Source organism: Pseudomonas kielensis, assembly GCF_014236655.1.
Taxonomy (GTDB): Bacteria; Pseudomonadota; Gammaproteobacteria; order Pseudomonadales; family Pseudomonadaceae; genus Aquipseudomonas; species Aquipseudomonas kielensis.
The window spans coordinates 1-115,343 of record NZ_JACMYG010000001.1; the positions used below are offsets into that span (position 1 = coordinate 1).

The 115,343-nt window shown below is 58.4% G+C and carries 100 protein-coding genes, 5 pseudogenes and 1 riboswitch (1 of these 106 running past the window's edge); of the genes and pseudogenes, 57 read left to right on the top strand and 48 right to left on the bottom strand.

The genetic code is table 11. The features are described 5' to 3' along the window. Positions 1 to 110 precede the first annotated feature (110 nt). Complete coding sequence (locus tag H7995_RS00005) at positions 111 to 1,604, bottom strand: CoA-acylating methylmalonate-semialdehyde dehydrogenase (RefSeq protein ID WP_182343374.1); 1,494 nt, start codon at positions 1,602 to 1,604, stop codon at positions 111 to 113. Positions 1,605 to 1,746: 142 nt separating this feature from the next. Beyond that, on the bottom strand, positions 1,747 to 3,096 hold the full coding sequence (aptA, locus tag H7995_RS00010; RefSeq protein WP_095170231.1) for an omega-aminotransferase AptA: 1,350 nt from the start codon (positions 3,094 to 3,096) through the stop codon (positions 1,747 to 1,749). A 125-nt stretch (positions 3,097 to 3,221) separates the two neighbouring features. Between aptA and H7995_RS00015 the strand changes: the two genes are divergently transcribed. The 6 genes from H7995_RS00015 (at position 3,222) to H7995_RS00040 (ending at position 9,647) form a co-directional block, all read left to right on the top strand. Beyond that, complete coding sequence (locus H7995_RS00015; protein WP_166590892.1) at positions 3,222 to 4,142, top strand: LysR family transcriptional regulator; 921 nt, start codon at positions 3,222 to 3,224, stop codon at positions 4,140 to 4,142. Positions 4,143 to 4,242: 100 nt separating this feature from the next. Next, positions 4,243 to 4,893 carry a TetR/AcrR family transcriptional regulator gene (locus H7995_RS00020; RefSeq protein ID WP_166590893.1) on the top strand — a complete coding sequence of 217 codons (651 nt, stop codon included), beginning with the start codon at positions 4,243 to 4,245 and terminating at the stop codon, positions 4,891 to 4,893. Positions 4,894 to 4,903: 10 nt separating this feature from the next. Next, positions 4,904 to 5,485, top strand: a complete 582-nt coding sequence (locus H7995_RS00025; protein WP_166590894.1) for an IMPACT family protein — start codon at positions 4,904 to 4,906, stop codon at positions 5,483 to 5,485. Between the two features lie 552 nt (positions 5,486 to 6,037). Next, on the top strand, positions 6,038 to 7,603 hold the full coding sequence (locus H7995_RS00030) for an ABC transporter ATP-binding protein (protein WP_185817771.1): 1,566 nt from the start codon (positions 6,038 to 6,040) through the stop codon (positions 7,601 to 7,603). 11 nt (positions 7,604 to 7,614) lie between these two features. After that, positions 7,615 to 8,721, top strand: coding sequence for an ABC transporter permease (locus H7995_RS00035; protein WP_182343370.1), 1,107 nt, complete (start codon positions 7,615 to 7,617; stop codon positions 8,719 to 8,721). Beyond that, positions 8,721 to 9,647 (top strand): ABC transporter permease, encoded by a 927-nt coding sequence (locus H7995_RS00040; RefSeq protein WP_166590897.1) that lies wholly within the window; start codon positions 8,721 to 8,723, stop codon positions 9,645 to 9,647. Before H7995_RS00035 ends, H7995_RS00040 begins: the two co-directional genes overlap by 1 nt. Positions 9,648 to 9,650: 3 nt before the next feature. Here H7995_RS00040 and H7995_RS00045 read toward each other — a convergent pair whose 3' ends face one another. After that, positions 9,651 to 10,085, bottom strand: coding sequence for a hypothetical protein (locus H7995_RS00045; RefSeq protein WP_182343368.1), 435 nt, complete (start codon positions 10,083 to 10,085; stop codon positions 9,651 to 9,653). Between the two features lie 134 nt (positions 10,086 to 10,219). On the opposite strand from H7995_RS00045, the gene H7995_RS00050 reads away from it, so the two are divergent. Further along, on the top strand, positions 10,220 to 10,906 hold the full coding sequence (locus H7995_RS00050) for an SDR family oxidoreductase (RefSeq protein ID WP_166590899.1): 687 nt from the start codon (positions 10,220 to 10,222) through the stop codon (positions 10,904 to 10,906). 171 nt (positions 10,907 to 11,077) lie between these two features. Beyond that, positions 11,078 to 12,436 carry an 8-oxoguanine deaminase gene (locus tag H7995_RS00055; protein WP_166590900.1) on the top strand — a complete coding sequence of 453 codons (1,359 nt, stop codon included), beginning with the start codon at positions 11,078 to 11,080 and terminating at the stop codon, positions 12,434 to 12,436. Between the two features lie 33 nt (positions 12,437 to 12,469). Here the strand turns inward: H7995_RS00055 and H7995_RS00060 are convergent. After that, positions 12,470 to 13,240 (bottom strand): annotated as a pseudogene (locus H7995_RS00060) (calcium:cation antiporter); the annotation flags it as partial. A 1,001-nt stretch (positions 13,241 to 14,241) separates the two neighbouring features. On the opposite strand from H7995_RS00060, the gene H7995_RS00065 reads away from it, so the two are divergent. The 4 genes from H7995_RS00065 to H7995_RS00080 are packed head-to-tail and all read left to right on the top strand — an operon-like array spanning position 14,242 to position 20,509. Then, positions 14,242 to 16,350, top strand: coding sequence for a hypothetical protein (locus tag H7995_RS00065; RefSeq protein WP_185817772.1), 2,109 nt, complete (start codon positions 14,242 to 14,244; stop codon positions 16,348 to 16,350). Next, positions 16,350 to 18,524, top strand: a complete 2,175-nt coding sequence (locus H7995_RS00070; protein WP_185817773.1) for a hypothetical protein — start codon at positions 16,350 to 16,352, stop codon at positions 18,522 to 18,524. The genes H7995_RS00065 and H7995_RS00070 overlap by 1 nt, the downstream gene beginning before the upstream one ends. Further along, complete coding sequence (locus H7995_RS00075) at positions 18,505 to 19,053, top strand: hypothetical protein (protein ID WP_143007484.1); 549 nt, start codon at positions 18,505 to 18,507, stop codon at positions 19,051 to 19,053. Before H7995_RS00070 ends, H7995_RS00075 begins: the two co-directional genes overlap by 20 nt. Continuing rightward, complete coding sequence (locus H7995_RS00080; protein WP_185817774.1) at positions 19,046 to 20,509, top strand: site-specific integrase; 1,464 nt, start codon at positions 19,046 to 19,048, stop codon at positions 20,507 to 20,509. Before H7995_RS00075 ends, H7995_RS00080 begins: the two co-directional genes overlap by 8 nt. Before the next feature lie 663 nt (positions 20,510 to 21,172). On the opposite strand, the gene H7995_RS28385 is transcribed toward H7995_RS00080, so the two are convergent. The 4 genes from H7995_RS28385 to H7995_RS00095 all read right to left on the bottom strand — a co-directional run bounded on the left by H7995_RS28385 (position 21,173) and on the right by H7995_RS00095 (position 25,639). Then, positions 21,173 to 21,382, bottom strand: coding sequence for a hypothetical protein (locus H7995_RS28385; RefSeq protein ID WP_168426342.1), 210 nt, complete (start codon positions 21,380 to 21,382; stop codon positions 21,173 to 21,175). Between the two features lie 349 nt (positions 21,383 to 21,731). Further along, positions 21,732 to 24,614, bottom strand: a complete 2,883-nt coding sequence (locus tag H7995_RS00085; RefSeq protein WP_244647543.1) for an ATP-binding protein — start codon at positions 24,612 to 24,614, stop codon at positions 21,732 to 21,734. Positions 24,615 to 24,686: 72 nt separating this feature from the next. Beyond that, the gene (locus H7995_RS00090) at positions 24,687 to 25,151 is read right to left on the bottom strand and encodes a 3'-5' exonuclease family protein (protein ID WP_185817775.1); all 465 of its coding nucleotides are present in this window, start codon (positions 25,149 to 25,151) and stop codon (positions 24,687 to 24,689) included. A gap of 101 nt (positions 25,152 to 25,252) precedes the next feature. After that, positions 25,253 to 25,639: a hypothetical protein gene (locus H7995_RS00095; protein WP_185817776.1), complete on the bottom strand. Its 387-nt coding sequence runs from the start codon at positions 25,637 to 25,639 to the stop codon at positions 25,253 to 25,255. Between the two features lie 272 nt (positions 25,640 to 25,911). Between H7995_RS00095 and H7995_RS28390 the strand changes: the two genes are divergently transcribed. From H7995_RS28390 to H7995_RS00135, 8 genes are all read left to right on the top strand, one after another. Continuing rightward, entirely contained in the window at positions 25,912 to 26,421 is a 510-nt protein-coding gene (locus tag H7995_RS28390) for a DUF7693 family protein (RefSeq protein WP_244647544.1), read from the top strand. A gap of 165 nt (positions 26,422 to 26,586) precedes the next feature. Continuing rightward, a complete protein-coding gene (locus tag H7995_RS00105; protein ID WP_185817777.1) occupies positions 26,587 to 27,267 on the top strand; it encodes a competence protein CoiA in 681 nt (226 codons plus the stop codon). 99 nt (positions 27,268 to 27,366) lie between these two features. Beyond that, positions 27,367 to 27,576, top strand: a complete 210-nt coding sequence (locus H7995_RS00110; RefSeq protein ID WP_177117323.1) for a hypothetical protein — start codon at positions 27,367 to 27,369, stop codon at positions 27,574 to 27,576. Then, positions 27,573 to 28,049 (top strand): hypothetical protein, encoded by a 477-nt coding sequence (locus H7995_RS00115; protein WP_185817778.1) that lies wholly within the window; start codon positions 27,573 to 27,575, stop codon positions 28,047 to 28,049. Before H7995_RS00110 ends, H7995_RS00115 begins: the two co-directional genes overlap by 4 nt. A gap of 157 nt (positions 28,050 to 28,206) precedes the next feature. Next, entirely contained in the window at positions 28,207 to 29,139 is a 933-nt protein-coding gene (locus H7995_RS00120; RefSeq protein ID WP_185817779.1) for a DUF2971 domain-containing protein, read from the top strand. 495 nt (positions 29,140 to 29,634) lie between these two features. Next, positions 29,635 to 32,037 (top strand): ABC-three component system protein, encoded by a 2,403-nt coding sequence (locus H7995_RS00125; protein WP_185817780.1) that lies wholly within the window; start codon positions 29,635 to 29,637, stop codon positions 32,035 to 32,037. Next, positions 32,027 to 32,596 (top strand): hypothetical protein, encoded by a 570-nt coding sequence (locus tag H7995_RS00130; RefSeq protein ID WP_185817781.1) that lies wholly within the window; start codon positions 32,027 to 32,029, stop codon positions 32,594 to 32,596. The genes H7995_RS00125 and H7995_RS00130 overlap by 11 nt, the downstream gene beginning before the upstream one ends. After that, on the top strand, positions 32,589 to 35,345 hold the full coding sequence (locus H7995_RS00135) for an AAA family ATPase (protein WP_185817782.1): 2,757 nt from the start codon (positions 32,589 to 32,591) through the stop codon (positions 35,343 to 35,345). The genes H7995_RS00130 and H7995_RS00135 overlap by 8 nt, the downstream gene beginning before the upstream one ends. Before the next feature lie 195 nt (positions 35,346 to 35,540). Here the strand turns inward: H7995_RS00135 and H7995_RS00140 are convergent, their stop codons facing one another. The 3 genes from H7995_RS00140 to H7995_RS00150 all read right to left on the bottom strand — a co-directional run bounded on the left by H7995_RS00140 (position 35,541) and on the right by H7995_RS00150 (position 36,896). After that, positions 35,541 to 35,924 (bottom strand): hypothetical protein, encoded by a 384-nt coding sequence (locus H7995_RS00140; RefSeq protein WP_127649275.1) that lies wholly within the window; start codon positions 35,922 to 35,924, stop codon positions 35,541 to 35,543. Positions 35,925 to 36,014: 90 nt separating this feature from the next. After that, entirely contained in the window at positions 36,015 to 36,461 is a 447-nt protein-coding gene (locus H7995_RS00145; RefSeq protein WP_185817783.1) for a hypothetical protein, read from the bottom strand. A gap of 42 nt (positions 36,462 to 36,503) precedes the next feature. Next, complete coding sequence (locus H7995_RS00150) at positions 36,504 to 36,896, bottom strand: DUF6957 family protein (protein ID WP_185817784.1); 393 nt, start codon at positions 36,894 to 36,896, stop codon at positions 36,504 to 36,506. A 228-nt stretch (positions 36,897 to 37,124) separates the two neighbouring features. Here H7995_RS00150 and H7995_RS00155 point away from each other — a divergent pair, with 228 nt between their 5' ends. The 7 genes from H7995_RS00155 (at position 37,125) to nhaA (ending at position 41,555) form a co-directional block, all read left to right on the top strand. After that, positions 37,125 to 37,607, top strand: a complete 483-nt coding sequence (locus H7995_RS00155) for a winged helix-turn-helix transcriptional regulator (protein WP_185817785.1) — start codon at positions 37,125 to 37,127, stop codon at positions 37,605 to 37,607. Between the two features lie 7 nt (positions 37,608 to 37,614). Next, entirely contained in the window at positions 37,615 to 37,980 is a 366-nt protein-coding gene (locus tag H7995_RS00160; protein ID WP_185817786.1) for a hypothetical protein, read from the top strand. A gap of 101 nt (positions 37,981 to 38,081) precedes the next feature. Next, positions 38,082 to 38,417 carry a hypothetical protein gene (locus H7995_RS00165; RefSeq protein WP_185817787.1) on the top strand — a complete coding sequence of 112 codons (336 nt, stop codon included), beginning with the start codon at positions 38,082 to 38,084 and terminating at the stop codon, positions 38,415 to 38,417. 144 nt (positions 38,418 to 38,561) lie between these two features. Then, positions 38,562 to 38,623: riboswitch (Fluoride riboswitch) on the top strand. A 138-nt stretch (positions 38,624 to 38,761) separates the two neighbouring features. Further along, complete coding sequence (gene crcB, locus H7995_RS00170) at positions 38,762 to 39,145, top strand: fluoride efflux transporter CrcB (RefSeq protein WP_185817788.1); 384 nt, start codon at positions 38,762 to 38,764, stop codon at positions 39,143 to 39,145. A gap of 10 nt (positions 39,146 to 39,155) precedes the next feature. Continuing rightward, positions 39,156 to 39,509 (top strand): DUF190 domain-containing protein, encoded by a 354-nt coding sequence (locus H7995_RS00175; RefSeq protein WP_185817789.1) that lies wholly within the window; start codon positions 39,156 to 39,158, stop codon positions 39,507 to 39,509. Between the two features lie 2 nt (positions 39,510 to 39,511). Then, positions 39,512 to 40,042, top strand: a complete 531-nt coding sequence (gene ppa / locus H7995_RS00180; protein WP_185817790.1) for an inorganic diphosphatase — start codon at positions 39,512 to 39,514, stop codon at positions 40,040 to 40,042. Positions 40,043 to 40,352: 310 nt separating this feature from the next. Continuing rightward, on the top strand, positions 40,353 to 41,555 hold the full coding sequence (nhaA, locus tag H7995_RS00185) for a Na+/H+ antiporter NhaA (protein WP_185817791.1): 1,203 nt from the start codon (positions 40,353 to 40,355) through the stop codon (positions 41,553 to 41,555). 112 nt (positions 41,556 to 41,667) lie between these two features. On the opposite strand, the pseudogene H7995_RS00190 reads toward nhaA, so the two are convergent. The 3 genes and pseudogenes from H7995_RS00190 to H7995_RS00200 all read right to left on the bottom strand — a co-directional run bounded on the left by H7995_RS00190 (position 41,668) and on the right by H7995_RS00200 (position 44,642). Beyond that, positions 41,668 to 42,200, bottom strand: a pseudogene (locus H7995_RS00190) (NUDIX hydrolase). 91 nt (positions 42,201 to 42,291) lie between these two features. Further along, a complete protein-coding gene (locus H7995_RS00195) occupies positions 42,292 to 43,143 on the bottom strand; it encodes a universal stress protein (RefSeq protein WP_185817792.1) in 852 nt (283 codons plus the stop codon). An 11-nt stretch (positions 43,144 to 43,154) separates the two neighbouring features. Further along, positions 43,155 to 44,642: a SulP family inorganic anion transporter gene (locus tag H7995_RS00200; RefSeq protein ID WP_185817793.1), complete on the bottom strand. Its 1,488-nt coding sequence runs from the start codon at positions 44,640 to 44,642 to the stop codon at positions 43,155 to 43,157. Positions 44,643 to 45,239: 597 nt separating this feature from the next. Here H7995_RS00200 and chrA point away from each other — a divergent pair. Together chrA and H7995_RS00210 are read left to right on the top strand one after the other, a co-directional pair. Beyond that, on the top strand, positions 45,240 to 46,433 hold the full coding sequence (chrA, locus tag H7995_RS00205; protein ID WP_342345324.1) for a chromate efflux transporter: 1,194 nt from the start codon (positions 45,240 to 45,242) through the stop codon (positions 46,431 to 46,433). A 290-nt stretch (positions 46,434 to 46,723) separates the two neighbouring features. Continuing rightward, complete coding sequence (locus tag H7995_RS00210) at positions 46,724 to 47,275, top strand: arsinothricin resistance N-acetyltransferase ArsN1 family B (RefSeq protein WP_032894875.1); 552 nt, start codon at positions 46,724 to 46,726, stop codon at positions 47,273 to 47,275. 26 nt (positions 47,276 to 47,301) lie between these two features. On the opposite strand, the gene H7995_RS00215 is transcribed toward H7995_RS00210, so the two are convergent. The 7 genes and pseudogenes from H7995_RS00215 to H7995_RS00245 form a co-directional block, all read right to left on the bottom strand. Then, positions 47,302 to 48,375 (bottom strand): ArsO family NAD(P)H-dependent flavin-containing monooxygenase, encoded by a 1,074-nt coding sequence (locus H7995_RS00215; RefSeq protein WP_185817795.1) that lies wholly within the window; start codon positions 48,373 to 48,375, stop codon positions 47,302 to 47,304. 37 nt (positions 48,376 to 48,412) lie between these two features. Next, positions 48,413 to 48,835 carry an arsenate reductase (glutaredoxin) gene (arsC, locus tag H7995_RS00220; protein WP_185817796.1) on the bottom strand — a complete coding sequence of 141 codons (423 nt, stop codon included), beginning with the start codon at positions 48,833 to 48,835 and terminating at the stop codon, positions 48,413 to 48,415. A 19-nt stretch (positions 48,836 to 48,854) separates the two neighbouring features. Next, positions 48,855 to 49,568, bottom strand: coding sequence for an arsenical resistance protein ArsH (arsH, locus tag H7995_RS00225; RefSeq protein ID WP_054092739.1), 714 nt, complete (start codon positions 49,566 to 49,568; stop codon positions 48,855 to 48,857). Positions 49,569 to 49,615: 47 nt separating this feature from the next. Then, positions 49,616 to 50,086, bottom strand: a complete 471-nt coding sequence (locus tag H7995_RS00230; RefSeq protein ID WP_185817797.1) for an arsenate reductase ArsC — start codon at positions 50,084 to 50,086, stop codon at positions 49,616 to 49,618. 16 nt (positions 50,087 to 50,102) lie between these two features. Continuing rightward, positions 50,103 to 51,386 carry an arsenic transporter gene (locus H7995_RS00235; RefSeq protein WP_185817798.1) on the bottom strand — a complete coding sequence of 428 codons (1,284 nt, stop codon included), beginning with the start codon at positions 51,384 to 51,386 and terminating at the stop codon, positions 50,103 to 50,105. Positions 51,387 to 51,410: 24 nt separating this feature from the next. Next, entirely contained in the window at positions 51,411 to 51,767 is a 357-nt protein-coding gene (locus H7995_RS00240) for a metalloregulator ArsR/SmtB family transcription factor (RefSeq protein WP_185817799.1), read from the bottom strand. After that, a pseudogene (locus tag H7995_RS00245) lies at positions 51,764 to 52,187 on the bottom strand (arsenate reductase ArsC). The gene H7995_RS00240 and the pseudogene H7995_RS00245 overlap by 4 nt, the downstream one beginning before the upstream one ends. 141 nt (positions 52,188 to 52,328) lie before the next feature. On the opposite strand from H7995_RS00245, the gene arsN2 reads away from it, so the two are divergent. The 4 genes from arsN2 to H7995_RS00265 all read left to right on the top strand — a co-directional run bounded on the left by arsN2 (position 52,329) and on the right by H7995_RS00265 (position 55,413). Then, positions 52,329 to 52,781 carry an arsenic resistance N-acetyltransferase ArsN2 gene (gene arsN2 / locus H7995_RS00250; protein ID WP_244647546.1) on the top strand — a complete coding sequence of 151 codons (453 nt, stop codon included), beginning with the start codon at positions 52,329 to 52,331 and terminating at the stop codon, positions 52,779 to 52,781. Between the two features lie 72 nt (positions 52,782 to 52,853). Continuing rightward, on the top strand, positions 52,854 to 53,222 hold the full coding sequence (locus tag H7995_RS00255) for a hypothetical protein (RefSeq protein WP_185817801.1): 369 nt from the start codon (positions 52,854 to 52,856) through the stop codon (positions 53,220 to 53,222). 61 nt (positions 53,223 to 53,283) lie between these two features. Next, a complete protein-coding gene (locus tag H7995_RS00260; RefSeq protein ID WP_185817802.1) occupies positions 53,284 to 54,453 on the top strand; it encodes a DUF3800 domain-containing protein in 1,170 nt (389 codons plus the stop codon). Between the two features lie 90 nt (positions 54,454 to 54,543). Next, on the top strand, positions 54,544 to 55,413 hold the full coding sequence (locus H7995_RS00265) for a hypothetical protein (protein WP_185817803.1): 870 nt from the start codon (positions 54,544 to 54,546) through the stop codon (positions 55,411 to 55,413). A 262-nt stretch (positions 55,414 to 55,675) separates the two neighbouring features. Here H7995_RS00265 and H7995_RS00270 read toward each other — a convergent pair whose 3' ends face one another. Together H7995_RS00270 and H7995_RS00275 are read right to left on the bottom strand one after the other, a co-directional pair. Beyond that, positions 55,676 to 56,440, bottom strand: coding sequence for an SIR2 family NAD-dependent protein deacylase (locus H7995_RS00270; protein ID WP_185817804.1), 765 nt, complete (start codon positions 56,438 to 56,440; stop codon positions 55,676 to 55,678). Positions 56,441 to 56,524: 84 nt separating this feature from the next. Continuing rightward, positions 56,525 to 57,346 (bottom strand): site-specific integrase, encoded by an 822-nt coding sequence (locus H7995_RS00275; RefSeq protein ID WP_185817805.1) that lies wholly within the window; start codon positions 57,344 to 57,346, stop codon positions 56,525 to 56,527. 306 nt (positions 57,347 to 57,652) lie between these two features. On the opposite strand from H7995_RS00275, the gene H7995_RS00280 reads away from it, so the two are divergent. After that, positions 57,653 to 58,534 (top strand): restriction endonuclease, encoded by an 882-nt coding sequence (locus tag H7995_RS00280; protein ID WP_342345325.1) that lies wholly within the window; start codon positions 57,653 to 57,655, stop codon positions 58,532 to 58,534. A 133-nt stretch (positions 58,535 to 58,667) separates the two neighbouring features. Here the strand turns inward: H7995_RS00280 and H7995_RS00285 are convergent, their stop codons facing one another. From H7995_RS00285 to H7995_RS00300, 4 genes and pseudogenes are all read right to left on the bottom strand, one after another. After that, positions 58,668 to 60,224, bottom strand: coding sequence for a DUF5677 domain-containing protein (locus tag H7995_RS00285; RefSeq protein WP_185817806.1), 1,557 nt, complete (start codon positions 60,222 to 60,224; stop codon positions 58,668 to 58,670). A gap of 116 nt (positions 60,225 to 60,340) precedes the next feature. Further along, entirely contained in the window at positions 60,341 to 64,831 is a 4,491-nt protein-coding gene (locus H7995_RS00290) for an NACHT domain-containing protein (RefSeq protein ID WP_185817807.1), read from the bottom strand. Positions 64,832 to 65,042: 211 nt separating this feature from the next. Continuing rightward, positions 65,043 to 65,963 carry a DUF808 domain-containing protein gene (locus tag H7995_RS00295; RefSeq protein WP_185817808.1) on the bottom strand — a complete coding sequence of 307 codons (921 nt, stop codon included), beginning with the start codon at positions 65,961 to 65,963 and terminating at the stop codon, positions 65,043 to 65,045. A 388-nt stretch (positions 65,964 to 66,351) separates the two neighbouring features. Next, positions 66,352 to 66,675 (bottom strand): annotated as a pseudogene (locus tag H7995_RS00300) (calcium:proton antiporter); the annotation flags it as partial. 297 nt (positions 66,676 to 66,972) lie between these two features. Between H7995_RS00300 and H7995_RS00305 the strand changes: the two are divergent. Both H7995_RS00305 and H7995_RS00310 read left to right on the top strand, forming a co-directional pair. Beyond that, positions 66,973 to 68,055 (top strand): BMP family ABC transporter substrate-binding protein, encoded by a 1,083-nt coding sequence (locus tag H7995_RS00305; protein ID WP_166590902.1) that lies wholly within the window; start codon positions 66,973 to 66,975, stop codon positions 68,053 to 68,055. 128 nt (positions 68,056 to 68,183) lie between these two features. Next, positions 68,184 to 69,137, top strand: coding sequence for an adenosine deaminase (locus tag H7995_RS00310; RefSeq protein WP_166590903.1), 954 nt, complete (start codon positions 68,184 to 68,186; stop codon positions 69,135 to 69,137). A 36-nt stretch (positions 69,138 to 69,173) separates the two neighbouring features. Here the strand turns inward: H7995_RS00310 and H7995_RS00315 are convergent, their stop codons facing one another. The 3 genes from H7995_RS00315 to H7995_RS00325 all read right to left on the bottom strand — a co-directional run bounded on the left by H7995_RS00315 (position 69,174) and on the right by H7995_RS00325 (position 72,664). Further along, a complete protein-coding gene (locus H7995_RS00315; RefSeq protein ID WP_166590904.1) occupies positions 69,174 to 70,547 on the bottom strand; it encodes an MFS transporter in 1,374 nt (457 codons plus the stop codon). Between the two features lie 134 nt (positions 70,548 to 70,681). After that, the gene (locus H7995_RS00320) at positions 70,682 to 71,416 is read right to left on the bottom strand and encodes an ArsR/SmtB family transcription factor (protein ID WP_166590905.1); all 735 of its coding nucleotides are present in this window, start codon (positions 71,414 to 71,416) and stop codon (positions 70,682 to 70,684) included. A gap of 318 nt (positions 71,417 to 71,734) precedes the next feature. Then, positions 71,735 to 72,664, bottom strand: coding sequence for a LysR family transcriptional regulator (locus H7995_RS00325; protein WP_185817809.1), 930 nt, complete (start codon positions 72,662 to 72,664; stop codon positions 71,735 to 71,737). Between the two features lie 117 nt (positions 72,665 to 72,781). Here H7995_RS00325 and H7995_RS00330 point away from each other — a divergent pair, with 117 nt between their 5' ends. Further along, entirely contained in the window at positions 72,782 to 73,795 is a 1,014-nt protein-coding gene (locus tag H7995_RS00330) for a zinc-binding alcohol dehydrogenase family protein (RefSeq protein ID WP_182343359.1), read from the top strand. A 146-nt stretch (positions 73,796 to 73,941) separates the two neighbouring features. Then, on the top strand, positions 73,942 to 74,112 hold the full coding sequence (locus H7995_RS00335) for a hypothetical protein (protein ID WP_166590908.1): 171 nt from the start codon (positions 73,942 to 73,944) through the stop codon (positions 74,110 to 74,112). Position 74,113: 1 nt separating this feature from the next. On the opposite strand, the gene H7995_RS00340 is transcribed toward H7995_RS00335, so the two are convergent. Next, positions 74,114 to 75,307: a multidrug effflux MFS transporter gene (locus H7995_RS00340; protein WP_166590909.1), complete on the bottom strand. Its 1,194-nt coding sequence runs from the start codon at positions 75,305 to 75,307 to the stop codon at positions 74,114 to 74,116. Between the two features lie 90 nt (positions 75,308 to 75,397). Beyond that, positions 75,398 to 75,598: a heavy-metal-associated domain-containing protein gene (locus tag H7995_RS00345; protein WP_166590910.1), complete on the bottom strand. Its 201-nt coding sequence runs from the start codon at positions 75,596 to 75,598 to the stop codon at positions 75,398 to 75,400. A gap of 146 nt (positions 75,599 to 75,744) precedes the next feature. On the opposite strand from H7995_RS00345, the gene H7995_RS00350 reads away from it, so the two are divergent. From H7995_RS00350 to cueR, 3 genes are all read left to right on the top strand, one after another. After that, the gene (locus tag H7995_RS00350; protein WP_166590911.1) at positions 75,745 to 76,122 is read left to right on the top strand and encodes a hypothetical protein; all 378 of its coding nucleotides are present in this window, start codon (positions 75,745 to 75,747) and stop codon (positions 76,120 to 76,122) included. A gap of 101 nt (positions 76,123 to 76,223) precedes the next feature. After that, positions 76,224 to 78,620 carry a heavy metal translocating P-type ATPase gene (locus H7995_RS00355; protein ID WP_185817810.1) on the top strand — a complete coding sequence of 799 codons (2,397 nt, stop codon included), beginning with the start codon at positions 76,224 to 76,226 and terminating at the stop codon, positions 78,618 to 78,620. Continuing rightward, positions 78,617 to 79,030: a Cu(I)-responsive transcriptional regulator gene (gene cueR, locus H7995_RS00360; RefSeq protein ID WP_166590913.1), complete on the top strand. Its 414-nt coding sequence runs from the start codon at positions 78,617 to 78,619 to the stop codon at positions 79,028 to 79,030. Before H7995_RS00355 ends, cueR begins: the two co-directional genes overlap by 4 nt. Before the next feature lie 55 nt (positions 79,031 to 79,085). Here the strand turns inward: cueR and H7995_RS00365 are convergent, their stop codons facing one another. Beyond that, entirely contained in the window at positions 79,086 to 79,979 is an 894-nt protein-coding gene (locus H7995_RS00365; RefSeq protein ID WP_095170209.1) for a PA4780 family RIO1-like protein kinase, read from the bottom strand. A 507-nt stretch (positions 79,980 to 80,486) separates the two neighbouring features. Here H7995_RS00365 and H7995_RS28770 point away from each other — a divergent pair. Together H7995_RS28770 and H7995_RS28775 are read left to right on the top strand one after the other, a co-directional pair. After that, positions 80,487 to 81,413 (top strand): annotated as a pseudogene (locus tag H7995_RS28770) (HAMP domain-containing protein); the annotation flags it as partial. Positions 81,414 to 81,542: 129 nt separating this feature from the next. Continuing rightward, entirely contained in the window at positions 81,543 to 82,271 is a 729-nt protein-coding gene (locus H7995_RS28775) for a methyl-accepting chemotaxis protein (RefSeq protein WP_371927859.1), read from the top strand. Between the two features lie 118 nt (positions 82,272 to 82,389). Here H7995_RS28775 and H7995_RS00375 read toward each other — a convergent pair whose 3' ends face one another. Beyond that, on the bottom strand, positions 82,390 to 83,667 hold the full coding sequence (locus H7995_RS00375; RefSeq protein ID WP_185817811.1) for an acetyl-CoA C-acetyltransferase: 1,278 nt from the start codon (positions 83,665 to 83,667) through the stop codon (positions 82,390 to 82,392). A 118-nt stretch (positions 83,668 to 83,785) separates the two neighbouring features. Between H7995_RS00375 and H7995_RS00380 the strand changes: the two genes are divergently transcribed. Then, the gene (locus tag H7995_RS00380) at positions 83,786 to 85,138 is read left to right on the top strand and encodes a 3-oxoacyl-ACP reductase (RefSeq protein WP_166590916.1); all 1,353 of its coding nucleotides are present in this window, start codon (positions 83,786 to 83,788) and stop codon (positions 85,136 to 85,138) included. A gap of 2 nt (positions 85,139 to 85,140) precedes the next feature. Further along, on the top strand, positions 85,141 to 85,995 hold the full coding sequence (locus H7995_RS00385; protein ID WP_185817812.1) for a MaoC family dehydratase: 855 nt from the start codon (positions 85,141 to 85,143) through the stop codon (positions 85,993 to 85,995). A 4-nt stretch (positions 85,996 to 85,999) separates the two neighbouring features. Here the strand turns inward: H7995_RS00385 and H7995_RS00390 are convergent, their stop codons facing one another. The 3 genes from H7995_RS00390 to H7995_RS00400 form a co-directional block, all read right to left on the bottom strand. After that, complete coding sequence (locus H7995_RS00390; protein ID WP_166590918.1) at positions 86,000 to 86,449, bottom strand: DMT family transporter; 450 nt, start codon at positions 86,447 to 86,449, stop codon at positions 86,000 to 86,002. Between the two features lie 101 nt (positions 86,450 to 86,550). After that, entirely contained in the window at positions 86,551 to 86,970 is a 420-nt protein-coding gene (locus H7995_RS00395) for a response regulator (RefSeq protein WP_166590919.1), read from the bottom strand. Positions 86,971 to 87,022: 52 nt separating this feature from the next. After that, positions 87,023 to 87,238 (bottom strand): Flp family type IVb pilin, encoded by a 216-nt coding sequence (locus H7995_RS00400; protein ID WP_182343349.1) that lies wholly within the window; start codon positions 87,236 to 87,238, stop codon positions 87,023 to 87,025. Between the two features lie 328 nt (positions 87,239 to 87,566). On the opposite strand from H7995_RS00400, the gene cpaB reads away from it, so the two are divergent. The 8 genes from cpaB to H7995_RS00440 are packed head-to-tail and all read left to right on the top strand — an operon-like array spanning position 87,567 to position 95,041. Continuing rightward, positions 87,567 to 88,526: a Flp pilus assembly protein CpaB gene (gene cpaB, locus H7995_RS00405; protein ID WP_166590921.1), complete on the top strand. Its 960-nt coding sequence runs from the start codon at positions 87,567 to 87,569 to the stop codon at positions 88,524 to 88,526. Between the two features lie 20 nt (positions 88,527 to 88,546). Next, positions 88,547 to 89,770 (top strand): type II and III secretion system protein family protein, encoded by a 1,224-nt coding sequence (locus tag H7995_RS00410; RefSeq protein ID WP_166590922.1) that lies wholly within the window; start codon positions 88,547 to 88,549, stop codon positions 89,768 to 89,770. Beyond that, a complete protein-coding gene (locus H7995_RS00415) occupies positions 89,767 to 90,963 on the top strand; it encodes a CpaE/TadZ family protein (RefSeq protein ID WP_182343345.1) in 1,197 nt (398 codons plus the stop codon). Before H7995_RS00410 ends, H7995_RS00415 begins: the two co-directional genes overlap by 4 nt. Continuing rightward, positions 90,960 to 92,234, top strand: coding sequence for a TadA family conjugal transfer-associated ATPase (locus H7995_RS00420; RefSeq protein ID WP_166590924.1), 1,275 nt, complete (start codon positions 90,960 to 90,962; stop codon positions 92,232 to 92,234). Before H7995_RS00415 ends, H7995_RS00420 begins: the two co-directional genes overlap by 4 nt. An 18-nt stretch (positions 92,235 to 92,252) precedes the next feature. Next, on the top strand, positions 92,253 to 93,137 hold the full coding sequence (locus H7995_RS00425) for a type II secretion system F family protein (RefSeq protein WP_166590925.1): 885 nt from the start codon (positions 92,253 to 92,255) through the stop codon (positions 93,135 to 93,137). A 1-nt stretch (position 93,138) separates the two neighbouring features. Beyond that, a complete protein-coding gene (locus H7995_RS00430) occupies positions 93,139 to 94,023 on the top strand; it encodes a type II secretion system F family protein (RefSeq protein WP_166590926.1) in 885 nt (294 codons plus the stop codon). Between the two features lie 10 nt (positions 94,024 to 94,033). Next, positions 94,034 to 94,753 (top strand): tetratricopeptide repeat protein, encoded by a 720-nt coding sequence (locus H7995_RS00435; protein WP_166590927.1) that lies wholly within the window; start codon positions 94,034 to 94,036, stop codon positions 94,751 to 94,753. Positions 94,754 to 94,771: 18 nt separating this feature from the next. Beyond that, positions 94,772 to 95,041 carry a DUF3613 domain-containing protein gene (locus H7995_RS00440; RefSeq protein WP_166590928.1) on the top strand — a complete coding sequence of 90 codons (270 nt, stop codon included), beginning with the start codon at positions 94,772 to 94,774 and terminating at the stop codon, positions 95,039 to 95,041. An 18-nt stretch (positions 95,042 to 95,059) separates the two neighbouring features. Here H7995_RS00440 and H7995_RS00445 read toward each other — a convergent pair whose 3' ends face one another. Continuing rightward, positions 95,060 to 95,851 (bottom strand): response regulator transcription factor, encoded by a 792-nt coding sequence (locus H7995_RS00445; RefSeq protein WP_166590929.1) that lies wholly within the window; start codon positions 95,849 to 95,851, stop codon positions 95,060 to 95,062. A 125-nt stretch (positions 95,852 to 95,976) separates the two neighbouring features. Further along, positions 95,977 to 96,447 (bottom strand): prepilin peptidase, encoded by a 471-nt coding sequence (locus H7995_RS00450; RefSeq protein WP_182343340.1) that lies wholly within the window; start codon positions 96,445 to 96,447, stop codon positions 95,977 to 95,979. Positions 96,448 to 96,521: 74 nt separating this feature from the next. Between H7995_RS00450 and H7995_RS00455 the strand changes: the two genes are divergently transcribed. Both H7995_RS00455 and H7995_RS00460 read left to right on the top strand, forming a co-directional pair. Then, positions 96,522 to 96,968 carry a TadE/TadG family type IV pilus assembly protein gene (locus H7995_RS00455; protein WP_166590931.1) on the top strand — a complete coding sequence of 149 codons (447 nt, stop codon included), beginning with the start codon at positions 96,522 to 96,524 and terminating at the stop codon, positions 96,966 to 96,968. Then, on the top strand, positions 96,965 to 99,709 hold the full coding sequence (locus tag H7995_RS00460; RefSeq protein ID WP_425312215.1) for an ATP-binding protein: 2,745 nt from the start codon (positions 96,965 to 96,967) through the stop codon (positions 99,707 to 99,709). Before H7995_RS00455 ends, H7995_RS00460 begins: the two co-directional genes overlap by 4 nt. Here the strand turns inward: H7995_RS00460 and H7995_RS00465 are convergent. From H7995_RS00465 to pbpC, 6 genes are all read right to left on the bottom strand, one after another. Next, positions 99,706 to 101,652, bottom strand: coding sequence for a pilus assembly protein TadG-related protein (locus H7995_RS00465; RefSeq protein WP_185817813.1), 1,947 nt, complete (start codon positions 101,650 to 101,652; stop codon positions 99,706 to 99,708). The genes H7995_RS00460 and H7995_RS00465 overlap by 4 nt on opposite strands. A 104-nt stretch (positions 101,653 to 101,756) precedes the next feature. Then, the gene (locus H7995_RS00470; RefSeq protein WP_166590933.1) at positions 101,757 to 102,314 is read right to left on the bottom strand and encodes a DUF4136 domain-containing protein; all 558 of its coding nucleotides are present in this window, start codon (positions 102,312 to 102,314) and stop codon (positions 101,757 to 101,759) included. Positions 102,315 to 102,354: 40 nt separating this feature from the next. Then, complete coding sequence (locus H7995_RS00475) at positions 102,355 to 102,975, bottom strand: DUF4136 domain-containing protein (protein ID WP_166590934.1); 621 nt, start codon at positions 102,973 to 102,975, stop codon at positions 102,355 to 102,357. 23 nt (positions 102,976 to 102,998) lie between these two features. Next, complete coding sequence (locus tag H7995_RS00480; protein ID WP_166590935.1) at positions 102,999 to 103,748, bottom strand: methyltransferase domain-containing protein; 750 nt, start codon at positions 103,746 to 103,748, stop codon at positions 102,999 to 103,001. After that, the gene (locus H7995_RS00485) at positions 103,748 to 104,050 is read right to left on the bottom strand and encodes a MazG-like family protein (RefSeq protein WP_166590936.1); all 303 of its coding nucleotides are present in this window, start codon (positions 104,048 to 104,050) and stop codon (positions 103,748 to 103,750) included. Before H7995_RS00485 ends, H7995_RS00480 begins: the two co-directional genes overlap by 1 nt. A gap of 97 nt (positions 104,051 to 104,147) precedes the next feature. Further along, a complete protein-coding gene (gene pbpC, locus H7995_RS00490) occupies positions 104,148 to 106,463 on the bottom strand; it encodes a peptidoglycan glycosyltransferase PbpC (protein WP_185817814.1) in 2,316 nt (771 codons plus the stop codon). Positions 106,464 to 106,610: 147 nt separating this feature from the next. Between pbpC and H7995_RS00495 the strand changes: the two genes are divergently transcribed. Next, the gene (locus H7995_RS00495) at positions 106,611 to 106,904 is read left to right on the top strand and encodes a hypothetical protein (RefSeq protein WP_166590938.1); all 294 of its coding nucleotides are present in this window, start codon (positions 106,611 to 106,613) and stop codon (positions 106,902 to 106,904) included. Positions 106,905 to 107,011: 107 nt separating this feature from the next. On the opposite strand, the gene H7995_RS00500 is transcribed toward H7995_RS00495, so the two are convergent. After that, positions 107,012 to 111,913, bottom strand: coding sequence for an alpha-2-macroglobulin family protein (locus H7995_RS00500; protein ID WP_182343334.1), 4,902 nt, complete (start codon positions 111,911 to 111,913; stop codon positions 107,012 to 107,014). A gap of 178 nt (positions 111,914 to 112,091) precedes the next feature. Here H7995_RS00500 and H7995_RS00505 point away from each other — a divergent pair, with 178 nt between their 5' ends. Further along, a complete protein-coding gene (locus H7995_RS00505; RefSeq protein WP_185817815.1) occupies positions 112,092 to 113,441 on the top strand; it encodes an MATE family efflux transporter in 1,350 nt (449 codons plus the stop codon). Between the two features lie 27 nt (positions 113,442 to 113,468). Here the strand turns inward: H7995_RS00505 and H7995_RS00510 are convergent, their stop codons facing one another. Next, positions 113,469 to 114,254, bottom strand: a complete 786-nt coding sequence (locus H7995_RS00510) for a DUF4123 domain-containing protein (RefSeq protein WP_166590941.1) — start codon at positions 114,252 to 114,254, stop codon at positions 113,469 to 113,471. Continuing rightward, positions 114,251 to 115,343: the 3' portion of a type VI secretion system Vgr family protein gene (locus H7995_RS00515; RefSeq protein WP_166590942.1), read on the bottom strand. 470 nt of this gene lie beyond the right edge of the window; 1,093 of the gene's 1,563 nt are visible here — the last part of the coding sequence; the start codon falls outside the window, past its right edge; the stop codon is at positions 114,251 to 114,253. The genes H7995_RS00510 and H7995_RS00515 overlap by 4 nt, the downstream gene beginning before the upstream one ends.

Sequence of the window (115,343 nt, forward strand, 5' to 3'; positions counted from 1 at the left end):
CCTGGAATCTGCCGTCAACCGCTATTTTCATATTTCTGTCACAAAGGCCAAAGAAGCCCCGAAAACGCAAAGGCCGCCCCGTTGGGGCGGCCTTTGCGTTACCTGGCGAATTACAAGCTAGGGAAAGCGAACTGAGAGGCTTCATGGCTTGCACGCTGTGGCCAGCGCTGGGTAATGGCTTTGCGGCGCGTGTAGAAGCGCACACCGTCCGGGCCATACGCATGCAGGTCGCCGAACAGCGAGCGTTTCCAGCCACCAAAGCTGTGATACGCCACTGGCACTGGCAGCGGTACGTTGACGCCGACCATGCCCACTTCGATCTCATCACAGAACAAGCGAGCCGCTTCACCGTCACGGGTGAAGATGCAGGTGCCGTTACCGTATTCGTGATCGTTGATCAGTTGCATCGCCTCTTCCAGGCTATTGACCCGAACCACACACAACACCGGGCCGAAGATCTCTTCTTTATAGATGCGCATCTGCGGCGTGACGTTATCGAACAGGCAGCCACCCAGGAAGAACCCCTCCTCATGCCCCGCCACGCTCAGGCCACGACCATCGACCACCAGCTTGGCGCCAGCCGCGACGCCGTCATCGACATAGCCGCTGACCTTGTCCCGCGCCTGGCCGGTGACCAGTGGGCCCATGTCCAGCCCGCAGGAAGTGCCCGCACCGATTTTCAGCGCCTTGATCTGGGGGACCAGCTTGGCCACCAGGGCATCGGCCACTTGATCGCCCACGCACACAGCCACCGAGATCGCCATGCAACGCTCGCCGCACGAACCGTACGCCGCCCCCATCAGGGCGCTGACCGCGTTGTCCAGGTCCGCATCCGGCATCAGTACCGCATGGTTCTTCGCCCCGCCCAGGGCCTGCACACGCTTGCCGCGCTTGGTGCCTTCGGCATAGATGTACTCGGCAATCGGGGTCGACCCGACAAAGCTCAAGGCTTTGACTTCCGGCGCCTCGATCAGCGCGTCCACCGCCGACTTGTCGCCGTGCACCACACTCATCACGCCCTTGGGCAAACCGGCTTCCAGCAACAGCTGGGCAATCAGCAGGGTGGAGCTCGGGTCACGCTCGGAGGGTTTGAGGATGAAGCAGTTGCCGCAGACGATCGCCAGCGGGTACATCCACAGCGGCACCATGGCCGGGAAGTTGAACGGCGTGATGCCGGCCACCACACCCAGGGGCTGGAAATCCGACCAGGCATCGATGTTCGGCCCGACGTTACGGCTGTACTCGCCCTTGAGGATTTCCGGTGCGGCACACGCGAACTCGACGTTCTCGATCCCACGCTTCAGTTCACCGGCGGCATCTTCCAGAGTCTTGCCGTGCTCTTCGCTGATCAGTTGCGAGATACGTGCCTCGTTCTGCTCCAGCAGTTGCTTGAAGCGGAACATCACCTGGGCGCGCTTGGCCGCCGGTGTGTTGCGCCAGGCCGGGAACGCGGCCTTGGCGGCGTCGATGGCCTGCTGGATGGTTTCGCGGCTGGCCAACGGCACTTTATGAATCGCTTGACCGGTGGACGGGTTGAACACGTCAGCGGTGCGACCGTTGTCGGTCACCAGTTCACCATTGATCAAATGCGGGATGAGGCTCATGCGGGGCTCCTGAATTCGGTTGGCGGGCGTCCGCCGAGGGACGCCTTCTATATATAGACAGCGAGGCAAGCAGCCGAGTGGCAATGGCGCCTTTCAATCCGAAAAGCGTGAGCACGCTCGGCTCCTGCCGTTTTGCGGACAATCAGTCGATCTTGTTCAGCACTTCGCCGACCGCATCGAACAGGCGATCCAGGTCTTTTGGCTGGCTGTTGAACGTTGGCCCGAACTGCAGGGTATCGCCGCCGAAGCGCACGTAGAACCCGGCTTTCCACAGGGCCATACCGGCTTCGAACGGACGCACGATGGCATCGCCGTCGCGCGGGGCAATCTGGATTGCACCGGCCAGGCCGTAGTTACGAATGTCGATGATGTTCTTCGAGCCCTTGAGACCATGCAGCGCATTTTCGAAATGCGGTGCGACTTCGGCCACGCTCTGCACCAGGTTTTCCTTCTGCAGCAGGTCGAGTGCCGCCAGACCCGCGGCGCACGCCACCGGGTGGGCCGAGTAGGTATAGCCGTGGGGGAATTCCACCGCGTATTCCGGGGTCGCCTGGTTCATGAAGGTCTGGTAGATCTCGGAGCTGGCAATCACCGCCCCCATGGGAATCGCACCGTTGGTGACTTGCTTGGCAATGCACATCAGGTCCGGGGTCACGCCAAAGCTGTCAGCACCGAACATCGAACCGGTACGACCAAAGCCGGTGATCACTTCGTCGAACACCAGCAGGATATTGTGCTGATCGCAGATTTCCCGCAGGCGCTTGAGGTAGCCCTCTGGCGGCACCAGCACCCCGGCGGAACCAGCCATGGGCTCGACGAACACCGCTGCGATGTTCGAAGCGTCATGCAGCTCGATCAACTTGAGCAGTTCATCGGCCAGGGCAATACCGCCCTCCTTGGGCATGCCACGGGAATACGCGTTGCTCGCCAGCAAGGTGTGCGGCAGGTGATCGACGTCCATCATCGCCTGGCCGAACAGCTTACGGTTACCGTTGACGCCGCCCAGGCTGGTGCCGGCGATATTCACCCCGTGGTAACCACGGGCCCGGCCGATCATTTTGGTCTTGGTCGCCTGGCCTTTCAGACGCCAGTAGGCACGCACCATTTTCACCGCGGTGTCGGCACACTCGGAACCCGAGTCAGTGAAGAACACGTGGTTCAGGTTGCCCGGGGTCAGGTCAGTGATTTTTTCGGCCAGTTGGAAAGACAGCGGATGCCCGTACTGGAAGCCCGGCGAATAGTCGAGGGTGCCCAACTGTTTGGCCACCGCCTCCTGGATTTCCTTGCGAGTGTGCCCGGCGCCGCAGGTCCACAGGCCCGACAGCGAGTCATAGACCCTGCGGCCCTTATCATCGATCAGCCAGCTGCCTTCAGCCCCCACGATCAGGCGTGGGTCACGCTGGAAATTGCGGTTGGCGGTGTACGGCATCCAGTGGGCATCAAGCTTGAGCTGGCTGGCCAGGGACGTCGGGGCGTTTTCAGGCAGGTTCATCGGCAAAACCTCGCAAGGCAATAAGCGGCGTAGGGATTAAAAAGCGTTGTTGCAGCTAAGTTGCCACGGCGATAAAGTCGGTGAAATCCAACTTTTCTAACCTTCAGTCAGGCCGTTACTAAACTATGAGCAGCCGTCGCCCCGATCCGCTGGCACAAGTCAGCGACTTTGATATCCGCCTGTTGCGGATCTTTCGCAGCGTGGTCGAGTGCGGTGGCTTCTCGGCGGCGGAAAGCGTGCTGGGGATCGGTCGTTCGGCCATCAGCCAGCAAATGAGCGATCTGGAACAACGCCTCGGCCTGCGCCTGTGCCAACGCGGCCGCGCCGGGTTCTCCCTGACGGAAGAGGGTCGTGAGGTCTACCAGTCGGCCCTGCAGCTGTTAAGTGCCCTGGAAAGTTTTCGCACCGAGGTCAATGGCCTGCACCAGCACCTGCGCGGCGAGTTGACCATCGGCCTGACCGATAACCTGGTCACCCTGCCCCACATGCGCATTACCCACGCCCTGGCGCAGTTGAAGGAGCGCGGGCCGGATGTGCAGATCCAGATCCGCATGATCGCGCCCAACGAAGTCGAACAGGGGGTGCTCGACGGCCGCCTGCACGTCGGCGTGGTGCCCCAGGCCAGCGCCTTGTCGGGCCTGGAGTACCAGCCACTGTACAGCGAGCGCTCATTGCTCTACTGCGCGGTCGGCCACCCACTGTTCTACGTCGACGATAAACAACTGGACGATGCGCGCCTCAACAGCCAGGACGCGATTGCCCCGACCTTCCGCTTGCCCGCCGACATCCAGGCCCACTACCAGGCGCTCAATTGCACCGCCAGCGCCTCCGATCGCGAAGGCATGGCGTTCCTCATCCTGACCGGGCGCTACATCGGCTACCTGCCCGATCACTACGCCAGCCTGTGGGTCCAGCAAGGTCGCCTGCGGACACTCAAGCCAGACTCACGCTTTTATGACCTGAGCCTGGCATCGGTCACACGCAAGGGCCGGCGCCCGCACTTGGTACTGGAAAGCTTTCTCGAGAGCCTGGCGGCGACGCGTTGAGCCCCTGCAAACCACGCATTTGCCTCACCAAGGCTTGTCGGATGCCCGCGGGTGCGTTATCAACGCACTGGCGCCCCCACTGACTTGCCCGGAAACGTCCATGACCTTTGAAGTCCCAGCCCACAGCGGTAAACCAGCCAGCCGTATTCGTCAGAAAAACGAGGAGACCATCCTCAAGGCCGCCGAAGTGGAATTCGCCCGGCACGGCTTCAAAGGCACCAGCATGAACACCATTGCGCAGAATGCCGGCCTGCCCAAAGCCAACCTGCACTACTACTTCACCAACAAGCTCGGCCTGTACATCGGGGTGCTGAGCAACATCATCGAATTGTGGGACAGCACCTTCAATACCCTCACCGCCGAGGACGACCCCGCCGAAGCGCTGACCCGCTACATCCGCGCCAAGATGGAGTTCTCCCGTCGCCATCCCCAGGCTTCACGGGTGTTCGCCATGGAAGTGATCAGCGGCGGCGAATGCCTGAGCGAGTATTTCAACCAGGACTACCGCGCCTGGTTCCAGGGGCGCGCCAGCGTGTTCCAGGCCTGGATCGACGCAGGCAAGATGGACCCCGTCGATCCGGTGCACCTGATCTTCCTGCTGTGGGGCAGCACCCAGCACTATGCCGACTTCGCCACCCAGATCTGCCGCGTCACCGGCCGCAGCAAGCTGACCCGCCAGGACATCGATGACGCCGGCAACAACCTGATCCGCATCATCCTCAAGGGCTGCGGCCTCACTCCCGCCATCTAAGACAGTCACCATGCCTTTTACCCTCGCCGGCCTTTGCGAGTATCGCGAAGAGATTCGCAAAAGCCGCTTCATCGCCCTCGCAGCGCCGATCACCAGCAGCGCCGAGGCGCAAGCCTTTCTTGAACAGCACAGCGACCTGAATGCGTCACACAACTGCTGGGCCTGGAAATTTGCCGACCAATACCGCAGCAGCGACGACGGCGAGCCCGGCGGCACCGCAGGTCGGCCGATACTGGCGGCGATCGAAGCCCAGGACTGCGACCAGGTGGCGGTACTGGTGATTCGTTGGTACGGCGGCATCCAGTTGGGCACGGGCGGCCTGGCCCGCGCCTACGGTGGCAGCGCCAACAAATGCCTGCAGGGCGCTGCAAAGATAGAACTGATCAGCCGGGTGCCGCTGGGCTGCGACTGCGCCTTCAGTGAGCTGGCGCTCGTCAAGTTGCGGGTGGCCGAGTCCGGTGGGCTGGTGGTGGATGAACAGTTCACGGCCAATGGCGTGCATTTGCAGTTGGCCGTGGCCGAACCACAGATCGACACCTTGCAGGCGCAACTGGCGGGCCTGAGCCGTGGGCGGATTCTGCTGCAACGCTGAACACTGGTCACTTTATGCACAGCCAGGCTGCAATGCTTTGGGGCATGCCCTGCAGCCTGACACTTGCCCACAAGCGCTGTGCACCCGACTGTGGATAACCTGAGTACATCGCGCTGTAACCCTTCTGTCACGTGGCTTTGCGGGCATTGATCAGTTTTCATCCAATTGCCTGTTCTGCAGGTCATTTGCACCGCAAAACAATTGCTTAGAGCGGTTTAGCCGCTTTAGAACAAAGGCCCGCCGTGCTTATGCCCAAGTCTTTGGCTTGCGCACAAATACTGTGGAGCAACCTGTGGATAACCCGTTCATGGCTGGCGCAGTGGCAGAGCTGGCATAGGTCGCAGGACAATGATCATTTTTTAACCAATTAACTCCCAAGCGTTCCTGCACCATGGTCTCCAGGGCCGCCCCGAAGTGGTGCCTGCTGCGCCAGCGGCACCCGCCCAACGTTATCCACTGAGCCCGGCGCGCTGCGCCTTTCAGCACTTTCCTGACTCAATGGCCAGGAAATTGCTTTGCCACAGGCCTCTCGTTCAACGACCCGAGCCTGTGATGCCAAACCCCATCCCGATTCCCACTCCAATGCCACGCCTGCAACTGCACGGCATCAGCAAGCGATACCCCGGCTGCCTGGCCAACGATGGCATCGACCTGTGTATTCAACCCGGCGAAATCCACGCCCTGCTCGGTGAAAACGGCGCCGGCAAAAGCACCCTGATGAAAATCATCTACGGGGTCACCCACGCCGACTCGGGGGACATGCACTGGCAAGGCCAGCGCGTTAGCCTGCGCAATCCGGCCCAGGCCCGCAGCCTGGGCATTGGCATGGTGTTCCAGCATTTTTCCCTGTTTGAAACCCTCACGGTGGCGCAGAACATCGCCTTGGCCATGGGCGCGACCGCCGGTGCACCACAGGCCCTGGCGCCGAAAATCCGCGAGGTGGCGCAGCGCTACGGCCTGGTGCTGGAGCCACAACGCCTGGTCCACAGCCTGTCGATCGGCGAGCGCCAGCGGGTCGAGATCGTGCGCTGCCTGATGCAGGACATTCGCCTGTTGATCCTCGACGAGCCGACCTCGGTGCTGACCCCGCAGGAGGCCGACGAACTGTTCGTCACCCTGCGCCGCCTGGCCAGCGAGGGCTGCAGCATTCTGTTCATCAGCCACAAACTCGCAGAAGTGCGCGCCCTGTGCCACAGCGCCACCGTCCTGCGCGGCGGGCGCGTGGCCGGGCATTGCCGACCCGCTGAATGCTCCGATCAACAACTGGCGCAACTGATGGTCGGCGACGCCGCCCAGTGGCTCGTCGACTACCCCAAGGCCAGTGGCGGCGCGACGTTCCTCACGGTCAGCGGCCTATCGTGGGCCAACCCGGACCCGTTCGGCTGCTCGCTGCACGACATCGACCTGCAGGTACGCAGCGGTGAGGTGGTCGGCATTGCCGGGGTGGCGGGCAATGGCCAGGACGAGTTGCTGGCCCTGCTCAGTGGCGAGCAGCGCCTGCCGCGCCAGGACGCCTCGCGCATCGCCTTCGCCGACCAAGCGGTGGCCGACTTGCCACCGGATGCGCGGCGCCGGCTGGGCCTGGCCTTCGTCCCGGCCGAACGCCTCGGGCATGCGGCGGTGCCGGAGTTGAGCCTGGCCGACAATGCCCTGCTCACAGCCTTCCAACAGGGCCTAGTGAGCCATGGGCTGATCCAGCGCGCCAAGGTCGTGGCGCTGGCCGAGACCATCATCCAGCGCTTCGCGGTCAAGGCAGCGGGTGCCCAGGCCCCGGCCCGCAGCCTGTCCGGCGGTAACCTGCAGAAATTCATCCTCGGTCGCGAGATCCTCCAGCAGCCCCGCCTGCTGGTCGCCGCCCACCCGACCTGGGGTGTGGATGTCGGCGCGGCGGCGACCATTCACCGCGCACTGATAACCCTGCGCGATGCCGGGGCGGCCATCCTGGTGATCTCCGAAGACCTCGACGAACTGCTGCACATCAGCGACCGCCTGGCCGCCCTGTGTGGCGGGCGCTTGTCGGCACAACAACCGACGGCGAGCACCACCCTGAGCGAAGTCGGCGCCTGGATGGCCGGCCAGTTCGACCGCCCTCACTCACCCGCACCTGCACTGGCTTGACGGAGTTTCCCATGCTGCTTTCCCTAGAACCCCGTGGCCAGCATTCGCGCCTGATGCTCTGGTGCTCGCCCTTGCTGGCCGCCGCCCTGACCCTGGCGTGTGGTTCGCTACTGTTCATCGCCCTGGGTCATGACCCGCTGTTGACCCTGCACACCCTGCTGATCGCGCCAATCAGCGACGGGTATGGCGTCAGCGAACTGTTGGTCAAGGCCTTGCCCATCCTGCTCTGCGCGCTGGGCCTGGCGGTGGCTTATCAAGCGCGCATCTGGAACATCGGCGCCGAAGGCCAATTGCTGCTCGGCGCCCTAGCGGGCAGCGCCGCAGCGGTGCACCTGATCGACTGGCAAAGCCGCTGGGCGCTGGTCCTGGTCCTGGGCACCGGCACCCTCGCCGGCGCGCTGTGGGCGGGGCTCACCGCCTGGCTGCGCACGCGCTTCAACGCCAACGAAATCCTCACCAGCATCATGCTCAATTACATCGCCCTGAACCTGTTGCTGTTCTGCGTGCACGGGCCCTTGAAGGACCCGGCGGGCTTCAACTTTCCCGAGTCGGCGATGTTCGGCGAGGCCAGCCGCTTGCCACTGCTCACTGCAGAGGGCCGGGTGCACGCCGGGGTGTATTTCGCCCTGCTGGCACTGGTAGCGGTGTGGGTGCTGCTGCAGAAAAGTTTTATCGGTTTTCAGATCAAGGTCCTGGGCCTGGATAAACGTGCGGCAGCCTTCGTCGGTTTTCGCCACAAGCGCCTGGTCTGGCTGGCGCTGCTGATCAGTGGAGGGCTGGCCGGGTTGGCCGGGGTCTGCGAAGTCAGCGGCCCGATCGGCCAACTGGTGCCGCAAGTGTCGCCGGGCTATGGCTATGCCGCAATCACGGTGGCCTTTCTCGGCCGACTCAACCCCATCGGCATCCTGTTTGCCAGCCTGCTGATGGCGCTGCTGTACCTCGGCGGCGAAAGCGCGCAGATGAGCATGAACCTGCCCCCCGCCATCACCCAACTGTTCCAGGGGATGATGCTGTTTTTCCTCCTGGCCTGTGATGTGTTGATCCTCTACCGCCCCCGGCTGAACCTGCGCTGGGCGCGGCGTGCACCGGCGACCCACGTGCAAGCAGGAGCGCTGTGATGGATATCGATCTGCTGGGCAACATTCTCTATGCCATGGTCCGCTGCGGCACACCGCTGTTGCTGGTGGCGCTGGGTGAACTGATCTGTGAAAAAACCGGAGTCCTCAATCTGGGCCAGGAAGGCATGATGCTGTTTGGCGCGGTGATCGGTTTCATCGTCGCCCTGAACAGCGGCCATCTGTGGCTCGGCGTCCTGCTGGCGATGGTCGCCGGCATGCTGCTGTCGGCACTGTTTGCCGTGGTGGCACTGCTGTTCAATGCCAACCAGGTGGCGACGGGGTTGGCCCTGACGATCTTTGGCGTCGGCCTCTCGACATTCGTCGGCGCGGCGTGGGTCGGCAAACCCCTGGCCGGGTTCGAGCCGGTAGCCATTGCCTGGCTCAGCGAAATCCCGTTGATCGGGCGCATGCTGTTTACCCAGGACCTGCTGGTGTACCTGTCGTTTGCCCTGTTTGCCGTGGTGGCCTGGGTGCTGCTCAAAAGCCGGGTGGGACTGATCATCCAGGCCGTCGGCGAAAACCCCGACGCCGCCAGTGCCATGGGCATCCCGGTGCTGCGGGTACGGACCCTGGCGGTGTTGTTCGGCGGCGCCATGGCCGGGTTGGCCGGGGCTTACCTGTCGCTGGCCTACACGCCGATGTGGGCAGAAAACATGAGTGCCGGACGGGGCTGGATTGCCCTGGCGCTGGTGGTGTTCGCCAGCTGGCGTGTCTGGCGCCTGTTGCTGGGGGCCTACCTGTTCGGGCTGGCGAGCATCGTGCATCTGGTCGCCCAGGGGCTGGGCCTGGCCATCCCCTCCAGCTTGCTGGCGATGCTGCCCTATGTGGCAACCATCCTGGTACTGGTACTGCTGTCACGCGACGCCGTGCGCACACGCCTGTATGCGCCGATGTCGCTGGGGCAGCCGTGGCAGGCCGGGCATTAGCGCTCAGGCCACAGGTGCCGACGTCAGCGGGCCGGCTGGCGCTGGCTGCCTGACCGGCAACACCTGGGCAATGCCCCATGCCAGCTCAACGACCAGGAACAGCGCCAGCAACCCGGTCGCCCCGTGCAACAAGGCATAAGCCTGCCAGGTAGCAAAGAGAAACCGCCCGGCCGCGTCATAGCGGCCGTACACCGCCTGCGGATCGCGGATCCGCAGCACCGACCAGACGCAGACAATCGAGCCCAGCAGATTGGCCATCAGCATGTGCGCCGGTGCAAAGACCGGCAACTCACCGGGCAAGTCGAGCACCTGACTCAAGCCAGACAGCAGGCCGTGCAACGCGGTAAAACTCCAGGGCGTGACAAACGCCGCCATCACAATCAGGTCATACCAGGCACTTCTGCGCACCAGTCGGCGATACTGTTGAGGGGTCCACATGGCGAATACTCCGTTTATTATTCAGGGAGCCCCAAGGCTAAACCCTGGAGTATGCTCAAGGGTCAAGCCCCCAGCCAACGGCTCGGACCACGCAGTCCGCTGAACCCATAACCCTCTTTTTCAGGAAGCCACTCATGTCTACGGCAAAAACCGCGTTGATCATCGGCGCCTCCCGGGGCTTGGGCCTCGGCCTGGTGAAAACCCTGCTGGCCGACGGCTGGCAGGTCACCGCCACCGTACGCAACCCACAGAACGCCCAGGCACTGCAGGCCCTGGGCAAGGTGCAGATCGAACAACTGGACATGGACGATCAGCCCGCCGTACTCGCCCTCAGCCAGCGGCTCAAGGCTCAGGTGTTCGACCTGCTGTTCGTCAACGCCGGGGTCAAGGGCCCGGACGTGCAGACACCCGGCGGCGCGACCCTGGCCGAGGTCGGCCAATTGTTCTTCACCAATGCCGTGGCACCGATCAACCTGGCCCAGCGTTTTGTCGGGCAGATCCGTCCCGGCACCGGGGTGCTGGCGTTCATGAGTTCGGTGCTCGGCAGCGTGACCATGCCGGACGCGCCGGAGCTGGCCCTGTACAAGGCCAGCAAGGCGGCGCTGAACTCCATGACCAACAGCTTTGTCAGCCAATTGGGCGAACAGCGTCCCACCGTGCTGTCCCTGCACCCGGGCTGGGTGAAAACCGACATGGGCGGTGAAGGCGCCGACCTGGATGTCGAGACCAGCACCCGCGGCCTGGTGGACCAGGTCAATGCCTACGCCGGCCAGGGCGGGCATCACTTCATCAACTACAAGGGCGAAACCATTCCCTGGTAAGGCCATGAAGATCGCCGCCTATCGCGTCGTAACTGCCGCAGGCGGCGATCTTTTGCTACCGCGGCACAACCTGAGTAAACTCGGCACCTCGTCCCCGCGACGAACCTGGATCAGCAGACAGGGCAACACTGAGCTGGCGAACCTGAACCCAACTTTCAGAGGAGCCGGCAAATGCCTGCGACCCGTACCTGGTTAAAAAACCCTCTCGCCATCTTCACGGCCAACGAGCTCGACGCCCGTGGCGGCCTGGTGCTGCAAGACGGCGTTATCGTCGAAGTGCTCAAGCAAGGGCAGCAGCCAGCAACACCCTGTGGACAGGTTTTCGACGCTCGCGAGCACGTGATCCTGCCGGGGCTGATCAACACCCACCATCACTTCTATCAGACCCTGACCCGTGCCTGGGCCCCAGTGGTCAACCAGCCATTGTTCCCGTGGCTGAAAACCCTGTACCCGGTCTGGGCCCGCCTGACCCCGGAAAAACTCGCGCTGGCCACCAAGGTCGCCCTGGCTGAATTGCTGCTGTCGGGTTGCACCACGGCCGCCGACCACCACTACCTGTTTCCCGACGGCCTGGAAAACGCCATTGACGTGCAGGTCGAGAGCGTCCGCGAGCTGGGCATGCGCGCCATGCTTACTCGGGGCTCGATGAGCCTTGGCGAAAAAGACGGTGGCCTGCCGCCGCAGCAGACAGTGCAGGAAGGCGAAGTGATCCTCGCCGACAGCCAGCGACTGATCGCCGAATACCACGAGCGCGGTGCCGGCGCACAGATCCAGATCGCCCTGGCGCCCTGCTCGCCATTCTCGGTAACGCCAGAGATCATGTCCGCCAGCGCCGCCCTGGCCGACCAACTGGACGTGCGCCTGCACACCCACCTGGCCGAAACCCTCGACGAAGAAGACTTCTGCCTGCAGCGCTTCGGCCTGCGCACCGTGGACTACCTGGACAGCGTCGGCTGGCTCGGCCCGCGCACGTGGCTGGCCCACGGCATTCACTTCAACCCCGATGAAATCGCCCGCCTCGGCGCGGCCGGTACCGGCATCTGCCATTGCCCAAGCTCGAACATGCGCCTGGCCTCGGGCATCTGCCCGACCCTGGACCTGATCGCCGCCGGCGCACCGGTGGGCCTGGGGGTCGACGGTTCGGCGTCCAACGATGCTTCGAACATGATCCTCGAAACCCGCCAGGCGCTGTACATCCAGCGCCTGCGCTATGGCGCCGAGAAGATCACCCCGGAGGGCGTGCTGGGCTGGGCGACCCAGGGCTCGGCAAAACTGTTGGGACGCAGTGACATTGGCGAACTGGCCGTGGGCAAACAGGCCGACCTGGCCCTGTTCAAACTCGATGAACTGCGCTTCTCCGGCAGCCATGACCCAATCTCGGCGTTGCTGCTGTGCGGTGCCGATCGGGCGGATCGGGTGATGGTCGGCGGCCAGTGGCGGGTGATCGACGGCCAGGTCGAAGGGCTGGACCTCAAAGGCTTGATTGCCGACCACAGCCAGGCGGCTCGGCAGTTGATCAGCGGGATCTGACCTGAGCGCTGCGCTGGCTCGCCAGCGCAGCCGCTAAAGCCCCAGCAGCGACAACATAATGAAGGTCGCAAACAGCACAAAGTGAGTCATCCCTTCGATGGCGTTGGTTTCGCCATCGTTGAGGTTGATCGCACTGACGATCAAGGTGATGAACACCATCACGGTCTGCACCGGCGTCATGGCCATCTGAAACGGCTGGCCGGTGTACAGCGCCATGGCTTCCATCACCGGCACCGTCAGAATCACCGTCGACAACGACGCCCCCAACGCAATGTTGACCACCGACTGCATACGGTTGGCCAAGGCTGCGCGCAAGGCCGTAAGGATCTCCGGGGCCGCGGAAATCGCCGCGACCACGATCGCCGTCAACACCGGCGGTGCGCCCGTCCCTTCCAGCCCCAGGTCGAGGGTCTTGGACATCACCTCGGCCAAGGCGCCGATCACCACCACGCCAAACACCAGGGTGCCAATGGACAGCCCAAGACTGATCGCCGGCGCCTCCTGCTCGGCCTCGTTTCTGCGGCGTTTTTGCGGGTAGCTGTAGCTGAAAAAGTAACTGTGGGGACCGACCTGCATCCGCAGGAACAGGGTGTAGAGCACCACCATCGCGCCGATGGTGAAGGCCGAGTAGATCTTCCAGTCAGCCTCGGGAATGAACTCCGGCACCACCATGGACACGCTCATCGCCGTGAGGATCATCACGCTGTAAGTGCGCGCCGAATCATCGTTGTAGGACTGCTCGCCATGCTTGATCCCGCCCATCAACGCGGCCAGGCCGAGGATGCCGTTGATGTCGAGCAAAATTCTTTTCTAGACACATGAATTCATCTAGAAGGTGCAACCCTTTACGAATCAACGGCTTAGCCAACGTTTTTGACACCTAAAACTTGACACCCATTTCCATGTGCTTCGGATACCCCAGACGGAAAAAACGCTGAATTCATCGACACTCCACTACCTCCCATACGCTGAGAACGGAAGAGAGATCTCACAATGATCGATATGAGGTTATCGTGGCCAGGTTGCCCATCACCTCGGATTGACGGGTAGGAAACCCTAGCGCACCGTCCATCGCCTTTGCCCCCCCCCAAATCACCAATCTCAAGGGTGGACAGCAGGCCGTATCGCAGTGTTGTCTGCGGCGAGGCGCGGAATGTCCAGTCACACCTGAAAAAAATTACGGTTGCGCTGGACGTGATTCAAGCCGATTCGGATCCTAATATTAGACTCGATACCACAAGCTAGGGGCCGAACACCAACCGGACTAAATATATGCGGAGGTAGTGCTTGTATTCCGTAGAACACGGCGACGAGATAAATCGATAATTGGTTCAAACGCTAAGTCAATATTGCTTTAATTAATGCCCTGCCAGCAGTCCCGGCAAAGAGCTATTAGAGACCACCTGGTTGAGGGTGACCAAGCAATCTCTCAGTGAAATACTCCCTAGGAACTAAGTACACTGGGAAGGAGCAACCGCCGTCCTTGCGCTCACCCACGCTTAGGTATGCCGATAACGACGAACCCTCTCGTCCAGCCTAATCCCTACCCCCGGCGTATTGGCTGATCAGCGTCCACGCCGGCAATTCCTTATCAGCGAAACACAGACAAACAGATATACAAAACAACATATCAATTGTCGGCCAACCTTTCACTGCGACATGAGGTTAATGCAAAATTCCGTCCCGAAACACATGTAAGAGTATGCTTTTAATACACTGTTTAAAACTTTAGAAGCACGCACGAAAGTGCTTGACCAGAGCAGTAAGATCACTACGCTATGCCGTTTTTGGCGTAGGATCTCATTATGCTTACCTACCAAGTGCAGGATGATCGCATCACATTCAAGTGGGATGATGATGAATGTATTCGCGGCTACCGGACTACTACAATCCACACTCCATCGTGGATCGACAAAAAAGTGCTCAATAAAGTAGCCGATGCGGTAAGGGTATTATGCATCACTGGAGCCGACACTAGCTATTCGGGGCGCTTCCGGGCAAGCAAATATATCTTTAAGCACATTGCCAAGTTCCAGCTAAAGTTCCCACCTGCGGAAGATGACTGGAGCAACTTCATACTTACACACTACTCCCATCACCTCTACAACAAAGACCATAAGCCCAAAACCCGATATGACCATTGGAACGCGGTGGCGTTTATTTACAAAAAACTGAGGCGGGATGGATTTATACCGGAAGACACATTCATCCCAGATGCAAAAGCGAATTCCGTCAGTCACCCGGAGAATATGTCTCAACCGGCTGGTTACGGGACTGTGCACACGCCTATTCCCAAAGGGCCACGATTTCTGCTTCCCAAAAAATACCTTGTGGAAGAAGGCTTGAGTTTTGAAGATGACGTGTACCTACTTAATCTTAAGAACACTCTCGAGACAAGGGCCGATGCCATTGTCGAATGCTCGGTAGACTACTGGAATCGAATGCTAAGATGCCACGCCCGAGGTGATGAGCTATGTAAGAACATCTCGAACGACGAAATCAAGGCGGTGCTTGAGAGCGGACAATTCAGCAGAAATGGGATGCATCTTGCGCATCCAGATTCGCCTACAGGTATTAACTGGTTTCTAGCCGTCGCTCGATATTACGCCGCACAGACTGACGAGCTTAAATCGATGACATTCGACGACCTGCAAGAACTACCTTTCTTCAGGCCCGTCATCTACAACTCTCATAGCAAGCCTAAACTTAGGGCACGACTATGGGAGGCTGCCGGCGACGACTGTATCGATAACAATACAGTTAACGAAACTTTTAACCGACTACTCGGCTACTTGTCACCCAGAGACTGCGCAGTTGCAAGTGCGATCATTGCATCAGAAAACCCTTCGTTCAATCCATCATCACTGACCAACATAAAGTTATACCGACGAGACGGAAAATTCTATCTACGCGGCAATAGTGACAACAAGCGAATAACAGTCAGCGTTAGCAAACCTCGCGCGCAGTCACGCAAGGTCTCTGTACTTCCCCCATTGAGCACTCGGATCGTTATGGATGTGATTCGGTGTACAAACATGCCAAGACGACGCCTTTTATCGGAGGGTAAGAGCGGGTGGAGGAAGCTGTTCCTTGTCTCGAGCAGAAACCAAATTGGCTCCAGTCCTAACTTTGCAAAAACCTTGACTACAAATGCTGGACTCTCTCTGCACGATTTGTATAAAGATGAACTAGACAAAGTAGGCGTAACTCCAAGCATGGTCAATCTCTACACGATCCGATGCACTCAAGGGATTTTGGAGTTTTTGCGTACTGGTAGTCTCCAGGCCGTAGCGGACATGCTGGGTAACTCTTTGCAGGTGGTAAGAGATAAATATATTCCGGCCTGGATGGTTCATCGATGGGCGACGAGGTTTTTCAGGGTGCTACATCAAAAGGTCATCTTAGTAGCAACAGAGGGCGAGCCTTGGCAGTTAGCTGCATCTGACTTTAGCACTCGAGAAGAGCTACAGGCTTTTGTCCGACGGATACTATTAGGCCTTAAGAAGGGAGATCCCTTAAGCGAAGCCTTACGCTCGAAGCTGGGTCATTACTCGCCTGACCCCAGCTCTTTAATTGAAATGTTTGTAGAGCGCGAGCTGCTATTTGATCGGAGTGCGGGTAGCCTTGCCGCGATCTACGCATACGCAGATGCCGTCGATAAGCTTGCACCAGAAGAACGCTTAGTGATCGATGAGCGAACTAGCGTGCCCTTATGGATCTTCCCGGTGCTCCGGGATTTAGTAGCGAAAACAATTTCCCTCGATTTCGATAGCGCATCTAACGCTGAGATGGCTATTGCGGGCAGGGTTTCGGGCGACTCCATGAGTGAACTCCGAAAATCGCATGCTCGTGCGACCATCCTGAAGCAAGACCTTCGTCCGCTAGTCTCCCTTTCCGATTGGAAGGCCATCTAATGGAAGACTTTTCATTCGACGAACGTCGTATCAAAGCGATGATCGAGCACGCGGAACGGCAAAGCAAAATCTATAAAAGAAGCCACAGCTATCAAGCAGATTGGCTGGTAAGAGGTGGGATCGGAAGTCAGGAATGGCTGGTCAGTTTTCCAGGTGGGTCAAAGCTTCAGTGCATGAGCTTTGATCGCTTGATGGCGGACGGCACCAACCTCACCGACGCCCCTAATAAGCTGCTGCTGGAAACGGTGCAGAAATGGTTATTTCACTGTCGCATGGGCACCATTACAGGTAAACCAGTCGCGGAAGGTCGATGGATCACATACTTTAGCTTCGCTATGAATTTGGCGGCACGCGCCAATCTTTATAAAGATACTTATGAAACCAGTACGCATGGCTTCAGGCTCTTCGATGAGGACGCCTGCAAAGCTATCGCCGAAACTTTCAGTCAGGGTGGATGGACTGCTGCTTTGTTGTTGAAGGAGCGTTTCATTTCACACCTGCTCGATATCTTACCTATCTCCTTCTCATTAGAAGATCTTATATCAGACCTGGACGCCCTGCCAGTTGAGCTCACAAGAGAAGCGATTTCCTACTTTACTCGAAACGATCTCTACGTCTCCAGCGCCCAAAACAGCACCTATGATAAAGGATTGCTGTCAAGAGACTATATTGGCTCCATTCTCGGTCGACCTTCAACGTCTCTGCATAATGCAAATTTTCGACTGTTCATTAGGCAGTTTGAGCCGGCCTTAGCCCATGACGACTTACTACAAAGAGGTGTGCGAGCAAACCTTCACAGCACTCAAAATACTAAGACAATAGATGAGGCAGCTGACGGGGCGATGGGCATCAGCTCTTTTATGGATACCATGTCGTGCCTAAAATTATTTTTCCAAGGCCATGATATTCTGCCCGAAGACATCCCCGACATCAAACTGAACATTGATCAACTTGTTCTTGATTACAAGCCACACTTGAAGCCAGGTGGCCACACCAAATTGCTACCTCTTGATATTGGCTTCAAATGCCTGAATCAGGCCTGCAAGTGGATAACCGTCTACGGAAATGCCATAGTTGAGTCTCTGATTTTTTACATCGAGCAATTCGTCTCTATTGACGAAGACAATTCATTGTCGAAACAGTCCGTAAAAAAGAACGAGCTCTTCCAGAAAACAAAACACCTTTGGATGACGAGAGGTATGGAAAACCTACCTGCCCAGCCGCTATTCCAAGCGCTCAACATAAGCAGGCTCCAAACCAAAGAGAAGAAAAATTTCCCTGTAGATAAAACCAACTACAAAATGGTGATGGAATCTTTTTATGGCGCTTGCGCCATAATTATCGGCATCGTAAAGCCTATTCGGAATACTGAGCTTAGTACCCTTGAACGTAACTGCCTATCTACTGACCGGGGCAACAATGGCGCTTTTATGGGCCACATGGTTGGCAAAACTGGGGAGTTGGGTGCAAACGACTTCATTGAGCGCCCTATTCCCTACGTTGCTGCCCATGCCATCCAGCTACTCCAAGTGCTCGGCGAAAAGCTAGCAGATATCTATGGAGATGAATCGGAGTACGCAGGGAGGCTGTTTTATATTCCGGGCAGAGGATTCAAATGCCCTAGTGGCGAAATTCCCGAATGGAAAGTGAACTTGTGCATTAATACTTTCTGCGATGCTATCCAACTGCCCGTCGATAAAATAGGTCGGCGATGGTATGTGCGCATTCACGAGATGAGAAAATTCTTCCTCCTGCTCGTACATAGACACGTGGGAGATTCAGCGAAAGAATTGCTGAGGTATATGGCAGGTCACTCCAATAGGAAGCATATTGATGATTACACAGATTATGAACCGTCAGATTCGGAAGCCGTCCGATATGAATCCGAATGCATCGACGACAAGCTCATTGCTCTTGAAAACGGCTTGCTGTCCAAAGATGCAAACCAAGGGCTTCTAGCGCTTTACATAGAAGCCTTGAAGCACTTCAAAGCCACCAGCATCGCCTCGATTAGCAACAAGGAATTGCTCCAATACCTAGACAAAATGGTGCAACAACCTGAGTTCGATATGACCACATATAAAGTCAGGCTTGAATCTTACGACGAAGAAATCTACACCATCGATTTCGCCATTTGCCTAGGAGGCCAAAAAGATGAGAGATACAACAAATAAAAATCTCCACTCTCGTCACACTTGGCTTTCACAGGTGCTATCTAAAGAAATTACACCGTCGAAAGCCCAGCTTCGAGCCCTATCCTCGATGCGAGGCTTCTGCAAACTGGATGTCGCTGGCTGCTTCACATCGATTTCGCTCAACTCCCTGAAGCAAGCGGCTAAGGTCGCACAGTTTGGCATCTCTGGGTCAAGCCTGTGGGACAACATGCTACAGATGAGATCCAGGGCGTTTGCCCTGTTGACTCCCAAGGTTAATCCGGCGCCTGCACCTAACCTTCCTTCAGACAAGGATCAGGCACGCATCGCGCTGCTGGAGGCTCACATCGCCTCGATGGCGTACTTTGACATCTTGACTTTCCTAGAGCGTATTGACCCTCAGAGCAACCGTAGCGCTGACGAAATCCGCGCAACCATCAGACTTAAAGTCAAAACATCCAAGGCCAAATATCAATCTTTCCTGATAAGCGACCAGATATTTTCTTCAGAGAAAATGAAGGTTATCGACGGCGGCAAAAAGGATGGGTAAGCAACTCTACACGGAATATGAATCCGTAAGCGTGCCAGACAAAGCTATGCCGATTCGGAAGGCTGGGGCGTTTATTGGAAAGTCACGCACTATCGAAAACTTCGTACTTATTCGCTGGCCTAACGGTAGGCCGTGCAACCTTGCCAATCTATGGATCGCTGAGATCTGCGCGTCCACAGGCGCCAGAGATTCTGCGCGGGTAGACGCAGCGCTCATCACGCACTTCATTCGCTTTTGCTCTGTCAAGAGCATTCAATTCAGCAATTTCAACGAAACTAATTTTAAGGATTTTACTGAACAGCTAGTTCAAGAAACCAGGTCTACCCTTCGTGGTATCGCACCAGCAAGGAATAACAATCGCACCAGGCTAATCCAGCATACCACGCTTAACTTTTTGCACTGGCTAACAGAAAACTATCCAGATCTTTCTAAAACGCCGTTGGTAGGCCTAAAGAATAGTGGTGCAAATATCACGATATCTTATGAGATAAATCCCAAAACCAAGCGATCCTACATGGTTCATCCCCTGTTCGTAGCTCCCGTGCCGTACAACGATGACAAGGTGGCAATAGACGAACACATCATCCAAAAAATCCAGGATGAGATTTTCCGGAAGCGAGACTGGGAGGATCTGCCTGCTAGCTCCAAGCTTAAATCAATCAGTGACCTCGAACTCTACGATGCCACCAGTGTGTATCTATACGAGCGGCGGATGTTCACGTTAAGAATGATGAAACTCACAGGACTACGTCCTGAGGAGCTATTTGACCTCGACCTTCAGCTCAATCAAAACATTTCGAATACACTAGAGATTGTGATCCCCACTAAAAAGCGCGGAACTCCGGCACCGTTACGCCGTTTTAAAATCAATGCTGCAGATGCAAGGCGGTTTGAACTTTACGCTGAAGCCAGGAAAGCTTACATTGACTTCCTAGCAGATCGTAAAATTTTTTTCGACCAGCCCAACAATATATTCCTAGGTGAAAATGGTAGTCGATTGAAAAAAGAGTCAATCACTAAGGAGTTTGACCGACTGTGTTTAGGTGCTGGTTTGTCAGGCACCCGCGTTTGCCTGTCCATGTTTAGACATCGTTTTGTCACGCGTCAAATCAATATCAGGCTGGAGGAAAGATTCGCCCAAGCCCCCGCTCTAAAGAAAGGGTGGACGCCGGCGCTGCGAGACGATGTTTGCGCAGAGGTGGCACAACTCACCGGGCACTCTGACCCTGAATCTCTCCATCATTATTTTCACGCTGAATACAAGGCGCTCACGTCGAGCTCGACCTACAGTTCGATGCTTGAGGCCCAGGACGAACTGGACTCTGTTAAAGACACGCTCACTGCTCTAGAGCATAAATCCAAGCTGCAAAAAAATGATCTGTCGGTTGAGATCCAAAACCTCAAAGCTCTGGCCGAAAAGCTTGAAATGCGGCTAAGCAACCGCGAGAGTGCTTAGTAGTGCTTCTACACCACCCGACCGGCCTGTGAGCCAGAGTTATCACGGTGCCATACGCTACCGGTGTGCGGTTACCGATACCTGGGAGAATAGTCAGATGCGAATAGTCCGTACGCTATGGGATCTCATAAGCAAAGACCACCGCCCTCAGCGTGAGATTGAGCGCGAACGTGCGTTCATCCAAGCCGCGAACAGGCTCAAGACCCTTAGGGTATCGCCGGAAGGAGCCATGTTCATTGATCCCGAAGAGTTCCGGGAGCAGATTGTCTGCGCACGTGAGCAGTTGAAGCACCTCGTACCTAACCCGGGAGCACCTGGCGGGCCGTCCCGACCATCTGAGAACCATAGGGCGGATCAGCGCGCGTATTTCGCTGCAGAGGCTTCTGTGAGGCCCATGGACTGTATTGAGGCGGTGGCCTGGCGTCGGCTTCCCAGTGGCGCTGCTGTGCGCTACGTGTGCCTCCAGTCCACGCATACCGGTAGATATGCCGTAGCTATAGCCAGCATGTTCTCGGGCTCGTCGGAGACACTCCCTACTTGGATCGACGGCGACGTCAACAGACAGGTCGCAAACGCGCTACAGGGCATTGATTTCCAGTGGTACGCGACTGTGAGTGACGCGATGAATGCTTGGGATGCAGAGCTCTGAACGCCGTGCACGCTTCACTGGCACCAAGGGCCCCAGGAAGGCGGGTTCTCGACGATATCGATTGAGATGCTGAGCTCGCGCTGCATGCGCTCGAATACCCTGTTCAGGGTCGGATGGGTATCGGACTCCTTCAGTGTTGTCACCAAGAGCAATAGCTCTCGACCTTGAGCCAAGGGCATCTGGACGTCGCAATACACTGTGTCGTCATCGTCTATCATTCCCATCGAAAAATCCTCATAGGATGCTCTTCGCTTCTGGCTTATCCGGCCTGGTGTTGGGGCGTGCCCCTGCGGGGATGGTCTGTCGTGAACCGAGCCTTCGTCTCGGCCCTCCGGGCTTCCATGCCGCACGCCTGCGCGCTCCGCTTGCGTCACACTGCCCTCTCGCTCCACATACAGTTAACCTAGCCCCTAGCTTCGATATCGTATGCTAAGGGTTTCGGCAATAGTTTGACGCTAATGCATCGCCCCTCCTACTCAAACCTCTTTCCTCTCTCCCTCAAAAAGTTAATAATTTTAAGTTGGCTCATCCAACCGCCATAAAAAAGAACAAAAAAACTTGCCTATGTAGGCGTTAGCCATGAATTCCCTTGCGCATAATTCCGACTATATTGCCGATTTGGTTTAACAGTTCCTTCGCCTCATCTTTTTCGAGTCCGTGTAAGTAGTGCTGGAGTCGCTCGATCTCAGAAACTGCTCCTGCATAGTCCTTACAAAGCGCGAGTATCTCTGCATACTGCCCCCTGACCTGAACCATCCTTCCCATTAAGCCCATCTCAGAGACTACACGCAAAACTTGTTGCTCAAGAATTTCTCTAGCTCCCACATACTCACCTGCTTCGGCAAACTCTTCAGCGGCATCCTGCCCCAACCTCACGAACGAATCGTATGCATTAACCATATTGTAGAATTTCATGGCATGGATGCGAGAAAAGCCGGACTTGCGTCCCTGCGCATTCAAAATTTTCGCATACAAATCCAGCGAGTCCGCAAGATGCTTGATGTCCTCACTCACGTCATCTGACCGCTTGATCACTTTCCAAAGTACATCTGGATTTTTGCCGAGGACATCTTTTGGCTCAAGCCCCAAAATCCCATAATATCCATCCATAACTGCCTTGCACAAAAGCTCTGCTGCTTTGTAGCGCTTAAGCTTCCACAGTGCGAAAGCATGGTTATAGTCGAATATCCGCCTGTGGATCGAATCTGGAATTTTTGGGGCAGCGGACTCAACCTCTCTCCTCACATCTTTTTCATGACCGAGGTATGCTGCAAATAAGATTTTTTTCATAGCTAGCGATAAATGCTCGCGAAACTCAAAGCCGTGAGCATCTAGAATTTGCGCCATCGTTGATAGATGGCTTGAAGCTTCATCATAACGACTGTCTCTCATGAGAGAGAATACAAGTCCGTCAAGTGCCCAGAACGTTTGTCCTGGATCTAAACTTCCCGAGCTTACTGCACTCGCCAAACTAGACGCTACATCTACCAGGATCCCCATCTCATAGAATGTCTCCTCACCAGCGAGTTCGATGAGCGGCTCGACGTCATTAAGCTTAATGAAAACTTGAATCAGAAGTGCAATCCGCGAGGTGTCACGGTTTTTCTCCATTCCCTGGATCAGCAACTCCTTCAACGTCAGCAAGGCGGCAGTGACCGCAGGCTCACCCATGAGCTCCAGGTGACGTAGGCCTAGGGCACGGACGGCATCATGGACTTTGAGCGTTTTGGCGCCAAACACCTCAACTGTCCCCGTTGCCTGGATTTTCTTGATTACCGCAGCTGCGCCACCCGGCGACAGCTTGAGGGTGGTTTGCAGCAGGCGAACCACTTCTTCTTGCGTTAACCCGGTGTCGGCCAAACTGACTACAGCCAAGGCATTCTGTGTAACTGCGTCATAACCTTCGTAAACACGAGCCAGGATAATCTCCTGAGCAGTCTCAGCGACGTTTGCCTGCAGAGCAAGGTCAGCGCAGAGCGTTTCAATGTTCCCATCGTAATCAGCTTTGGCAATCGCAATGGCACTATCGACATATAGCGGGAGGCCCCCAGTATAGGCACGGAGCTGCTGGAGTGCCTGAGGACTGCCGTAGGCGCCCGCGCCACTGGCCACCTGCGCAACAGTGTCAAGATCCCAGCCCTGCAAAATCTCACGACGCAAACCCATGACGGCTTCGAGCTCACGTACATTTTCATGAGGCTGGCAAAGGAGTATGAAGCGGATGTGCCGAGTGGCGTTAAGGAGGTCGCGGATGTTAGTTACTGGTACACGATGCGCATTGTCGACAACAACAATCAGAGGCGCCTCAGCCTGCTCCAGGAATCTGTCGAATGCCCGAATCGCTTCGTAACCGCTCGCCCCTGGTAACAGTATCTTCCGAATACCATCAGAGTCTCGCTTCATGTATTTGGAGGCGAGCTCCCGCACAATCGAGCTTGCCAGAGCGGGCCCTGGTAGGTCACCAACATCGTAATAAGCGCATGGCTCAGGACTGTGTAGAGCCGCATGAGCGGCCCATGTGGTCTTACCTGCACCGGACAACCCGCAGATTATGCGCACCCGCTCCGCTGAAGTGAGCTCAGGCTCATTCTTTTGCGGCCTGTATGAGAGAGGGGGTGTTGGGAAGTCCTGCAGTTGAACAACCAACTGTTCGAATAGGCCAGGTAGCTCTGAGGTGTGGAAAACATGCCGAGCGTTTCCGCCCCCCGCAGCACAAGCGAGCATCACCAGGCCCGCCATTTTCCAAGTCAAAGAAGAAGGCGACAGCAGCGAGAAATTCAGCTTTTCAGCCTCTGCCGTACACCACTGAGCAGCCTCCTCCAGAGATGTCCAGGCAGGAGGAAGGCAAGCTGGACGCAACGCGCTTGAACCAGCGGAAAGGTATATCAAGTCAATGGACGCCTTCTGCTCATCAACCTCAGACCGGAGGGTTTCCCCTAACACTTGGTTCGCGACGATGACGAATTGGGCTGCACCTGGCCGCCGCCCATCCTTGTGCTCCTGCCTCAGGATCTCGAAGCGCTCCAGAGCGCCAGAAACGTCAACCGGCATAATGGGTTTCGAGCGCGTTTTTACCTGGACGTACACGTGGCCAGCTTCAGTGTTGAGCTCGACGTCCTCGTCCCGCTCGACCAACACTTCACGTACGCCGGAAGATTGCGCCAACAGTAGGCACCCCACAGCGTACAAGTGCTGATAAAGAAACCCCTTATGAACAGACTCAATGCGCTTGAGTTGTGCAGGGTCTAATACGTCGTTGTGAGGGATCTGGTCATTCGGTTGCATGGCAATACCATTCGGCATGAGGTAGAGAAGCTCTTCGCGAGAAGTGCTGGCTAGGCGACAGCCGGCGTGGCAGCCTTTGTGGGTGACCGATAGCGGCAGCTTTCTGATCTCAGAAAACTGGTCTGTCCCCCAAGATGCCGTAATCCCTAACACCACTAAGTCTATAGACATCGGTGGCCTTTTTGACCCGATCAAGGGACGGAAGAGTCTGACTCAATATCAGGTAAACAGACCTTTGATATTTCAAGCTTGAAAAAAAGCGTGACAGGCGTTCATCAAAACGGTCGCGTCGTGGAGGGCACGGTGGTGCTTGGTTGTTGGGAGGAGGCGGTAAATGTCACTGGCAGCCTCCCGGCCCACAAGCACCTCCAGAGGCTTCAACTGGAAGGTGGGCATCAGGTCTGCTGCTTCGTAGAGGACATCGAACCAAAAAACGTCTTGAGGTGAATCGCTGCAAAGCACCTGCCCTGAAAACAGCTGATTCATATTTCTCGCTACAGCGTCTGGGGTATCACCTTCCTGATGTAACTGATCTTGAGAGAGGCCGTGCATGTCTTGCGCGTCAAACGACCAGTGCGTCCAGTACCGGACGGGCTTGATAAGCGAGCTGAAAGTGGTATCACTCGACACGACGGCAACTTCAATCGGATAGCTGTCAGGAGCTATTCCAGAAGCTTCAAAATCAATAAAAAAAGAAGGCCGTTCCACCTTGCTGCTCCTGTTTGAGGCTGCGCTTTTCAGCGGCTACACCGACTGCTTATGTGTTTGCGCCGCAATTGCTCGAACCAGCAGTTCTAGCTGTTAGCAGCCTATGCAAGTCGATGGTCTTGCAGATGCTGCATCTCACGCTCCCATTCAACCAGAAATTTATCCCAATCCGAGGCGTATGGCCCATTAAGCAACCTGGTCGAGCCGATACTTGCCTGGTTGAAACGCTCCCTCCAGGGTTGCGGAATAGTCTGCTCCAGGATGATGTCGATTCCGGAGTAGTGATGCTGCACCGTGACACAATCCCGAAGTTTGTTGAGCTCAAGTGCCTTGTCAGCTTTGGGGGAGTATTTCCCTTCTAGAAGGTCAAGGTCATCAAGGATGGATAAGGCATCGAACGCCTTCAAATCGCCTGGAGATATGTTCGCAAGCATCCACAAAGCCTTTCGTCTCTTGGCCTCCAGTTCGCGGAGTTCATCGTCGGGCATTTGAGTTACCTCTTGTTGGCGTTGATGGCGTGCCGCCTGCGGCGTCAGGCTGCTGTGAATCGAGCCCCGCCAAGGCGTGTCTCGCCCCTGCGGGCTCGCATCCCTCACGCCTGCGCGCTCCGCTTGCTTGGTGCCTGAGCCTATGGGAAGCATAGATCGCAACGCATCCTACCCTCATGATTCGGAGCTCGGCATCGCTATTCGAAGCGTTCTGTTATCGTTCTAAAAGTAATTTAGTCGCTCTTATTCATCAACCTTCTGGGGAGCCGGGATTGGACACAACTCAACGCGTACCAGGCAGAGCCTACCAAACGGTTCGCGATCCTGAGCGCCTGCTCATTGAAGAGCGCGCCGAAGCTCTCTCAGCCGCAGGATATCCGCTGCCAAATGATGATCCGGCTATGTACGCTGAGCAGAGACTGAAAGAGGCCAGAGCGGCAGCTCGTTCGTCGCAGCTAAATGGCGCTGCCGAAGAGGCTCCACTCTCAACGAGAGAGGTCAGCCAAGTGCTGAGGGAGGTAGCTCTTGGGCGCCTAATTATGGTCAGAGCCTGCGAGAGGGGATGGGAAGAAATTTATGCGGAGCGCTTCAAAGTTAATGTCGAAGGTTGGCGAATGTCTATTCATAACGACCGCGATGAGCTGGGCTACTGCGAAGAGTGCATAAGCCCTGACGGACGGCGCTGGTCTATAGACTCGGGAAATCGCTTTGGCACAGATCCCATTGCTATGCTGAGCACATGGGAGCATCAAACGCTTGAGCGGCTCCTGAAGGCGATTTAAGTGGGGCATCCTCCGCCACCCGCCTCTTTAGACATTTACGCAGGCCTACCAGGCTGCTAGGACGACTTCCGTGCTCAGATATTGTCTTTCGTCCTGTGGGTCACAAGGTACTGACAACTAGGAAGTTAAGAGCTACCGCCCCCATTTTTATCATCAAGGAAGAAAATGAAATACTCATTGCTTGAAGGCGCTCGTGTAGAGGCCACTCCAAAAGCACGTGGTGTTTGCAGTTTTTGTGGTTCCCAGACCGTCGCTAAATGCGGGAACCATGTCGTCTGGCATTGGGCTCATAAACGTTTGGACAATTGCGATCCGTGGTGGGAAACGGAAACCGCATGGCATCGCGATTGGAAGAATATGTTCCCAACCGAGTGGCAGGAAGTTGTGTTGCAAGCATCCTCAGGGGAGCGACATATAGCAGATGTCCGAACTCCTTCAGGGATGGTTATTGAGTTTCAGAGATCGACGATACATCCCGAAGAGGTCATCGCGAGGCAAAACTACTATCAAAATATGATCTGGGTGATCGATGGCACGCGAACTGAGTTCGACAGGTACAACTTCAGAATGGGTTTGTCGAAATTGTCGGAGAATGGACTGGCTTCATTTAGCTGGTATTCCCGCAGCAAGCTCTTTGCTCGCTGGTTGGTTTCCAAACCCGTGTTCATCGACTTTGGCCCCGATTTTGGTATATGGCGCGTCTTAAGATTCGATCCGACTCAAAAACATGGATTGGTGGCTTACACACCGAAGGAAAAGCTGGTCGAATGGATCACCCACGGCACCACCGATTTCAGCTTCAACGGAGGCCCGGCCTCTGATAGATCCGTTACGGCGGATCAATAAAAACCGACCAAGTGCCTAGGGGCATGGTCGTCATGATTAGTTAAAAGTTGCTGACTCATCTCTGAGCTATGCTGGGTCGTAATCAAGGAGTCCATGTAGATGCCCGGTGAATACTCGCTGTCAGACGTTCTGGAAAGAATGTGCCAAAACCAGCTAGCCCTCGAAGCGGCTCTCATGGAGCTAACCCTCCATGTGGAAGCCCAGGGACATGCGGAAGTTGGCGACAACGTTCGTGGTGCGCTTTACACGATTGGTGAGAATGCAGGTCATATCAAACAGGGGCTGGCCCGGCTCAAAAAGCTTCCATGACCCAGCCGCTCTTCGATTTTGATCTCAAACGCGTTTCGCTTGAGCATTATATTACTGGGAAAGCTGCTATCAACTTCCCGCACCATGAAAGCCCCACTGGTGGGTGGCATTTCCTGTCCTACTTCGACCGGGATTCGGGCTTAGCGAAAGTGTCTTTGGCAGGTATTCACTATCCTGACACCACGGGATTTTTTGGCGACGCGGGCGTCATTGACGTATCTGAACAACTGGCCAAGCGCGGTTGGTTTTTAGACGGGCAACTGCTCTTCATGGCGGATCACTACCGAGCGGCGGCGGATATGATTGTGAGATGGGCCCTGAGCGAATCCGAGCACTGCAATATCGAGATTGACGAGTGGTTTCCATCCCTGACGGAAAAGCAGCGACTACTCAAGATGCTCGACTTGGCCAAGCCGAAGCTTTTTGAGGTTGGCAGGATCCACAAAGTGGAGACTTGGCTGGATTCCCAGTGAAGTCGCTGCATTGTGGCTAAGGACGCAGCATGAATTTCTAGGAGTTGAACGGACGCATCAAGGTGTCCGGAGCTGGGCAAAAAATCAGGCTGGAGTAAGCGTGTTACGACGAAATTATGCTGTTTGATATTTCTTACGATTTGCCAAGGATGCCAAAATGGAAGCTCCAAAACGGTTGTACAAATACAGAGCATTCAGTGCGCTAACCGTCGATTTACTGGTATCGGACAAGATCTACTTTGCCGATCCCGCTTCGTTCAATGACCCGCTTGACACAAAGCCCTGTATTAACCCGGATCTTCCTGTTGATCAGCTCGAACACACACTTCGAAAGCTAATAGAGAACAGGATCTCTGCGGAGATGGCAGCCGCTGCTAAGGCGATAATGTATCGAGGCCCTAAGACCGTAGGTCACATCCAGCGGCATAGTAAGCGTCAAGCAGAGCGGATTATTGCGGACATTGCTTATAATGCGACCAATCCTGAATATCGTAATATTTCTCCCAGTCCACAAGTTCAGCTCTTAACCTACCAGTTACAGATTGAGCTCATTCAAGCATACGACAAGGGAGTGCTCTCGCTCGCAACAAGAAACTCCTGCCCTCTTATGTGGAGCCACTATGGAGACCAGCACCATGGCCTTTGTATCGGTTACGAAGTTCCTGTGGACGCTCAGAAGAATCTTCATAAAGTGGCATATGGGGGAAGCCGGCTCATTGACGCAAGCAGAGTGGCCGCAATGCTTGACGGCGATGATGCGGCCCGAAAGGGAGTGGATGCTTCGGTGTTACTGCGTAAAGCTCAAGACTGGCGGTATGAGAAAGAATGGAGATTGATAGGACGCCGAGGCCTATCAGACTCACCGCTGGAAGTAACTGACGTGACCTTTGGCACACGTTGCATAGACTCGGTCAAACACACGGTTATCAAAGCATTAGAGGGGCGGGATAAACCTATTAAAATGTATGAGATGCGTGAGATTTATGGAACCTTTAAACTCAAAAGATTCGCATTGAACGAACAGGAGCTTGCAGTCTCATACCCCCACCGCGCGCGTTCTGCAGCAGAGTTTTTTGACCGACTGGAATAAACGGGCGTTCGTTAAGTGATTTACCGCTCACCGCTACCCTGCGAGTTCACTGGCTCTATGAGGAGCCGCAGGTGAATATCGGGTAAGCTCACCCAGCGAGGCTATTCATAGCCATCGCCCTATAGTCCTTAGCTGCATCCCCCAGGATTCCTCATCCTGAGGCTGCGGGTGCGCACACCCGCCTTTGGAGCTACCCAAGCGATCTTGAAGGGCGGAGCCTATATTTACCTTTAGGCCGATGGAGGTATGTTCGAGCCGGTTGGGTTCGCTGACGCTTATCGGAAGAGGGAGAGCGTATTAGTTCAGCGGCTATCTTCAGGCTCCTGCACGACTTATGATGATGGCCGCTTGGCATCGCCAACCTCTCAAATACGGACGTTGAGTCACACGACTTCCAAACACAGCAAGGACTCTGCTCAGCCAGTTGCCCGCCACTGTCTTAACGGAAACGCCGGGCTCAGCACGATGCCAGTCACTGAACGCTAGGAGCGGAAATTGGCCGAAGAAGAGATCTCACTCATCAGCCCTGACGAGGAGGCGAAGGTTAGAGCGGACAAGACCATCGCTCCTGATCTATTCGCTATGGATTGCGGGCAACTCCCATTCGAACGCATGGGTGATGCTCATTTTGAGCTTTTAGTCGCAGACGTATATCGGGCCGAATACGAGCGCGACAATGACACCTGGTACGACGTGGTGGGTCGTCTCAACGATGGAGCCGACCAAGGTCGAGACGTCATTCTCTTCAAGGCAGGCGTTCCAGCTGGGGTTATCCAATGTAAGCGTCTAAAGAAAAAACTCGATCTCAGCACGGTGATTTACGAAACCTGCAAGTTCTTCCTTTATGCACACATCCGACCGCAAATTGCGCCCCCTGTCGGTGAAACGTTCCGATACTACTTTGCGGCGGCTGATGACGTAGCTACGGATGCTTTTGAGTTCCTTCAAGGGGAAGGTATCAAGCGATTCAACGACAGGCTGGGCGACTTCCAAGAAGCTTGTGAAAAAGTCTTCAACAAATCCAAGACTTTCCAGAAAAACGACTCACTTAACAAACTGACCCCTGCCGAACTTTGCGCAATTGTTTGGCAGCGGATACCTACCTTAGAAACCAGGGCTCTGAGAAAAGATAGCTTGTCGGCCTTGGTAGGTAAGCACCCTTCGGTAAGAAATACATACTTCAAACTGGACTCGGATGCCGGCGAAACCCTAAAGGTCGTGCGGGATTACTTAGCGTCTCTTGGAGGGACATTGCCTACCGGAGAAGAGGCGTCCCTTAGCAAGATTCGTACGGAGTACATCAGTTGGGAGCTAAGAGAGGGAGATGACCTCAACGTATGCCTGATCCAAGGCCAAGATCTGTTGCCATTCTTGCAGGGCATGCTTAACCCGAAATCTGGAGCTCTTAAAGAGGTATTTGGCAGCAGACCTGTAGTTGTAACCGCCGGTTCGGCAGCAGCCACGCCAGCGCAGTGGCTAGAAATTAACGAATTGGTAGAAGCGTATCCAAGCCCGCTCGTACTTCTAGTGGGGTGCGGGACAGTGACGGGGGTTCAACTCAACGCCTGGCGAGTTGCCGACAACATCTCTTGGATCGATCCGCTCTGGGAGCCCGCGTCGGCTCAAGACTACAGAGCAGGATGGTGCTGGGTTACAAATGGCGCTGAGGGTGAGATCAGCTGCCATGTGCTGGTTGAAACCGCTCCTAAAGATCCAACCCTTGATCACGGCAGTTTCTCACTTCGACTCGCCTTCAAGGACATAATCATCTGGCCAACGTTAGGTGATGATTTCATAAATCCGGCGTCGAATAGAAACTCTCATTTGCGCAGACTGATTGCCAGTCAAGCGGAAGACAAATTTAAACGCCCGAATCTGGTTTTGGCCTCCCTGCACATCGTTGATCTTATGGAAGTCGTGACATCACTCACCGACTACCATGCTCGCCGATTGATTTCCCCAGTTGCGATTGCGTCGGCGAACAGTGCCCGGCTTCAGAACTGTAAGATGCAGCTTCACAGCGCTACGGGTATCTTTCCTGCCATCGAAACCGCCCTACACACGCGATCAAGCCCTCCATCCATGCACCCCCCCAGCCGCGTGATGCGTAGGAGCACGAGCGGCAGTCTTACGCTGACGCTCACTTGGGATACGAATATCACTCTGAAGCGTGCTAGAGGCCATCGATTGCAAGCTGGAGGTATCACATGCGACCTGATGCCAGCAGCGGTCGAGATGCATGAGCTCTTTGATCGACATCCGCCTTCCAGCTACTGCATTCCAGAGGTAAGGAATCAACTAGCTCTATTGGACAAATTGATCGAGCAAGGAGAGCTGACAGATTCGCAGTCGTTTGCCTATCAGACACGCCACGGCGTGGCGCCGGAAAAAGCATTCACCCTGGAAGACCTGGCCACCTCTGGGAAATATGTAATGAAGGCATTTTCCGCCCTCAGTTATCTCAAGTCCCACGGCAGCGCAACATGGATAACAGAGCCTGGATCGAAAGGTCATCTTCAGCTCAGCGCAGCGAGCGAAGGTGAGTACAACGTGCTCGCGTGGACAAATGATGACTACCTAGTAAGGCAGATGACCGTAGAGCTTTACAAGTGGGCGAGAGACACCGCCAACCACCCTCATCTAGTCGTCTTTGCCAATGCAGAGGGCAGAGTCAAAGACCAAAAGCTGGGCGAACTTAATAGTGAAGGCGAAGAACGCCTGGACATCACGGCAGCCCCAGGCCAACGAGGGTCATTCACAGAAGTCGGCATGGTGAATCGAGTGTATGTATTTCCACTTGATGAGGTTCACTCATGCTGCGACGAAGAGGAGACAATCGCGGTTGAGGACTTCATGGATGACATTTCCACTCGCAGGAAGAATCTAGATGCTCAATGAACTGATCAAGATCTTGGATGAGCGAGCTATCGATGCAGGGTTCGCATCACCTCAAGAGGGGCTCCTGATATTCGATAACGACCCTCACTGGCCTGGCCCGCCGTTGCCAACCCAAGAAAGATATTGGTCAACGAAATTTGCGGCGGTTCTGCTCGTGCGGATCGAAGGCTCTTCATATGATGAAGTCTGGGCAGAAACTAGGCAGGCCGAAGCTTTTCTGGATGCGGGACTTCTGCGGCTGGAGAAAAAGGGATCCGTCGTGGACGGATATCTAGTTCTGGCGCTCGCGGGAATGACTGATGAGCTGAAGCCTTTCATGAACGAAGTCGAAAAAGACACACGATTCGTGAGAAAGCATGTTGTGTACCCTGGCGCCGGTGATTGGCAACGTTGCCAGCGAATTACCCCACTTGGGCTGGCGTCGCCATTAGGGCAGACCGAATTCTCAGCATTCGACACTAACAACGAGAATGTGACTAGCTTACTGCAGGCACTCGCCGGATCGACCGGAAAGGTACTCGCCCGCCAACATGGAAAGAAGTGGGATTTGAATGAATAACTCAGCCATAAAATTCCTCTCGGTCGAAATCAGAAATTTTCGGGGCGTGCCAAAAGTCCTGAAAATACCTCTGGATGCACGTCTTACCATCATCCACGCTGCCAATGGAACCGGCAAAAGCACCATTTGCTATGCGCTGGAGTGGCTGCTAACAAACAAGGTGAACGACCTTCCAACGACCACTGATTTTTCTTGCGAATGGGGGTCAGGTGATACTGCTGTCCACGTTGAATGCGAGATCAACGGTGTCCGGTACGAGCTAGAACGAATCAAGGGCAAAGCCTGGATCAAAGCCGCATCCGACAAGAAAATGAAGCAAATTAAAGATCCTGATCTGCTGGGAATGTTAACCCCTACCTCAGTCTCAGGTAGTACCGCGCAAGCTACTAGCAAAGCCCGGCGGGATTGGCTGCGCAACAGCCGATGGCTGTATGCAAACTCCCTAGCCCTTCTTGTAGATAACAGCGAATCAGGAACCCGACAGCAAATATTTGCCGACATACTCGGGCTTGGCCATCTCGCTAGCACGCTCAGCAATCTGAAGGAGTATCGCAATGAGCTGCCCAAGACCCAAGGTTTGGAGACAAAGCTAAAGGGCCTTTTGGCAAAAATCAAAATTCTTGAGGCAAGGCTAACTCAAGGTCAGCAGGGGCGCGATCAAGCCATTCCGAAGCTGAACGCAGTGTTATCTGGGTTTCCTGACAGTCAGCTATCGGGAAGCCTTTTGGATGACTTCAAAAATGCCCAGCTGAAAGTCGCCAGGCTGCTGCAAAGCACCAGGCAACAAAAGGGGATATTAGATCTACTGCTCGAAGGGTGGGCAGGATATGAGTCCAGCATGCAGCAGCTCGTGACTAGCAGAAAGCAGCTTAAAGAAACCACAGACACCAGCGAAACTTTGACCAAGGAACATCGCCATCTCTCGGGGCAAATTGCTGAGGTCGATATAAGCATCGGCCAAGCCAAGCTAGGCGTGGGGTGGGCGCAATCACAAACGGCCCTTCTTGACCAATGGGACAAAGTGGCCAAGAGCGAAATCATCGCTAGAAGAAACCATGACACCGTCAATTTCTTCAAGGCTGTGGAGGATGAGTTTGTCGAATACAACTGGGACGACAACCGACAACAGGAATGGCTGAGCGCCTTGGAGTATCTGATCCACAACAAAGATACGCTGCTTGGCCTCCTACAGCAAAGGTCTGACCTTCTGCGGAGCCCTGTCCCTCCGCCAGCAAACTTCATCCAAATATCAAAATCTGCCAATGACGCCTCGCGAGAACGCGAGAAGGCTCAAGCCGAATTCGACGCGCTGTCAAATGTGGTAGATCGCTTGAGGGCGTTAGGGCATGAAGCAGCGGAGAATTCGATAACCGGTCATTGTCCACTCTGCAGCCACGACTGGGGGGATGCGGAAGCCTTGCGCCAGCACCTCACCTACGCTGCGATAACTCCGGAGATACAGGTCGCTAAGACCAAACTGCAGACTGCTCAGAAAACGGAGAAGCTTTGGAGCGACTCATTACAGGCCGCGCGCTCTCAGCAAAAATCCGCCGAGAACTACACCGCTCTGCTTGAGTCAGTACGCGATAGTTTGAAGGCATTTGAGTCGAAAACAGGCTACCTCGCCATCATGGGTAAGGACGAATTTTTAGAGTCCGACATTATTCACTTTGAAGGCCTAAGAGCTCGACTCATAGTTGTGATCGGGACGAAAAAGGTTGCTCGATCACTGCTAGAGGTTGAAGATTTCTTTAAATCCCCATCCTCTCCCAACGCGATCACCAGAGTTTTGGAGGCGCGTCAAAGACTGGCTCAGTATTCGGAGCACTACCAGCGCCAATTGGAAGCGACTACATTAGAGCGCACAAACATTGCTCGGTCTGTGGACGAGAAGCTTCGGGCCATCCAAGCCAAGGCCCAAGAGTCCAATCAACTCAACGCCAGCATCGCGGCGATTTCCCAAGTTGTAAATCGGTTTCAAAACCAGTGGAACCAGGTTAACGATGGCCATCCAATTTCGAAAGAGCTGCACGCGGCCACCCAAACTCGCGTAGAGGCGGAACTCATCAGGGCGGAAGGATACGAATCGGAAATCGCCGAATGCCAAGTGTTGCTGAGTGTCGAAGATGACTCTGGAAAATTGATCGAGCTTCAGAAAGAAAAGTCGGCTGTGAGCAAAAAGCTACAAACAGGTCAAAATCACATCCTCACAGCTGATGAAGCTATTAATCGATATGGTGATCATGTTCGTGATGTGACTGTATCAAGCCTGTCTCCGCTCTTGAGCCCAGCAACAGAACTATTCTCGCGAATGCATGCCAATGAGGTGTATCACAAGCTAAGCGTATCTGGGGACGACCTGAACTGGATGGTGCTTGCAGAAGGTAACGATACTCCGCTGGCAGCGCAGGAAAAATTGAGTCAAGGCCAGCGACAGGATTTGGCCCTGTCACTTTACCTGGCCAGGGCTAAGTCCACTGGAGGCAGCTTCCTACTTGATGAGCCAATCGCACACTTGGACGACCTCAACAGGGTCGCCATGCTAGACATATTCAGGCTCGTAGCTACTTCGATGGATCACATGAACCTGATCCTGACGACCGCGAGCGATACCCTGGCAAGACATCTGGCGCAGAAGTTCTCCAGTCTGCCCGATGAATACCTTTTGAATACTATCCACCTTGAGGGCAATCCTCGGACAGGTGTCAAGGCCACGGTGACCAGAAACACTTCAACTGCAGCAGAATAGCCCGATACAGGTGTGAGAAACGGCCAGTGAAAGGAATGATCACTGGCCGTTCAATTGCTCCCCCCAGGTTTAGGCAAGCGGAGCACGCAGGCAACTCGGCAGAGACGTGAGGATGTAAGCCCGTCACAGCCAAGACCTGCATGGTCTGGGTTCAACCATGGCCTCATACAAAGCGCCCAGTCACCCCGTAAAAGATCACTGCAACACTCGTGGAGTGAAATGGTGCTGCCCCTGTGAAAGCCTTAGAAAATCGCGCAGGCTCGCACGCCCATTACCGCGCTGAAACGTCGCGAGCACGTAGCGTGAATTCACTGTGGTCAGCACCCAGAAACGGCCCTCGCGCTCCGCTTTAATCACGTCAGAAGTCCGGATCAGGTGACCGTCGCCGAACCGTCCATATTGGTCTTTGCGGTTGTGACCAAACACTACGCCTAATCCAGCACGAGCCTTTATGGATACTCCGCAGAGATAGGCTGTTATCGGTTTGTCGAAGCCTTGCGCCTGTGCTTTTAGGATTCGTGCAAGATCGAAATCTGTATGTCGTTTCCCATGAAAATCTACATCCAAAGTGTTCAGCATAATTGCGCTCCTTCCGCAGCCCGTATGGCGTTACCAAGAAATCCACACGGAACCATCTGCGCTGATATCGTGCGGTATTTTTGGTAAATATCAGGCTGTACGAATCATGTTCACGTGATAGATCGGACGAAGGTTGCTCAGCACATCAGTGTTGAAGCCAGGTTGGTGAGAGTTGTGATACTTGGAGCCGGTCTCTACCTCCAGCAGGCAAACAACGCACTCGCTTTGGTCTTCACCAAGCATCACTTTGGTCAGAGGCTCCATGCGCCAGCCTCCCTTTCCGTTCATATGGGCGGGAGTGACTACTTGTACCTCTGTAATGATCGTCTCAGCGTCTTGGGCAATCAGCACCTGCTGCAGTCGAGGTTCGCTGTCGATCATTAGAACCGCCTCGGAAATTCTGCCCTCGGTCTCAGCCTGGACGGTTACGTGATACCAGTGATTACGAAGCACTTTGGATACCTGATGCCATTGGTACTGACCTTCACCGAACATACCGGGGAGACCGAGCATGTCGGCGTCGTGTGTTCTAAACATCGTATGTCCTTGGGACTCAAGGGGCTCCGACGCGGAGCGCAGTTAACAGAAAGAGAAAACTTCCTTCAGGGTTGCGGGCTGTTCATGACCAGGGCCAATCAAGACGTAGATGGTGTTTCTGGTTTCGAACAGAACACCTCCGTTGAAACTGGTGCACATGGTTGAACGAACCCAGTCGCCCCGCTCGAAACGACCTTGGCTATCCTCGGCCACGTTATGAGCAAACACGATCATCGGGAGTTGACCCGATGCATGAACCTTGGAGAGCTCTTCGGGGGTGACTTCGATACGAAATATTGTCCAATCTCGAACCAAGCAGTAAGGCTTTCCGGGAAAACGTTGGTTCACCAGCGCTCGCGCTTCAGAGCTGCTCGACATGCCTTCCAGTGGTGTACGTGGCCCTTTCATGAAGTCGGGTTCTTCGACGCTAGCCATTAGGCCTCCCCTCAGTAATTAACATCAAATTGACAACTCAACCCTCTCTGCCTGCCGCTCACGATGGCTTGGCTGATCCAAGGCAGCACTGCGTTCTCTAGGCCAAGCGCATGGGCAAGCCCATTAAACCTCTACGGAAGTCCAAAGGCAATCATAACGAACCTAATTGGGCGTGTTATGACGCTCTCGAGTGTGGCTTTATCCTCAGCTTTGGTTGGGGAAAAACCGATGGATGCGGCAGAAGCACTGGCTGTCGTGGTTCGTGGGATTCGCAGAGGCCAAGGTTTGTCCCAAGAGGACATCAACAATCTCGGGCGCTCTCATTTCAGCCGGATAGAGCGGGGGGAAGTAAGTATCGGACTCGATGTCTTGGTGAAGCTCGCCGGGATCCTAGACCTCGATCCGGCTACGCTCCTGCTTATGGCGACCTCCATGCAAAATCACGAGTCATTCAAAGACGGTCAAAAACGTCTTTCGAAGCAGCTGGCAAGAATCAGAAAGGCAGGGATTGATCTTGAGATTGAGTCGCAGGCTCGGGTTGGGAAGCCACGTCCTGGTCGACCAGCTCGCCCTGAGGCGGCTATTAATGCCATTGAGGCCAATCGGTTGAAGCAGTCGGGAATGCCTGTCGTTGAGATCGCGGAAAAGTTGGGGCTTTCAGAAGCGACTGTTCGTAGATATTTGAAAACAACCAAGCCCGAACAGCAGTGATTTTTGAATGACCAGCACCAGGCTGAAAATGTCCCAAGAAGGTTTGCTGTGGAAGACTGCCCTAAGCCATCTTGGCGCCACAGAGTTGCATCAAGTCGTGGTCGGCTTATGGGTAGAAGCAGGGCCTTCCCCCCGAGCAACCGTCGAGTACCTGGAAATTCTGCACATTGGCAATGACGTGCTGAATATACTGAGAATTGCCCAAGTAGCTGTAGGTGCGGTAGTACCTTACAGGCCGGTTGAGCCAGACAGGATTGCGATCTATTCTGCTCATGCGGAGCATCTCGCCGACAAGTTGTTGGAGGCCATGCCAGTCGGAAAGCTGCCTCCCAGCTTGAAGGGTGCAAGGCTTGAGGTCGATCTAGGAATGTAGGTCGAGCGCGGGGTGATTCATACACTCTTCCAGTGGACACGCTGGAGAAGCCATCCTAGTAGAATTCGTCGAGCTGATTACCGCCCCCTTTGAGATGTTCTATGAACTCTGAATTAACTGAAGAAGAAATGCGTCGTGCGTTATTCGGTACGCCTCAGCCCGAGGAGCAGATGTCTGCCCCTGTAGTAGAGGAGCCAGTGGAAGAAGTTGTGCTCGCGAAACCGGTGGTCGCTCCAACAGCCAAGAAGAAAGTAGCGAAAGCATTCACGCCCAGGCTGAGGGTCACGTTACGCGTTGGAAACGAGTTTGAAGGGAAAATGGTCGAGTTGATTCACGAGGCTGATACGTTGAGCTCATTGCTTGCTGAGCAGGAGGCTGTGAAGGCTGCTAGGAAGAAGTACAAGTACGTGGAAGTGGTATCGGTTAAATCCATGTAAATGCGCCAAATGACCTAGTCGTGCAACGGGTCGGCCCGTACATGGATCATTGATCAAACATCTTGCCTGGCTAAAGGGCCTTCAGATCGCTTGCATGCAACTGCTCTTGATGCCTCTTGATGCCATTGGCGCTGATGCTATAGGATCAGATCAGGAGATGGCATTCCTCCTTTAACCGCCTTCGTGCTGATGATGCCTACGTGAACCCTGGACAGGGTGCGTAGGTGTGTCTCCCTGTCCTCCATTTTAGGACAGGCTATGATCTTACCCTCCGAGTTTCCCTTTTCTTTCAGCGCGAGCCTCTTGCGAGTTAGTCCACTCAGGTCTGATGAGGTGGGCTCGCCATGCTGAAGTCATTAATGGTCATCGCCGTTGGCGCTTCACTTGGAGCCTGGTTGCGCTGGATATTGGGCATGAAACTGAATGCTCTGTTTCCTACGATTCCTCCAGGTACTGTGGTCGCGAACATGGTTGGGGGCTACATCATCGGCCTGGCCATCGCCTTCTTGGCCGCTTCTCCTACCCTCAGTCCAGAGTGGCGTCTCCTCATCATCACGGGTTTCTGTGGTGGGCTTACCACCTTCTCCACATTTTCAGCCGAAACGGTTGCCTTGATTCAGGAAGGCAGACTGCTCTGGGCGCTTGGCTCAATTTCGTTGCACGTCGTAGGTTCGTTAGCGATGACCGCTGCCGGGCTTCTGTCCTACCAAATGATTGGTACTCGCTGAGGAGATAGAAATGAAAGGCTATATGGTCGTTTTTTTCACCCAACAAAACCGTCGTTATCAGGGAAAGATGCTAGGCGAATGGATCGTCGACGTGGCTAAAGAAATGGGGTTGCGAGGCGCCACGCTCTGCACCGGAATCGAAGGGTTTGGGCACACAGGAAAACTGCATTCATCGCACTTTTTTGAGCTGGCGGATCAACCCACGGAGATTCGCTTGGCAATCACGGAAGATGAGGCAGAACGGTTGTTCAAGCGATTGGATTCCGAGGAGATTTCGGTGTTTTTCACAAAGACTCCAATCGAGATGGGCACCCTTGGAAAAACGCCTTCCAGTGCAGCCCCCTCCACAACTTCGGAGCTATGAACATGAGCTACGCGGACATCCAAGCTGGCAACGCCATCCCCGATGACTTTTTCACCGTTATCGAGATTCCTACAAACCACTCTCCGATCAAGTACGAAGTGGACAAGCCAAGTGGGCAGATCTTCGTCGACCGCTTCCTCAGCACACCGATGTTCTATCCGGCCAACTATGGGTTTATCCCGAATACGCTGAGCGACGATGGTGATCCGCTGGACGTCCTGGTGGTTTGCCCATATCCCGTCTCACCTGGGGTTGTCATCCGCAGTCGCCCGGTTGGTGTGATGTACATGAATGACGAAGCCGGGGCGGATGCCAAGGTGATCGCAGTACCTCATGAAAAACTCAGCTCGATGTACAGCGACGTAAAGGAGTGCTCAGACCTCCCTGCGTTACTCCTCGCACAGATTCAGCACTTCTTCGAAAACTACAAGGCGTTAGAGCCGGGTAAGTGGGTGAAGATGGGCCGCTGGGGCAGTGCAGACGAAGCGCGGGAAGAGATTCGCAAATCGGTAGCTGCTTATATCCCCAAATAGGCTTACTCCAGATTGAAATGCCACTGTCGGAGGATCGCGCTGAGGTGCGTGCATTTATGCTTGGCCTCAGTTGCTTCAATCATCAAATATCCGAGGAACCACACGCCTGTGAAGAAGGATCGATGCTCGCTCGCCTAGCGAGGCTATGCGCTTGGAGCGCGCTCTTGGGTTTCGTGAGCGACCCCGTGTCGGGGAACAGACTGGAGGCTGATTAGGGCTCGGTGTAAATCGTTACAGGCTATGTGCCCTGCCGCGTTGGTAAACCTCGGATGTTAAAATAATCGCTTTGGATCAAAGCGCAAGGACACTGATGACTCATAGTAGAGCTCCCGCAGAAACCCCTAGAGCAGCCGCGATTCTGGCTCGCTTCCTATCGTCGGAATCCGCTGGCGGCCTTGTACTGATGGGGGCAGCACTCGCGGCTCTGATCGTGGCCAATTCGCCTCTCTCGCAAGGTTATTTTGCCGCCTTGAACAGTGTCTGGCTGGGCATGTCTGTCGAGCATTGGGTCAATGATGGCCTGATGGCTATCTTCTTCCTGATGGTCGGCCTTGAGATCAAAAGAGAGATTCTGGCAGGCGGGCTCTCCACTTGGGGCCAGCGTGCCTTGCCGGGATTTGGTGCTATAGGCGGCATGGTGGTGCCTGCGCTGATCTACATAGCAATCAACTGGGGGAATTCTGAGACCTTGAAGGGGTGGGCTATCCCAGCAGCTACCGACATCGCGTTCGCCTTGGGCGTCTTGTCGCTCCTAGGTAAGCGAGTCCCTACGTCGCTGAAGGTCTTCCTCGCCGCCTTGGCGATCATTGACGACCTGGGTGCTGTAGTCATCATCGCCTTTTTCTACACCACCGGTCTTTCCATGCCGATGTTGCTGGCATCGCTCGCAACTCTGGTCATTCTGATCGCAATGAATCGATTGGGCGTCAGACGATTATTCCCTTATTTGCTGGTCGGCTGTGTGCTGTGGTTCTTCGTGCTGCAGTCGGGAGTGCATGCCACCCTTGCGGGTGTCGCTGTAGCTCTGTGCGTCCCAATGGGCAAGCCTGAAGAGGAAGCCCGGTCTCCACTGCTGTTCCTGGAGGAAAAGTTGCACATGTGGGTCGCGTTCGCTGTGGTGCCGATTTTCGGCTTCGCCAATGCGGGCGTTTCACTGGCCGGTATTTCCATGGAGAACCTAGTCGATCCGGTTCCTCTGGGTGTTGCGCTGGGCTTGTTGGTGGGCAAGCAGATTGGCATCTTCCTATTGGCTGCTCTGGCCATTCGTATGGGCTTGGCCAAACTGCCGGAAGGCAGCAATTGGACACAGCTTTACGGCGTGGCGCTGTTGTGTGGCATTGGCTTCACCATGAGCCTGTTCATCGGAAACTTGGCGTTTGCTGGATCAGCTCACCTGATTGACGAGGTAAAAGTCGGTGTGTTGATCGGTTCGACCTTGGCTGCAATCGGTGGAGTCCTGATTTTGCGTCGCAGCGCTGCTCCTGCCGCTGCGCCCGCCACGATTTCCAGTTAAGCGTAAGCAAGACGGCCACAGAATTTCTCCCTGATCGAAATCCTGTGGCTGGAACATCGTTTGGCGAAGTTTGGTCATCGTGCTGTATGCAAAAAGCTACCGATATGTCCTCTTAACCGCGAATCGTCACCAGCAATTCGGATGCGACTTTTTTCAGCATGAAAGTTTCGCGCTGAATGGACTGCCCCATCGATGACTCCTGGCGCTGCATCCGGCTTCATTGTGCGTTATGGCTTCATGCAGGTTGATCCAAACAGGCCGCATTCCATTTGCGATTTCATGACTTTCCATTCTGACTGGCTCTAGCTGGGAGGCCACTTCGCATATATAAAAGTGCGAAGTCATGTGCATCAGATCGTATTGCGGCTTCCAGTAGGGCCGGTACTCTTCGATATAGCCATAGTGCTGGAGCACCTTAATCTCACGGGCACCCGTCTCTTCCTCAAGCTCACGCTTCAGGCCTGTGACAATGTCCTCGTCGTCATCAAGACCGCCGCCAGGGAAGCTAAAGTCGTTATAGCGCTCAGTGAACAGCAACAGGATCTGTTCGTCCCGCAACACGATGCCGCGTGCGGCATGACGGCGGAACACCCTGCCTTGTTTGGATTTCAGCTCTGGATGAATAATTTCGGTAATGGGTTGCATGCTGTCTCGTTACGACTCAATCAGGTAATCATCGTCTAAAGTAACCACAGTATTTCTGACGTTTGGAAATACTGTGGTCGGGGACGCTATCTCAGCGAAGCAGCAACACAGGCATGGTGGCTGTTCGAAGCATTGTCGTAGTCGTGCTGCCTACCAGAAACTGTCGGATGCGTGAGTGCCCGTAGGCACCCATCACCAGTAGATCAATTCCGTGCTCTGACTGATAAACGTGCAAAGCCGCTTCCACGTCTCCTTGTCGGATTTCTGCATGGACTTCAAAACCTGAGGAGATAAGCATGCTCCTGGCTTTCTCCAGCGCCTCTCGGTTGTCTTCCAAATCAGCACCAACCATAACAAGATGAATTGGTAGCCCCTCACAAAGCTGGCTAGCGGCGAACATCTGGACAGTTTTGTAGGCCGTAGGGCTGCCGTCAAAAGCGACCATTACCTTTTCAGGTCTTCTGTAGCTGCTTGCTGTGATCAAAATTGGACGGTGAATTGTGCGTACGACAGCTTCAATTTGGCTGCCGAGGCTTTGAGCACCGCGATTGCTGTTTTCGCCCACTCGCCCAATTACCAGCAGTCGAATCTCAGCCTCAAGCTCGCTCAGGCTTTCTACCAGATGGCCGTGGCGTTGCTTCAGCTCAGGAAAAGCAGCGCCCGAGACTACAGTTCGCTCCCTGGCTTTCTCGAGCGTGTGCTGCCCTTGCTCCAGAGCAAGCCTGGCGCGCTGCGCATCTAATGTAGCCAGTTCCTCAAGCAGGTGCTCTCGACTTCCAAGACCAATATTTCCACTCAGGTCTGCCGCTGCCGGATATTTCTCTTCATCCAGTACATGCAGCAAGGTAAGAGGCGCACCTAACTTTTGCGCCGCCCATGCTGCGTAGTCGCAGACCGCCAGTGAGGACTGTGAGTAATCAATGCATGCCATTACGTGGGTCATTGTTTATCTCCTTAGTGGCTCATGAGCTTGTCGATGGCGTCAGGTTTGTCATGCACGCCAAAGCGGTCAACGATAGTGGCGCTGGCTTCATTCAGGCCCAGCACATCTACCTCTGCACCTTCACGGCGGAACTTGATGACCACCTTGTCCAGAGCTGCAACCGCAGTGATATCCCAGAAATGGGCTTGGGTAAGGTCGATGGTGACTTTGTTGAGAGCTTCTTTGAAGTCGAAAACGTTGGTGAACTTGTCGGCTGAGCTGAAGAACACCTGACCTACAACGCGGTAAATGCGGTGTGACTCTGCCTCTTCAAGACTGCTCTTGATATCGAGATAGTGTCCGACTTTGTTCGCAAAGAACAGTGATGCCAGCAGCACGCCTACCAGTACGCCATAGGCCAAGTTGTGCGTTGCTACAACGACCACAACAGTCGCGACCATGACAAGGTTGGTCGACAGCGGGTGCTCTTTAAGATTACGCAGCGAATCCCAGCTGAAGGTGCCGATGGACACCATGATCATCACGGCAACCAATGCCGCCATCGGGATCTTGGACAGCCATTCGCCCAGGAACACGACCATCAGCAGCAAGAAGATGCCCGCGCATAAAGTTGAGAGGCGAGTACGACCGCCGGACTTCACGTTGATGATCGACTGGCCAATCATGGCGCAGCCCGCCATGCCACCGAGCATCCCGGCTGCGATGTTTGCAACGCCCTGGCCCTTACATTCGCGGTTTTTGTTGCTGGTGGTATCGGTCAGATCATCGACAATGGTCGCGGTCATCATGGACTCAAGCAGGCCTACAACTGCCAGAGCCGCTGAGTACGGGAAGATGATGCGCAGGGTTTCAAAGTTCAGCGGGACTTCAGGCCAGAGGAAAATCGGCAGCGTGTCCGGCAGTTGGCCCATGTCGCCCACGGTGCGGATATCGAGTCCCAGGTACATCGCGATAGCGGTCAAGGTCAGGATGCACACCAGCGGCGAGGGAATCAGCTTGCCGATCTTCGGCACATACGGAAACAGGTAGATGATTCCGAGACCCGCTGCGGTCATGGCGTAGACGTGCCAGGTGACATTTGTGAGTTCAGGCAACTGCGCCATGAAAATCAGAATCGCCAATGCATTCACGAACCCGGTGACCACTGAGCGCGAGACAAAGCGCATCAATGAGCCAAGTTTCAGGTAGCCCGCGAGGATCTGGAGTACCCCACAGAGCAAGGTTGCAGCCAGCAGATACTGGAGCCCGTGATCTTTTACCAAGGTAACCATGAGCAGTGCCATGGCACCGGTAGCCGCCGAGATCATGCCAGGGCGACCGCCGATGAAGGCAATCACGGCACAGATACAGAAGGATGCGTAGAGGCCGACCTTAGGGTCGACGCCGGCGATGATCGAAAAGGCAATAGCTTCCGGAATCAGCGCGAGTGCGACTACGATTCCCGCGAGCACGTCTCCGCGAACGTTGGAAAACCACGTTTGTTTAATTTTTTGCAGCATAGAAATATCCAAGGCAAAGCATCGCGCACGCCAAACGGACGGCGAGCGAATCGATACAAATTCAAATTTTGAGGATTTTTTCGCTGTGTGCTTTAGGTGTAAAACCGGGCGTACAGCAGTGAGCACCCGCGAGCGAAGCTAGCGGAAGCAAGGTGTTGCGAGGGGGCGTAGCGCTAAGGCGGCGTAGGCTGCCAGTAGATCGTTTGGAGTACAGTCATGCTGATGTTCCTGTAGCTCAAAGGGTATGCAGAACCGTCAGTATACATTGAAGCCGCCGTTGATTGCGACTCCGTGTCAAGCTCCACGAGCATTGAATGCTGAAAGAGAGCTAGCTGAAGAGCAGGTTTTTGAGCAAAGTTTGCGAGTGACGCGGGGGGATAGCCTTAAGTATCTCGCGAGACCCGCTTAGGTCTCTAGCTGGCTTTTCGATTAGGTTGGTACATTATAAAACCAAGTTCACATTCACTCGCAGGGTTAGCCTCGTATGTCTAAGGAAGGCCATCGTTTAGCCCATGTTTAGTTGGCTCCATAGTATTTGGTTTCGTACCGCAATCATTTTGGGAGGGGTGAATATTGTCAGCCGAAGGTAGTGCAACGGTGGTCAAGACTGACGCCCCTTGGACGGTTTTTCTGGTGTTCCTGCGACTAGGACTCACCTCTTTTGGAGGCCCGATTGCGCATCTAGCTTACTTTCGCGAAGAATTCGTTGCTCGACGCCAATGGCTGAGCGAGCGCAGTTATGGGGATTTGATTGCCCTATGCCAGTTCTTGCCGGGGCCCGCCAGTAGCCAGGTTGGCATAGGTTTAGGACTATCTCGCGCCGGGTTTCTTGGAGCAGTCGCTGCGTGGGCAGGTTTCACATTGCCTTCGGCAATAATCCTGGTTTTATTCGCTCAGGGTATGTCCGCGTGGGGAGGCGCGTTTCCGAGCGGTCTTTTGCACGGTCTTAAAATTGTCGCGGTGGCTGTCGTTGCTCAAGCCGTCTGGGGTATGGGCCGTAGTCTGTGCACTGACGCGCCTCGAATAACTATCGCCGTGTTTGCTGCTTATGCTGCACTCCTTTGGCCGCATGCCTGGGGACAGATCGGCGTGATTTTCTTCGGCGCCATCATAGGATTGATCCTCTTCAGAACCGATCAGAACCAGGCTACGGAGTCTTTGCCGGTATCGGTGAGTAGGAAAGTCGGTGTGGTGTCTTTGCTGGTGTTCCTCGGCTTGTTAGTTGGTCTGCCATTGCTGGTTCAGCTGTGGCCCTCACAAGCATTAGCTGTGGTAAACGCCTTCTTCCGCGCTGGGTCATTAGTTTTCGGAGGTGGGCATGTTGTGCTGCCGTTGCTTCAGTCGGCGACCGTACCGAACGGATGGGTAGCCAATGACACGTTTCTTGCCGGATATGGTTTAGCACAGGCCGTACCAGGCCCGCTTTTTACCTTCGCAGCATTTCTTGGCGCGTCCATGAATGCCCAACCTTCTGGTTGGCTCGGGGCTACTGCCTGCGTCATTGCTATTTTTGCTCCTTCGTTCTTGCTCGTAATCGGCGTGCTGCCATTTTGGGAGCAACTGCGGAAAAGCTTACGCACCCAAGCTGCACTTTCAGGCGTAAACGCAGCAGTTGTGGGCCTTCTCCTGGCGGCCTTGTATAACCCAGTCTGGACGAGCGCCATAGTGATTCCTGCAGACTTTGGCTTAGCGCTGATAGCGCTTGTGGCTTTGATGTTCTGGAAGGTTCCTCCATGGCTGGTCGTCCTGGCGGGAGGTCTCCTCGGATGGTTACTCGGCATTGAGTTTTGAGGTCGGCTAAGCGATTCCGTCAGGACGGGTTGTTTAGCGCACGCTTACAGTGTGCTGAGTTGTTGATGCAGCCGATGGATTTGATGAGCCGAAGGGGGCAGAACTGAGAACATGCATTGCGACCTGAATTTCGCGATTAGGCTTCTACGGTCTGAGCTAGAACTAGACGAAAGAGAAGTCCCTAGGTGAGGTAATCAGATTTCAGACTGCGCATTTTTTTTCAAATGGGCGAATGGCGAAAACTGATCCGGGAAAGGTAATGTTCAAATTCTTATTCATGGACGACTTACATGCCAGTCACAATTCGCGCTGCAGTTGTTGCAGATGCACAAGCTATCCAGCGTATTTACGCTCCCATCGTTTCGACAACGGCGATCTCGTTCGAAGAGATTCCGCCAAGCGCTGAGGAAATCGCTCAGCGAATAGCGACGACACTTCAGACATATCCCTACCTGGTGGCCGAAGAAGGTGGGGAGATCAAGGGCTACGCCTATGCCAGCCAGCACCGTGCACGTCCGGCATACCGATGGGCCGTTGACGTAACGGTGTACATAGCCGAATCGGCTCGCCGTCAGGGTGTTGGACGTGAACTCTATGAGACCTTGCTTCCGATCCTTGAAAAACAGTGCTTTCGTGCAGCTTATGCCGGAATCGCACAGCCCAATGAAGGCAGTGTGGGGCTGCACGAGTCGCTGGGATTCGTCCATATCGGCACATATCCGGAGGTAGGCTTCAAGCTTGGGAAATGGCACGACGTCGGCTACTGGCGGCTCGGGCTGTGCCAGGCAACTCCGCCACTGGAGCCTATCCTCTTTCCTGAGCTTGAAGCCGCATCACAGTAGGTACACTCGATTTGCGTCGCGAGCCATCAGGATTCGCCAGTGAGATAGCTTTGGACTTGGTTGACTACATCTCGAGCGGTGCGGGTTACTCCGATCAATGTCGCAGAGGCGAGCCCCGTCCAATCGCCGTAACCCACCAGCCACAGACTGGGTGAAGCAACACTCCGGTTTTCGTTCACAGCCACTTTGCCATCCTGGCCTACAATGCCCAGGCTGTTCAGGTGGTCGAGCGCTGGAGAAAACCCAGTGCACCAGATGACGACATCCACCGCTGTTTCGTCTCCCGATGACCAGACAACGCCTGTTGAAGTGAAGTGCGTGAATGGCCGTACTGCGCTCAATACACCGCGCTCACGAGCGTCCTTCACCGATGGCACCATTACGATGTCGCCCAGCCCTCCAACGGGCTGTTCAGGCTCCACTCCCTCCTGTTGCGCCTTCAATCGAGCAGTAGCTCGTTCGAACAGGGCGCGCCCATCAACCTCATCAGGTAGAAACTTTGGGGCCTCTTGAGTTACCCAGGTTGCCTGAGCCACTTTAGAAACCTCGGCGTAAATCTGGGCTCCCGAGTTGCCACCACCCACGACAAGGACGGTTTTCCCCTCAAACTCATTCGGCCCAACGTAATGAGCGGAATGAAGCTGCTGCCCAACGAACAACTCCTGTCCGGGATAGCTCGGAGTAAATGGGCGGCTCCAGGTGCCTGTTGCACTGATAACCGCTTTGGCATCCCAGTTTCTATCCCCGGAGAAAACCCGTAATCCTTCTTCGATTTTTTCGACACGGGTCACCCTGGTGGATCGGATGATGGGGAAGTCATATCGACGCTCGTACAGAGTCAGATAGTCTATAACATCATCACGGTGAGGCGTTTCTTCTGATACGGCAGGCATCGGCCAGCCTGCAATCGAGCTCCATGCCGATGGAGAGAAGAGTCGCAGCGAATCCCAGCCATGCCGCCAGGCTCCTCCTGGTGCCGACTCCGCATCGAGCATCACGTAAGACAAGCTTGTCCGCTTCAAAAAATAGGCGACTGTCAGCGCAGATTGACCACCGCCAATGACCACAACATCAAGTTTCGAATTCTGACTCACCAGCATCCTCCAGGCTCAATCGCGGCAACTCACCGTCGTCGTATCAGACTCTGCGACCGTGCTCATCAATGACGACTTGTCCGTCTTCTTTGACGAAGCTGCCGCGCTGCTCCTGCGGCAGAAGGTCGAGGACTGCCTCTGACGGACGACACAAGCGTGTACCCAAAGGCGTCACGACGATGGGGCGATTGATCAGGATGGGATGAGCCATCATGGCATCGATGAGCTGATCATCAGTAAGTGACGTGTCGCCGAGTCCCAGCTCCTCGTAGGGAGTGCCTTTAATACGAAGCAGGGCCCGCACCTCGATACCCATATCCTTGATCAACCTGACAAGCGTGGTGCGCTCAGGTGGGGTCTGTAGGTACTCGATAACAACCGGCTCTTCTCCGCTGTTGCGGATCAACTCCAAGGTATTGCGAGAGGTGCCACATTGCGGGTTGTGATAGATCGTGATCTGACTCATACCGTTTCCTCGCGGTGAGTTAAATGGAGCGCTGGTTGACGCGCTTGGACAGCTCTTCAGCTGACTCTTTACGCTCGGAGTAGCGATCAACCAAGTAGTCTTGGCGACCCCGCAACAGCAGCGTGAACTTCATCAGCTCTTCCATCACGTCCACCAGTCGGTCGTAGTACGAGGACGGTTTCATGCGGCCTGCCTCGTCGAACTCGGTGAACGCCTTGGCCACCGAAGATTGATTTGGGATGGTGAACATGCGCATCCACCGCCCCAATACCCGTAGTTGGTTGACCACGTTGAAAGATTGCGAGCCGCCACAGACCTGCATTACTGCAAGGGTCTTTCCTTGCGTAGGTCGAACAGCACCAATCGCAAGCGGAACCCAGTCGATCTGGGCCTTGAAAACTGCGCTCATGGAGCCGTGCCGCTCAGGCGAACACCACACCTGTCCTTCAGACCACTGCATGAGTTCGCGCAATTCTGCGACTTTGGGATGTGTATCCGGAGCATCGTCCGGCAACGGCAAACCCGAGGGATCGAAGATTTTGGTTTCGGCGCCAAACTCCTCCAACAAGCGGGCTGCTTCCTGAGTCACCAACCGGCTGAAAGAGCGCTCTCGCGTCGATCCATACAGAAGCAAGATTCGAGGCTTATGGAGTGACGGTGTACGCGGCTCCAGTTGCTCCAACGACGGAATGTCGATCAGGTCGGCGTGTACGTTCGGCAATGTGTCTTGCATAAAAACTCCTACGGCGGCGCCAGGTTGGGCACCGCCTCGGTTGATCTTTAAAGCGAACCGATGCGATTCAGTTCAGCTTTCAACTGTTCAGCGATTATGGTCTTCAGTGGCAGCGCAAGAAATGCGCTCACGCGCTCGTGAATTTTGGCGAGTGTGGTTTCAAACGCTGCGGTGATCTCGGCTTCCGACCCGCTAGCGTCAGACGGATCGGCCAGACCCCAATGCGCCTTCAAAGCTGGCCCAAAGAAGATTGGGCATGCCTCACCCGCTGCCCGGTCACAGACAGTGATCACGATGTCTGGAGGCGAGCCTTCAAAAGCATCCGAAGCCTTGCTGCTCAAGCCCGCCGTGGAGATACCCGCCGCCTCTAGCGTTTGCAATGCCCGTTGATTCACCCGGCCACTGGGAAAGCTTCCTGAGCTGACGGCTTCTACACCCTCGGGCGCCAAGTGGTTGAAAAGCGCCTCGGACAGAATGCTGCGGCAGCTGTTGTGGGTGCACATGAACAAGACTTTCATCAGACGATTCCTTGATTCAAAAACTGAGGCGCAGTGCCAGGGCGGACAATGTGGCGACGAGGATGGGCACGGTCAGCACGATCCCGGTCTTGAAGTAGTAACCCCAGCTGATCGTTATATTTTTCCGGGCGAGCACGTGCAGCCACAACAAAGTTGCCAAGCTCCCAATTGGGGTGATCTTCGGGCCCAGGTCGCAGCCGATGATGTTGGCGTAAACCATCGCTTGCTGGACTACACCATCGACTTCGGCGGCATGAATGGATAAGGCGCCTACCAGAACGGTGGGCATGTTGTTCATGATCGATGACAGCAACGCTGTTAGCAGCCCTGTGCCTAGGGACGCGCCCCAAACGCCATAGCCGGCGAACACGTTCAGGATTTGCGCGATGTGGTCGGTCAGGCCGGCGTTCTTCAGGCCATAAACAACCAGGTACATACCCAAAGAAAAAATCACCACCTGCCATGGCGCCTCTTTGAGCACCTTGCTTGTGTTGATGGCGTGACCACGAGCCGCGATGACGTAAAGAATGAATGCACAGATCGCTGCAATGGCGCTGATTGGCACCCCCAATGGCTCAATGACAAAGAAGCCGATCAGTAGTAGTGCCAACACCCACCAGCCGGCTACAAAAGTGGCCCGGTCGTGGATTGCCTCGTCCGGATTGTCCAGTTGGTTGAGGTCATAGGTCTTTGGTAAATCTTTGCGGAAAAACCACAGCAGCATGGCTAACGTCGCCGCCACGCTGACGATGTTTACCGGCACCATGATCGATGCATATTCGTTGAAGCCGATATCGAAGTAGTCGGCAGAAACGATGTTGACTAGGTTGGAAACCACCAGCGGTAAGCTCGCCGTATCGGCAATAAAACCGGCGGCCATGACGAATGCCAAAGTAGCCGCAGGAGAAAAACGCAACGCCAACAACATCGCGATCACAATGGGTGTGAGGATCAATGCTGCTCCGTCATTGGCGAACAGGGCCGACACCGCTGCGCCCAGCAGGACGATAAGTGCGAACAGCTTGCGGGTGCTCCCGCCTCCCCATCGGGCCACATGCAGCGCAGCCCACTTGAAAAAGCCTGCCTCATCAAGCAGCAGACTAATGATGATGACCGCGATGAAAGTCCCAGTGGCATTCCAGACAATGCGCCAAACCTCTGGTATGTCGGCAAGGGTAACGACACCTGCCAGCAACGCCACGATGGCACCGAACATCGCACTCCAGCCAACCCCAAGCCCCTTGGGCTGCCAGATGACAAGGACGATGGTGGCGATAAAGATCAATATGGCAATCAGCATTTCATTAATCCGGTTGGGCGTGAATCAGCTACACACGGCTTGGTTGATCGGACGGTCGTTCATGCCGCAGAGGCGCTTAGCCTCGATTTCCAGCCATTGCTGATTGGCGTCTACCACTTCCTTCAAAACTGCAGTCACCCACGCGGGCAAATCAGGATTCAGTCGGTAGTACACCCATTGGCCTTGGCGACGATCCAACAACAAACCGGCAGAACGCAGCAGCGCCAAATGACGAGAAATCTTCGGCTGACTCAGGTCGAGTGCTGCAGTTAGCTCGCATACACACAGCTCACCTTCACTCACGACAAGCAGCGAAATTTTTGCTCGGGTGTCATCCGCCAGGCACTTGAATAAGGTGGTGGGGTTCATGGGTTCTGTCATAGATCCTCCAGGTGTTTGGTCTTGACCAAAACGAAGAGCTTGATGCGCTCGTGGATGTCGTGGAGCGTATGGCGAAATGCGCCAGGATCATCGCTAGTTACTGGGTCAGGAAAATCCCAGGCAATGACTTCACCTGCATTGGGCATTGGTAAGGCACTCGCTTGCGGATTTATCACAAAGAGTGATTACGTAATCGAATCGATCAGCTTGAAACTCGTTGATGGACTTGCTGCGCAGGCCCGTTGCATCGACTCCAACCGCCTCCAATGCTTGAATCGTGCGCAGATCAACCTCAGACGGTTCAGATCCTGCGCTGAAGGCCTCTAAGCGCGAGTCGGTGTGCCGCAGCAAAGCCTCTGCAAGCAGGGAGCGGGCCGAGTTGGCAACGCACACGAAAAGCACTTTGATAGCAGGGCTCATGGTGGAGCTCGATACATATGAAAAATCGAATATACGCTTTGGCGAATATTCGGTAAAGCGAATATGATGTCTGCTGTTTCGGCATGTGCCCTAACGTTCCATGCGTGTCGGCATAGCGGAGATGAGAGGATGGAGGGGGATATGATGATCCAGGCAACGGAAATAGCCGGAGGGCAGTCGCAGCGATTTCGCGATGCGCTGAAATTTGCTGACCTTCCAGCAGACGATATTGATCTTCCAGGCCGAACCTTTTTTGAGTTCACACTGGATAGCGAGACGGTCGCATGGGGAGGATTCGAAACGCATGGTACGGACGGGTTGTTGCGTTCTCTGGTCGTAGTGTCGACATTCAGATCGAAGGGGGTCGGTGTCGCGGTGCTTCGGGTCATTGAAGCGAAAGCCGCCGAGCAGGGAATCGCTCGATTTCATTTGCTGACAACAACTGCTTCAGGCTTTTTTAAGCAGCAGGGCTATGCAGTAAATCAACGAGGCTCTGCGCCACCTCTTATTTCTCAGACGGAGCAGTTCAGGGGGCTTTGCCCTAGCTCGGCTTGCTACATGTGCAAAGCATTATCTGCGAATGCACGAAAGTAGCTGATCACCTTGGTGATGGCTTTTAGCCTCGACGCCAGCTAGATTTGGAGCTTTCTACGATCAAGGATGGATATGAAAAAGCTCATCGCAGTAATGGGGATCTGTGTCGCACTTGGCGGTTGCGCTACGTCCCACTACACCGCAGGGCGAGACTTTCCGTCGGCCAGTGTAGCGAGCATCACCAAAGGCAAAACGACGACTATTGAGTTGAAGTCCCTGTTTGGTGAGCCCTACGCCAAGAGTGCTGTCAGCGAGACTGACGAAAAGTGGATCTACACCTACACCACTGGCTCAGCCCATGCCCAAAGCTACGTGGTCACCATGAAGGTGACGACTACGGGCACTCAGAAAACTCTCGACGTCTTGATCCGAAATGACGTGGTCATCAACTACACATTCAGCGAAGGCCCCGCTCCAGGCAGTACCACTGCGACGAACTAAGTTCGCCACCTTGCCATTGGGCGACCCACCGCGCTCAGTACGTTGTTGATGGAGCAAGCTCATGGACAGAACATATGCTTTCGTGGATGAGTCCGGGAATTCCGACCTTGATACGTCAAAGGGAGGAAGCTCGGGATTCTTCATCGTGTGCTCCATTCTGGTGGCAGAGAAAGATCTGGAAGCTGCTTATGCCCAAGCTGAAGCACTCCGCACGCGTCATTTTCAAACAGGCGAGATCAAATCTAGCAATCTTAAGCCCAAAGATTCAGATCGCCGTGCCCGAATCCTCAACGAGCTAGCTGAGCTGCCATTCAAGCTCTATTTCACCGTCGTTGATAAGTCCCGAATTCACAAAGACGGCGGCCTCCGTATCAAGACCTCGTTCATAAAATACGTGAACGGGTTGCTCTATGAACGTTTGTTTCGCGCATACCCTGACCTCCAGATGATAGTAGACGAGCATGGTGGCCAGGAATTTCAGGAGAGCCTCAAAAGCTACGTTGCAGAACGATTCGTGGACGACCTATTTGGCGATAAGGATGCCTTCCAGACGATGGCCAGTAAGGACAACGTTTTGGTTCAGGTTGCAGATTTCTTCGCTGGCTCAGTCGCTCAGATCTACGAAGAGAAAGCTTCGGAAGAAGCAGTTCTTGCCTACAAGAAAATCCTCCGCAGCCTGACTCTTGGAATGCTTGAGTGGCCATCCAAGTACCAGTCCCTTCTGCCACCGCCTACGAATGAGTCTGGATATGCTGACTACCAGGTACACCAGGAGGCTCTCCGCCAAGCCGACCGTTTTAGCGAGCGGGTAGGTGACCACCCCGATGAAGATGAGCGACTGCAGCTAAGCATTTTGCGGTTTTTGAGATTCCAGAGCGAATTCGTCACCAAGGATTACGTGCTGACTACGGAGATCATGGCCCATCTAAAAGATAGCGGACTGGGAGAGGTCAACGGCCAGAGAATCCGCTCCAGTGGCATTGCCAAACTCCGCGATGCAGACGTCATCATCACAAGTGCGGCGAAGGGTTACAAAATCCCCCAGACACGTGCGGACATCAATGACTTCCTAGAGCGGGCATCCGGAATCGTCGTCCCTCTTCTCGAACGCGTTAAAAAAGCGCGCGATGTGTATCGGCTGAGTAGTCGAGGAGAATATGACATCGTCACTTCCGACCTTGCTGAGCTAGCCAAACTGCTCGCTGCGCTCGATGCATTTGCCGATGATTGAGACATGCCACCCACTCAAGTAACAATTGAGCAGCAAATGAACGCAAAATCACCATTAATGTAAAGAGCCTATCTTCAAGGACTTCTGCGTATGACCAAGCATTACGTCAAGACACAGCCGCTAACCGATTCACAGATTAATATCCTTACTCAAGGTGCTTCTACTTCCTATTACGGTGAAGAACTCCAGTACATGGTAAAAGCCGGATTGATGGAGATAACACTGTATGGCCAGGCAAAATTTGAAGAGGCCTTCAAAGGCCCGGGCATCAGTAGGCGGTTTCGCCCCAGTGCACGCGGTCTCGCTAGCCTTTCACTGGTGGCACCCGAGCGATTTCCTGATGCTGGTTTTCCAGCTCGAGTACAAACGCCGCCTCCGAAGCAGGAGATTTCCTGCTTGGCCCTTGGGTTATTGCTGTACAGCCTAGAATCGGACTGCATGCGCTTTTCCATGACCAGTGCATGCCCAGATGGCATGTATTCTGCGAAGCATGACCTCATTCGGATGGGTTACCTCCATGACCCCATCTCTAACGACCTTTCCTATGGATCTGACGTAGTTAAGTACACGCCAGAGGGCGCCGCAGTGATTACCGGTATTTTGGAGGCTGCGTCTCGCAATTACGGGGCCGATCTGGCCGAGACACGTGAAACGCTTTCGGTGCTCTTCCTTGCAACTGGCGGCTATCACCCAGACCCAGATGCCACCTTTGATACCACACGCGAGCAATGGGCAATCCTGGAAAAGTACAATTTTGCCTCCGTTTCCCGCTCAGACTCAGGGCATGACCAGAGCCTAAAAGTTCATGCTCCTTTTGTGATCACTTGGTTTGAGGGCATCAGCAAACCGTACCCCTACTCGACCTTGGGACAATTTAATCTGAAGATCACAGAGGTTCAAAAAATCTATCCAGAAGTGGTTGCCCAGTTCACAGCTAATCAGGCCTTGGGCGAACTTTGAGCACTAGATGACGGCCACTATGGTCGACTTCTGCCTGCGCTGACCAAACTCAATCAGTCGAAAGTAGCCATTGTAGGCACGCAGTGGCTCCTCCCAAGTAGTAGCATAAGCATCGAGCGCAAGCGGAGCGCGCTGGCCCTCTGGGCCCAAGACTTGAGGATGTAAGCCCGCAGGGCCGAAACCTGGCGCAGCCAGGGTTTGGTTCACGTCAGCCGTGCCCATAGGGCCAAGCCCAAGCAAAAACGATGTGGATCGCCGGCGACTACGAATCAGGATGGTTGCCGAACGCCTCACGAAGAAGGCTCTGCATCATCACAGAGGCGGGGCCTTCGAGAAAGTGCTCTTGGCTGCTGACATCGAAGCGCACAGGATTGATGTGTGCGACAGTCGCCCCCTGTCCCAAAGCGCGTAACGGAAGCTCTGCTGCCGGATAGACAACCCCGGACGTTCCAATCGACAGGAACACATCGCACTCCTGCGCAACTGCGAGCCCTGCGCCCCATGCATCCTCTGGCAGCATCTCACCAAACCAAACGACGCCAGGTCGAACATACCCATCACACGCACTGCATCGCGGCGGCTCAATCCGACTTCCATCTTCAGGCTGGGCTTCAGACGTAAGAGGCAAGGTATGCGCCAGGCCACAATCGATGCACCGAGGCGAATGCAAGCTGCCGTGCAGATGAATCACATCCTGGCTACCAGCGCGCTCATGGAGGTCATCAACGTTCTGGGTCACCACGGTCAGTTTGGGCACATGCATAGCTAGTTCGGCGATAGCGAGATGAGCACCGTTTGGCTGCGCCTGCAGAACTTTATGCCGGCGCCATTCGTACCATCCCCAACACAGTGATGGATCAGCTCGGAATGCTTCGCTGGTGGCGAGCTGCGCTGGATCGAAGCGCTCCCATAGTCCCGTCAATTCGTCTCTGAAAGTCGGGATGCCACTCTCAGCTGATGCACCAGCGCCTGTGAAGACAACAACGTGCTGAGCTTTCCTCAATTGCAGAGCTGGCGTACTGGTCATAATGAGCATTCCTTGGAGCCGGACTTAAGTTGATCTTTGCTAACACAAGCTTCGATCTGCAGCATTGTCCGGATGAGATACGAGCTAACGAGGTTTCCGAGCTTCCCACATCTGCTGGAATGCATCGCTAGTTACCCGGATGCCTACCAGAGTGACAGCCCCATCAATGATGCCAGCATCCCGAGACCACTTAGACAGCAGTCTAGCGAGCTCAAATAAAGACATAGGGTGCTCTGGGCGTCGAGCAGAAGGGAAAAGCCAGTCACCTTCTGAGAGTTTTTCGGCATTTAGATACCGAGCGACTGACCCGTGAGTTGTTGCGGGCAGACCTACATAGCTGAAGTTTCTGCCAGCACTGCGCCAGGTTTTGTAAACCCGGTAAGCGCCGCCTCCGTTGTGACAAATCGAGCTTAGATACTCTATTGGGCGCACGCCCGCCCGCATGCATGAAAACAGCGCCTGGTCTCGCAAGCTTACGGAGGCGTTGATAGCACGCTCCAACGCCTGCAAATCCTCGCTCGTTGGAACGCCTCTAGTTGGCAGTGGCAGGCGGCCCCTGCGGTTCCGTTTGAACGCCATCAGATAGGAGAAAGCAGACGAGCCCACAAAATGTCTGAGTTGTTGTTCGTCGGTGGTCACCTCACTTGCCTCAAGCGCAGCTTGAATACTTGAGAGGATCGCGAGTTTTGCAGTATCTGGCGTAGCCATCAGCGACTCGGGCGAGCCGGACTTCGCACACTGTTCGAGATCGTGATAGTCCTGATAACCCAAGCCCCTAGCCAGAAGGCTTTGAGCGAACGCGAGTTGTACTCTCGATGGGCCGTGCAACAAATTGCGTAGCTGTTTGGCTAAGCTTTTGAAGCCTCGGTTGCTGATTAGATCGTCAGGATAAACAGGAATGCGCATGCGAATCTCCGAGCAGCCAGGGTGTCGGCTGCCCGCTGACTATCGTCGAAATGCGTGCGATAAAGAGGTGTCGCAACCTGTGGCACTTGAGCCTTCACGAGCCGACCGTTTGATCCAGGGAGATCAGAGGCGTAGAAATTAGCATGGCAATCTGCGGAGCGTCTACGATGGTTCCGAAAGATTGGGCTGCCTCATCGATTCAGGGCACTGCGTGACCACCGTTTCGGGGGCATATTGGCAGCTGATTTTTTCAACGGGATTTGGGCTCGGTATCAGATATTGAGCAAGTGAAAATTGAGGAAAGGCGTGGCGAACTTCAAATCGACTGAGATGCGGTTTTTGGACTCGATCTTCGACATGGGTGGAGGATACGTTCTCGACTTTTCCAACCGCACGATGGACGAATTCTTCATGGAGGAGCTTGAAATCGACATCTCGCACGAGATGTTTTCCAAGGACGGCACCTCCAAGGCCAGACGTGTCAGATACCTACTTCAAAACGCCGATCACCCTACGGTAGCTCGAGTGCTCGAAGCTCTCTGGAAGTATCGGCAATCTATGCGAGAGGAGACCAAGGCTGAGGAAACCGTCGTGAACGCTGAGGGGCGATTCGTCTCCCTGCTCAAGTCCGTAAGATCGCCAGGGCAGCACGCCCAAGTGGTACGAAATCCTTTCGCTGCAGCAACGGTCATTGATCAGGGCCAAGTCCTCGATGCTTTGAAGCAGCGCCTGTACGATCTGCGCGTCCTCTCTCCGCAGAAGCGTGGATATGAATTCGAAGGATTTCTCAAAGAGCTTTTTGATTCCTCTAGGCTCCAGGCGCGTTCGCCATTTAGCCTGGTTGGCGAGCAAATAGACGGCAGCTTCCAGCTAGGAAACGAAACATATTTGATCGAGGCCAAGTGGGTCAGAGATCCGATTGGAGCAGCTGAGCTACACACGTTTCAAGGCAAACTCGATCAAAAGGCTGCCTGGGCGCGTGGTGTTTTCATCAGCTATGGCGGATTCACCCAAGAAGGCCTCCACGCATTTGGCAGAGGCCGAAAGGTGATCTGCATGTCCGGCGAGGATATCTACAAAGCACTGGGACGGCGGATACCCATTGCGGAGGTAATTGACCGGAAGGTTAGAGCTGCTGCAGAAACTGGCGCTGCGTTCGTACCCCTGGATGAGTTGTCCAAGCAATGACAAGCACGGCTCGAGATGAAGGGGCCGTGTAATGTGCCCGAAAGGGACACTAAGCCAGTTTTATAGGCTTAATGTACCGATTCGGGATCATTATGAACCTGCAGATCAATCCTGTTTATTCCCAAACCTCATCCTATGCAGGCTCTTTGGGAGCCGCTGCATTATTCTCCTCATCCCTTGGTGCGTCCTCGATCTCGAAGCGCGTATCAAATCCAGGATACGCAGTGTTCACGTCAGCAAGAATGGCATTTACTAAGTGCAGCGCATCAGCGATGGTAGGTTCCAGCATCCGGTGGTATGGCAGTGGGATGCGATGGAACCGATGGAGAGGGTTCAGACAGTGAGTGAAGTTACTGTCCCTTATTGCACCCCATTGTCCATGGACGAAGCCCGAGGCCCAACCGTAGTACCTGTCGTAGTCATCCTTCGTGCCTGACTCCTCTGCTAGCCTGCGAAGATCTTTACCGGCCCAATGGCCCAGATCGATCTCCACGTACTCTTGGAAGTAGTCTTCGTTCGCCAAGGTTTCCAAAGCCTGTTGGGTCACAAACCGAGCCTTCTGACCGGCCATCTCCTCGTGCTTGAGCAGTGCCAGCTTGGCTTGGCCGGCGCCATAGGAGCGGAATTTTTTCCACATCTCGTCGTTCCCACAGCGTACTAGATAAGCCAGCGAGATCCTGCACTCAGTGAGAGATCGAAGCAGTAGCCTTCCGGTAATGGCTGAGCTCAACGGCCCCATGCTCATTTCGGCTAAGCAGGCGAGAGCGAAGAACCCGAACCCGAAAACGCCATCATGTTTCTGATTCAGGCCAGTGGTGCTCAAGCTCGTGAACCAGTGAGCCAGTAAACCTTCACGGACATCATTGATCGTCTTGCCCAAGATTTTGGGGTCATGGGCAGATTCACCTCTGGCCTCCAACGGAGCTGGGAGGCAGTGGGTATGTTCCAGTGTGTAAGCCCAAAATAATTCGGGCCAGAGGCTAGGTTCTTGATCCGGTTTAAGGCTGATTACAGCCATTTCCATGGATCTAATGGAGGGTCGGACTGATCTCATATCTCCCCGGTGTGGATATTCGATAATTTCCTGAATCCGCTCCCTCATCTCCTCCATGACGAAGATTTCCCCTAGCCCTAGCTTGAACAGTACGCTTAACCAGCGCACATCCGTTGCTTCTTGGGACTGGTGGTCAAAGGTTTTCAGTGCCGCCTGGCCAAGGGTCTGCCAGTCGTCCTCGGTTGCTTCAGCAGCGAGTGCTGCTTTCCACCAGTCTCGACCTGGAAGGTTCTCGAGGAGCAGTAACGGACGCAACGCTTGCAAGCCTGAATGGCAGCGGAGCACCCGGCTCACGAGGGCGTCGAAGAGTTCTCTCGGCTGGTTCGGCAAATCAGAGTGGCGAAGCGTCCAGCCCAGTGCTTCTTTTGGCTCCTGTTCACGATCATCATCACGTCGATAGCGAATGCCGATGGAAGCGATGTCCCGAAAAACCTCGATTGCCTCTTCACGGGGAATTACGGTAATGACCAGGCAGGCCCAAAGCATCTCCGGTAGGCGATTGTTCGCCCATGACGAGAAGCTCAACCCTGTGATCTGCATAATGGGGGGTATGAGCGCTTTGCCAACCCTTTTGTGATCTGCCAGTGACGATGTAACTTTCCCGGAGCGATTTGGCTTTTTCTTCCTGTTAGACATGAGCTACTTCCTGTTTGGCTACGCACTGTTCGAACCGTCATCAGTCATCAAGTCGAAGCTGGCCCAGCTAACTAATGCCGAACCTCGACCCGGTGACCACTCCGGCTGCCCCTGATTCAGGAATCCAGGTCGGATACCTCTCCTGGCTCTCCCTTGTCCATATCCCTTTTCCAATGTTGCAGCTGTGGGGCGCGCTTGCTAAACCAAATGACCCCTTCAGATCGACGCCAGGAGGCATGGCTGTTTCCACCGCCTGGCCAAGCGCCCCGCTCTGTGACAAAAATCCATACACAGGACAGACCGTCTTCCTCGAGAAAGGAGTCAAACAGACCCTGATCTATAAAAGCATGAGAGCCGTCGTCAGGACTCTGCCCGCTGACGAAAAGTGTTCTGCCAGAGCTGTCAGCGTATATGTTTGAGTTGGACTGATGCGGCGTCAGCCCTAGTCGTTTTGCGAGCCAGGGTGCAGGTATCAGAGCGTGAGCGCCGTCGTTCAGAGACGCATCTAGATGAGACTCCCAGTGGTAACGGAAACACGGGTAGGCAATCTCAACCTCACCAATATTGTGAAAGTCCATGGTTGACCACTGCTCTTGATCCCACGTCGAACGCCAAGGGGCTTCCAGCAGATAGCCATCGTCCGTCGCATTTCGGGTTGACCAGTTGTCTACTCGAACCTCTTTTTCCATACGGATGTATTTTATGAGTCTCTGCTCATCCTCACGCTTGACGATTACCGGCAGTAAAAAGCGCCATTCCTGTTTTCTAAGCCCATGCTCGCGGCTGGACTTATCTTTGTACCGCTCTGATACCGACCGATGCTCATGTAGGACTATCCAGGCCCGGCCCTTCGCATCCGTCCTGCTGACAAGGCTTGCCATACCCAAAGCCGGATCCTCTTCGAAAGGCCACTTCCCGAGTTCCTGTTCTGAGGTATGTCGCATGGTGATTTCGGATCTGGGAATGGAATCTTCCGGGCTCGGCGCCTCTTCGGAGGCTAGTAGGATTGTCGGATCTATGTCTCGATGGAAACCTACATCGAGAGGCCCAGCATACTGACGCGATCCATGGAGGGCGCGTTCGGACATCCATTTGTTATCCGCAAGGCTGCAGAGAAGCTCATCCAAAGCCAGCCACTGGTATTTCTTACCAATACGCTCAACCAACGGTCTGTCCCGACTGTAATCATGACGCCTGCTCCGATCTTCGGGGAACAAATCCTTCGTCCAACCGAGGCCATAGGCACGCTTTGCGACCCAGCGCTGGGCTGCAGTCACATCGATATGCGGTAGCTGGTCAGGCCGCTCCTCGGGGGCATTGAATCGCGGCTTATATTCCTTGCGATACCTTGCCTTTTCACCTGTGCTCAGCATTCTTAGAAGGAGTGCCTCGCACGCCTTAAAGCTTTCAGAGTAATCAGGTGCAGTTGTGCCCTGCCGGCGCTGAAGAAGATCGCGGAAACGGTTCGGCGTGAAGGCATGCATCATCTCAAGGAGTTCGACGCGTTCAGGGCAATGGTCGATGACTTCTTGCTCAAAAATTTCAGATCTTTCAGAGGGGGTCAGGGGCTCAGGCGTGCTCAGCGAGATATTCAGGAACGAAGTTACGCGAGGTCGTATTTCATAGCAGCCAAAGTCGCCACCCCACTGGGCGCATGAGCTCTGTATCTGAGAGTCACCAGCATGCTTGGCAGCCTTCTCGAGCGCATTTTCTGTAACGGAAAGCCGAATGCTTCTCGAGTTATAGGGTGGACGGGCCTTCTGAATGTCCACGGTTTTCGGCAAGCAGTTTTTGCAAGCTGCGAGCTCGATAATGCCAAGGGCGGCGTCTCGAAGCAGGATGGACGCGGGGACGTCCACTCGGTCGAATACAGCCTTGTAGGCCACCGCAGAAAAGGGGCGCAGAAGCCGTTCACAATTGCTGACACAGCACGCGCCGAAGGCTGCTGTGTGCAGGCGCTCTAGGATATACAAGTCGTCCACTGCGGCGAAGTCATCACAAAGCTTCGCGTACAGAGAATTGTTGCGGATCATCAGGGAGGTAAGCGCTTTGGTGGCCTTGTCCCGCAGCTCCCGATTAGAGCTAGCAAGGAACCATGTGAGGATTATCGCGCAAAGGTACTGTACCTCAGAGTCTGTCTGCTCACTTTGCTCGAGAGCGCTCCACTCTATGAGCCGCCTGGCAGTAGCCCCCTCGTCTAACGGGAGAATATTCGCGTGCACAGTCCAGTATGCGTCCCGCTTCGGCATTTCAAGGACAATTAGCCGCTTATGCAGTGCTTCTGCATTCCAGGGGTGCCCAGCACTCGCGCTGACCTGGATGATAATGTCGAAGTACCCATCTTCAACCTCCAGGAATGCGTTGAATAGCTCGAGCGTCCGGTCGGTGAACGACTCATTATTGCGCCACCTAAGACTTTCTATGAAGGCATCATTGACTGCTGGATCATTCGCCCATGCATTGATATCGCCTGGCAACAGATCGAGCAGCTCTTGATTGAAACGCTCAGGCAGTTGCACCGACAGGGCGTCGACCAATCCCACCCAGTCACCATGAATGCTTTCATCATCATGGATGAATTTCAGGGCACCAGATTTCAGTGCATCAGCAGGATTGATTACCGTCTCCAATATCACTGAGGCCATCAAGTGGTCTTGAAGTCTCTGGAAGCTGAAGCGAACGATGTCTTCAGGGGCGGCAAAAGGATCGGCTCTCCTTTCCCTGGGATCTGGATCAAGCCTGAATAATCCGTTTCTCTGGAGAATTTCAAACCATGTGGTTCCCGGTGGTGCCGGGTATGCGTGGAACCTCCCATCGACGATACGTATAGCGTCGCTATGCGGGACATAGTCCCGTCTGTTTGCAGCCATCTCTGATGCAATAGCAGCGAGTGCCTGGTTCGTCGGCCTTACCAGCTCATCGCTACCATCCCTACCGGCACCCAAGTTGCGAGCAATACTCTTCGTATAGAAAGAAAAAACCTGCTTCGTGCCGACCAAACCCTTGGGGAACCACTTTTGATTTTCCCTTTCAAGAGCAACGCAGGCGCTACGCAAAAAAAGTGGATTTACAAACTCGGCAGCTAACCATGGGGTGTTCGGTTGAGATATGCCGCGCTTTCCCAAGTATATTCGAGCCGCTCTGGACTGCTCTTCCTGTGTCTCAAATCCGCGAATTCGGAACGCCGGAACCTTCTCACTTACCGCAGGAGGGATAATGTAAGGAATGTATTCAGTCCTACAACTGAAGGCCAGCGTTAGGTTCGGGTGGCGTTCGATTCTTGCCACGAACTCTGCAAGCTCATTACGCCAGAGAGTTAATCCAGCCCCCTCATTTACCGCATCTACCAGGATCAATCCGCGCTTGCCGGTAACGTCTGCGGCGGCACTCAGTGCTTGAAGCAATGCGTCAGGATTAATGTCTCCGACTCCCAGGCGCTTTGAGAACTGAGCCCAAACGCTGCCGCCGTTTAGCTGTTGGCCAAGTATCAGGACGACTGCTCTGCCCTCTAATATGGCGTTCTGCGCTACGTTACCCAGCAGATGCGATTTTCCCGTTCCCGCTTTTCCAAATATAAAGATGCTGCGACCTGATTCCGCAGAAATGTATCGACCCTCGATGAGTGATCTGAAGGCGTATGCTGCACCACTGAGATCTCGCAGTCGGTACTCTATATAGTCCAATGAGGAGCTGCTGGACTTTGGTTCCTTCGCCTTCTCTTGCTTCGCTCGCCAAAAAATTCTTTCTAGATCATGAACGCTTTCTGAAATAGACTCGATTATCTCTAAGGCTGCCGCTACAGGCCAGACTCTATAGGCGTCTGAAGTAAATGCGAGGCTAAGTTTCTCCAAGTCAATTGTTTTGGCGTGGAGATTCTCAATAAGCTCTAAGCTGCCTTCGAATGACTGTTCAATGCCTCCAAGTTGGGCGGCTTTATGTATTTTTGAAAAGTGATCCTGGATCTCGGAGACAATGCTATCGTCTCGTAATATGACCTTGAATATTCTTTCAATGCCAACTTCCACATGGTCTTCAGGATGGTATCTTTCGTCCAGCGATTTGACTGCTAGGTCAATGTGATCGGAAAACCATTTTGGTGAGAACTCAACGTCGCCGAACCAATATCTGCGCAACCCCTCCGCATTCGGATGGGTAAGTCGATCCGTGATCTCTGAGGCCGTCCATGCAATAAAGTCGACATGTTTTCCCGGCGCAACGAGCTTTCCCCATGTTTCCTTTCGAGAGTGCCAGCGTTCCCAACCTGTGTTGCCGCCACCTTGCTTGCCAGTCTTATCAGTCAGGTCACAGGGGAGAGCGACAATATACCTGGACAATCCTGGATGCGTTCCCAAGGCTCGCCGCACGGAGTCGTCAATGTTAGCCCAGTTTATATCAGCCGATTTCGTATAGTATTTAGCTTGATAACCAACCTCGCTTCCATCACTGAGCAACCAGTACGCCTCGATTCCCCCATCTCCTCCAGCACCTTCTATTCGCCTAAACTCTGCATCAGCAGCTGGCTGCTCACGTCTGGCTAGCTGACATATGAGTTCTTCAAAGGCGAGGCGTTGTCCTGAGTCCATTCCTCTGATGCGTTTGTAATCCATGATGTGTCCGTGAGAAAAGCTGGTAGGCGTAATGGCAGAATGCCTAGAGTGTACCGTCTTACGAGCCACCAGGATGTTCGTCGCGCTGACTCTCTTGGCAAGGCCTGCGGTTTTCTCACAAGGTTTGCCAACGTTTTTGCGGTTCACACAGTCTCTCAAATTCCCGCCGAAGATGACGCGGGAGCGAGTGCACCTGTTGAGCTCACATGGCCTACGTTGATGCTTTACCAAATAGAATCGCAATGCCCTTAATGACAAGTACCGAAACGAAGCCGACAAACACGCCTACCAGGCTGTGAATGGCTAGTGTTGCGATGGTTTCCCACGACCCTGCCCCAGCGACAAGCTTTTCAGCAAAGTGCTGCATAGGCCCAATGCCTTCTGTAATGAACGCACCCCCGACTAAAAACATGGCAACAGTCCCAATCCAAGACAATGCCTTCATCAGCTTCGGTGCAGCCGACAAGAGCCAACCGCCTACAGACCTCAACATCGAGCCCCATCTACCCTTAGCGTTGGATCTCTGCAGAACAAGGCCTGCATCATCCAAGCGAATGATCCCCGCAACCAAGCCGTAAACGCCGACTGTCATGACCACCGCGATCAGCGCTAGCGTCAAAACCTGTTGGAGCATCGGAGCATCAGTAACGATATTTAGGGTGATGACTATGATCTCGGCGCTAAGAATGAAGTCCGTTCTTACAGCCCCTGCAACCTTCCGCTTTTCATAGGCGGCAAGCTCCTCAGGTGTCTTAGGCATCGTTTTCTTTGGTTGCCCTGTGCCATCTTCACGTCTAGCCGTGATCTTGTCCTTGATAGCCTCAAAGCCCTCATAACAGAGATATGCCCCCCCAATCATGAGCAGCCAGTGAACCGCCGCAGGCAAAAGTGCGTTCAACACCAAAGCACAAGGCACAAGGATGGCTTTGTTTCTCAACGAGCCCTTGAATACAGCCCATACCACCGGTAGCTCTCGGTCGGCTTTCATGCCGGTAACCTGCTCAGCATTCACAGCAAGGTCGTCGCTCAGGACACTAGCTGATTTCTTTGCAGCGACTTTACTCATGAGTGAGATGTCGTCTAGCAGTGTGGCAATGTCATCCAATAGTGCAAACAAGCTACTGCCGGCCATCTAAGGCTCCTTGCGTTGATTTATTCTGTTCCCCCACCAACCTAATGCATACCGATGCTAATGCCCCGCATACGCTCCCTCCGTAGGCTCTGGATTACCCTGTCGTCACTGGGTTACGGAGAGCACCTTTCTAGACAATGGACACACCATGCCGTTCATCCTCGAATATCCATAGATCTCGAGCAGAGTCAGATACAGGCTCAGAAAAATTTCCGGGCTTCCGGGGTATGCCATAGATAGAGGTGTGTCAGGAAGGACGAGGCAAGAGCACTCCCAATCAAATACACATCTTAATCTTCCCCATCAAGAGCAAGAGCAAGAGCAAGAGCAAGAGCAAGAGCAGGTCAAAGCCTAAGGGCTTTGACACCAAAGCGGAGTGTGTCTAGAAAATCACCGCCGAGTAGATGGTATCGCGCACCAGGGTCGGCGAGGCTTCGTTGCTCATCATGATCGCCAGGATCACCACCTCCACCAGCACCGCAGCCAGGGTCAGGATCATGGTGCCGTAGGGATCACCGACCTTTTCCGCCAGCAGCTCGGCATGATGGGCGACGCTCATCGAGGCCATCACGATAAAGGCGATCAGCGCCATGCCGCCGGCCAGCGCAATCACCTGCCCGCTGTGCAGCAACCAGTGCTCCAGGGGAAAGACGACCAATGCTGCCAGCAGCGCCAGCAGGAGAAGCTTTTCTTGCTTGAGGAAGGTGAGCATAACGGTCCCTTGTACCGAAGCCAGCGACGCCTTGGCGATGAGTGACTGACTGCGATGTCACGCCCATGTTCCGTTGAACCTTAGCGCACCGTTGCATGGCAGTTGGTGCGCGGGGTGCACTTTATTGGTCTTCCCGGCACCTTGGCGGGCAGGCCTTGCTCCGCCAGGACGATCATGAACCTGTAAGAGCAAGGCTTGCCCGCGATGGATTGTGCCGGGTTCGACGGCATTAGTTGTCCTGTTGGTCAGTAATTTGCATTGACCTGGTCAACCCCAAAACATCCCGGAGTTCCCTTCATGCACAAACGTCCGTTGCATACGCTGCTTTGCGCCGTCGTCACCGCCCTTGGCCTCAGCGCCAGCCTGACCGCCAGTGCGGCCGATCCGCTGAAAGTCGGCTTCGTCTACATCGGCCCGATCGGCGATCACGGCTGGACCTATCAGCATGAGCAGGGGCGCAAGGCGCTGGTGGAGAAATTCGGCGAGCAGATCAGCAGCCACTATGTGGAGAACGTCGCCGAAGGGGCGGACGCCGAGCGGGTGATCCGCAACATGGCCAAGGAGCAATACGACCTGATCTTCACCACCTCCTTCGGCTACATGAACCCGACCCTGAAAGTCGCCCGGCAGTTTCCCCAGGTGACCTTCGAACACGCCACCGGCTACAAGCAGGACAAGAACCTGGGCACCTACCTGGCCCGTACTTATGAGGGACGTTACGTCGGCGGTTTTCTCGCCGCGAAAATGACCAAGAGCAAAAAGATCGGCTACGTCGCCTCCTTCCCGATCCCCGAGGTCATCCGCGACATCAACGCCATCCAACTGGCCCTGAACAAGTACAACCCCGGTACCGAGATCAAAGTCGTGTGGGTCAACTCCTGGTTCGACCCGGGCAAGGAAGCCGATGCCGCCAACGCGCTGATCGACCAGGGCGTCGACGTGGTGTTCCAGCACACCGACAGCCCGGCGCCGATCCAGGCCGCCGAACGCCGCGGCGTGTATGCCGTGGGCTACGCCTCGGACATGGCCCACTTCGGCCCCAAGGCAGTGCTGACCTCGATCGTCAACGACTGGGGACCGCACTACATCCAGGCCACGCAAAGCGTCATCGATCACAGCTGGAAGTCCCAGGATTACTGGGGTGGACTGAAAGAGGGCACCGTTGAACTGCCGATCAGCGAGCTGGTGCCCGCCGCAGTGAAAAGCGAAGCCGAGCAGATCATCGCCGACATCAAGAGCGGCGCGTTCCATCCGTTCAGCGGCCCGATCAAGGACCAGGCCGGCAGCGAAAAAATCCCGGCGGGCTCAAGCGCGAGCAATGCCGAACTGGCGTCGATGAACTACTACGTCGAAGGCATGCAGGCCGAAATGCCAAAGTAACCCCCCGCCCCCTGTGGGAGCAGGCTGGCTCCCACAGGCCCCAGGCTGAACCGCTTGGTCAGGTTTTACTCAATGTTTGCACGGGCATCTGTAGAATGCCCGCCATAAGCACCTGATGAGAACCGCACATGTACGATTGGCTGAACGCCCTGCCCAAGGCTGAACTGCACCTGCACCTGGAGGGCTCGCTGGAGCCCGAGCTGCTGTTCGCCCTGGCCGAACGCAACAAGATCGCCCTGCCCTGGAGCGACGTCGAGACCCTGCGCAAGGCCTATGCCTTCAACAACCTGCAAGAGTTCCTCGACCTCTATTACCAGGGCGCCGATGTGCTGCGCACCTCGCAGGACTTCTACGACCTGACCTGGGCCTACCTGCTGCGCTGCAAGGCGCAGAACGTGATTCACACCGAACCCTTCTTCGACCCACAGACCCACACCGACCGCGGCGTACCCTTTGAAGTGGTACTGAACGGGATCGCCAGCGCGCTTAAAGACGGCGAGCAGCAACTGGGCATCACCAGCGGCCTGATCCTCAGCTTCCTGCGCCACCTGAGCGAAGAAGAAGCCGAGAAGACCCTGACCCAGGCACTGCCGTTCCGTGACGCCTTTGTCGCTGTCGGCCTCGACAGTTCCGAAATGGGCCACCCGCCGAGCAAGTTCCAGCGCGTGTTCGACCGTGCCCGTCACGAAGGTTTCCTGACCGTCGCCCATGCCGGTGAAGAAGGCCCGCCGGAATACATCTGGGAAGCCATCGACCTGCTGAAAATCCAGCGCATCGACCATGGCGTGCGCGCCATCGAAGACGAGCGCCTGATGCAGCGGATCATCGACGAGCAGATCCCGCTGACCGTCTGCCCGCTGTCCAACACCAAGCTCTGTGTGTTCGACCACATGTCCCAGCACAACATTCTCGACATGCTCGAGCGTGGGGTGAAGGTCACGGTGAACTCCGATGACCCGGCGTACTTTGGCGGTTATGTGACCGAGAACTTCCACGCGCTGTACACCGACCTGGGCATGACCCAGGACCAGGCCAAACGCCTGGCGCAGAACAGCCTGGATGCGCGCCTGGTAAAACCCTGAACGCAAAAGATCGCAGCCTGCCCGGCTGCGATCTTTTCAGACGGCTTCGGTCAACTCCTCCAGGGTCTTGCCCCGCGTCTCCATCCCGAACACCCAGACCACCACCGCGGCAATAGCGAAGCACATCGCGCCCAACGCAAAGACCCCGCCCTGCCCGGTGACAGGAAACACCAGCCCCGTCACCAACGGCCCCAGCAACGAACCCACGCGGCCAATCGCCGAGGCAAATCCGGACCCCGTGGCCCGCGCTGAAGTCGGGTACAGCTCCGGGGTGTAGGTGTACAGCACCGCCCACATGCCGAACAGGAAGAACTGCATCAACAGCCCCGTGCCGATCAGCAGGCTGACGTTGCCGCCAAACACCGCGCTTTGCCCATACAAAAACGCCATCACCCCACCGCCCAGCAACGTGATGACGCACACCGGCTTGCGCCCCCAGCGCTCCACCAGCCAGGCCGCCATGAGGAACCCGGGAATCCCGCCGAGGGAAATCAGCACCGTGTAATACACCGACTGGGTCACGGCAAAACCGGACTGTTGCAGCAGTGCACTGAGCCAGGACGTGAGGCCGTAAAAGCCAAGCAGGGCAAAGAACCAGACACTCCAGATCATCAGGGTGCGCTGGCGATACAGCGGCGACCAGATCTGCCCCAAGGCGCTGAAGAAGTTGCCGGGACGGTGCTCGGCCCTGGGCAGGCGAATCGGCGTCGGCAGATCGGCGCGTCCCAGGGAGGCCCGGACTTTATCCTCGATCCGCAACAGCACCTTGTCGGCGGCATCAACGTGCCCCGCCTGCTCCAGCCAGCGCGGTGATTCGGGGATGAAGAAGCGGATCGCCAACACAAACACCGCCGGTACCGCCAGCACCAGGAAGATGTCGCGCCAACCGATCACGGGCAACAGGAAATACGACAACACCCCCGCCGCGACAAACCCCAGCGGCCAGAAGCCATCCATCAGGGCGATGTAACGTCCGCGACGCTTGGCCGGAATCAGCTCGGACAACATCGACTGGGCAATCGGAAACTCCATGCCCATGCCAATCCCCAGCAGAATACGGAACAAGGTCAGGGTCTCGACGGTTTGCGCCGTGGAACACAGGTAGCTGGCGATCCCCCACAACACGATGCTCCACTGGAACACCGGCTTGCGTCCGAAACGGTCGGCCAGCATGCCGGACAACGATGCTCCCAGGACCATACCGAAGAAGCTCGAGCTGGCCAGTAACCCGGCCTGTGCCGTGCTCAAGCCGAACTCGGCTTTGATCGAGCCCAAAAGGAAAGTCATCATGGCCAGGTCCATGGAGTCGAAGAAAAACGCCAGGGCAATGATGATGAAGATGACTCGGTGATACCCGCTGATGGGTAACCGTTCCAGCCGTTCCGCCGCACTGTAGCCTTGTGTATCCATGCCCTGCTCCCCAATCCGAAAGTCCCCGGATCGAGTGTGCGCGAACGCCGGGATGGAGGATTGCTGGATACGACCTGGCAACAGCCCTGAGCGACGTCTGAACCTGAGGCGCCAGACGTCGATCACACCGGCGATTAAAGGGCCATTTCCAGCTCAGGCGCCTTGCCGAACAGATCCAGCTCCCGGACACCAGTCGGGGTCACCTGCAAGGCCCGTGAATCACCGGACACACTCAGCCAACCGGACTGGATGAACAACTGCAACAACGCGGCCCCCAACGTGCCCCCCAGGTGCGGCCGACGCTCGCTCCAGTCGGGGCAGGCACAGGCCACCTGCGTGCTGCTGTGGGCCAATGCCTGAACGAAAACCCCATGGCTGGCCAGTTGATTGGCACCTTTGTGGGTCACCAGGATGCGTTTGTCCAACTGTTCGATCCAGCCGGAATCCAGTAGACGCTGAAACAGATCAGCCGCCAGGGTGCCGCCAAAATGTTCTTCGCAGAGGCGGGCGCGCAGCAGCGACGACGGGGCTGCCTGGACCTTGGCCAGCGCGCTGGTGCGCTTGAATACCTGGGCAATGTTGCCCGGCGAACTGGCCAGGGTGGCACTGGCCAATGCCTCGACCGCCGCCCCGACTTCGGGCGCGGCCAGCCGGTAGAACCGCTTGCGTCCGCGCTCCTCGATCTTCAACAGTCCACCGCTGAACAAACGCCCGAGATGGGCGTTGGCCGAGGACGGCGACAAACCGGCCAACAATGCCAGCTCCTCCGATTGCCGGGCAATCCCATCCATCAAGGCCCACATCATCGCGCTACGCTTCGGGTCAGCCAGTAGTGTGGCGATCTGACTGATGCAAGGTGCATGTTCCATGTATTCACTCCCTGTTGAATCATTTGTCTACTGCTCGGGGGACATCTTGACCAGTAATATGATGCCGGCCAAGGCGTGATAACCGCCAAAAACCGGGCTAAACAACTAATTTAAGCGACAAACTTCTTCGAAATCCTCAAGCCAGCCCAGTGATTTTCCGCTGCGCAAACCGGGGGATCGAGCAAGGCTGCACGGGGTCGCGAACCAGGTCGCGAACTCAGGCGGGCGCTAGTATAAGCGTGATGAACGACGGTTCCTGCCCTGGGGAAACCGCCAAAGCTGATAGGTGCTGAGTGAAATTTCGCTATGTAAGGGCGATTAATGGCTCATGACAAATCTTGTCGAAAATTGACCACTCAAATGCTCACACCGACGCTTGAGCATTTCCCTTAGCAGGTTCACCGGCTTACTCAATTGGGCGCGATGGGCGCACAACAAATTCAGCGGTGCACGCTCGCCCTGCAACTCCGGCAGCAGCACCGTCAAGCGCCCGGCCTGCACGTCGGCGGCCACGTCCAGCCAGGACTTGTAGGCAATCCCGGCCCCCGCCACCGCCCACAGGCGCACCACATCGGCGTCATCACTGAAACGATCACCGCTGACCGTCAGGCTCACGTCCCGCTTGCCATCGTGAAAGCGCCAATGGTCGTGAACCCGACTGCCCAGCATGTACAGCAGGCAATTGTGCTGGGCCAGTTGTTCCAGTTGGCACGGTACGCCACACCTCGCCAGGTATTGCGGGGCGGCACACAACACCCGGCGATTGTCCGGGGCAATGGGCAGCGCCACGAGGCTTGAGTCTTCCGGCTCGCCATACCGCAGGGCGACGTCCACCGGCTGGCGGAACAGATCGGCGATCCGGTCGCCCAGCAGCAGGCGCACCGTGAGCAGGGGATGCTCACGCTGGAACTCGTCCAGCCAGGGCAACAACAGATTGCGTCCGAAGTCCGAAGGCGCCGACAGTTGCAGGACCCCGCTGACCTGGTCCTGGCCGCGCGCCAGCAACCGCCGTCCTTCATCCAGCTGGCCCAATGCCGCGCGGGCATACACCAGGAACCCCTCGCCTTCCGCAGTCAGGCGCAAGCTACGGGTGGAACGCGCCAACAGCCGCGCCCCCAGTTGCTGCTCGATCCGCTTCAGCGCCGCGCTGGCCACCGCCGGCGACATGTCCATGCCCCGTGCCGCCGCCGACAGGCTACCCAGGTCAGCCGCCCGCACAAACAGCAACAAGTCATCGAAACGCAGCATCGGCGCCCTCGCATTATCAAAAAACAATTGAAAGAGACTGTGCTTTTAGCGGGTTTTATCTTGCAGATAAATAGCCAATCATCTGCTGCATCCCATGACCACCGAGCCCAACCACCCATGAAAGCCATCGCCTACTACCACAGCTTGCCCATCAGCGACCCGAACGCCCTGCAGGACATCGAGCTGCCAGCACCCGTCGCCGGTCCCCGTGACGTGCTGGTGGAAGTCAAAGCCATCTCCGTCAACCCGGTGGACACCAAGGTCCGCCAGAACGTCGCCCCTGAAGGTGGCGCCGCCAAAGTCCTGGGCTGGGATGTGGCCGGCGTGGTCAAGGCAGTCGGCACCGACGTGAGCCTGTTCAAGCCCGGTGACAAGGTCTACTACGCCGGTTCCATCGCCCGCGCCGGGGGCAACAGCGAGTTGCACGTGGTCGACGAGCGGATTGTCGGCCACATGCCCAAGTCCCTGGGTTTTGCCGAGGCCGCAGCGCTGCCGCTGACGGCGATTACCGCCTGGGAACTGCTGTTCGAACGCCTGCAGGTGCGCGAAGGCAACACTGACGAAGGGCAAAGCCTGCTGATCGTCGGCGCTGCCGGTGGCGTCGGCTCGATCCTCACCCAACTGGCCAGCCGGCTCACGGCCCTGAAGGTCATTGGCACCGCCTCGCGCCCAGAAACCCACGCCTGGGTAGAAACCCTGGGCGCCGACCTGGTCATCGATCACCGCCTGCCGCTGAGCGAAGAGCTCAAGCGCGTCGGTCAGCCCCAGGTCACCCATGTGGCGAGCCTGACCCAGACCGACCAGCACTTCGCCCAACTGGTGGAGGCCCTGGCGCCCCAAGGCAAACTTGCACTGATCGACGATCCCAAGGCGCTGGACATCACCCAGCTCAAACGCAAGAGCCTGTCGCTGCATTGGGAGTTCATGTACACCCGCTCGCTGTTCGAGACCGCCGACATGCTGGAGCAGCACAAGCTGCTCAACCGGGTCGCCGCGCTGATCGATGACGGCACCTTGCAGACCACCGTCGGCGAGCACTTTGGCACCATCAATGCGGCCAATCTGCGACGGGCCCATGAGCTGCTGGAGAGCGGCACCGCCAAGGGCAAGATTGTCCTCGAAGGCTTCTGAATGTGAAGGGACGGACCCTGTGCGCAAGGGGAATTGCGCACAGGGCACCGTCAGTCAGAGAGTTGATCCGTGTCACAACTTTGCGTGGGTTCGAGACTACAATCGACAGCTCATGCAGTGCTTTCTTTTACGCACGGAGGTCAGCAATGAAGATCCTGATAAAAGAACTGGCAAAATCCCGGTGGCAAGTGCGCCTGGATAATCAAGCCGTAAACTTCCGCTCCGAAGCCGAAGCCCGGGCTTTTACCTCGACCCTCGAGGCCCGCTTGCACGCCCCCCATTACCTTCCCGAACCCCAGCAACGCGCGGCCGGCTGACTCACACTGGCACCTGCGCCGCACGGGCGACTTGCAGGCGACGGGTGAGCATCGCGACGCTCACCACCAATATCCCGCACAGGCTGATGACCATCGCCATCGGCATGGCCGTGCCGTCGTGCAACACCCCCACCAATGCCGCTGCCCCGGCGGCGACACTGAACTGCAGGCAGCCAAGCATGGCCGAGGCACTGCCGGCGCGCGCGCCCTGCCCGCTCATCGCGCAGGCTGCGGCGTTGGGGATGATGCAGCCCAGGCTGGCGATGCAGATGAACAGCGGAATCAGCAAGGGCCAGAGTTGTTCGGTGTGCAGCGTGCTGACCGCCAGCAGGGTCAGGCCCGCCGCCAGATAGACCCACACCGCGCGCGCCAGCAGGAACGCCGGCCCGCGCTTGGACAGCAAGCGCGCATTGAGTTGCGCCACCAGAATGAAACCTGCCGCGTTGATGCCGAACAGCCAGCCGAAATGCTCCGGCGGCACGCCGTACAGCTTGATAAACACGAAGGGTGAACCGGCGATGTAGGCAAACATCCCGGCGATCGCAATGCCCCCGGTCAGGGCGTGTCCGAGGAAGACCTTGTCCGCAAGCAACCGACCGTACTGACGCAGCGCGCCGGACAATGGCTGGCGTGGCTGGTTGGCCGGCAGACTTTCCGGCAGGCCCAGGGCAACGGCCAGGGCAGACAGGGCGCTGAACGCGGTCAAGGCAATGAAGATCGACTGCCAGCCATGCAAGTTAACCAGCAACCCACCCAGCATCGGGGCGAGGATCGGGGCCAGGCCCATCACCAGCATCAATTGTGAAAAGACTTTGGCCGAGCCCACCGCATCACACTTGTCGCTGACCACCGCGCGGGAAATCACCATCCCGGCGCAACCGCCGAGGGCCTGCACAAAACGCGCGGCGATCAACCCATCCAGGCTCGGGGCGAAGGCACACGCCAGCGAAGCCAGGGTGAACAGCGTCACGCCCACCAGCAGCGGAATGCGCCGACCGAAACGATCAGCCACCGGCCCATAGGCCAACTGTCCCAGCGACAAACCGAGGAAGTACGAGGCCAGGGTCATCTGCACGTGTTTTTCGTCGGTGCCGAACGCAGCAGCCATGGCCGGGAACGCGGGCAGGTAGAAATCGATGGCCAGCGGCCCAAAAGCGCTCAAGGCGCCAAGAATCAGAATGGTACGGAAATTCATCAGGCGTCCAGCTCACATCAGTCGGCAGCCCGACAGTCTAGCCGCGCTTGGACGCCTTGAACATTCCGATAGCTCGCTAACTAACAAGTTTCATCCAGCCAACTTGACCGCATACCCTTCCTCGCTGATCGCACTGATCACCTGCTCGGCCGACAAGCTGCTTTCCACACCCACTTCCTTCGCCGCCAGGTCGATCCGCACACTGGCCGCCGGATCCTTGGCCTGCAGGGCCTGGGTAATGGTCCGGACGCAGTGACCGCACGACATACCTTGAACGTTGAATACTTGCATGGGGCATCTCCTTTGATGGGGTTGGCAGCAGTCTTGAGCTTGCCACCATGGCAAGGTCAAGTTCCGCGATAAACGGCCGGGCTGGCATTGCACCGCTTGCTCGGTCAAGCTTGGCCATCCATGACATATAAGCAGGAGACTCAGCCATGCGCTGGCACGCTTTCAGCCTACTGGGCATGCTCAGTCTTTGCGCCGCCGCCTCGCCGGCCAGTGCAGAAGACTACGCAGTACTGATCATTTCGCGCGAGCGCCTGGAAGTCGCGACCCCGTGCGAAATCGGGGTGTACATCCAGGACCAGCTGTCCGCGCGGCTGTTCCAGGAGCAGAGCACCTCGTTCAACCTGCCGCCCGGCAACTTCTCCCTGCGCCTGAAACTGCTGCCCGGCCAGGTGCCCGGCTGCAACCCCGGGATGCTTGCCCCCGGCTCACAGAACATCACCCTGCGCGCCGGTGATCTCCACAAATACCGCATCGCCATGAACGCCCAGGGCATGTACCTGAAGCAGGAACCATTGGGTTACTGAACCCCGCCCCCACAAGGGGTGTGGCGTTTTGCACATGGCGCTTGACCTTGCCAGCATGGCAAGGTTGAACCTGTAGGTCATTTCTACAGGGAGTAAGACCGATGTCCGATTCCACCACCTTCGATCTGCCGATTGCCGGCATGACCTGCGCCAGTTGCGCCGGGCGCGTCGAGCGGGCGCTGACTAAAGTCGAGGGCGCCACCGCTGTCAGCGTCAACCTGGCGACCGAACAGGCGCGCGTCCAGGCTCCGCACGACAGCTTGCCGGCACTGATACAGGCCGTTCAGCAAGCCGGCTACAGCGTCCCCGCCCAGAGCCTGGAACTGAGCATCGGCGGCATGACCTGCGCCTCGTGCGCCGGCCGTATCGAGCGCGCGCTGCTCAAGGTGGCCGGGGTCAAAAGCGTCAGCGTCAACCTGGCCAGCGAACGGGCACACCTGAAGTTGCTCAGCCAGATTGACCCGCACGTGCTGATCAATGCCGTGACCAAGGCCGGTTACAGCGCCAGCGTCTGGCAAGCCGAGCAACGCTCCAACGACGACCAGCAACAACGCCTGCAGCGTGAACGCTGGAGCGTCCTGCTGGCCGTGCTCCTGGCGTTGCCACTGGTGCTGCCGATGCTGGTGCAACCCTTCGGCCTGCACTGGATGCTCCCGGCCTGGGTGCAGTTCATCCTGGCCACGCCGGTGCAGTTCATCTTCGGTGCGCGTTTTTATGTCGCCGCCTGGAAAGCCGTGCGCGCCGGTGCCGGCAACATGGACTTGCTGGTCGCCCTGGGCACCAGCGCCGGGTATGGCTTGAGCATCTACCTGTGGGCAACCGCCAGCGCGGGCACCGAACCCCACCTGTACTTCGAAGCCTCGGCCGTGGTCATCGCCCTGGTCTTGCTCGGCAAGTACCTGGAGAGCCGCGCCAAACGCCAGACCGCCAGCGCCATTCGGGCCCTTGAAGCCTTGCGCCCGGAGCGAGCGATCCAGGTGATCGACGGTCGCGAACAGGACGTTGCCATCAGCGCCCTGCGCCTGGGTGACCTGGTGCTGGTCAAGCCCGGCGAACGGTTCCCGGTGGACGGTGAGGTGGTCGAGGGCCAGAGCCACGCCGACGAAGCCCTGATCAGCGGTGAAAGCCTGCCGGTGCCCAAGCAGCCCGGCGACAGCGTCACCGGTGGCGCCATCAACGGCGAAGGCCGCCTGCTGGTGCGCACCCAGGCCCTCGGGGCAGAAACCGTGCTGGCGCGGATCATCCGCCTGGTCGAAGACGCCCAGGCGGGCAAGGCGCCGATTCAAAAGCTGGTGGACAAGGTCAGCCAGGTGTTCGTGCCGGTGGTGCTGCTGCTGGCCCTGGCCACCCTGATCGGTTGGTGGCTGTACGGCGCCCCTCTGGAAACCGCCGTCATCAACGCGGTGGCCGTGCTGGTGATCGCCTGTCCTTGTGCACTGGGCCTGGCCACGCCCACCGCGATCATGGCCGGAACCGGCGTCGCCGCCCGTCACGGCATTCTGATCAAGGACGCCGAAGCCCTGGAGCGCGCCCACGAAGTCAGCGTGGTGGTATTCGACAAGACCGGCACACTGACCTCCGGCACCCCGCGCATCGCCCACTTCAGCGCCGTCGACGGCAACGAAGCGACGCTGTTGCAACAAGCCGGCGCCCTGCAACGCGGTAGCGAACACCCGCTGGCCAAGGCCGTGCTGGATGCCTGTGCCGAGCGTGACCTGGCCGTGGCCGACGTCACGGCCAGCCAGTCCCTGACCGGTCGCGGCATTGCCGGCACCCTGGACGGTCGGCGATTGGCCCTGGGCAATCGCCGCCTGCTCGAGGAAAGCGGCTTGAGCGCCGGATCCCTGGCAGACTCGGCCACGGCCTGGGAAGCAGAAGGCCGGACACTGTCCTGGTTGATCGAACAAAGCCCCGAGTCGCGGGTACTGGGCCTGTTCGCCTTTGGCGACACCCTCAAGCCCGGCGCCCTGCAGGCCATCGAGGAATTGAACAGCCAGCACATCGGCAGCCACTTGCTGACAGGCGACAACCGGGGTAGCGCCAAGGTGGTCGCCCAAGCCCTGGGCATCAGCAACGTGCACGCCGAAGTGCTGCCTGCGGAAAAAGCCTCGACCGTGACCGAACTGAAGAAAACCGGGGTGGTGGCAATGGTCGGCGACGGCATCAACGACGCTCCGGCGCTGGCGGCGGCGGACATCGGCATCGCCATGGGCGGCGGCACCGACGTGGCCATGCACGCGGCCGGCATCACCCTGATGCGCGGCGACCCGCGCCTGGTACCCGCTGCGCTGGAGATCAGCCGCAAGACCTATGCGAAGATCCGCCAGAACCTGTTCTGGGCCTTCGTCTATAACCTGATCGGGATCCCGCTGGCCGCATTCGGCCTGCTCAACCCGGTCATGGCCGGTGCAGCGATGGCCCTGTCCAGCGTCAGCGTGGTCAGCAACGCCCTGCTGCTCAAGACCTGGAAACCGAAAAAACTGGAGGAGCTGGAATGAACATCGGCCAAGCCGCCCGCCAAAGTGGCCTGAGCGCCAAGATGATTCGTTATTACGAGTCGATCGGCCTGCTCAAGCCGGCGCACCGCACCGACAGTGGCTACCGCCTGTATGGCGAACAAGACCTGCACAGCCTGGCCTTCATCAAGCGCTCCCGCGACCTGGGCTTCTCGCTGGAGGAAGTCGGCAAGCTGCTGGCCCTCTGGCAGGATCGCCAACGGGCCAGCGCCGACGTCAAGGCCCTGGCCCGCCAGCACATTGACGAGCTGAACCAGAAAATCCGTGAACTGGGCCAGTTGCGCGACACCCTGCAGGACCTGGTGGAGCATTGCCAGGGCGACCACCGCCCGGACTGCCCGATCCTCAAGGAACTGGCCTCGGGCTGCTGCGCCAAACCCGCTCATCGCTGACCCTGTCGGCATCCCACAAAAAACCCGGCCGAGGCCGGGTTTTTGCTGCAAGCGATTACTGCATCCAGGGCGGAGGCGGCTCTTCGGCTTTGCTCGGTGGCGCGTCGTCTGCGGCGCGGATCGCCTGGCGGCGCTCCTCGTCCAGGCGAGCGGCTTCGATCTCACGCATGATGCCGCCGACGTCCGCCAGTTCTTCCGGCTCGTCGAACTCGCCGGTCAGGATACTGGCCGGGTGCAAGGTCCCGGCTTCATACAGGGCCCACATCTCCTTGGCGTAGCGGGTGCGCTTGAGCTCCGGGGCAAAGCGCCCGAAGTACGAGGCCATGTTGCCCACATCCCGCTCGAGCATGCTGAAGGCGTGGTTGTTGCCCGCCGCATCCACCGCTTGCGGCAGGTCGATGATCACCGGACCGTCCGGCGTCAGCAGCACGTTGAACTCCGACAGGTCACCGTGCACCAGACCGGTACACAACATCAGCACGATCTGGGAAATCAGGAAAGCGTGATACTCACGGGCCTGATCGGCATCCAGCACCACGTCGTTCAGGCGTGGAGCGGCATCGCCGAACTCGTCGGCCACCAACTCCATCAGCAGCACGCCTTCCAGGAAGTCGAACGGCTTGGGCACCCGCACCCCAGCACCGGCCAGGCGGAACAACGCCGCCACTTCGGCGTTCTGCCAGGCATCCTCGGTTTCTTTTTTACCGAACTTGGAGCCCTTGGCCATGGCCCGGGCCTGTCGGCTGTTGCGCACCTTGCGGCCTTCCTGGTATTCGGCGGCCTGGCGGAAACTGCGTTTATTCGCCTCCTTGTAAACCTTGGCGCAACGTAATTCGTTGCCGCAGCGCACCACATAAACAGCTGCTTCTTTGCCACTCATGAGTGGGCGCAGCACCTCGTCGACCAGACCGTCCTCGATCAGGGGTTCAATGCGTTTTGGAGTCTTCATCAGCTTTTATTGTGGGTCCTTTATTACCAAACACGCGAAAGTCATTCGTTATACGGCAATCCACTCACGGCGGGGAGGGGTTGCCGACCTATGAACCCTGTGGATGCACTCAATGTGCCAGATTTATCCACTCAACCCTGAGGACCGAGGCAGATCATAGCCCAGACTCTGACTTAGGTTAGCAGGCCGATTAGCAGGCATTTGCGACAGATTGCGCGATCCAAAAGCCAGCCACGTGTAGGTTTTTTTCCATTAGCCCTCAATTTCCCTCTCCAGCGGCCGAAGTCATCCATGACAAAAGGATTTGTCCGACAATCGGCCAATAAGAACAAGTGTGGAGCGCGGATGAACATCAAACAAAAACTGACCTGGGCATTTGCAATCATTGCCTGCTTGCCCGTGGTCCTGGTTGCCACCCTGGTGGTGATGAACCTGCGCAGTGATGCCAAGGACACCTTTGTCGACAGCAGCGCTCGCGAGATTCGCCAGGTCAGCAACGCCATGCAAATGTTTTTCGACGGCATCAGCCAGAACGTCGACTATCTGGCCTCGCTGCCGCTGATCAAGAACACCGACGCCAGCCTCAAGACCTACATGGCCGCCAACGCGGCGGACATCCCGCAAGGCGAGATGGACAAACAAGTGTTCGCCCTCCTGCAGAACCTGGGCAACAGTCACCCCGCCTATGCCTACGCCATCGTCGGCACCAGCGCCGGCGGCTACGTGTCCTGGCCCGATGACGCCAAACTGTCCAACTACGACCCGCGCCAGCGCCCCTGGTACAAGGCCGCCCAGGCCAACCCGGGCAAACCGCTGCGCACCGCGGCCTATTACTGGACCGATAACAACACCACCTACGTCAGCACCGTGCGCACCCTCGATAACCAGCTGGGGATCAATGGCGGCGTGGTCAGTATCGACGTGACGCTGACCCAGCTCACCGAACTGGTCAAACAGATCAAGCTCGGCGAAACCGGCTACCTGATGCTGATGGAAAACAACGGCACCGTGCTGGTCGACCCACAACGGCCCGAGCACAACTTCAAGCCGTTGAACTCCCTGGGCGAGGGTTACGCGCAGCTGGCCAAGGCCGGCAAGGGCCTGGTGGAAGTCGAACTGAACGGCGAGCGCTACATGGCCAACGTCTGGCCGTCGGAGCAACTGGGCTGGACGTTCATCGGCCTGATCAAGCAAGCCGATGTGATGAGCGAAGCGACCCAGTTGACCTGGCTGATCGCAATCATCGCCGCAGTCCTGGCGGCGATCTTCGCCGTGGTCGGGGCCAGTTTCGCCAGCCTGATCGTGCGGCCGATCCGCAGTGTCGCCAGTGGCCTGGAAGGCATCGCGCAAGGCGAAGGCGACCTGACCCAGAACCTGCAGGTCCGTGGCAGCGACGAAACCGCGCAACTGGCCAGCTGGTTCAACCAGTTCCTGGCGGCGATTCGCAGCCTGATCCAGCACATCGGCGGCTCCGCGACCAAGATCCTCGCCAACTCCCACAACGCCACCCAGGTGTCTGGCGAGATGGCCGAAGCCGCCGGGCGCCAGCGCGAAGCGGTGGACATGGTGTCCACGGCGTTCCATGAAATGGTCGCCACCGCCAACGAGGTCGCCCGCTCGTGCAGCCAGGCCGCCGACTCGGCGGACAACGGCCAGCGCCAGGCCCACGAAGGCCAGCAACAGATCGACGCCGCCGTGAGCAGCGTCGACCGCTTGAGCCAGGAGATCGAGCAATCGGCGTTGTCCATGCAACAGCTGGAACGCGACAGCAATGACATTCAGTCGATCCTCGGCACTATCCGCTCCATCGCCGAGCAGACCAACCTGCTAGCCCTGAACGCGGCCATCGAAGCGGCGCGGGCCGGTGAACAAGGTCGCGGCTTTGCCGTGGTCGCCGACGAAGTGCGTGCCCTGGCCAAACGCACCGCCGACTCCACGGCGGAAATCGACGGCCTGCTGGGCAACCTGGCCAAACGCACCAGCCAGGTCACCCAGCAAATGCACGCCAGCCTGCAGGTTTCGCAGCAGTCAGTGAGCCGCATTGGCGAGGCACGCAACAGCTTTGGGCAAATCCGCGAATCGGTGGATGTGATCCGCGACATGAACACCCAGATCGCCACCGCCGCCGAGGAACAACACCAGGTCGCCGAAGACATCAACCGCCACATCAGCCAGATCCATGGCGACGCGCAACTGGTGGCGGAACTGGCGAACTCGGCACGCCTGGATTCCCAGAGCCTGGCCGGGTTGTCCAACGAGCTGGATGGATTGGTGCGACGGTTCCGTACCTGATCACAGGACCTGGCCTGGGCACATTCAACATCGGTGGTGCCTGACATACCGCCATCGCGAGCCGGGCGGCGCTCCGCTTGCTCGCGATGGCCTCAACAGCGCCGCATTGCTCCTGGGCCTAACGCTCGATAATCGCCGTCACCCCCTGACCACCGGCGGCGCAGATCGAGATCAGGCCTCGGCCCTGCCCCGCCACCTCCAGCAGCTTGGCCAGGTTGGCGACGATGCGCCCGCCGGTGGCGGCAAACGGGTGGCCGGCGGCCAGGGAGCTGCCCTTGACGTTGAGTCGGCTGCGGTCGATCGAGCCCAATGCCCCGTCAAGCCCCAGGCGACGCTTGCAATAGTCCTCATCTTCCCAGGCCTTCAACGTGCACAGCACTTGCGCGGCGAAGGCTTCGTGGATTTCGTAGTAGTCAAAATCCTGCAAGGTCAGGCCGTTGCGCGCCAGCAGACGCGGCACGGCATACACCGGCGCCATCAACAGCCCTTCTGCGCCGTTGACGAAGTCCACCGCCGCCGCTTCGCCATCGCGTAAATACGCCAGGATCGGCAGGCCACGCGCTTGCGCCCAGGCTTCACTGCCCAACAGCACCAGGGAAGCGCCATCGGTCAGCGGCGTCGAGTTACCCGCAGTGAGTGTGCCTTGGCCACCCTTCTCGAAAGCGGGCTTGAGCGCCGCGAGTTTTTCCAGGGTCAAGTCCGCACGCAGGTTGTTGTCGCGGGTCAGGCCGAGGAACGGTGTCATCAGGTCGTTGTGCCAGCCTTCGGCATAGGCGGCGGCCATTTTCTGATGACTTTCCAGCGCCAGTTGATCCTGTTCAGCCCGGGGAATGCGCCAGGTCTGCGCCATCAACTCGCAGTGCTGGCCCATGGACAAACCGGTGCGCGGCTCACCGTTGCGCGGCAACTCCGGCAGCAAATGCCGGGGCCGCAACTGCAGGAAAGTCTTGAGCTTGTCGGCGGTGGTCTTGGCACGATTGGCCTGCAGCAGAATCTTGCGCAAGCCTTCGTTGACCCCGATCGGCGCGTCGGAGGTGGTGTCGACGCCGCCGGCAATGCCGCAGTCGATCTGTCCCAGGGCGATCTTGTTGGCCACCAGCAACGCCGCTTCCAGCCCCGTACCGCAGGCCTGCTGAATGTCGTAGGCCGGCGTGGTCGGCGACAGCCGTGAGCCGAGCACGCACTCGCGGGTCAGGTTGAAGTCCCGGGAGTGCTTGAGCACCGCCCCCGCCGCGACTTCACCCAGGCGCAAGCCGTGCAGGTTGTAGCGCTCGATCAGGCCTTCGAGCGCGGCCGTCAACATCGCCTGGTTGCTGGCGGTAGCGTAGGGGCCATTGGAGCGGGCGAAGGGGATGCGGTTTCCACCGATGATCGCGACGCGGCGCAGCTGAGTCATGAAAAGCTCCAATTCTGTGAAAGCCATGACCCACAAGCGTAGGCCTTATCTCGCGGATCGAACGACTGATGACGATTCGTGGTCCACACTTTGAACCCCAACCGCTGGAGCGCGTTCCATGTCAGACCGCTATATCGACTTCGCCAACTCGTCCCTCGGCCACCGCGTGGTCGGCGCCCTTGGCCTGCCGTCGCCGGTCCGCCTGGAACGCTGGGAAGCCGGTCGGTTGCGGCCGGTGGACGGTGCACTGCTGCTCGGCGGCGGCCCGCTGGCCAGCAAGGTCCACGCCTTCGCCAACAAACTGACCGAGCAGATCTACAGCTACGGCGCCGAACCGCTGGTGGCCCAGGCGTGGATTCCCGGGCATGGCCCCAAGCTCAAGGCCGTGCTGTTCGATGCCAGTGATCTGCTGCACACCGACCAGCTCAAGCAACTGCGCGAGTTCTTCCAGCCCCTGCTGAAAAACCTCGACCACAGCGCCCACGTGGTGATCCTCGGGCGGGCGCCGGAAAGCCTCAGCGATCCCTTCGCCGCCAGTGCGCAGCGGGCCCTGGAAGGTTTCAGCCGCTCGCTGGCCAAGGAGTTGCGCAGCGGCGGCACCTTGCAACTGCTGTACGTCGGCAGCGGTGCGGAAGATCAACTCGAAGGCGCGCTGCGGTTTTTCCTCTCGCCCAAAAGTGCCTACGTCAGCGGCCAGGTGGTGCGGCTCAACGCCTGCGCCACTCAAGTCCAGGACTGGACCCGGCCACTGGCGGGACGCCGGGCCCTGGTCACCGGTGCGGCACGCGGCATCGGTGCGGCGATTGCCGAAACCCTGGCCCGCGATGGCGCCGAAGTGGTGCTGCTGGATGTGCCGCCGGCCAAGAGCGATCTCGAAGCCCTCGCCGCTCGCCTGGGAGGCAACAGCATCACCCTGGACATCTGTGCCGAAGAGGCCGCTGCACGCCTGATCGAACAGTTGCCCCAGGGCATCGACATCGTGGTGCACAACGCCGGCATCACCCGCGACAAGACCCTGGCCAACATGACCCCGGAATTCTGGGACGCCGTGCTGGCCGTCAACCTCAATGCCCCGCAAGTGCTGACCCAGGCCTTGCTCGACAGCGGCACTCTGCAAGACAACGGCCGGGTGATCCTGCTGGCTTCGATCAGCGGCATCGCCGGTAACCGTGGCCAGACCAACTACGCCGCCAGCAAGGCCGGGCTGATCGGCCTGGCCCAGGCCTGGGCGCCGCTGCTCGGCGAACGCGGGATCAGCATCAATGCCGTGGCGCCGGGGTTCATCGAAACCCAGATGACCGCACACATTCCCTTCGCCCTGCGCGAAGCCGGGCGGCGCATGAGTTCCCTGGGCCAGGGTGGCCTGCCCCAGGATGTCGCCGAAGCCGTGGCCTGGCTGGCCCAACCCGGCAGTGGCGCGGTCAGCGGGCAAGCGCTGCGGGTCTGTGGCCAAAGTGTCCTGGGAGCCTGAGCATGACGACGAACTGGCAGGTTGTCGCGGGCGCACCGACGTTGCCCCCGCTGTATTGGCGAGCCGCGACACGACGCAAGATCACCGGCAGCGTCCTGCCCGATGATGGCCTGCGCGCCTGGCTCAACGTCGACGCCCAGGCAGTGGCGGCCTACCGCAAGGTCTGTGGATTTACCGAAAACGGTTTATTGCCGCCGACCTATCCCCATGTGCTGGCGTTCGGTCTGCAATTGCAGCTGCTCACCGCCCAGTCCTTCCCCTTCCCGCTCCTGGGACTGGTACACCTGGCCAACCGCATCCGCCTGCTGCGGCCGCTGGGCGGCCTCAGCCGAGTCCAGGCCAGCGTCCATGTGCAGAACCTGCAACCCCATGCCAAGGGCGCAACGTTCGACCTGATCACCCGCCTGGACGATGCCCTGGGTCCGCTGTGGGAAGCCGAAAGCCGGATGCTGTGCAAAGGCGTGAAACTTGCGGGTGAGCCGCCTGAACCCCTCGTGCAGGATCCGCAGGATATCGACGAGGTCAGCCGCTGGTGGGCGCCGACCGAGATTGGCCGGCAGTACGCCAGGGTCTCGGGGGACTACAACCCGATTCACCTGAGCGCACTGAGTGCCCGGCTCTTCGGCTTCCCCCAGGCGATCGCCCACGGCTTGTGGATCAAGGCGCGCACCCTGGCCGCACTCAGCGGCCATCTGCCCAGCTCGAACCTGGAGATCGCGGTGCAGTTCAACAAACCGGTGCGCCTGCCCAGCGAGGTGATCCTGCTGGCCAGCGCGGCGGGTTCAAGTGGCGACTTGCAACTGAAGGGCCACCGCGCACTGCAGCATATGCACGGCCATTGGCAACCACTGGCCTGAGCGCTCAACCACGCCGAATCAGGAACACCCCCGCCAGAATCAACACCAGCCCGGCAATCTTGCCGGCGCTGATGGGGGCTTCGCGAAACCCCGCCCAACCAAAATGATCCAGCGCCAGCGCCATGCCCAGTTGCCCGGCCAGGACCAGCGCCATGAACAGCATCGCGCCAATGCGTGGCCCGGCAAACGCGGCGGTGGTGATAAAGAAAGCGCCCAGCAAACCACCGCTCCAGTGCCACCAGGTCAGGCTTTTGAGTGCCGCCAGGGTTGGGGTTTCACGCTGGATCAGCACCAGCAGCAACAGCGCCATAGTGCCGACAAAAAACGAAATCAACGCGGCAGACAGCACACTGGAAACCTGCTTGGCCAACTGGCCGTTGATCCCGGCTTGCAACGGCAGGAAGGCGCCTGCCACCAATGGCAGGCAAAGTAACCACCAGACGGGGGCCGGCATGTTGTTCTCCAAGGACTCGAATGGGTGCGCAGTATAGCGCCCGAAACCGCTGGCTTGAGCGTGTCTGGCAGTTAAGGCGCTGTCGCACTCTGGCGGCGGATTCAGCTTATGCGCACTGCGCTGGCAGGAGCCGCTTGTGGGAACAGGTTGTCCAGGGTATCCAGCAGGCGCTGGTGATAGATGGGTTTGCGGAACAGATCCAGCACTTGCAGGCGCAGCAAGTCGCTGACATCGGCCATGTCGGCATGACCCGAAATGACGATCACCGGCAAATGCTGGCGGGCAGTGTGTTCGCGCAGGCGGCGGATCAGCGACAGGCCGCTTTCTTCGGGCATGCGCAAGTCAGTGATGACCAGCGCGATATCGGGATGGCGAGTGAGCTGCTGCAAGGCCAGTTTGACCGTGGTTGCGGTGAAACAACAAAACCCCTCGAGCTCCAGCAGTTCGGCAAGCTCCAGGAGCGCATCCTCTTCATCGTCCACCAGAAGCAACTGTTGACGCGGGGAAGAAGACGCACTCATGGGTGACACCTGTTGGCTGTATCAATAACTAGAAGAGACTACTTCTGCTGCCTCAACCACCGGCTGGCGGTGGTGTTGCAGGAAGCGAGGTCGTCAGTGCGTCCTCAATTGCTTGAAAACTTTTGGTCACTGCGTCACCGAGAGTTGGTACAAACGCGACCAACAGCAACGCCACCATCGCCACAATCAGCGCGTACTCAATCGCTGAAGCACCCTCGGTTCTACGAAAAAAACGACGTGTTTTAACCATCAGTTTCTGAAGGAACATAAGACCTCTCCTTGGCGCTCGGGGCGCTGCTGTAGCAGGGCTGCAACATGATTGCTCTCTGCCATCAGAGCATTGTCAACAAGCCCCTCCCCAGCAAGTGTAAGAAGTAACTAATCAGAAAGTATTAACACTAGTTTGTTGGAAAAAAAACGCCGTATTTACAGGCACTTCCTCAGTTTATGGGCTATTTAGTTATCCGTAATGGCATTTTGGATTAGCTGCGCTACCTTCAAATAGCCAAATCGTTGAATGTTCATAGCTGCCTGATTGCGAAGTGATCTCGTTGACCTGGACGAGCAGGTATTGCAGCAGGAAAGGGAGAGCCGTCATGAACAGTCGTATCACTATGGGCCTGGCTGGGCTTCTATTGGTCGCCGCCATCATTGTCGGATATTGGGGGCTGGTCTTGAGCCGCCAATCTTCCCCCGCTGCCCCCCCGGTCAGTCCTGCCGTGGTTCTCGCCACGCCCAGCGTCATGGAACACTCCGTCGCCCAGGCGCAAGAGCAGACTCGCCAACCCGTGGTGGTGCTGGTTCGCGATGTACCGCCCTTCACTGCGCTGACTGCCGCCGACCTCGCCCTGGAGCAACTGCGCAGCGCCCCCGCCGGCAGCTTGAACAGCCTCGACCAGGCCATTGGCCGAACGCCATGGCGCCCCCTGAGTGCTGGCACCTGGTTGAGCCAGGAAAGCTTCGAGGCCGGCGGCCCGCTGGCGCGCATGATCCACCCCGATGAGCGTGCACTGGCCGTCGCCGTGGACGAAGTGGTCGGCGCTGGCGGGCAACTGCTGCCAGGCGACTATGTCGATGTCCTGCTGTACCTGCGCCAGGACCAGAGCAACGCGCAACAGTCGGCACAAATCGTGGTGCCGGCGATGCGCGTACTGGGTGTCGGCGAACAGTTCGGCCTGACCAATGACGGCAAGCCCGCCACCCCTGCCGCCAGCCCCGAGGAAAAGCTCAAGCAAGATCAACGGCGGCTTGCCGCTCGCACAATTGTGCTGGCGGTCCCCGAACAACTGCTAAGCCGCCTGATGCTGGCGACGCAAGCCGGCACCCTGCGCCTGGCCGTACGCAGCAACGAAGAACAGCGCCTGGCCAAGTACTGGGCCGGCGAACCCGACTCGGCGGCCAACCTCCAGACCAGCAACCGCCAGCTATTCCAGTTCAACCAACTGGCGCTGGGTGAAGCGCCTGTAAACCTCCCGGCCAGCAGTAAACAAACGACGATGCCTCGGCGTGCGATCGAGGTGATACGTGGCAACCAGGTGACCCAACAAACCCCCTGATCGAGCAAGGATGCATGTCTATGCATAGTCGTTCCATGCTGCTCTACCATCGCGTGATCTGTGCCTTGCTCCTGGCGGGGCTGCCGGTCGATGTCGCCCTGGCCTCTTCGGGCAATTGCAGCGCGCTGGACTCATTGCCCGCCGTGCTGGAGGTGGGGGAAGGATTGCAACAGGTCCTGCAATCGCCCGTGGCGATTACTCGCCTGGCCATCGGCGATCCGAAAATTGCCGACGTTCATCCCAGCGGCAGCAATGCCTTCCTGCTCACCGGAATGGCGCCGGGGGCTACCAGCCTGATGGTCTGGACCGCCTGCTCGAGCGCTCCGCGGCAAAGCATGGTGTTCGTCCAGGGCAAGGCCACGGCGGCCATGACCCGCGCCGCCGAGCTGCCGTCCGAAGACACCCTGCTGCCCAGCCAGGTACAGACCGACATTCGATTTGTGGAAGTCAGCCGCACCAAGCTCAAGGAAGCTTCGGCCTCGATTTTCGGGACCCGTGGCAACTTTCTGTTTGGCTCCCCCAGAACACTTCCCACCATCGACGGCGTGGTCCAGGGTCGTCTGCCGGTGAACAACGACCAGTTCAACTTCTCCTGGATCGGCGGCAAGACCATGGTGATGATCAATGCCCTGGAAGGCAGCGGGTTTGCCTACACCCTGGCCCGCCCAAGCCTGGTGGCGCTCAGTGGCCAGAGCGCGAGTTTCCTGGCCGGCGGCGAAGTCCCGATTCCGGTTCCCAGTTCCGGCAGCGACAACGTGTCCATCGAGTACAAGGAGTTCGGGATTCGCCTGACCCTGACCCCGACCATCGTCGGGCGCAATCGGATTTCCCTCAAGGTGGCACCGGAAGTCAGCGAACTGGATTTCAGCAATGCCGTGAACATCGCCGGCACCCTGGTTCCAGCCCTGACCATCCGGCGCACCGACACCAGCATTTCCCTCGCGGACGGTGAAAGCTTTGTCATCAGCGGCCTGATCAGCACCCGCAACAGTTCCCAGGTCAACAAGTTTCCCGGGCTGGGGGACATCCCGATCCTCGGCGCGTTCTTTCGCGAGACGAACATCAATCGCGAGGAGCGCGAGCTGCTGATGATCGTCACCCCGCACCTGGTGCAACCACTGGCGGCTGATGCCCAACTGCCGTCCCTGCCGGGTGAGAAGCTGCGCAACTACGACCCGAATTTCTACCGCATGTTCTTCCTGGAAAACGGCAATTTCGACAAGCGCAGCGGGTTATCGCAATGAGCCAAAGCCAGAGCCTGAGCCAGACCTTTGTCGCCATCACGCGCAACAGCACCGACCTTGAGTGGCTGCAAGGAGCACTGGCGCCTCTGGGCCAGGTGGTCAGCGCTGGCGCCGGTAGCCTTGACGAGTTGCTGGCACTGGTCGACGTGACCTTCGCCAGCCTGGTGTTTGTCGGCCTGGACCGGGAACACGTGGTGGCCCAGAGCGCCCTGATCGAGGGCGCCCTGGAAGCCAAGCCGATGCTGGCGATCGTCGCCCTGGGCGACGGCATGGACAATCAACTGGTGCTCAATGCAATGCGCGCCGGGGCGCGGGATTTTGTCGCCTATGGCTCACGCGCCAGTGAGGTGGCCGGGCTGGTGCGCCGCTTGAGCAAGCGTCTGCCGCCGGTGGTGCCCAACACCCAAATGGGAGGATTGAGCGTGTTGTTCGGCACCCAAAGCGACGCCGACGGCGCACTGCTCTCCAGTCACCTGGCGCTGGTCGTGCAAAAGAGCGGCCAGCAGACCCTGCTGCTGGACCTGGGATTACCCCGCGGCGACAGCCTGGCCTTGCTCGGGCTGGAAAGCTCGTTCCACTTCGGTGACGCGCTGCGTCATCTGCGGCGTATCGATGCAACCTTAATCGACAGTGCCTTTACCTGCACGCCAAGCGGTATGCGCATCCTCGCCTACGCCAGCAATGATGAGCCCCTGGAGCACACCAGTGCCGCCGAGCTCTACATGCTGCTCAGCGCCTTGCGCCAACACTTCCAGCACATCGTGGTGAACCTCACCGGCCAGCCTGACAGCGAAGCAGTGCGAACCTTCGTCAGCCACTGCGACAAGTTGCTGTGGTACACCGACCAAAGCGTGCTCGACTGTCGACGCAACCTGGCCGTGCTCAACGTGTGGCGTGAAAAAGGTATGAAGCTGGAACATGCCCAACTGCTGGTGGATCGCTACCTGCGCAATGTGGCGCCCGACTCGCAAACCCTGGGTAAAAGCTTTGGCCTGGAAGTCATGGCCACGCTGGCCTACAGCCCCGAGGTGCGGCTCAACGCGAAAAACCAGGGGGTCACCCTGTTCGAACTGGCCCCCCGCGAAGGCCTTACCCAAGCCCTGCGCACCCTGGGAGAACGGCTGGCCCGGCGCTCCGAACACCCGGACACACCCAAGTCCAGCTGGCTGAACCGTCTGCGAGGCAGCAAATGAGCAGCGAAAAACTGTTTGGCGCCACGGCCCGGCCGACGGTCGGCAACGGCGATCACGAAGGCCTGAAACCGGTCCTGCATCGCTACATCATCGACGCCATCGAGGAGTCCGGAAAAAACCTGCTGGAAGGCTCCCGCCAACTGCTGGCGCAGTTTGTCACCGACAAGGTCGCCGACTACATCGCGCGCCTGCACCTGGCCATATCGCGCTATGAAATGGAGCGCCTGGCGGAAGAAATCGTCGATGAGCTGACCGGTTTCGGCCCCCTGGAAGTGCTGCTGCGCGACCCCACCGTGACCGAGATTCTGGTCAACGGCCCACACCGGGTATTCATCGAGCGCGATGGGGTGTTGCACCAGAGTGACCTGCGTTTCATCGACGCGCACCACGTCGAACGGGTCATGCAACGCATCCTCGCGCCCCTGGGTCGGCGTCTGGACGAGTCCTCGCCAATGGTCGATGCACGCATGCCCGACGGCAGCCGGGTCAATGCGATCATCCCGCCGATTGCCCTGGATGGCCCCTGCCTGTCGATTCGAAAATTCCGCAAGGACATGCTCAAGAGCAGCGACCTGATGACCATGCAGACCATCGACCAGGCGATTTTCGAGTTCATCCAGGAAGCCGTCGGCCGCCGCTGCAACATCCTCATCAGTGGCGGTACCGGCACCGGCAAGACCACCTTGCTGAACATCCTCAGCCAGTTGATCAACCCCCACGAACGCCTGGTCACCATCGAAGATATTGCCGAACTGCAGTTGGGCCACCCCCATGTGGTGCGCCTGGAAACCCGCCCGCCGAATGCCGAGGGCCATGGCGAGGTCAAGGCCAGCGACCTGATCCGCAACGCCCTGCGGATGCGCCCGGACCGCATCATCCTCGGGGAGATTCGCGGCGTCGAAGTGCTCGACGTGCTGACGGCGATGAACACCGGCCACGACGGCTCGATGAGCACCGTGCACGCCAACAACGCCCAGGACGCCCTGTTGCGCCTGGAGACCCTGGTGGGCCTGACAGGCCGCCAGATCGCCGAGCGCACGCTGCGCCAGATGATCTGCGCCGCGCTCGATGTGGTGATCCAGTTGACGCGCATGCCCGACGGTCGACGCTGCGTCAGCGAGGTGGTGGAAGTGGTGGGCATTCGCGACGACATCTACGTCACCAACACCCTGTTTCGCCTCGACCGTCGCACCGGCTTCGGCTTCCTGCGCGAGGCGGTCAATCCCGCTGGCGACAAGCTGCGCCGGGAAACAGGCCTGACACTCAACTGACCTGGCGAGGCCACCACCATGCTTGCACCGCTATTGCTGAGCCTGATTTGCCTGGTATTGCTCGGCTTGTCGATCCACCTGTTCTTTCGCGGTGTGCGCCAAACCGGCATCGAGCGTGTGATGGACCGCCTGGCCCAGGGGCAACCACAGCTTGAGTTGCAAAAGACCCGCTGGAGTGGCCTGGACCGCGCTTTCCTGCGGGCAGGCATGGGGCGCCCAACCGAGCGCATGGGGCTCTGGTTGCTGCTCTGGAGCCTGTCGATACTGATCGGCTTTGCAGTGGCCGGCTGGTCGGGGCTGCTGGCTTTGTTACTGCTGCCGCCGCTGGCACTGCGACTGTACATCGCCTGGCGCTATCAACGCCGTGTACGGCGGATGATCGAGCAACTGCCGCAACTGCTCGATCACACCGTGCGCAGCCTCAAGTCCGGGAGAACCCTGGCGGACGCGGTAATGGGCAGTATCGAAGCCAGCGCCGACCCACTGAAAAACGCCTTGGCTCGCGTGCAACGCAACGTGCAACTGGGGGTCAATCTACCCGATGCCGTCCACGACTTTGCCGAGCTCTACGACCGGGATGTACTGCGCATGTTCGCCCTGGGGTTGAAGGTCAACCATCGTTATGGCGGCAATGCCAGCGAACTGCTGGAGAACCTGATCAAGCTGATTCGCGAACGCGAACAGGGGGCGCGCCAACTGCGCGCGATGACGGGCGAGACTCGCTTGACCGCTTGGGTACTGGGACTGCTGCCAACTTGCCTGGCGTGTTATTTCCTGATTACCAACCCCAATTACATGCTCAGTATGTGGCGCGACCCCAGCGGCCAGCACATGTTGATCAGCGCGGTAGTGCTGCAGAGCTGCGGTTCCCTGGCGCTGTGGCGCATGTTGCGGAGTATTTGAGATGGCGATCCTGGCCAGTGCTTTTTTGTTGCTCGCCGCCGCCATCCTGGCTCTGGGCAGCGTGCTGCAGCAACGACGGCGTGAGCGTCAGGTAGCGCAACGCCTGCAAGGCCAGATGGTGCGCGACAGCCGCCTGAGCAATTACCTGCGCGTACTGGGCGACAACAGGCTCAGCCAGCGCTCGGTAAGCACCGACAACGAGACCCTGGCCTTGCTCGCTCGCCTGGGTTGGCGTCGAGCTAGTGATCGCTCGTTATTTGCCGCGATCCAGGTCGGTACGCCCTTGCTGGTGCTGGGGCTGGCGGTGTTTTTGCGCGAGATTTTTTTCCCTGCCGCCAGTCATCCCTGGTTAGTGCCATTGCTGCTGATGGGCGTTGGCTACCTGCTGCCAAAACGGGTATTGGCCTACGCGGCCAAACGCCGGCAACAGATCATTGCCAGAGAAATCTCTACCTTTATCCCCTTGCTGCGCATCCTCTTCGAATCAGGCATGGCCGTGGAACAGGCACTTCGGGTGTTGAGCACGCAAGCGCAAAAACTGCTGCCGGAACTGACCAGCGAACTGCGCCTGGTCCTGGCTCGGGTCGACTCGGGCCTGGAGCTGGGCCAGGAGTTGAACCAGAGTGCAAAACTGTTGGCCGTGGATGAGTTCAACGACACCTGCGTGATCCTCCAGCAACTGATTCAGCAAGGTGGCGGCGCAATGAAATCGCTGCTGGCGCTCAAGCAACTGCTCGACGATCGACGCCTCACACACCAGCAGGAATACATCTCGAAAATGTCCGCGAAAATGTCGGTGGTGATGATGGTGTTTCTGTTTCCGGCCTTGCTGATCGTTCTGGGTGGCCCAGGCTTCACCGCCATTGCCCGCGCGTTCGGCTCTTAGAGAGAAGCTGATGAGAATAATGATGCTTGCAGCAAGTCTGTTAATGCTCGGCGGTTGCGCTACGGGAGGGGCTGCCCCCTGGTCGGCGCTGACTGCGTCGGGCAGTTGCGCTCGGCTCAATTCCGAGCAGGAGCTGGCGGTCAACCTGGCCGACGACATGGCCAGCGACGGCAAGCTGCACGCCAGCCTGGCCAATCTGGAAAAGCTCCCCGACAACCTCAACGAAGTGCGCTTGCGCAAAGCCCGGGCCTATCGCCTGCTGGGACGCAGCGAAGCCGAGCCGCTGTACCGCAGCCTGATCGGCAGTTGTGTGTCGGCTGAAGCGGAACATGGCCTGGGCCAGTTGTATGCGGCTCGCGGTGATAACGGCCAGGCCCAGGCGCATCTGCAACGGGCTGCGCGCCTGGCGCCTACCAATGAGAAAATCCGCAATGATCTGGGTGTGGTCTACCTCAACCAGTTACGCCTGGACGAGGCGCGTTTCGAATTTCTCACCGCCATTGAACTGAAGCAGAGTGACCCCTTGCCGGCGGTCAATCTGGTGACGCTGCTGATCTATCAGGACAATTGGAAGCAAGCCGCCGAAGTGGTCAGCAGTGCCGGGCTGAGCCCGGAACAATTCACCAACGCCCGGGCCCACGCCGAACGACTCAAGGTTCCGGCCACCGTCAGGACGGCTGCCAGCGACCGGGTTGCTGCGGCCGACACCCCATCGATCAGCCTCAAGTAACCCGCAGGAGAACCGCAGATGAAACTAACGACTGTTGGCTGTCTGGTCCTGCTGGGCCTGCCCCTGAGCGCCGTGGCGATTGAGTCGGGGCCCGCTTCGGCGCAACAACAGGAAACCGAAGGGTGGCTGGTGCTGCAAAGCAGCAACCAGGCCGCCTCCGCTACGCCACAGACCGCTACCGCCACCGAGCGCGAATTGGCGCTGCAGCGCTGGCTGAAGAAGTACAGCTACAGCATTCCGGATTTCTACGATCAGGACAGTGCCGGCGAGATGTCGTCCGGCAACTGAACGGCGGACCGCCCTCGACTAATGCGCAGTCACTTGCCGGCGCATTCCCGAATTGCTCGGCGACAGCGCCAACGCCAATTGCGTGCGGTTATGCATGTGGGTCAAGCGCAGGACCTGGGACACATACAGCTTCACCGTGTTCTCGGTGATGCCCAGCTCACAGGCGATCTGGTAGTTGGTCTGGCCCTTGCCGACCAGGCGCGCGACGTCCAGCTGACGGGGCGAGAGCTGGTTGAACAGGGCCGGGATCTGGGCCTGGTCCGCATGACTGTCAGCGTCGGTGGCGGGGTTGTGCGAGGCCTCCACTGACGGTGTCCGGCGGACTTTGTCGATGTCCTGGTAGAGGTCGTTGATGGTTTCGGAAAGATGCTGCAGCTTCTGGTTCAAATGCCCCAGTTGCAAGTCCTTCTGCCGCTCCTGCAGGGCTGCTTCCTGGCGCTGCAGGCCTTCGAGCAGTTCGTTGAGGTTGATCGGTTTCTGGTAATAGTCCGCGATCCCGGCCCGCAGCGCCTTGATCACATCCTGCTTGTCGGCTCGCCCGGTGAGCATGATCGCTTCGAACGCTCGATGCTTGCCCGCCACCCGCTGCAGCGCATGCACCAGCTCGATGCCATCGAGGTCCGGCATGTGCAGGTCACAGAGCACCAGGCCGATGTCGGCGTCCTCGCTGAAGCACTCGATGGCCTGTTGGCCGGACCCACAGGGAATGCAGACGTAACCGCTGCTTTCCAGGAATTCGCAGAGTTCTTCAACAATCAACGTTTCGTCGTCGACCACCAATACTTTTACCGCCGATGTGGACTTGTTCACTCGCCACTCCATGTTCAGGCCAAGCGCTGATGACTGCCGTACCAATAGCCGGGAACCGTACAACTTGTGACCTGAAAATAGACGTACTTCCTGACTATGTACATAGCAAGATGGCGGCGCGGAACCTATTGAATCCAGGCGATTGTCAGAAACATGCCGAGGAAAACGAAGGGGGCAAAAGGTGGGTTTTTTGACAGCTCAGGCGCAAGAAACTCAACACGCCTCCTAAGTCCTTGAGCCATAAGTGGCCACACCGTTGGCGCCAGTAACAGCCACAGGGCACTCAGCACACCAGCACCCACAAAACTGCCCAGCAAATGGACCGGCTCGGTGGCCAGGCCAATGGCCGCCATTAATTTCACGTCGCCGGCGCCCATCCGTCCCAACGCATATCCCGGCAAGGTGAACGCCACTGCCAGAAGGAAAGCCCAGCCACCCTGCTCGGCCGGTGCGCCCAGCCAGGTAGTGCCGCTCCAGAGCAGGTAGGCCAATGCCGCGGCACCCGCGCCAAGCGTCAGGCGATTGGAAATGTGCCGCTGCTGAACATCCTGTGCCGCGCACAGCGCCAGCCAGATCATCAAGACAAGACTTTGCATCTGGAAAAATCGTCCGCGTTGGCTGAATGATTCTATGCTCAAAGCACGTTGTAACAGTCAGGGTAGACGCACTCATGAAAACAGACCTGCCACACAAACAAAAAGGCGCTGTCGCCATTGAGTTCGCCTTGGTGTTCGTGATTTTTTTTGCGGTGTTCTACGCCATCGTCAGTTACAGCGTGCCGCTGTTGCTGATGCAGTCCTTCAATGAGGCCACGGCCGAGGCAGTGCGTCGTAGCGTCGCCCTGGACCCCAATACCAGCGACTATCCGAACGCCGTGGTCAACCTGGCCAACTCCGTTCTGCAGCAGCAACTGTCCTGGGTGCCCAAAGCCTTCAACCTCACCTATGGCACCGGCGGCGATGCGAAAGCGGTCTACAGCGCAGGCCAGTTGACCGCCAGCGTCAGCTACCCCACCAGCAAGCTCAACCAGGTGATTCCGTTCCTGGTGTTGCCGGGAGTGGGCACGGTGCCCAGCCTGCCGACCAGCCTGAGTGCACAGTCGAGCATTCAATTTTGAGTCCCGCTGGCAAGCTGTTCGGGCTACTGCTGCAGCGCTCTCCCGCCATGCCACTCGACACCCGTGCGCGCCCGGTCGTGCCCAGCGTGGGGCTGCAATTGCAACTGGACTCACAAGGACGCGTGCTACAGATCAGCGGCCCCGTGCGCCATTCGCTCGCCCACCCATTATCGGGCAGCACTGCCCGGCACCTGAGCGAATACCTCGTGCCGGGCAGCCGGTTAGCCGTCGAAGGCCCACCCAGCGAATGGCACGGACACAGCCTGGACCTGGACTTCACAGGTCTGGGTGCAACCACCCTGCACCTGCGCGGCTGGGCACAGCCGGCTGAGGATGGCTGGCTCCTGCAATTGCTCGACATCGGTGACTTACTGCAGGAGCGGCAACAGGCCCAGACCCGGGACACCTGCCAGGCGCTGGCCGCACGCTGCAGTGAGCAACTGCGCCTGTGCAGCCTGACGCGCCTGCCGCAGGTTTTGCGCGAACAATTGCAGGACCTGGCCCAGCATTGGCGGATCCCCTGCGTGGCCATTGCCCTGCTCGATGAGGCGCAACAGGACTGGCGGATCCACAGCCATTACCACGCCCACGATGCTCCCCGGCTCTGGCACACCGATCAGTCGCTGGGCACGGGGCTGGACAGTCTGGACGGCAGCCGTCCCCACGTTTTGCATGGCGTTCAGAGTGCCGGCCTTGATCCGCGCCTGCGGGACATCTTCGCCCATGCCGAAGGCTTGCTGGTGCCGTATCGCGACGCCCAAGGGATCGGCGCCTGGCTGCTCTGTGGTTTTTATCCGGCGGTGCAGCCTGCGCCAGCCCTCGGCGAGCGTGACTGGTTGCTGCTGCTCGCCGCGCTGGCTGGGCCGCTACTGGGGCGCTTGCGTGAACAGCAGCAACAGCAGCAACTGCAACGCCTCGACGCCCTGCAAGGGCTGCTCGGCAGCGGCTGGTGGGAACTGCACGAGGGGGTGCAACTGGCCCCGCAACTGGCCCGTAACCTGCACCTGGAACACGCGCACCTGCCTCTGAGCGAATGGCTGGCGGTGTTTCATCCGGTCGACCGCGCCGAGCTGCAGAGTCGACTGCAGGACCTGCTGCAATGCGACCGCCCCCTGCTACTCAGCGTGCGCCTGCAAGCTCGCGACGAGTGCCAGGCCCCGGTCTGGTATCGCCTGCAAGGTCAGATGTTGCAGTTGGGCGAGCAGCGCCGGCCAGTGGGTTTCATGCTCGATATCAGCGACATCAAGAATCAGCAGCAACAGGCCGCCGCCGCCCATGCCCGGCTGGATAATCTGATCGCCAGCTCACCCGCGGTGATCTACGTGCAACGCTATGAGGAAGGTGCTCTGCAGCCGTGTTTTTTCAGTGACAGCCTGCTGCCGCTGCTCGGCTGGCAACTGAGCGAACTGACGGAAACCAGCCTGATCGAGCGGATCCACCCCGACGATCGCGACCTGTACTTCGTCCGCACCCGCCAGCTGCTGCGCGAGGGCAGCGTTCGTGCGCGCTACCGCATGCGTGACCGGGCTGGCGATTACCACTGGTTACTGGATGAGGCCCGGTTGCTGCGCAATGACCTGGGTTTGCCGGTCGAGGCGGTCGGCCTGTGGCTGGACGATACCGAAGCCACCCTGGCCACCGAGCAGGTCCGCCAGAGCGAGGAGCGCTACCGGATCCTGGTTGAGGATTCGCCGGCGATGATCTGCCGTTACCGTCCCGACCTGACCCTGACCTTCGCCAACCGTCCACTGGCCAAGTACCTGGAGTACCCGCCGGAGCAACTGCCGGGCGTCGACCTGGGGAGTTGGTTGTCAGCCGAGCAGCGCGCAGCCTTCCTGCTGCGCATCCAGCAACTGACCCCGGAGTTCCCGGTCAGCACCGCCGAAATCAGCCTGCAACTGCCCGGGCGCGAACACGCCTGGTGGGTGTGGTCGGACCGCGGCGTTTTCGATGACCAGGGGCAACTGCTGGAAGTCCAGGCGGTGGGCCGCGACAACACTGAAGTACGGCGCTCCCAGCAACAGTTGATGCAGAGCGCCAAGATGGCCACCCTCGGGGAAATGGCCACGGGCCTGGCTCATGAAATCAACCAGCCGCTGAACGTCATGCGCATGGCCGTCGCCAATATGCTCAAGCGCTTGAGCAACGGCGATGTAGCGGCCGACTACCTGCAGGACAAGCTCAGTCGTATCGACACCCAGGTCCAACGCGCCGCGCGGGTGGTCGATCACATGCGGGTGTTTGGCCGGCGTTCGGAAATCGAGCAGCAGCCGTTCAATCCGACACAGGCAGTGGAAGGCACCCTGGCCCTGCTGGCCGAAGGCATGCGTGGCAAGGGCGTGGAGTTGCGCATCCATCACCTCGACATCGAGGTGCAGGTCCGCGGCCATGTCGATCAACTGGAGCAAGTGTTGATCAACCTGCTGGTCAATGCCCGCGATGCCCTGCTGAGCAAGCGTGAAGTGCAGCAGGCATTTGAACCCTGGATCACCCTGCGCGCCGAGGCCGATACGCGCGCGGTGCGCCTGTGGGTCGAAGACAACGGCGGCGGCATCGACCCGCGCCTGCTGGAGCGCATCTTCGAACCGTTCTTCACCACCAAACCGGTGGGCGTCGGCACCGGCCTGGGGTTGTCGGTGAGCTATGGCATCGTGCAGAACATGGGCGGCCAGTTGAGCGTGCACAACGCCGAGCAGGGTGCGTGCTTCTGCATTGAGCTGCCGATTGTGCCGCCGACCTAGATCACTAGGTAAGCTTTGCCCTTTTGCCCACAGGTCAGGTTGAATCCCACATCGACCTTGTTGACATCGATCCCAAGATTGAACAACAGGCTGTTCAACAGCGGGTCAACCAAAGGCGACAGCAGGCCATTAATCGCAACGGTGAGCAAATCGAAGACCTGGGTCAGCGTCGAGAGCAGTGTTCCCAGCACCAGACCAAGCAGACCGGAACTGAGCGTCACCGGATAGGATTTGAGCTTCACCCCTCCCAGCGTCCCGCTCAAGCTGCCCACCACATTGGAGACAGAAACCGAGTGCAACGGCATGGGGGCTACGTTGACGTCCTTGGGGTTGTCATAGACATAGTTGGACTCTTTGCTGCCGACCACTGACGAATCGATCATGATTTCAGCGCCGCCACCGGCAAAGCGCGTGCGCGCACCACAGGTCATGGGGGCCAGCAAGTGTCCCTGGCAGGCCAGGCTGCCAACGTCGTAGAGAGTGATCGGCGTCGGTACCGGTGACGACGCGGAGGAAAACCAGCTTGTCGGGTCGATGCGACCGACTTTGAGCTTGAGCGCGGTGACTTCCGTTGTCGCGGTCAGGCTTTTGCGAGTGGGCAGGTTACAGGCGTAGTCAGTGACATAACTGGAGCCCACGCCAGCCTCCAGCCCGACATCCAGATTGAGACCTGCCGGCAATATTTGCAGGTCCGTCTGCGTACAACTTCCGCCCAGCAGACAGCCGGGGGCCAGCAACGTGTTGATCGTAGCCACCACCGCGCTCAACAGCGAGTTGACGAGCTGCAGCACTGCGTTGATCAACGACAGATCCACCGCGACCAGTGCCCGCACTTGCGCGGTACTGACATAGATTCGATTCACTCCGAACTCGGGCGAGACCTTTGCCAGCTCGGGATCGCCAACGGCAGAAAACTGGGGCGGCTGGATCACTTTGAGCGTGGTCTTCATACCTAGCAGGCCCAGCACATTGACCGGTAGAACGGCAGTCGCCGCCGAGTTTTTGTTGGCCAACTGCACGAAAGCCTGCACCAACTGGAACAATTGCACCGCCGCATCCAGCCCGGCGGCGGTAGTACCGGTTTGCAATTGCAGAATGTCGCCCAGCTTGATCGGCGGCGCATTGATTGCCCCAACCTGCAGACTGGCCAGTGCCGCTTTGACGTCGGCCGTGGCGCCATTGATAGGTGCCACCTTTATCGCCGCCTGGATGAATTGGGTGACCGTGCCCTGCTGTTGGAGTAACGCCGTATAGTCGCCCGCAGTGACGCCCAGTTCGATCGCCAACTGATCCATGAACTTCAGCAGATTGATGTCCGTCTTGACCAGGCCATCCCAGCCCACCGCCGTCAGGTTCACGTTGCCGCCCAGCAGCGAGGAAAACAATGGATTGAGAATGTTCGACCTGGCCGTATCGACGCTGAGCAGCGTACTGCGAATGCTTAACTGCGCCAGGGTCGGCTTGGGGCTCGCCGCCACGGCAGTCGCCGTCAGAGGGGTGTTGATGCTCACCGCAGTCCCGCCAAACAAGCCTTGTAGCGCGCTCACCGCAGAGGTCGGCACGACCTGAGTGGCAACCACGCGGATGGCCGCGGACTGGCTGGCATCAACGGCAAATGTACGCAGGTTACTGGCGGCTGTGACCAGCACCCCGCAGGTAGTGGTCAGTGTGCTGGAGGGACCGACAACAAAGGCATTACGAACCGCGCTTTGTCCGGCATACGTAGCCGCCGTGAGGCCGGGCAGGCAATTACCGCGACGGCTGACAGCTTCAAGCGCAGCGCTGTCCGCCACCCGCTGCAACTTGCGCTGTTCCAGGTACAGCCGACCGCTGTCGACCACCAACAGCGCAAACAACAGCGCCAAGCCCAGGGTCATCGCCGCGACCAGGCCAATGGCCCCACGCTGGCGATCTCGACCGCGAAAGCAAGAACGAGGAGACATCGAGCACTCCTTGCTACCTCCAGTAGTGTTCGCAGTGTAGTCAACGCGCGCGCGCGGCGCTGGCAAGTTGCCAGTGCCGCTGCCAGATGGTCGGTCAGGCGTGCTTATCTAGGCGGATAGTTACTCAAAATCCGCGTCACCGTCTCGCGTATCGCATTGCTGCGATCGCTGGGATTGGGAGAGCTGCTGAGCATCTGTTCGTCACTGCCGCGCCACACCAGCTTGCCGTCCTTGCCGTCCAGCAGGTCGATCTGGATGGTTGCGACCTTGTAGCTGACATTGCGGGTTTCGTTGTACATCGGTGCGCCCCAGTAACCGTTCCAGGGGTTGCCCCAGGCGCCGCCGTAGTTGGTGGTGATCTGTTGCTGGCGCTCTTCGATGATCAGGTAGGTCTGCACATCGAGGTCACCCTTGCTGCTCCCGGTGGCCGGGCGCAGGCCGCGTTGGTCGAGCTGATCGGCCACCGCCTGGCGAATGCGTTGCTCGGTGAGGTCGCTCTTGATCCGCGGATCATCCGGGCGGTATTGCAGGGCGGGCTCTTTCCAGGTCCAGCTGTGGTAGGCGGCGAAGTCGCGGCTGGCGTCAAAGTCGTGGTTGACCTGATTGGACTGGCAAGCACTGAGCAACACAGCGCATGCCACGAATGCGAGACGGCGGAACATGGTTTATCTCCGGTTCAGACCCGTACACGAATGGGAGTCATTAAGACGGAGGATACGCCGCTACGGCCTTTTCGACAGCTTCTCTTAATGCATCACCGCGTTCGCGTTCACTGCCGTTGACGCTGGTTTCGGCGCTGGCACTCCACACCGGCTGGCCGCTGCCCGCGTCGTACAGATCGACCCGCACCACCAGCACCTGAATCTGGTAGGTGCGCACAATGGGCACCGTGTTGTACATGCCGACACCACTGCCATAGCCGTTGCCATAACGGTTGTAGCCGCCGTAGGCGCCATAACCGTAATCGTCCTGCACCTGCTGCAGGCGGGTTTCCTGGTGCAGGTCGGCACTGACCAGCAGGTCTGCCGTTTGCTGGTCGTGCAAGGGGCGCAGGCCTCGCTGGTCGAGGGCATTGCTCACGATTTCAGCGATCTGCGCCGAGTCCGCCCAGGCCGAGCCATTGGGCATCTGGCCGTCGAGCCAGGCCCAACTGCGGTAACGCGCGAAGTCTCGCGGTGCCGCGGGATAGGCGCTGCGGTCAAAGGTCTTGGCCGCTTGTGGCGGCGCCGGCGGCAAAGGCCTGGAGCTGGCGACATACGGGTTGCTGCCCTGGCAGGCACCAAGCCCCAGGCACAGGGCGATCAATCCAAGACGGCGTTTCATGATGCCCTCCACAGGTATCGGGATCAGACCGGGCGGCAGATCCAGTGCAGGTAACGTCCCAACCCGGCAAACGTCGGGTGGCGACGGTGCGCCAGTTCCATCTCCAGCAAGTCGAGCAGTTCGGCACGGGCCTGGAACTCCACGGGCATGTAGTCATGGAAAACCCGCACCCCACTCTGGGTTTCGACCGTCCACAGGCCCTGCAGTTGCGTCGCCAGTTCGCGTGGATCCAGGGGCATCTGCGGGGTCAGGCTCTGCTTCTCGCCCGCCATGTCGTTCTTGCGCATCTTGCGGAAATGACCCTTGAGCAGGTTGCGGTAAATCAGCGCGTCGCGGTTGTAGAACGCCAGCGACAACCAACCGCCCGGCACGGTCAGTTGATGCAGCACGGGGAGAATCGCATGGGGTTCGGCCAGCCACTCCAGCACCGCATGGCACAGCACCAGGTCATAGGGCTCGGTGAGCTGGCCGAGCAGTTCCTGCCAGGGCGCCTGGATAAAGGTCGCGGTTTGTCCGGCCTCGGCGAAACGCTGGCGCGCCCCCTCGAGCATCGGTTCGGCCGGCTCGGCCAGGGTCACCTGGTGGCCGCGCTCGGCCAGCCACAGCGACATGTGGCCCAGGCCCGCGCCGATGTCCAGCACCCGCAGCGGACGGTCCGGCAAGGTTTCCGCCAGGTCCGCCTGCAACACCGCGAGGCGAATCGCGCCTTTGGCACCGCCGTAGATTTTTTCCGCGAAGCGGGTCGCCAACTGATCGAAATGACGGTCGCTCATCAGCTGAACCGCCGTTCGCTGTCGGCCAGCTTGCTGCGCACCACCTGCTCCATGTCCAACCCCAATTCGCTGCACAGCAGCAGAAGATACAGCACGATATCCCCCACTTCCTGCCCGGCGTGGGCCAGGGCGTCGGGCGGCAATTGGCGCGACTGGTCTTCGCTCAGCCACTGGAAGATTTCCACCAGTTCGGCCATTTCCACACTGGCGGCCATGGCGAGGTTTTTCGGGCTATGGAATTGCCGCCAGTCATTGCGGTCGCGGATGCTGTGCAGGCGTTCGGTCAGTTCAACAAGGTTCATCGGGCTCTCCTGAAGGCGTATAGCTTCAAGCGGATGACCGCAGGAAGCAAGCTGTCGCTGCGCGACAGATCGCGAGCAAGCGGAGCGCAATGGCGGACTAATCGACAACATTGAACTCGACCCGCGCCGTCTGCCCGCCCTCATCCAGCACGCTCAACTCAACAGGTCCAAGCTGCTCGAAGGTGGCGTTGATGCTCTCCTGATTGGCGCTGTCGCCCAGCGGGGCGCCGTTGACGAACCACCAGCGCCGACCGCTGCCCCCCAATGCCGACAGCTTCAGGCGCAGCAGCTCCTGGCTGGCGGCCGGTCGCCGTAGCTGATCACCCTCACGCACGCCAACGATGGACAACGGTGAAGATGCCGCCAGCAGCGGCCCCGGGCAATCCGGGTCATTGGCCGGCAAGCGTGCTTCGCGCCGTTCGACCCGTGGCAACCAAGGCTCCAGCGGTGCCGGCCACAACGCGATGTCCCGAGCCACCGCACCAGGACACTTGGCGTCGACCCGCAGCCCACGCGCGTTAACCCAGATCTTTTCCACCAGACCCACACCCAGCGGCTGATCCATGGCTTGCAGGGTCGGCGGCGTGGTGCCGTCCAGGGTCCAGGCGAAGCGCTGGCGGCGGCAGTTGGGGTCGGTGCGGCTCATGGGCTGTCCCAGGGGCCAGCAGATCGCAGCCACCCCGACGTTCAACGGCACCGGCTGCACTGGGGCGCTGATGCCGCGCTGGCTGTCACGGTTGATCAGCACATCGTGTACCTGGAGCATCAGCGGCGCCGCCGAGGCCAGGCCAAACTGCCCGGGTACCGGAGTGCCGTCCGGGCGGCCGATCCAGATGCCGATCAGGTAACGCGGGCCGACGCCAATCGCCCAGGCATCACGAAAGCCATAACTGGTGCCGGTTTTCCAGGCCAGCAGCGGGCGCTGCACCAACTCGGCTCGCGGATCTCGGTCGGGGCGTGCCTGCCCGCTGAGAATGCGCCGCACGATCCACGCCGAACCCGGCGACAGCAGCGGCCGTTCACGCAGTTCGTCATCGGGCTGCAAGCGGATAGGGGCGCTCTTGCCGCCCCGGGCAAAGGCGCTGTAGCCGCTGACCAGGTCTTCCAGGCGGCTCCCCGCCCCGCCGAGGATCAGCGACAGGTTAGGCTCGGCCAGGGGCGGCAAGGCCAATGGCATGCCGCCGATGCGCATTTCGGCGGCAAACCGTTTCGGGCCGTAGGCTTCGAGCAACTGCACGGCCGGCAGGTTCAGTGAAGTGGACAGCGCACTGCTGGCCGGTACCGGGCCGCTGAAGCCCATGGAGAAGTTGCCCGGGCGGTAATCGCCGTAACGCCGGGGCACATCCTGCAGCAGCGACTCGGAATGGATCAGCCCGGCGTCCATGGCCATGCCATAGAGGAACGGCTTGAGTGTCGAACCCGGCGAGCGCAGGGCGCTGATCATGTCGACATGACCAAAGCGCCGGGTGTCGTTGATGTCCACCGAGCCCAGATAGGCGCGCACCGCCATGCTGTGTGCCTCGACCACCAGGATCGCCGCCGAGGTGTGCTCCGGCAAGCGCGCGCGCCAACCCAGCAACAGGTCCTCGAGACGCCGTTGCAGATTGGCGTCGAGGGTGGTGCGAATCAACGGCGGGCTGTGCGGACGGTTCAAGCGGCGCGCCAACAAGGGCGCCAGGCTGGGCTCCAGGCGGGGCGCCAGCAGCAAGGGTTCCTCCAGGGCTTCGTCGACCGCCGACTGCGGCCACACGGCAAATTCGCCGAGCCGGCGCAGCACCTTGTCCCGCGCCACTTGCGCGCGAGCCGGATGACGATCCGGACGCAAGCGACTGGGCGCTTGTGGCAACACCGCCAGCAACGCTGCTTCGGCGTGGGTCAGGTGCTGCGGTGACTTGCCCAGATAAGCCCAACTGGCGGCGGCCACGCCTTGCAAGGTGCCACCGAACGGCGCGCGGTTGAGGTACAGGTTGAGAATCTGCTCCTTGGACAAATGCCATTCCAACTGGGCCGTGCGCCACAGTTGCCGCAACTTGCCCAACAGCGTCCGCGGATGGGGGTCGAGCAGCCGCGCCACTTGCATCGACAACGTGCTGCCGCCGGACAGCACCCGTCCGCCGCTCAAGTTCTGCCACGCCGCCCGGCCCAGCGCCAGCGGGTTGACGCCCGGATGCTGGTAGAACCAGCGGTCTTCGTAGGTCAGCAGTGCGTCAAGGTAATAGGGCGAGACTTCGCTCGTCTGCACCGGGTAGCGCCACACGCCGTTGGCATCGGCGAAGCGCCACAGCGGCGTGCCGTCTTCGGCCAGCACCACCCGCGCCAGGTCGTCCTGGGGCAGGGGCAACGGCCAGAGGCGGTCGGCCAGCCACACCAGGGCCACCAGCAGCACCACGCTGCCCAGCAGCCCACGCCACACCCGCTTGCTCCACGAACTCAGGCGCCGCGTTAGTATTGGAAAAATCAAACCCGCAAACCTCTATGCTTCAAGGGAACTCACCCACAGATTCAACAGCCAAAGCTTCAACTCTGGCACCCACGCCCACTCTTTCATCAGGATGCACACATGCAGGTAGAAAGCTTTTTCGAATGGCTCGGCCAGGCGCTGGGGTCGGTCATCCGCTTCATCGTCGACCTCCTCAGTGGCTTGTTCAACACCTTGAGCCACGCTGGCGGCAACTTTGTCGAGGGGCTGTCACAGGCGTTGGGCATGGACACTTCGATCGTCAGTATCCTTGCGCTGGTGGTCGGCCTGTTGTTGCTGTACTCGGCGATCCGCGCGTTCATGCGCGCCTCGATCATCGGCGGGATCATCTGGCTGGTGCTGGGGTTGTGGGTGTTGAGTTGGGTGATTCACTGAACCCGACCCTGTAGCCGCTGCCGAAGGCTGCGCTGGGTTGCGCAGCGCCCCCCGCAGCCTCGCGGGCTCGGCAAATGCTACAGGGGTAGCCGCTGCCGAGCCTGCATTCACCGCCCCTTGATCACCATCTCCGGCACCGTCTCACCCACCGCCTGCCAGTTCGGCCGGTACATCGACTCCACTTGCGGTGGCGGTACCCGATAGGTGCCGGGCGTGACCGCCCGCGCCAGGTACAGCAGGTGCGTGGTGCCATAGCCGTCCAGGTTCAACGCTGCCACGTAACGATCGTCACGGAACTCCTGGTGCTTGAGGCTGGCGTTCTGCATCGATTCCCGCCATTGCTTGACCTTGCTGCTGGCGTTTTCCAGGCTGGCAGCGCTTTGGGCCAGATTCTGGTTCTCCAATTCCAGGCCGGCCGGCAACAAGTCCACCACCAGGGCATCCGGCACGCGCTGCTTGGCGCTGACGGCGATGTGCACCAGCACCAGGTCACCGCTGGCCAATGCCTTGAGGTCCAGCGGCTCACCATTCATGCCCAGGTACTCACGCCGAATGCTCAGGTTCTCGCCCCCTGGCGCCGGAGCCTGCTGTGGATAACCGGAAATGGTCAGCTGTTGGTAGACCGGCTCGCTGCCGGCATTGCTCAGCGTCAGCGGCGAGGCCAGCAGCGGCCCTTGCAGCTTGAGCCCGGGCTGGGCGTTGTTGAGCTCACGGGTTTGCGTGCCACTGCTCAATTGCGCAGTCCAGTTGGCTTCAGGCTTGCCCAGCAAACTGCGGCCGGCGAGGAACAGCGAGTTGCGCTCCTGGGTCGACAGGTACGGGCTGGCAGCCAACTGATCGGACAGCTCGAACAACCGCTCTTCCCGCTGCCCCTTGTCCAGGTCGTATTCCTGCAGCAGCGCCAGAATAAGCGCCTGGTCACGCAACGGGCTGCCGTAGTCGGCCAGCCAGTCGTTGGCCTTGCGTGTCGCGGCAAGTCCCGCAACCAGTGCCTGGCCCGCGCGCGGTTGATCACCCATTAACTGCAGGGCCACCGACAACTGCACCAGTGGCAACCCGGAACGGGCATCGCTGCGCCGCTCGAACAGACTGCGCAGCGCGCCCAAAGGTGCCTGTTGGCTGCGAGCCAATACCAGGCCGGCATAGGCCTGCACCGCAAAACGCGTGTGTTCGGCGTTTTCGCTGTAGTCGACTTCGATCAGGTTGCGCTCCTGCAGGTAACGCAGCAGGCGCTCGTTGGCTTTTTTCAGGGCATCGGCCGGCACGCCGAAACCCTGGTCGCGGGCGCGCAGCAGGAAGTCGGTGACGTAGGCTGTCAGCCAGTACTCCTCCTCCCCGTCGGCACCCCACAGGCCGAAGCTGCCGTTGTAGCGCTGCATGCCCAGCAAACGCTCGATACCCAGCTCGATCTTGCGCTTGCGCTCGGCCTCCGGCTCGCCTTCCAGGCCCAGGCGCTTGAGGCTCGCCGCGTCGGCATACAGCGACGGGTACAGGCCGCTGGTGGTTTGTTCGGAACAACCGTAGGGGTAAGCCTTGAGTGCTCGGATCTGCTCGCCCAGGTTCAGCGGTGGCCGACTCGAGAGGCTGAGCAAGGCCTCGCGCCCCGCCGGTTCGAACAGGGCCAGCTCGCTGTCAGGCAAGCTCCAGGGTTGCTCCTTGAGTACCGCGCGATAGTGCTTGAGCAGCGCCGGATAGGCCGGCCGCACGCCCAGGGTCCATTCCCGGGTGAACGGCGGCAGGTTCTCGCCCGGCAAGTCCAGGCCGTTGACCAGCACCTTGACCTTGCCCTGGCCAAACCCACCGAGGGCGCGCAGGGGAATCCGCAGGGTGGTGCGCTGGCCCGGGGTCAACGCCACGCTCTGGGCAGCCGTATCCACCAGGGCCAGTTGCCCCTCGGTGCTCAGCTGTACTTGCAGCGTCTGCGCCTTGCCCGAAAGGTTCGACAGGTCCAGCGCCAGGCTGGTCTGGTCGCCGCCGGCGAGGAAGCGTGGCGCCGAGAGTTCGGCGATCAGTGGCGCGGCGATGACCGTCTTGGCTTCGGCCATGCCGTAACGATCGTCGGTCCAGGCCTGGGCCATCAAGCGCAGTTCGCCGTTGAAGTCCGGAATTTCGACGCTGACCTGGCCTTCGCCCTGCTCGTTCAAGGTGACTGGCGCACTCTGCAGGGCGACGATGGTCACGCTGGTGTCCGGGCGCTTGCCGCCCTTGGCCAGCGCCGCATCACCCCCAAAGGCCAGGCTGGCCAGACGGCCTTGGCCGGCTTCGATCAACTGCCCGTAGACGTCCAGTTGATCAGCACCGTAGGCCTTGCGCCCAAACAGGCTGGAGTAGGGATCCGGGGTCGGGTATTCAGTGATATTGAGAATGCCGACATCCACCGCCGCCAACAGCACGTGGACCTGTTTGGGCACGCTGCCGTCGGCATTCCTGGCCTGGATCTTCACGCTCAGCGGTTGTTTGGGGCGCATTTTTTCCGGTGCGCTCAGGCTCAGGCCGAGCTTGCGCTGGGTCCGGTCCAGCGGCAGGTGCAGCACGCCGACCGCACGTTTGGGGGTGACATTGGCCTTGCGCTCGCCGGGACGAATCACCAGCGCACTGACATACAGATCGTGCCGCGACCATTTCGGATCAAGCTTCACGGCAAAACTTTTGCCCTCGGCCGGCACCTCGATTGCCTGCCACCACAGCGGGCCATCGGCCGATTCCACCAGCAGGTAGCCATTGCCGGCCGCCGGTGGCGTCACCGTGACCGTGGCCGTGTCGCCATCGGCATAGGCCGGTTTATCCAGCGCCAGTTTCACCTGGTCCGGACGCACCGCTCCGCCTTCGGCGTTGTCCTGGGCACGGTAGCCGGCCCAGAAGCGCAGGCTGCTGGTAACCCCGGTCTGCGGGTCTTCGACCTCTACCCGATAAGGGCCCCACTCCACCGGGAAGCTGACCTTGGCGGTGTCACCGGCCTTGATGCTCAGGGTCTCTTCGGCAAGGGTGAGGAACTTCTCGTTGAAGTGATAGCTCCAGCCATCGTTGTCGGAGTAGTTCCAGTAGTAGTCACGGCGCTCACGAATCAGGCGCACCTTGAGGTTGTCGGCTGCCAGCTTCTGGCCCTGGTTGTTGGCCATCAACAGTTCGAACTCGACCGGACCATCGCCGTCGGTTTCCTCGCCATCGAACAAGGCCCGCAGCCCCGGCATGCGCTCGGCCGGCCACACCGGTTGCACCACGCGCCGGGTAATCGGCCGACCACCGGACTCCTGCAGGCTGGCCTGGACGATCAGTTGCAGCGGTGACTTGGCTTCAGCCCATTTGCTGTCGAGGGAGATCAGCACTTCGCCGTCTTCGTCCAGCGCGGCTTCCTCCAACTCCAGGTCCTGGCTCAACTCCTCTTCGGTCACCGAGCCGAACTGATAACCCGGCAGGCTCTTGACCGCCTCACGCAGGGGCCGCACATAAACCTGGCCACTCAAGCGATTGCCCGCGGCCGGCGCGCCGTAGAGATAACGACCATTGACGCTGATTTGCGCGGTGTCGCCCGGTTTGATCGGTTGGTCGCTGCCCTTGAGTTCGAGGGCGAGGCGTTCGGGCAGGAAGTCTTCGACAAGAAATTCGTAGAGCTGTGGCTTGCCGTCGCCCAGGTCGAATACCAACTGCCAGCGGCCGGTCGGTGCTTCGCCGGCCAGTTGCAGCTGATATTGATACAGGCCTGAGGCGTCGGCGTCCCAGACGAACTTGCGACTGACCTGCTCGTCCGGGCGCCGCACTTCGACACTCACCGGCTGCGGCTTGACCGCGTTGCCGTCGGCGTCGCGCAGCAGGGCGTTGAGCAGCACGGTCTCGCCGGGGCGGTAGAGGTCACGCGGGCCAAATACGAAGAACTGCAACGGATGGGACTGGGGGCCGCCGATATTGAACTCGGCCAGGTCCAGCGCCGCACTGTTGAGCCGCAGCAGGCTGGTCTGCTGGCCCTGGTGGGCGAGGAGCACTTCGGCTTTTTTCGGCAGCGGCAATTGCGCATGGCCGCCCTGCCCGGTCTTGCCCTGGCCGACCACGCGACCGTCGCTGTCGAGCAGTTCCAGGCTGACATCGTCCAGCGCCTTGCCGCCTTCCAGGGCTTGAGTGAACACGTCCAGGCGGTTCTGGTAGCGGTGCACCGAGAGCCCGATGTCGCTGAGGGTGAACAGGGTCGCCGGTTGCGAGTAGTTGTAAGTGCCCGAGGCGCGCATTACTGCCAGGTACACGCCCGGTTGTTGCAGGGGCTTGAGGCCGGCGATCGGCAACAGCAGGGTTTCGCGGGTGTTGCGCGCCGGGTTCAGGTCAAAGCGGCCGCCATAGACCAGCTCGGCCATGGGCAGCAGTTCACGGGATTCATAGCTTTGCAGGCTGTTGTTGCGCCCCCATTGGGCAAGGAACGCCGGCAGCGATTCGGATTTGATCCGGAAGAATTCGACGTCGACCTTGTCGACATTCAGGGCAATCACCGGCAGGCCTTCGGCCAGGCGCGTGGGCAGCAGACTGCCACGGCTGGCAAACCCGACAGTCGCTTGCAGGTCGCGGGTTTCCAGGCGGCTGACGTATTCGCCAGCCAGCTTGGCGTCGTTGACCGCCAGCAGTCCGGCATCCACCGTCAGCACCAGCTTGCGCTGCGGCTCAAGGTGACGCAGGCGCAGTTCCATCAGGTTGTCGGAGAGCTCCCAGGCGCCATCGACCTTGCCGCTTTTGCTGTCGACCAGGTGCAGCTTGTCAGCGAATTTCTGCTGGGGGTCCAGGGGCACCGAGAAGCTCACCGACAGGGTGCTGGCACCGTCGAGCTGGATTTCCGAGACATCCACCACGCTCAACTCTCGGCCGGCGTAGCGCTGCTTCAGCGCCGCGAGGTCCTGCCCGGTGTGCGCCTTGGTGGTGCTGACCGTGGCCGCCGGTGCGGAACTGGCCGGGGGTTGGCCAGGGGTCGATGAATCGCAGGCGCTGAGCAGGGTCAGCGCAGCGGCCAGAAACAATCCTTTGTTAAGCATGGGGCACTCGTGGGCAGGAGTATCGAAGGGTTGAACTATAGCCCAAGCGTTTGCCGGGCTGGAGTGATTGACCAACGGTTGGATGTTTGGTTCGCTGGCCGGGAGCCGACCGCAACGGATCCCGAAGCACCGCCCCCGCCGATCTGCCGCTACAATGCCGCTCTCCCAAGGAGCCTGCATGTCCACCCTGATCAACGACTGGCGCGACCGCCCGACCCACCGCCGTGTCTGGGCGCTCGCCGCGCCGATGATTCTCTCCAACCTTTCGGTGCCGCTGGTGGCGCTGGTCGACAGTACCGTGATCGGCCACCTGCCCCATGCCCACCAACTGGGCGCCGTGGCCGTCGGTGCCAGCCTGTACACCTTCCTGGCCTGGGCCATGGGTTTTCTGCGCATGGGCTCCACCGGGTTCGCCGCCCAGGCCGCCGGACGCGGGGACGGCGCAGCCTTGCGCCAGGTCCTGCTGCAGGGCCTGCTGCTGGCGCTGGGGCTGGCCGTGCTGCTGGGCAGCCTGGGGGTGCCACTGAGTGGCGTGGCGCTGCACTTCATGCAGCCTTCGGCGGAACTCGAACACCTGACCCGGGAATTTTTCCACACCCGGCTGTTTGGCTTGCCCGCGGCCCTGGCCAGCTATGCGCTGGTCGGCTGGTTTCTCGGCACCCAGAACGCCCGCGCACCGCTGGCGATTCTGCTGACCACCAACCTGGTGAACATCGCCCTCAACCTGTGGTTCGTCATCGGCCTGGAGTGGGGTGTGGTCGGCTCGGCCCGGGCGTCGGTGATCGCCGAGTGGACCGGCGCCCTGCTCGGCCTGGCCATGACCCGCAGCGCCCTGCGCGCGTATCCCGGGCACATGGCCTGGGCGGCCCTGGCGATCTGGCAGAGCTGGCGGCCGCTGCTGGCGGTCAACCGGGATATCTTCATTCGCAGCCTGGCGCTGCAGTCGGTGTTTTTCATGATCACGGTGCAGGGCGCCCGGCTCGGCGATGCGACGGTGGCGGCCAATGCCCTGTTGCTCAATGGCCTGCTGTTGACGGCCCACGCCCTCGATGGCCTGGCGCATGCCGTGGAGGCGCTGTGTGGCCACGCCATCGGCGCCCGTGATCGCCAGGCCCTGCGCCGCTCGCTGGTGGTCGCTTGCGGTTGGTCGCTGATCGCCAGCACCGGTTTCGCCCTGTTGTTTCTGTGTGCCGGGCACCTGTTCATTGAAATGCAGACTGACATCCAGAGCGTGCGCGACACCGCTTTCAGCTACTTGCCCTACCTGGCCGCCCTGCCCCTGATTGCGGTCTGGAGCTACCTGCTCGACGGCCTGTTCATCGGCGCCACCCGTGCGCGGGAAATGCGCAACGGCATGCTGTTGAGCGTGGTCATCGTCCTGCCGTTCGCCTGGGCCCTGCAGGGCCTGGGCAACCATGGCCTGTGGCTGACATTCCTGCTGTTCATGTTGCTGCGCAGCCTGACCCTGGGCGTATTCGCCTGGCACCTGCGCAACAAGGACCAGTGGTTTAACGGCCACACGCCGTGAACCACCGCCCTGGCGCAGACCCTGGCTTCACGTCGGATCGTTGCGCCAGTGCTGACGCAGGCTGTCCAGGCGCTCCTGTTGGGTCCCTCCTGACAGAACGAGCTGCAGCGTGGCCGATGGGTATTGCAGGCGCAGGCGCAACCAGCCGTCCAGCACCGCGTGCTCGGTGAAGCCCTGCTCCAACCCTTCCTCGAGGCAGCACCAGATCACCCCGTAATCGTGCCCGGTGGCACGGCACCACGACCAGGCATGGCGCTCCAGCAAACACACCTGCAACTTGTCCTGCTGGTGCTGGCTGAGGTTGTCTTCGATCGCCAGGTCACTCACCGCCCGACGCGGATTGACCATCTGCTGCCACCCCAGGCTACCCATGGCCCGGTCGGCCCAGGTGCCGCCGTACCAGTACAACCGGTCGATGGGCCCCAGCCAGCGGCTTAACTCGCTGGCGTCGCGGGCATCGAAGAAGTAGCTGGCGGTCCAGGGGTTGTAGTAGCTCAACAGGCCCTTGTGATGCAGGCCGAAGGTCACCGTGAGCATGCGTCGCAGGTGCTCGAGCAACGCAGCGGCCGACACCGAGGTCTGGAGCAACAGCCCGGGCCAGTCTTCAGGCTGGTCGTGGACGCAGTCCGCCAGTCTTGCGTGGCTCGCCAGTTCGATCACTTGCGGCCCCTGCTCGCGCAAGCCATGCAGCTCGGTGTCGGCAAACAACGCGTGCCGTACCGCGCCGGCAAAGCCGTGTTGCAACCTGCTGCCGGCCTCCGGTGCGGCGGGTATGTCGAGCAACAGCCATTGCGCCGTGCGGGCCAGGCTCATGCCGCACCACTCAGGCCATCGCCTGCCGCCGTGCGACACACGCAGATGGACTGACGGCAATGGCTATAGCTGCCACCCCCCGGCAGCAGGCACAGCAACACCAACGGCTGACTGCTGCGCAGCAGGGCCAGCAAGTCCTGGGCCGCGACCGCGGGTACCTCCTCCGGGGTTGCAATCGGGGCCTCAACCAGGGGTGGCGCCATGGCCTTGAGGTGAAGGTTCGGGCTGGACAGGTGCAGGGTTTCTCCGACGATGCTCACTTCGCTGCAACCGACCTTGAATTGCCGTTCAGCACCGGGACCAACGACCAGTGCCGACCCGGGCGACACTTGAAGCTGTTGCTCGCGCCCCATGAATGCCGCCGCACTGATCTGCAGTTGCAATCGTGCCGCATCACTCGGTGCCGCAGTCGAGTCGCTAGCAGCCTGGTCCACCCCGGTCTGCTGTGGCGTAACGAGCACGCCGCTGATCAAGGGCTGGTCCGGATCACCCTCGGTATAGCTGACACACACCTGCACACCGGCCCTGAGACCGTTTATCGCCTGGGCAGACAAGTGGGCAGACACCGGCAACCAGCAATGACTGGGTCGACCGCCCTCGCCCTGGTACAACCACTCCATTTGCACCGCGATCCGCTGCTGCGCATCACGGTGTTGGCCGTCCACGCTCACCACCCAACCAAGTTGCAGGCTGCTCATGCGCGGTTTCTCCGGTGGCTCGGCGGGCACGTACGGCACGCCCCACGCAATGGCCCGCAGTCGATTGTGATAGCGCGGCATGTCATGCGGACTGGCGCGATGTTCGACCCGGGTGATCAGCCATGGGCCATTGCCCTCGGTGCAGGGGTGTCCGGCGCACGATAAACGCTGTCCCGCGCGCACGGTGGGCTGCTCGGTTTCAGCCTGCACGTGGATGCCGTCCGCTTGCATATGCACTGCAAAGCGCCTGACGCCGGCGGCACCGTCACCCCCGAAGCTCAGCGTGTCGGCGACGCCGTCGTGCTGCCCGGAATCGGTAAACACCAGGCAATGGCCACGCCGGCGGTGTCGGAAGTGGTAGTCAATCGACTGCTGGCCACACAGGCGCTGG

Coding starts and splice junctions, on each gene's coding strand:
- H7995_RS00005 (WP_182343374.1), bottom strand. CDS start 1,604: ATGAGCCTCATCCCGCATTTGATCAATGGTGAACTGGTGACCGACAAC.
- aptA (WP_095170231.1), bottom strand. CDS start 3,096: ATGAACCTGCCTGAAAACGCCCCGACGTCCCTGGCCAGCCAGCTCAAG.
- H7995_RS00015 (WP_166590892.1), top strand. CDS start 3,222: ATGAGCAGCCGTCGCCCCGATCCGCTGGCACAAGTCAGCGACTTTGAT.
- H7995_RS00020 (WP_166590893.1), top strand. CDS start 4,243: ATGACCTTTGAAGTCCCAGCCCACAGCGGTAAACCAGCCAGCCGTATT.
- H7995_RS00025 (WP_166590894.1), top strand. CDS start 4,904: ATGCCTTTTACCCTCGCCGGCCTTTGCGAGTATCGCGAAGAGATTCGC.
- H7995_RS00030 (WP_185817771.1), top strand. CDS start 6,038: ATGCCAAACCCCATCCCGATTCCCACTCCAATGCCACGCCTGCAACTG.
- H7995_RS00035 (WP_182343370.1), top strand. CDS start 7,615: ATGCTGCTTTCCCTAGAACCCCGTGGCCAGCATTCGCGCCTGATGCTC.
- H7995_RS00040 (WP_166590897.1), top strand. CDS start 8,721: ATGGATATCGATCTGCTGGGCAACATTCTCTATGCCATGGTCCGCTGC.
- H7995_RS00045 (WP_182343368.1), bottom strand. CDS start 10,085: ATGTGGACCCCTCAACAGTATCGCCGACTGGTGCGCAGAAGTGCCTGG.
- H7995_RS00050 (WP_166590899.1), top strand. CDS start 10,220: ATGTCTACGGCAAAAACCGCGTTGATCATCGGCGCCTCCCGGGGCTTG.
- H7995_RS00055 (WP_166590900.1), top strand. CDS start 11,078: ATGCCTGCGACCCGTACCTGGTTAAAAAACCCTCTCGCCATCTTCACG.
- H7995_RS00065 (WP_185817772.1), top strand. CDS start 14,242: ATGCTTACCTACCAAGTGCAGGATGATCGCATCACATTCAAGTGGGAT.
- H7995_RS00070 (WP_185817773.1), top strand. CDS start 16,350: ATGGAAGACTTTTCATTCGACGAACGTCGTATCAAAGCGATGATCGAG.
- H7995_RS00075 (WP_143007484.1), top strand. CDS start 18,505: ATGAGAGATACAACAAATAAAAATCTCCACTCTCGTCACACTTGGCTT.
- H7995_RS00080 (WP_185817774.1), top strand. CDS start 19,046: ATGGGTAAGCAACTCTACACGGAATATGAATCCGTAAGCGTGCCAGAC.
- H7995_RS28385 (WP_168426342.1), bottom strand. CDS start 21,382: ATGGGAATGATAGACGATGACGACACAGTGTATTGCGACGTCCAGATG.
- H7995_RS00085 (WP_244647543.1), bottom strand. CDS start 24,614: ATGTCTATAGACTTAGTGGTGTTAGGGATTACGGCATCTTGGGGGACA.
- H7995_RS00095 (WP_185817776.1), bottom strand. CDS start 25,639: ATGCCCGACGATGAACTCCGCGAACTGGAGGCCAAGAGACGAAAGGCT.
- H7995_RS00105 (WP_185817777.1), top strand. CDS start 26,587: ATGAAATACTCATTGCTTGAAGGCGCTCGTGTAGAGGCCACTCCAAAA.
- H7995_RS00110 (WP_177117323.1), top strand. CDS start 27,367: ATGCCCGGTGAATACTCGCTGTCAGACGTTCTGGAAAGAATGTGCCAA.
- H7995_RS00115 (WP_185817778.1), top strand. CDS start 27,573: ATGACCCAGCCGCTCTTCGATTTTGATCTCAAACGCGTTTCGCTTGAG.
- H7995_RS00120 (WP_185817779.1), top strand. CDS start 28,207: ATGGAAGCTCCAAAACGGTTGTACAAATACAGAGCATTCAGTGCGCTA.
- H7995_RS00130 (WP_185817781.1), top strand. CDS start 32,027: ATGCTCAATGAACTGATCAAGATCTTGGATGAGCGAGCTATCGATGCA.
- H7995_RS00135 (WP_185817782.1), top strand. CDS start 32,589: ATGAATAACTCAGCCATAAAATTCCTCTCGGTCGAAATCAGAAATTTT.
- H7995_RS00140 (WP_127649275.1), bottom strand. CDS start 35,924: ATGCTGAACACTTTGGATGTAGATTTTCATGGGAAACGACATACAGAT.
- H7995_RS00145 (WP_185817783.1), bottom strand. CDS start 36,461: ATGTTTAGAACACACGACGCCGACATGCTCGGTCTCCCCGGTATGTTC.
- H7995_RS00150 (WP_185817784.1), bottom strand. CDS start 36,896: ATGGCTAGCGTCGAAGAACCCGACTTCATGAAAGGGCCACGTACACCA.
- H7995_RS00155 (WP_185817785.1), top strand. CDS start 37,125: ATGGATGCGGCAGAAGCACTGGCTGTCGTGGTTCGTGGGATTCGCAGA.
- H7995_RS00160 (WP_185817786.1), top strand. CDS start 37,615: ATGACCAGCACCAGGCTGAAAATGTCCCAAGAAGGTTTGCTGTGGAAG.
- H7995_RS00165 (WP_185817787.1), top strand. CDS start 38,082: ATGAACTCTGAATTAACTGAAGAAGAAATGCGTCGTGCGTTATTCGGT.
- crcB (WP_185817788.1), top strand. CDS start 38,762: ATGCTGAAGTCATTAATGGTCATCGCCGTTGGCGCTTCACTTGGAGCC.
- H7995_RS00175 (WP_185817789.1), top strand. CDS start 39,156: ATGAAAGGCTATATGGTCGTTTTTTTCACCCAACAAAACCGTCGTTAT.
- ppa (WP_185817790.1), top strand. CDS start 39,512: ATGAGCTACGCGGACATCCAAGCTGGCAACGCCATCCCCGATGACTTT.
- nhaA (WP_185817791.1), top strand. CDS start 40,353: ATGACTCATAGTAGAGCTCCCGCAGAAACCCCTAGAGCAGCCGCGATT.
- H7995_RS00195 (WP_185817792.1), bottom strand. CDS start 43,143: ATGACCCACGTAATGGCATGCATTGATTACTCACAGTCCTCACTGGCG.
- H7995_RS00200 (WP_185817793.1), bottom strand. CDS start 44,642: ATGCTGCAAAAAATTAAACAAACGTGGTTTTCCAACGTTCGCGGAGAC.
- H7995_RS00210 (WP_032894875.1), top strand. CDS start 46,724: ATGCCAGTCACAATTCGCGCTGCAGTTGTTGCAGATGCACAAGCTATC.
- H7995_RS00215 (WP_185817795.1), bottom strand. CDS start 48,375: ATGCTGGTGAGTCAGAATTCGAAACTTGATGTTGTGGTCATTGGCGGT.
- arsC (WP_185817796.1), bottom strand. CDS start 48,835: ATGAGTCAGATCACGATCTATCACAACCCGCAATGTGGCACCTCTCGC.
- arsH (WP_054092739.1), bottom strand. CDS start 49,568: ATGCAAGACACATTGCCGAACGTACACGCCGACCTGATCGACATTCCG.
- H7995_RS00230 (WP_185817797.1), bottom strand. CDS start 50,086: ATGAAAGTCTTGTTCATGTGCACCCACAACAGCTGCCGCAGCATTCTG.
- H7995_RS00235 (WP_185817798.1), bottom strand. CDS start 51,386: ATGCTGATTGCCATATTGATCTTTATCGCCACCATCGTCCTTGTCATC.
- H7995_RS00240 (WP_185817799.1), bottom strand. CDS start 51,767: ATGACAGAACCCATGAACCCCACCACCTTATTCAAGTGCCTGGCGGAT.
- arsN2 (WP_244647546.1), top strand. CDS start 52,329: ATGATGATCCAGGCAACGGAAATAGCCGGAGGGCAGTCGCAGCGATTT.
- H7995_RS00255 (WP_185817801.1), top strand. CDS start 52,854: ATGAAAAAGCTCATCGCAGTAATGGGGATCTGTGTCGCACTTGGCGGT.
- H7995_RS00260 (WP_185817802.1), top strand. CDS start 53,284: ATGGACAGAACATATGCTTTCGTGGATGAGTCCGGGAATTCCGACCTT.
- H7995_RS00265 (WP_185817803.1), top strand. CDS start 54,544: ATGACCAAGCATTACGTCAAGACACAGCCGCTAACCGATTCACAGATT.
- H7995_RS00270 (WP_185817804.1), bottom strand. CDS start 56,440: ATGACCAGTACGCCAGCTCTGCAATTGAGGAAAGCTCAGCACGTTGTT.
- H7995_RS00275 (WP_185817805.1), bottom strand. CDS start 57,346: ATGCGCATTCCTGTTTATCCTGACGATCTAATCAGCAACCGAGGCTTC.
- H7995_RS00285 (WP_185817806.1), bottom strand. CDS start 60,224: ATGTCTAACAGGAAGAAAAAGCCAAATCGCTCCGGGAAAGTTACATCG.
- H7995_RS00290 (WP_185817807.1), bottom strand. CDS start 64,831: ATGGATTACAAACGCATCAGAGGAATGGACTCAGGACAACGCCTCGCC.
- H7995_RS00295 (WP_185817808.1), bottom strand. CDS start 65,963: ATGGCCGGCAGTAGCTTGTTTGCACTATTGGATGACATTGCCACACTG.
- H7995_RS00305 (WP_166590902.1), top strand. CDS start 66,973: ATGCACAAACGTCCGTTGCATACGCTGCTTTGCGCCGTCGTCACCGCC.
- H7995_RS00310 (WP_166590903.1), top strand. CDS start 68,184: ATGTACGATTGGCTGAACGCCCTGCCCAAGGCTGAACTGCACCTGCAC.
- H7995_RS00315 (WP_166590904.1), bottom strand. CDS start 70,547: ATGGATACACAAGGCTACAGTGCGGCGGAACGGCTGGAACGGTTACCC.
- H7995_RS00320 (WP_166590905.1), bottom strand. CDS start 71,416: ATGGAACATGCACCTTGCATCAGTCAGATCGCCACACTACTGGCTGAC.
- H7995_RS00325 (WP_185817809.1), bottom strand. CDS start 72,664: ATGCTGCGTTTCGATGACTTGTTGCTGTTTGTGCGGGCGGCTGACCTG.
- H7995_RS00330 (WP_182343359.1), top strand. CDS start 72,782: ATGAAAGCCATCGCCTACTACCACAGCTTGCCCATCAGCGACCCGAAC.
- H7995_RS00335 (WP_166590908.1), top strand. CDS start 73,942: ATGAAGATCCTGATAAAAGAACTGGCAAAATCCCGGTGGCAAGTGCGC.
- H7995_RS00340 (WP_166590909.1), bottom strand. CDS start 75,307: ATGAATTTCCGTACCATTCTGATTCTTGGCGCCTTGAGCGCTTTTGGG.
- H7995_RS00345 (WP_166590910.1), bottom strand. CDS start 75,598: ATGCAAGTATTCAACGTTCAAGGTATGTCGTGCGGTCACTGCGTCCGG.
- H7995_RS00350 (WP_166590911.1), top strand. CDS start 75,745: ATGCGCTGGCACGCTTTCAGCCTACTGGGCATGCTCAGTCTTTGCGCC.
- H7995_RS00355 (WP_185817810.1), top strand. CDS start 76,224: ATGTCCGATTCCACCACCTTCGATCTGCCGATTGCCGGCATGACCTGC.
- cueR (WP_166590913.1), top strand. CDS start 78,617: ATGAACATCGGCCAAGCCGCCCGCCAAAGTGGCCTGAGCGCCAAGATG.
- H7995_RS00365 (WP_095170209.1), bottom strand. CDS start 79,979: ATGAAGACTCCAAAACGCATTGAACCCCTGATCGAGGACGGTCTGGTC.
- H7995_RS28775 (WP_371927859.1), top strand. CDS start 81,543: ATGGTGTCCACGGCGTTCCATGAAATGGTCGCCACCGCCAACGAGGTC.
- H7995_RS00375 (WP_185817811.1), bottom strand. CDS start 83,667: ATGACTCAGCTGCGCCGCGTCGCGATCATCGGTGGAAACCGCATCCCC.
- H7995_RS00380 (WP_166590916.1), top strand. CDS start 83,786: ATGTCAGACCGCTATATCGACTTCGCCAACTCGTCCCTCGGCCACCGC.
- H7995_RS00385 (WP_185817812.1), top strand. CDS start 85,141: ATGACGACGAACTGGCAGGTTGTCGCGGGCGCACCGACGTTGCCCCCG.
- H7995_RS00390 (WP_166590918.1), bottom strand. CDS start 86,449: ATGCCGGCCCCCGTCTGGTGGTTACTTTGCCTGCCATTGGTGGCAGGC.
- H7995_RS00395 (WP_166590919.1), bottom strand. CDS start 86,970: ATGAGTGCGTCTTCTTCCCCGCGTCAACAGTTGCTTCTGGTGGACGAT.
- H7995_RS00400 (WP_182343349.1), bottom strand. CDS start 87,238: ATGTTCCTTCAGAAACTGATGGTTAAAACACGTCGTTTTTTTCGTAGA.
- cpaB (WP_166590921.1), top strand. CDS start 87,567: ATGAACAGTCGTATCACTATGGGCCTGGCTGGGCTTCTATTGGTCGCC.
- H7995_RS00410 (WP_166590922.1), top strand. CDS start 88,547: ATGCATAGTCGTTCCATGCTGCTCTACCATCGCGTGATCTGTGCCTTG.
- H7995_RS00415 (WP_182343345.1), top strand. CDS start 89,767: ATGAGCCAAAGCCAGAGCCTGAGCCAGACCTTTGTCGCCATCACGCGC.
- H7995_RS00420 (WP_166590924.1), top strand. CDS start 90,960: ATGAGCAGCGAAAAACTGTTTGGCGCCACGGCCCGGCCGACGGTCGGC.
- H7995_RS00425 (WP_166590925.1), top strand. CDS start 92,253: ATGCTTGCACCGCTATTGCTGAGCCTGATTTGCCTGGTATTGCTCGGC.
- H7995_RS00430 (WP_166590926.1), top strand. CDS start 93,139: ATGGCGATCCTGGCCAGTGCTTTTTTGTTGCTCGCCGCCGCCATCCTG.
- H7995_RS00435 (WP_166590927.1), top strand. CDS start 94,034: ATGAGAATAATGATGCTTGCAGCAAGTCTGTTAATGCTCGGCGGTTGC.
- H7995_RS00440 (WP_166590928.1), top strand. CDS start 94,772: ATGAAACTAACGACTGTTGGCTGTCTGGTCCTGCTGGGCCTGCCCCTG.
- H7995_RS00450 (WP_182343340.1), bottom strand. CDS start 96,447: ATGCAAAGTCTTGTCTTGATGATCTGGCTGGCGCTGTGCGCGGCACAG.
- H7995_RS00455 (WP_166590931.1), top strand. CDS start 96,522: ATGAAAACAGACCTGCCACACAAACAAAAAGGCGCTGTCGCCATTGAG.
- H7995_RS00465 (WP_185817813.1), bottom strand. CDS start 101,652: ATGTCTCCTCGTTCTTGCTTTCGCGGTCGAGATCGCCAGCGTGGGGCC.
- H7995_RS00470 (WP_166590933.1), bottom strand. CDS start 102,314: ATGTTCCGCCGTCTCGCATTCGTGGCATGCGCTGTGTTGCTCAGTGCT.
- H7995_RS00475 (WP_166590934.1), bottom strand. CDS start 102,975: ATGAAACGCCGTCTTGGATTGATCGCCCTGTGCCTGGGGCTTGGTGCC.
- H7995_RS00480 (WP_166590935.1), bottom strand. CDS start 103,748: ATGAGCGACCGTCATTTCGATCAGTTGGCGACCCGCTTCGCGGAAAAA.
- H7995_RS00485 (WP_166590936.1), bottom strand. CDS start 104,050: ATGAACCTTGTTGAACTGACCGAACGCCTGCACAGCATCCGCGACCGC.
- H7995_RS00495 (WP_166590938.1), top strand. CDS start 106,611: ATGCAGGTAGAAAGCTTTTTCGAATGGCTCGGCCAGGCGCTGGGGTCG.
- H7995_RS00500 (WP_182343334.1), bottom strand. CDS start 111,913: ATGCTTAACAAAGGATTGTTTCTGGCCGCTGCGCTGACCCTGCTCAGC.
- H7995_RS00505 (WP_185817815.1), top strand. CDS start 112,092: ATGTCCACCCTGATCAACGACTGGCGCGACCGCCCGACCCACCGCCGT.
- H7995_RS00510 (WP_166590941.1), bottom strand. CDS start 114,254: ATGAGCCTGGCCCGCACGGCGCAATGGCTGTTGCTCGACATACCCGCC.